The sequence below is a fragment of the Actinotalea subterranea genome, assembly GCF_008364845.1.
GTDB lineage: Bacteria > Actinomycetota > Actinomycetes > Actinomycetales > Cellulomonadaceae > Actinotalea > Actinotalea subterranea.
Genome location: NZ_VTTP01000003.1, coordinates 170,446 through 283,884 on the forward strand (window position 1 = coordinate 170,446; position 113,439 = coordinate 283,884).

Genomic DNA, 113,439 nt, shown 5'->3' on the forward strand with positions numbered 1-113,439 from the left:
CGCGTCGACAACCTCACCGAGTACGGCGAGGACGTGAACCTCGAGCGCGTCGTCATCCACCCGGCCGAGCCCCTCGTGTTCTTCAACATCCAGGGCATGCCCGACGCCACGGCGCTGCCGTGGGAGCACACGCTCGACTCGACCGGCAAGCCGTGCCCCAACCCTCGCGTCGTCGTGCCGCGCCGGCTCATCAAGGGCGTCGTCAACGAGCCCGAGGAGGTCGACGTCCGCACGTTCGGCGTGCGCATGCCCGCGTGCACGCGCACCGCGCCGAGCTACGGGATCATGGGGATGACCCACATCGTCCCGCCGTCGCTCGCGTGGCTGTGGCGCCTCATCGCCCCCCGCGGGGACAAGAACCCGTCGATCGGCGAGAGCGCGGGTGCCGCGGCCGCCATCGCGCACGGCGGCATGATCTCCGAGGGCGTCGGCTCCTACTGGCCGTTCTCGACGGGCACCAAGGTCGCGGCCGCGAACCTGCTGCTGCGTCAGCTCGTCGACGCGTCGCGCACCCGGTACGTCCTGACGCCCAACCAGCACATCGGTGCGTACCGCGTCGGGTTCGCCGCCGAGTGGCTCACGCGCGAGTACCTGGCCCGCCGCGGCGCCGGGCGCATCCGCCCCGAGCACCTCGTGGCGTCGCGCTGCGCCCTGTTCGGCTACACGCTGCGTGAGATGAAGATCGACGGCCAGCTCATCCGGCCCACGTTCCTGCGGCCCGACAAGCAGTCGCAGGTCGGCGAGGCCGCGTACGACGCCGGGGCGAAGATCCTCACCGACTTCTTCAAGAGCGAGCTCGCGCAGTACCTGACCGACGACCTCGACCCGCTGGGCCGGCAGATCATCGAGGTCTGCCTGCGCGACGGGACGATCGAGGACTACGTCGCGCTGACACCGCTCGCAAGCTGAGCACGACGACGCGGCCGCCGGGGAGGCCCCCGGCGGCCGTGACCGCCGTCAGCCCATGCGCTCGACGGGAAGGTGCTGCGCCCACCAGCGCAGCACGTGCTCGAGCCGCACGACGCGGTGGCGCGGGCGGCCGGAGCGCGTGAGCTCGTGCCCCTCGCCCGGGAAGAGCAGGAGCTCGGCCGGGACGCCGCGGCGCTTGAGCTCGACGAACCACCGCTGACCCTGCTCGACCGGGCAGCGCCAGTCGTTCTCCGAGTGGATGACGAGCGTGGGCGTGCGGACGTCACCGACGTGCGCCATGGGTGACTGCGCGGCCAGCGCCGCAGCACCCTCGGGGGTCGCCGCGTCCCCGAGGTACCCGAGGCCGAAGAACCAGCCGATGTCGCTCGACCCGACGAAGCTCACCGGGTCGAGGAACCCGCGCTCGACGATCGCCGCAGCGAACCGGTGGGTGCGCGTCGTCAGCCAGGCCGTCATGTAGCCGCCGTACGAGCCGCCCATGACGCCCACCCGGTCGGCGTCGAGGCCCAGAGCGCTGTCCGCCAGCGCGGCGTCGAGGAGCGCGAGGACGTCGTCGGCGTCGACCGTGCCGAACGCGTGGCGGATCGCCGAGCCGTGCGTCGCCCCGTAGCCCGCCGAGCCGCGCGGGTTCCCGTAGACGACGGCGTAGCCCGCCTCGACGAGGGTCTGGACCTCGTCGAACAGGGCGTGCGTGTACTGCGCGAACGGCCCGCCGTGGACCATCAGGATCGTCGGGACCGGCCCCGCGCCGGGCGCCGACGCGGGCAGCGCGACCCACCCGTGCACCGGGTAGCCGTCGGGCGCGGTCGCCGTGAGCTCGCGCGGGAGGTGGAGGCGCCCCGTCGAGCGCAACGCCGCGGACAGGTCCGTGAGGCGGCGCTCGCCCGCGGAGAGGTCGAGCGCGAGGACGTCGCCCGCCGAGTCGGGGCCCGCGACGCTCGCGACCACCACGGTCGAGCCCGGGCGGGCGTCGGCGCCGAGCACCACGAGGGGCCCGTCGACGAGGGTCCGGCCCTCGACCGTCTCCGCCGGGCCCGCAGGCCGGTGCGCGGCGGGCAGCGCGACGAGCACGACGGCGCCTCGCCGCTGATCGGCGACGAGCACCTCGTCGCCGGCGTCCACGAGGATCCCGGGCACGAGGTCGACGGTCTCCGGGTCGGTGTGGCGCACGGGCACGACGCCGGGGGCTGCGCCCGCCTCACCGGCCGCGGGCGGAGCGAGCACCGCGCCGAGGTCGAGCGAGAACAGGCCCGTCTGCGCGGCGACGAAGTCCTTGCCGCCCGGCCCCTGGTCGCTCGCGAGCAGCCACAGGGTCCGGCCGTCCGCCGAGGGGCGGACGGCGTCGACGCTGAGCCGCGACCCGGCGGCCGCGTCCGTGAGGGGCACGAGGGGCGCGCGAGGCGCAGCAGCCGGAGCGTCGACGAGCACCGCGTCCCGACGCAGGTCCTCGTCGCGGCCCGCGTGCACGGCGCTGATCGCCACGAGGCGCTCGCCGCCGGGCAACCACTCCGCGCCGCTCACGTCCTCGGCGTCGGGCGTGAGGTCCACGGCCGTCGGCAGCTCGCCGGGGGTCGGGTCCTGCGGCACGTCGAGCACGAAGACGTGCTGGGGCCGGTCGCGGAAGAAGCCCAGGTTGTCGCCGCGGTACGTGAACGTCGTGATGTGCCGGGGCGGCTCCGCGCCGGCGTCCTCGCCGGGGACGTAGCGGCCCTCCTCGGGCACGCGGGCGAGGAACGCGAGGCGCGTGCCGTCCGGCGAGAAGCGCGGCGCCGACGCCCCGAGCGGCGCGTCCGTGAGGGCGACGGGCTCCCCACCGGCGGCCTCGACGACGTGGACCTGGGGCTTGCCGCGCCGCTCGGCGCGCAGGAAGGCGATCCAGCGGCCGTCCGGGGACCACACGGGCGACGTGTCGCGGTGGCCGCGCGTGAGGCGCACGGGCGGGTGCGACCCGTCCGTCGGCATGCGCCAGAGCTGCCCGGCGTACTCGTCGGAGTCGAGGTCCGGTGCGGTCACGGCGACGACGACGGTCGTCCCGTCGGGGCTGAGGGCTGGGGTTCCGGGGGTGCGCAGGAGCGCGACGTCAGCAGGGATCACGCGACGAACCTACGCCCGCGCGGCACCCACCCGGGCACGCCACGGGCTGACCTCCGAACCGTCACCTGGGCGCAACAGCGAGGACATGTGCGGCTCGTAGCGTCGGCCCATGGACAGCGGCGTCGGACCCGTGCACGCCCCCGGGCGATGCCCGTGATCGAGCACGTCGACCCGTTCATCGGCACCGAGGTCACGGCCCTCGCCCCGCCGTCGGGCCTGGCCGCGACGTGGTGGTGGCCCAAGCCCCAGGTCGGCAACACGCACCCCGGCGCCACCTACCCGCTCGGCATGGTCTCCGCGTGCGCGTACTCGGGCGCGTACCCGACGGGCTACGGCCGGCACGACCTCTCGACCGAGGGGGTGCCCGCGCCGCTGCACACGGGGCTCGTGGCCTCCGGGTTCACGCACTTCCAGCAGTCCGGGACGGGCGCGATCCGCAAGTACTACAACTACTTCCGGGTCACACCGATGCTCCAGCCGCTCGACGCGCTCGGCGAGCTGTGGGAGATCGAGGACGAGCGCGCGGAACCCGGCTGGTACGCGGCGACCCTCGCGGGCATCCGGTGCGAGGTGACCGTCGGGCCCAAGAGCGCCGTGCACCGGTACACGTTCCCCGGGCACCGGGACGCCCGCCTCGTGATCGACGCGTCCCTGGGCGGCCTCGCGATCCCCTACGGGCGCACCGTGCCGCTGCGCGCCCACCTGCACTCGCTCGCGCCCGGCGTCGCGCAGGGCGAGATCGTCGTCGAGGGCGCGCCGCTCGCCGTCCACGTCGAGTGCGACGCCGCGTCGTGGCGGCAGATGCTCTGGTACGACCGGCGGCTCATGCCGGGTGGCACGCGCCTCGACTTCGACCACATCCGCCCCACCACGCTGCGCCCCTTCGGCCTCATGTGGGCGGGGCCGACCGAGCCCGGACAGGTCGTCGAGCTGCGGTTCGGGTTCTCGCTGCGCGGCGTCGAGCAGGCCCGCCAGAACCTCCGCGCGGACTGCGGCGAGGCGGCGTCGGGCACCTCCACGTTCGACGTGCGGAGAGCCGCGACCGCGCAGACGTGGCGCGAGCACCTCGGCAAGGTCACGGTCGACACGCCCTCGACCGACCGCCAGACCGTGTTCTCGACCGCGCTCTACCACTCGCTCGTCAAGCCGTGCCTCGCACCCGACGAGAGCCCGTTCTGGCCCGCGGGCGGCGCGTTCGCGTTCGACATCTCGACGATGTGGGACATCTACCGCACCCAGCTCCCCCTGCTGACGACGCTCCTGCCCGAGCGCGCGGTCGAGCTCGCGCAGGCACTGCTCTACATCTGCGAGGAGGAGGGCAACCTGCCCATCGGCTACCGCATGGCCCGCGGCGCCGACCAGTTCACGCGGCAGGCGAGCGCCCTCGCGCACACCTTCTTGGCGGATCTGTGCCAGCTGGGGCTCCCGGGCATGGACTGGGACTGGGCCCTGGTGCACATGCACAACGACCTGCGGCGCACGTACGGAGAGGACTTCCTCCTGCGCGGCGAGGCGCACCCCATCAGCCACACGCTCGACCTCGCGTTCGGGTACTGGTGCACGTCACGGGTCGCACAGCACCTGGGCGACCGCGCGCTCGTCGAGCAGTTCGCGCCGCTCGCCGGCCGGTGGGTCAACGCGTTCGACCCCGCGGACGGGCTCCTCAAGGACTCCACGTACTACGAGGGCGGCAAGTGGAACTACTCGTTCCGGCTGCTCCACGACATGGCGGCGCGCATCGACCTCGCGGGCGGCGACGACGCCTTCGTCGGGCTCCTCGACCGGTTCTTCGGGTTCGGGGCCGACACCGTCACGCAGCCGGGCGTGCGGCCGTCCGTCGAGGAGATGGCACGCGGGTACGCCCTGAACCGCTTCGAGGGGCTCAACAACGAGCCCGACATGGAGGCGCCCTGGGCCTACCAGTACGCGGGCAGGCCCGACCGGACCGCCGACGTCGTGCACGCCGTGCTGCACCACCAGTTCGGCACGGGACGGGGTGGGCTCCCCGGAAACGACGACTCGGGCGGCCTGTCCTCCTGGTACGTGTGGGCGTCGCTCGGCCTGTTCCCCGTGGCCGGCCAGAACCTCGTGCTGCTCAACGCGCCCGCCTGGCGCGAGTCCCGCATCGAGGTGGGTGACGCGGTGGTGACGGTCGAGACCCGCGGGTTCGTGGAGCCCGAGCCCGACGCCCCCGCGCAGCACGTGCAGGGCGTGACCCTCGACGGCGTCCCGCTCGACCGCACCTGGCTCACCGGCACCGAGCTGCACCGGGGCGCACGTCTCCTCGTCGACCTCGGCCCGACGCCGGGCGGGGGGTCCGCTCGCCGACCGCCGTCGGCCTCCACGGAAGGACCGCGATGACCGCACCGCACCGACCCCGCAACCGCCTCGTCATCATCGTGCGAGCGGACCCCGTGATCTGCGGCCACGCGGGCGAGGCAAGGCACCTCGCCGAGGCCGCCCGCGAGCGGGGATACGACGACGTGCGCATCGTCACCTGGCCCGTCGAGCGCCTGCGTGAGGCCGGGCTCCCCCTCAAGCCCCTCGACCGCGTGCTCCCCTACAGCGAGGGCATCACCGTGGAGCGGCCCGGACCCGTGGGCGACTACAAGGTGCCCGACGGCCGGTACCTCGCGGGGCTCACGGGGCGCCTCGTCGAGCTCTTCACCGACGGTGTGCCGACGCTCTGCCTGTCGCTGTACCTGAGCCCGCACGCCGTCGCCGTCGCCGACGCCGTGCGCGTCGCCGAGAGCACCGGGCTCACCGTGGACGTCACGACGGTCGCGGAGGCCGTCGGGTCCGACGTCACGAACGTGGTGCGCTCGTGCGTCGAGGAGGGGCGCTTCGGTGCCGCGGCCCACGTCCTGTCGAGCTACCTGAGCCACGACGTGTGCCTCGCCGTCTCCGCCTACACGCGCGACCTCATCATCAGCGAGGCCGAGGCGGTCGACGCCAGGCACGGCACGACCTTCGCGGCCCAGTGCCGGGCGCGGGTCGAGATCTCCTACCCGGCAGTCGACGTGTCGAGCCTCGTGGACCTCGACCCGCAGGAGACCCGGCGGGCGCTCGCGCGCCGCGGCCTCGAGCCCGACGGGTACGCGCTCTTCCTGTCCCGGCTCAGCCCTGCCAAGGGAGTCGACGACCTCATCGCCGGGTACGCGCGCAGCCGCGCGGCGGACCACGTGCGGCTCGTCGTCGCAGGCAACGGGCCCGAGGCCGGTCGGCTGCGGGCGCTCGCGGCGGCGTCCCCGCGCGCCGACCGGATCACGTTCCTCGACGACGTCGACGACGCCGAGAAGCCGCACCTCATGGCCGGCTGCGCCGCCTACGTGCTGCCGAGCAAGCCCCTCCCGGAGTTCGTCGAGACCTTCGGGATCGCCCTCGTCGAGAAGATGCTCGCGGGCGGCGGGCCCGTGATCACCACGCAGACGGGTGGCATCCGCGAAGCCGTCGGGGACTGCGCGACGTTCGTGCCCGTCGAGGACCCCGGGGCGATCGCGGCGGCGCTCGACCACCTGGTGCTGGAGCTGGCCCCGGGCGAGCGGGCGCGGCTCGAGGCGCGTGCCCGGGAGCACGCGCTCAGGTTCGACCGCGGCGTCGTCTTCGACCGCATCGAGGCGCTCGCGCGCGCGGGGAGCCGAGCGCGCCTGCGCGTCGTGCGGGGGTGAGCGGCGCAGCGCCCGACCCCGCCGCCTGACCGTGGTGACGGGCCGAGGCCGGGGCGGCGGGGTCGGGACGGAAGGGTCCGGGCTTCGTCAGTCCGCGACGTGCGCGACGACGCGCCCGGTGACCTCGTGCCGGCGCAACCGGTCGATGCCCTCGGGGATCTCCTCGAACGTGATGACCGTGGTGCTCGGCCGGACCGCACCCGACGCCAGGAGGTCGTAGCAGGCCGCGACGTCGGCCTTGGTCCCGCCGTTGCTGCCGAGCACACGCGCCTGCTTGAGGATCATGTCCATGGTGTCGAGCGTGAGCTGGAGCTTGCCCATGCCGACGAGGACGACCGTGCCGTCGCGCCGGATCGCCTTGACGGCGTTCGCCGTCGTCGTGCCGAATCCCGCGTAGTCGACCACGAGGTCGAAGTCCTGCCCGGCCCATTCGGCGGCGTCGTGCACGACACCCGTGGCACCGACCTCGTGGGCGAGCGGCCACACGGCGTCGTTGACCTCGGCGACGTGGACCTCGCAGCCCGTGACGACGGCGACGCGTGCCCCGACCTGCCCGAGGCCGCCCAGGCCGATGATGCCGACCTTGTCGCCCGCCTTCGCGCCGCCGATCGTCATGAGCGCGTGGTACGCCGTCATGCCGGCGTCCGTACCGAGGGCCGCGAGCTCGAACGACAGGCCGTCGGGCATCCGCACGAGGTCGCCCGTGCTGACCCGGTGCTGGAACGAGAAGCCGCCGTCGCGCCCGTAGCCCGGTGAGACGCCGCTGTCGCCGGTCGGGCACACGCCGACCCGGTCGCCGACAGCCCAGTCGGTCACGTCGGGGCCGACCGCGCGGATCACGCCCGCGATCTCGTGGCCCATCGTGATCGGGCGGTTCGGGATCATGCCCAGCCAGCCCTCGTCGTCGAGCACGCCGACATCCGAGTGGCACAGCCCCGCGGCCTTGACGTCGAGGACGACCTCGCCCGGTCCGGGCGTCGGCTCGGGGATCTCGTTGAGCACGAGCGGCTCGTGGGTGGTGGTGAACTGCCAGGCCTTCATGGCTGACCTCCACGGCGGCGCGGACGACGCACCGTTGATCCCGCGCGGGCCCGACGTGTCCACCGGAGCCCGTGGACCGTGCCGACGCTGGCACGTGTCCCTCCCACTGTGATCCCGGTGGCCCGGGCGCGCCAGGACGTTGGTCCTCTTCGGGCGCGCGAGGCCGACGAGGGGCGCCCGGCGCCTGCGGGCCTGCTGCGTGGCCGACGCCGTTCCCGGCGGGGAGCACCGGCGGTCGCCGTAGAGTTCCGCGCGTGAGGCAGCTGACGACCGACGTCCTCGCCGCCGCGACCCTCTTCCTCGGGTTCGTGGTGGCCGACGTCAGCGGTGTGCGCGCGCTCGGCGCCGTGGTGCTCGTGGGAGGCCTCGCCTGGTGCGTCCTGCGCGAGGTCCACAGAACCGCATGGTGGCGCCTCGTCGTCGTCGCGCTGATCGGCGTCGGGTGCTTCGTCGCGGCGCACCTGCTCGCGGACGCGCTCGGCGGGTACCCGGCCGCGGGCCTCGCAGCGGTCGCCCTCGGCCTCGGAGCGCATCTCCTCGTCGTGCGCGCGGGTGGAGCTGCCCTCTCGGGTGGGACGACGCGCGCGTCGGACCGCCCGACGACGGAACCACGGCCGCGCTGAGCAGGGTCGCGACGCCTCACCTGAGACCGGCGCCACCCGGGTGGAACCTTCCGGGACCCCGCTGCGTGTTGGGGGTGTGACTGCGACAGAGGCCGCCTCGGCGCCGACGAAGGGCGACCAGGTGAGCGAGCCTCGACCCGGGGACGACTGGCTCGTGGTCACGACGGACGCCACGTACGAGGAAGAGTTCGTGGCGTTCATCAAGGCGGCACGTGACCCGCTGTACCGGATGGCCTACCTGCTGTGCGGTGACCACCACCGGGCCGAGGACCTCACCCAGCAGACGTTCGAGCGGACATGGCGGTCCTGGCGCACCGCCCGACGCGGTGACCCGCTGGTCTGGGCACGCCGCATCCTCGCCAACCTGCGTGTCGACACGTGGCGGCGCACCCGGCGGGAGGTCCTCAGCGGGTTCGACCCGCCGGCTTCTGGCGCGACCTCGGCGGCGACCGGGGTCGTCGACGACAGGGACGCCGTCGTCCGCGCGCTGCTGCTCCTGCCCGTGAAGCAGCGTCGTGTGGTCGTCCTGCGGCACCTGCTCGAGCTCAGCGAGGCGGAGGTCGCCGCTGAGCTCGGCATCCCGGTCGGCACGGTCAAGAGCAGCGCCGCGCGGGGGCTCGCGCGTCTGCGACACACCATGGACGAGTCAGGAACGGAGCTGTCATGACGGTCTCGGACGACGAGTTCTCGGCGCGGCTGCGGTCCGCGGCGAGCCTGGACGCCCTGCACTCGGGCCTCAGTGCCGAGCGGGTGCTCGCCTCCAGCCGGCGGGCGCGGCGGCGTCGAACCGCGGGGCTCTCGGCGGTGACGGCCGTGGTGGCGCTGGCCGTCGTCGCGGTCGGGGCCGGCTGGACTGGCGTCGACGGCGGGGCGGAGCCGGTGCCGGCGGCGGCCCCGCTCCTCGGCATCCTGCCCGTCGCCGCCGTGGGCCACGGCTGCGCCGAGGTGCCGGTCCCCGGGTTGTCCGACCCGGACCAGGTGGTCCCGACCGACCGGTGGGGCTCGTTGGCACCCGTGGCCGGGATCCTTCACCTCGTCGACGACCGCACGCCGGAGTACGCCGTGGTCACCTCAGGTCCGGCCGTGTGCGACGCGGTCCCCGTCGCCGTGCTGCACGACGAGGACGGGCAGCGGGGCGTGGTCGTGTACCGCGACGTGACCGAGCCGTTCCGGGGCATCACCGACCTGGACGAGGCCACGGTGCTCGGCCACCCGGCCGACGTGCTGAGCCCGCCCGCCGGGCACCACTACGTGTCCTGGACCGACGACGACGGCGTCCGATGGTTCGCCGAGGCCGCCGGGCTGAGCGTCGAGGAGCTCGCCGAGACCTTGACCGCGTCACTCGACGACACCGGGCTGGCCACCGTGCCCGAGGGGTTCGAGTCCGTGCCGGTCCCGGAGCACGAGCCCGACGGGACCGTCTACCGGTGGGCCGTCCAGTACGAGGCGGGCGGGTACACCTACCTGGAGGTGACGAGCCCGGCGCGTGCCCCCGTGGAGGCCCGGGCGGCGTGGCCCGGGGAGCAGCAGTACACGACGGTCGGCGACGCCGCGGCCGTGTACCTGCCGGACGAGCAGGGCGGCGCCGGCATCCGCTGGAACACCGCTGAGGCCAGCTACCGGCTGGTCATCGCCGGCGCGGACCTCACCGAGCTGCGCGAGACCGCCGAGCGCCTCGAGCCCGTCACGCCGGACGACCCCCGCCTGCCGGTGCCGTAGGTCGAGAGCGCGACCTGGATCGGGCCCGCGCTGGTGTGCCGTGTCGAGGGGCGGCGCGCCGCCAGACCGAGGTCACTGTCGGCACTGACCGGACCGAAGCATCACCACGACCACCGCCGGCGTCGCCGTCGCCGTCGCGAGCCTTGCACTCGACACGCTCCCGATATATCGTGATGCTGTCGAGAAAGGACACCATCATGCGCAACCATGACCACTTCACCCAGCCGGAGCACCACGAGCGCCACTTCCGCCCCGCGTGGCCCGACGGACCGGGCGACGGGCCCGACCCCTTCGCCGGCGGACGCGGCGGGCCCGACCCGTTCTCGGGCGGACGCGGCGGACCGCACCGCGGGCACCGTGGCGGTCCGCCCATGGGAGGCCCCCGTGGCTTCCGAGGCCCGGGCGGCCACCGAGGACGGGGCCGCGCCCGCGGCGACGTCCGCTCCGCGATCCTGCTGCTCCTCGACGAGCAGCCGCGACACGGGTACGAGCTCATCCAGGAGATCGCCGAGCGCAGCTCGGGCTCGTGGACGCCCAGCCCCGGGTCGGTCTACCCGACGCTCCAGGCACTCGAGGACGAGGGACTCGTCACGATCGAGAGCATCGAGGGGCGCAAGACCGCGTCTCTCACGCCCGCGGGCAGCGCGCACGTCGAGGAGAACCGTGACCGCCTCGGGACGCCGTGGACGGTCGACGGGGAGGACCACGGGCCGGCCCTCGCGTTCCGCGAGGAGTTCCTCGCGCTGCGCGACGCCGTGCGGCAGGTCGCGCGCGTCGGGTCCCCAGCCCAGCACACCGCTGCGGCGACGGCGATCGCCGCAGCACGCAAGGAGCTCTATCGACTCCTCGCGCAGGACACCTCCGACGACATCTGACGCGCCGACGCGGGCGCCGGCCCGCGGGGGCGCGGCCTCGGGGACCGGGCCGAGGCGTGAGGAAGCCGGCCCGCGCCTGCGCCGCCTCGCGGAGCCGGCCGACGCGGGTGGAAGCCGGCCCGCGCGAGCGCCTCCTCGGGGAGCCGGCCTACGCGGGTGGAAGCTGGCCCGCGCGAGCGCCGTGTTCAGCAGTCTCCTAGACCTGCTGGGTGACGGCGTCGGCGATGGCACCGACTGCAGAGGAGTCTTGATCGACCCCGGGGTCGGTGTTCATCATCGCCACCACCACCGTGCGCCTGTCCAGGTGCACTCTGGCCACGCCTTGGAAGCCCTCGCCCCAGCCGTGGGTCTGCACGACCGTCTCCGCGCCGTGACGCAGCAGGAACGCACCGAGCGCCGCGTACCCCACCGCGCCTGGAGCAGTCCACAGAGCACGGGCACTCTGTGCGCTGAGAACGCCGTGGCTCTGGTGCCAGGAGCCGAGGAGGTCGACCAACAGCGTCGCGAGCGCCGTCGGGGTGGCCCACAGCCCGGCGGCGGCGAGCCCCGGGTACAACGGCCGCTCGTGGCGCACCACCCGCCCGTCGGCGTCGTGCCCGACAGCGGCAGCGTCCCCGACCAGGCGGTCTCTCTGGACTGCTGGCGAGCCAACCTCAGCGGTGGCCCACGCGGTCGCCTCAGGGTGCGCCAGGCCAAGCGGCTCGAGCACCAGCTCGTCCACGACAGCGCTGTAGGGGCGTCCCGTGACGGCTCGCACGACCTGCTCGAGCACGCAGAATCCGGCATCGGAGTACGCGAACGACTGCCCGGGCGAGCTCGTGGCCACCACCGGTCCGGCGTGGTGCGCGGTCTCGCCCCGCAGGAGGGCCGCGACGTCCCACACGCGCCCAGGGTCCGACGGCGCGAAGGAGTCCGGGGGGTCAACGATCCCGCCCTGGTGGGACAGCAGGTGAGCGGGCGTGACCCGTTCCCCGGGTGGACGCACCATGCTCCAGCCACTCGACCCAAGCATGTCGTCGACGTCGGCGTAGAGGTCGAGGGCCCCGTCTTGCCAGAGCCGCACCACCGTCACGGCGGCCACGAGCTTGCTCATCGAGCAGGCGTGGAGAAGCGTCTCGGGTGTGAGCGTTCTGCTGGTGCGAGCGTCCGCCACCCCGACCGCCGCGGCGTCGACCACGGCGCGACCGGGGCCGGCGACTGCCACGCTCAACCCGCTCACAGGCTGCTCACCGCGCAGGCTCTCGACCAGCGCGCGTGCAGTCGGCGCGGTACTGCCCGGAGCGGTCCTTGACATGATCGAACCGTACAGCTGCGTCCCGACAGCGGTGCAGCGCCGGGGTCTGGAGCGCATGCGCTGCCGAGGCCCTGACCAGCGTGGTCGCAGCCCCGGGCGGCCCGCATCGCCGACCGCCCTCAGGCCACCACCGGCCCCACCGCACGCCCCAGCGACCGCCGGCATCGGCGACACGCACCTTGTTCCTCAGCCTCCGAGCCAGCGGATGCGCGCGAGACGGCCCGCAGGTACGAGCCGCAGGCGCGAGCCGAGGCACGAGCCGCAGGCACGAGCCGCAGCCACGAGCCGCAGGCGCGAGCACACCCGCGAGACGGGTCTCTCCACTCGCTACCCCGTCAGGTCCAGCTCTGGCTGCGCCGCATCTCCGGGTGAGTCGGCTGCGAGCGGCGCCGCCCTCGCGAGTGCCGTGACTCCCGCGCCCGACGCCATGCCTCCTCGACCGGCGCCCGACGCGGCGCCACGTCCGCCGACGTCGCCCTCCGCGTCACGTCCACCGACGCCACGTCCCGCGCCGCGTGAACCGTCAGCGGGGGCGCCCGCGGGCGCACCGCCGTCGCCCGAGGTCGGCCCGTCATCCAGCGAAGTGCCGTCCCGTCGAAAGAAGCGCCAGGCCCGTCGCGGGTCGCTGCGGATGACGACGCCGCGGCGGTGGACGAGGTCGTGGTGGAACCAGCACAGGAGGATCCCGTTGCGGATCGAGGTGACGCCGCCCTGCAACCAGGGCACGACGTGGTGCACCTCGCCGAGCGTCGGCGGCGCACCGCACCCGGGGTAGCGGCAGGACCTGTCACGCGCGATGACCGCGCGGCGCTGCTGGCCCGAGTACGTGCGCTGCGCCCGCCCGACGTCGAGGACGTCTCCCCGCGGCCCGAACACGATGCGGGAGATCTCGCTGTCGCACGCGATCCGTGCCAGGAGCGAACCGGGCACCGGGCGCCCGTCGTCGAGCTGCGCGACGAGGCTCACGTCCGCGCTGCCGTCCGCACCCCCGTTCGCCGACCCGTCAGCCGGACCGTCCAGGTGCGTCGCCTGGAGCCGGAGCAGCGCCTCCCACGACACGTGCACGCTGATGTGCGGCCGCACCTGCTGACCGCCGCCCGCGAGGCCGCGGTCCAGCACGATGCGGGCCGCGTCCACGAGCGCAGCCGCCTGACGCTCCTCGCGGCTCCGCTGGTCGCCGACCGAGGGCACGCCTGCGACGGCGCGGAGGGCGGTCGCCAGAGCGTGGCCGTGCTCCGCTGTCAGGAACCCCTGGAAGGCGACGCCGTCGTCCTTGCGGGAGAAGGTCAGGTGCTCCTTGGCGCACGCCTGATCGTGCTCGCGCTCGGCCGCGTCGGCGTCGACCCGTGTGGCCCACCTCTGGACCTCGCGCCGGTACTCGTCCACCGGGAGCGCCTTCGCCCGCTCGACGAGGTAGGCCTCGTTGCGATCAGGCGCGCCGCTCGCGAGAGCGGCCCGACGCGCGTCGGACGTCGGCCCGAGCCTGGCAAGGACCTGGGCGTGCTCGAGCGTCACTCCGCCGACGGAGATCTCCTGGGCCGTCGCGGGCAGGTCCTCGTCGAGCGCGCGACCGAGGGTGACCTCGCGCCTGACCGCACCGTAGGAGGCGAGCTCCTGGCAGGCCATCCAGTCGGGGAACGTCCGGCTGCCACTCGTCGCCCACCGGCCGTCAGCCTCGACACGGGCGAGCACGCGGGCGGCGAAGGCCTGCAGCTTGTCGCTCGCGCGGCGCATGTCCTGGTGCAGTGCGGGGCCGTTCAACCCGTCCACGCCCTCGAGGTCGAGGGTTGTGAGCGCATCGATCTCGGCGCACACGCGGCGGACCAGGGTCGCGACCGAGGCCTCCGGAATGCCCCCTGCCGCCGGACCGGCCGGACCCGGCGAGCCGGCACCCGACACCGCGCCCGTGGGCGTAGTCAGCGTGAGCGTCGGCCCCGTCCCCGCCATCACTCACCCCCGACACTCGACTTCGAACAACTGTACGAAGCGGACGTGGGTGGACGAGAAGAGGGACCGTCCCCTGTGGACGCGATGTGGACGAGGCTGTGGATGGCGATGGTCATGCCTCGGTCCCATGCTGGAGATGCCGGCTCCGGAGGAGCCGACATGGGGCGACCCGCTCCCCTGCCGCTCCGACTGCGAGTGCTCCGTGCGCCACAGCCAGGCCCCAGCTTCCCGCACCCCCAGGCCCCGGCGCCCAGGACCCCGGCAACCCCCCGGACACCCCGCGCCCCGCCCGGCGTGACACCGGGCGGGGCGGGATGGCCACCCGGCCGTGTCCGCGGCCGAGCAGCTCCGTGACGTCCAGCCCGCACCGGAGGCGCACGCTCGGCCGTCACCGACCCGGTCGTGTCCGCGACCGGGTCATCGGGGTCAGGTCATCGCCCTCACCGCAGCGACCTGACCCGCACGTCCACGTCGGCGACCTCGCCGGCACGGACGCGTACGTGGGTCGAGGAGGTGCCTGTCGCACCCTCCTCGACGACCTGGACCCGGTACCGGCCGGGCGCGAGGTCCACGGCCCCGAACCAGCCGGACCCGTCGGTGCGCACCACGACCGGCTCCCCCGGCGTGCGGCCCACCGGGTGCAGCACGACGTCGACCTGGTCGGCGACGCCCCCGTGGCGCACGTCGACGTTCCCGGAGAGCAGGCCCGTCGTCGGCTCCGTGCGCCACGTCATCTCGGGCACGACGACGTCGTCCGCGAACACGCCTGACCGCAGCGCCTGTGTGAGCTCGGCGCGCTCGGCGTCCTTGACGTCCTGACCCGCGGGCGTGGCGGTCAGCGACGGGTTGGCGTACGAGTAGCCCATCCACCCGTCGAGCCCGAGGGCGACGACCTGCTCGGCCTGCGCGACGGAGTCCTCGACCTCGTTGAGGTACAGCGCCGGACCGCTCACCACGTGCCGGCCCGCGCGGTAGTCGACGAGGGCCTGGTTCCACTCGGCGAACATGCGCGCCTGGTCCAGGTTCCACTCGCGCTTGTAGTTCATGGCCGTGACGGTGTCGACGATCCCCTCGTCGAGCCAGCCCTTCCAGTCCTGCATCACGTTGGCGTAGGGGCGGCTCGCCTCGAAGCTGCCGTACGTCGCGGGGCCGTAGGAGTACGTGATGCCGTTGATGCTGAGCCGGTCGCTCGGGTCGACGCCGTACATCGCGACGTAGACCTTGCGCACGAGTGCCGACACCTGGTCACGCCGCCAGTCGCTGAACTGCGCGTCGTCGGGCGCCGGCACGTCGGTGCGGCCCGTCTCGGCGGCGAAGCGCGCGAGCGACGTCTCGGAGTAGCCCCAGTCGTTGACGAGCTCGCCCGTGTTGTAGTCGGGGTACCGGATGTAGTCGAGGTTCACGCCGTCGACGTCGTACGCCGCCGTGATCGAGGCGACGGCCTCGGCGACGTAGTCGACCGCGGCGGGGTGCGCGGGGTCGATGAACGCGTTCGCGCCGACGAGCTCGGTCCCGTCGACCCGCTTGTTGAGCCAGCGGTCCGCGCCCTGGGCGGACGGGCCGTGCGCGTTGAAGGCGTGCTCGGGCGACGTCGGGGGCGTCGCGGAGTTCCACAGGGTCGTGGCGTTGACCCACGCGTGGACCTCGAGGCCGGCGGCGTGGCCCTGCTCGACGATCTCCGCGAGCGGGTCGTACGGCGCGGGGGCGATCGCCGCGTCGGTGCGCGGGTAGAGGGCGTCGTTGCAGAAGCAGTCGAAGCGGCGGCCCACCTGCACCACGAGCACGTTCGCCCCGAGCGACGTGGCGTCGGCGACGAGCGTCGCGACCTGGTCCGCGTCGTAGATGCCACGGTTGAACGCGTCCACCCAGTAGCCGCGCCACTGCTCGTCGCCGGACGGCGGCGTCACCTCGGCCGCGCTCCCCACCTCGGCGTCCGGCTGTGCCGCGGCGGCCTCGTTCGCCACCTCCCCCGCCAGCGGCGGCGCCGCAACCGCCTCGCTCGCCGGGTCCGCCACCTCGGCGGCGGCGGGTGTCGCCGTCGCGAGCGCGGGTAGGAGGGCCAGGCCGGCCAGGACGGCGATCGGTCTGCGCATGTGTCTCATCGGTCGTTCCCCCAGGTTCTCGTGCCCTGTTCCGCACCGGACATCGGTGTCCGCCGCGGTCCTGCACCGGCTGGTCGCCGCAGTCGCGCGCGGTGACGTCCCGGTCGCCCTGTGCCGTTGTCCCCCGCTGCGTCCTGCCACCCCGGACCGCCTGCCCGGGCGACGAGCGCCCCCGCCTCCGCCGAGCCCCCGCCCCCGGCGCCGGGGCCGGGGCCGGGGGTGCTCTCAGCCCTTGCCGCGCGCCCCCGTCCGTCGGTCACGCAGCGCTGTCGCGGTCGCCTCGAGCGCGCGCTGGCTCGCGTCGTACGTGCGCTGCGCGACGGCGACGAAGACGCAGTCGACGACCGTCAGCTGGGCGAGGCGGGACGCCGTCGCACCGGACCTGAACGTCGTCTCGCGTGCCGCCGTGAGGAGCACGTGGTCGGCGGTGGCCGCGAGGTCGGAGCGCGGCGCGTTGGTGATCGCCACGGTCGTCGCGCCCTGGGCCCGTGCGAGCGTCAGGGCGTCGACGGTGTCGTTCGTCATGCCGGTGTGCGAGATGCCGATCGCGACGTCGCCCGGCATCAGGAGCGCGGCCGACGTCAGGGCGAGGTGCGTGTCCGTGTGCGCGAACGCGACGCGGCCGATGCGGTGGAGCTTCTGCTCGAGGTCGGCGGCGACGATCCCCGACGCGGCGACGCCGTAGATGTCGGTGCGCCGGGCCTGGACGATCGCCTCGACGACCGCCTCGAGCGAGTCGGCGGACAGCGAGCGCGCGGTGTCCTCGACGGCGCGGGCGTCGGCGAACGCGATCTTCTCGATGACCGTCCCGATCGAGTCGCCGGGCGCGATGTCACCGGTCACGGGCGTGTGCGCGGCCCCCTCGCGGCGTCCGAGCTCGGAGACGAGAGCGAGGCGGAACTCGCGGTAGCCGTCGAGCCCGAGCTCCTGGCACAGGCGCACGATCGTGCTCTGCGACGCGCCGGCTTCGGCCGCGAGCCGGGAGATGGTGAGCCCGGCGGCGTGCTCGGGGTCGGCGAGCACGAGCTCGGCGACGCGACGCATCGAGGGCCGCAGGTCGTCGAGCAGCCCGCGGAGCCGGACGGGGACCGACGCCCCGCTCATCGGGCCACCGCCACGGACGCGACGGCGGACCGCACGCCGGCGGGGTCGTCGGTCCGCGCCGGGTCGGGCGGGAACCTGCGCGCCGCGTCGGTGGCGGCCGCGGCGTCGACTCCCGCGAGCAGCGCGACGAGCGCGGTGCGCACGTGCCCGCCGGAGTCGACGAGCGCCTCCTCGCACCGCTCGGGCGTGAGGCCCGACGCCTGGACGAGCATCCGGACGGTGCGCGCGCGGAGCTTCTTGTTGGTCGCGCGGACCTCGGTCATGAGGTTCGAGTAGGTCTTGCCCATTCGCACCATGACGGCCGTCGAGAACGTGTTGAGCACGATCTTCTGGGCCGTGGCCGCCTTCATCCGGGTCGAGCCGGTCACGACCTCGGGCCCGGTGTCGAGGAGCACCGCGATGTCGACGCCGCCCGCGAGGGGTGCCGTCGGGTTCGTGGAGACGAGCGCGGTCGCCGCCCCGAGGGCCCTGGCACCCGCGAGCGCGCCGCCGACGAAGGGGGTGCGCCCGCTCGCCGTGAGGCCCACCACGAGGTCGCCCGCCGTCATGGCCTGGACCAGCGCGTGACCTGCGTCGGCGTCGTCCTCCGCGCCCTCGACCGCGCGCATCATGGCGCCCTGGCCGCCGGCGAGGTGCGCGACGAACGACTCCTCCCCCACGTCGTACGTCGGGAGCAGCTCGACCGCGTCGAGGACGCCGAGCCGCCCGGACGTGCCCGAGCCGACGTAGTGCACGCGGCCGCCACCGGCGAGGACCCGCACCGCCACGTCGACGAGCGCGGCCACCCGCTCCGCGACCGCGTCGACGGCGTCCATCACGGCGCGGTCCTCGGCGCCGATGCGGCGCACGACCGCGAGGGACCCGAGCTGGTCGATGTCCAGGGTCCGGGGGTTGCGCTCCTCGGTGGGCGAGCGCAGCCCGAGGATCTCGCGCCAGTCGTGCTCGACCTGGCTCATGACGTCTCCTGATGCGGTGTCGGTGGTGCTGTCCGTGCGGGCGGTGCTGGTGGTGCGAGGGCCACTGGTGGTGCGGGCGGCCCCGGCGCGGGTCCGGGCGTCGCCGGGTGGATCTCGAGGCGGACCACGGGCTCGGTCGCCGGTGGGCACGGCGGTGGCGCGGGCGGGTTCAGGGAGCCGAGGACGACGGCGCGGGACGCACCCGTGGCCCGACGCCGCAGGCCCGTGCTCGCCGCACCGCCCACCGAGGCATCGGCACGCGCAGGCGTCTCCTGCAGGCCCGGCGCGGTGCCGGGGAGCCCGCGAGCGCTCAGGTACCCGAGGAGCGCGAAGAGGTAGGCCTCCTTGGCGTCGGCGTCCAGCCCGAGCGCCGTGGATCCGACGACGTCGACCGACGCCGGGAGCGCCGCGCGCAGGCGTGCCATCAGCACCGGGTTGCGCAGGCCCCCGCCCGCGACGACGACGCGCTCGACGTCGTACCGGCGGATCTCCGCGGCGATCGTGCGCGCGGTCAACTCGGTGAGCGTCGCGAGCAGGTCGGGGCCCGTGGGCGCGGTCGCCGGGTCTCGGCCTGCGGCGGCGAGCCGCGCGGCCACGTAGTCGGCATGGAAGTGCTCGCGGCCCGTGCTGCGCGGCAGCGGGAGCGCGTAGAACGGGTCCTCGAGCAGGACGGCGAGCACTGCCTCGTCGACCGTGCCCTGCGCCGCGAGCGCACCGTCCTCGTCGAACCGCGCGCCCGTCAGGCGCATGACGGCGGCGTCGAGCAGGCAGCTGCCGGGCCCGGTGTCGCCCGTGACGACGCCGGCGTCCTGCCCGCCGCCGTCCGCGTCGAGGCCGACGACCGTGATGTTCGAGATGCCGCCGATGTTGAGCGCGGCCGTGGGCCTGTCGCCGAGCCACAGGTGGTCCAGCAGGCTCACGAGCGGCGCGCCCTGGCCGCCGGCGGCGACGTCCGCGCTGCGCAGGTCGGAGATCACGGGCAGGCCGGTGCGCTCGTGGATCCAGGCGGGTGCCCCGAGCTGCAGGGTCCCGCGGGCGTGACCGTCCTCGACCCAGTGGTAGAGGGTCTGGCCGTGGGAGACGACGAGGTCCGCGCCGCCCCCGAGTGCGACGCCGACCGCGGCGGCCTCACCGAACGCCTGGCCTGCGAGCGCGTCGAGCCGCGCCCACTCGCCGACACCGACCAGGGCGGGCGGCAGCGCGGCGAGGAGCCGGGACCGCAGCCGCGGGTCCCACGGGACCTCGGCGTGCGCGACGGGTGTCAGGTGGACGGTCCCGGACGCGTCGGTCAGGTCGGCGACGGCGACGTCGATCGCGTCGACGGACGTGCCCGAGGAGACGGCGACGACCCTCATCGCGCACCTCCGAGCGTCCCGGCCGAGCCGCCAGCACCCGCGCCGTCGTCGCCCGCGCCGTCGGCCCCCGCGCCGTCGCCACGCGCGTCGTCCGCACCCGGGTGGACGTCACCCGCGAGCTCGCCGCGTGCGAGGAGCGCGACGACCGCGTCGGCGTTCACGCGCCCGACGCCGTGCGCGAGCACGAGGGCGGTCGCGTCCGGCGCCGCGGCGGCGAGCCCGGCGTGCACGACCACGGCGTCGGGCCGGGCCGCGAGCACCGCGTCGAGCGCGGCACCCTCCTGGGCGTCCGCGAGCGGCTCCCGGCACAGCACGACGACGGGGCGCGCAGGGTCCCGCTCCACACCACCGTCCTGACCGCCGTCCCGAGGCCCGTCCGTACGTCCGTACCCGTGCACGACGAGCGTCCCGGGCCACCGCCGCCGCAGCGCCTCGGCGAGCGCGGGCGACGTGCGGCCCGCAGCGTGGTTCAGCCGGCGGCGCAGGTCGACGAGCACGGGTGCCGTGCTGACGCCGACCGGGCCGGTGGACGTCACGGCCCGGCCGGCGGTCTCGGAGCCGACGGCGGCGAGCGCGGCGACGGCGGCGGCCGGGTCGAGCGCGGCCGTGCGGCGACGATACGCCGCGACCCGCTCGCGCAGCGCATCGGTGCGCGCGGCGGCGTCGTGCAGACGGTCCGGCGTGAGCCTGCCGGCCTGGACGGCGTCGGTCACGGCGGCGACGGCCTGCGCGAAGAGCGCCTCGTCGTCGCGGCCCACGGTCGTGCCCAGGCACAGCAGGTCGGCGCCCGCCTCGAGCGCACGGACGCAGGCCTCGCCGAAGCCGGGGTCGCGTGCGACGGCGCCCATGTCGAGCGCGTCGGTGACGAGCGGTCCGGTGAACCCGAGGTCCCGCGCGAGCGCGGTGGCGGCGGGCTCGAGGGACGCGGGGCTCGGGCCCAGCGCGGGCACGCGCACGTGCGCCGTCATGAGGGCGTCGAGCCCGGCGGCGACCGCTGCGGCGAACGGCGGCAGGTCGCGGGCGCGCAGTGTCTCGAGGTCGGCGTCGAGCTCCGGCAGGTCGAGGTGGGAGTCGACGGTCGTCGCCCCGTGCCCGGGGAAGTGCTTGCCGCAGGCGGCCACCCCGCCGTCGTGCAGCCCCTCGACGAGCGCCGCCCCGTGCCGCGCGACGAGCGCCGGGTCGCCGCCCAGGGAGCGGACGCCGATCACGGGGTTGCGCGGCTCGGACGCTACGTCGAGCACGGGTGCCAGGTCGAGGTCGATCCCCACGGATCGCAGGAGCGCGCCGAGCGCCGCACCCGTCCGCCGGGTCAGGTCGAGGTCGTCGACGACGCCGAGGGCCGCGAGCCCGGGCAGCCCGGAGCCGGTCGCGGCCTCGAGGCGCGAGACGTCGCCGCCCTCCTCGTCGACCGCCACCACGACCTGCGGGCCGGCGTCGTGCAGCACGTCCGTCAACGTCCTGGTCGAGGCGAGGGTGGGGGTGTTGCCCGCGAACAGGACGACGCCGCCCAGGCCCTCGCGCGCGGCGTCCAGCAGCCACGCGGGCGCCTCCGGGCCGCTGAAGCCGGGGGCGAGGACGCCGAGGACGGCGCGACGCAGGTCGGTCATCCCTTGACCGCCCCGCTCGCGAGGCCGGACGTCATGCGCCGCTGGATGAGCACGAAGAACACGACGACGGGCACGGTGATGATCGACGACGCGGCCATGATCGCGCCCCAGTCGTTGGTGTTCTGGCCGAAGAACGTCCGCAGGCCCACCGAGACCGTGTACAGCTCCGAGTCCTGCATGAACGTCAGGGCGAAGATGAACTCGTTCCACGCGGTGATGAACGCGAAGATCGACGTCGCGACGAGGCCCGGGGCCACGAGCGGCAGCAGCACGGAACGGAACATGCGGCCCCAGGAGGCGCCGTCCATGTAGGCGGCCTCCTCGATCTCCTGCGGAACGGCGGCGACGAAGCCGCGCAGCGTCCAGATCGCGAAGGGCAGGGAGAACGCGAGGTAGACGATGACGAGGCCGAGCAGGCTGTTGAGCATCTGCAGGGTCCGCGCCTGCAGGAACAGCGGGATGACGAGCGCCTCGAGCGGCACCATCTGGACGATGAGGATCATCACGAGGATCGCGGTCCGGAACCGAAACCGGAACCGCGCGACGGCGACCGCGGCGAGCAGCGAGACGACCGCGCTGATCGCGACGGTCGCGGTCGCGACGACCACCGAGTTGAGGATGAACCTGCCGAAGTCGCCGTCGGTGAACACGCGGGCGAAGTTCTCACCCGTGAGCGACGTGGGGACGAGGCGCGAGCCGCGGGTCGCGGCGTCGGCGTCGAGTGCCGTCGTGAGCATCCAGTAGGCCGGGAACACCGCGAACGCGACGAGGGCGATCGAGCCGACGACCTTCGCGACGGTGCTCGCGCGGCTCTCACGCCGCCCGCCGGTCTCGTCGGACCGCAGGCCACGGCCCGCGGCGCGCCGGGCGGTGCGCGTGGCGGGCACGGCGGGGAGCGCGGCGGGGCCGGTCACAGCTCCTCCTCGGAGAACAGGGTGCGCATGTAGACGACCGTGATGAGCAGCAGGATGACGGTCAGCAGCACGGCGATCGCCGAGCCCATCCCGTACCGGCCCTGGGCGAAGGACTCGATGTAGCTCCAGACGCCCAGGTTGTAGACGTCCGGGTTGCCGCCGTTGCCGCCGGGCATCAGGTAGATCTGCGTGAAGACCTTGAAGTCCCAGATCGTCGACAGGATGGTGCAGACCGCGAACACGGGCTTGAGGATCGGCACCGTGAGCGACCGGAAGCGCCGCCACGCGGAGGCGCCGTCGATCTGCGCGGCCTCGTAGAGCTCGCGCGGGACGGTCATCAGGCCTGAGAGCACGGTCACGGCGACGAACGGGAAGCCGTGCTGGACGACGTTGAGCGTCGCGATCGCGTAGAAGGAGAAGCGCTCGGCGAACCAGTTGACCGCGCCGCGGTCGATGAGGCCGACGTCCGTGAGGACGGTCGACACGAGGCCGTTGAGCGGGTCGAACAGCCACACGTAGACGTACGTGCCGGTCACGGCCGGCACGGCCCACGCGATCATGACCGCGGTGAGGCACAGGGTGCGCCACGTGCGCGGCAGGGTGTTGAGGAACACGGCGACGGCGGTCCCGACGAGCATCGTCAGGACGACGCACACGACCGCGAAGCCCACGGTGTTGGGCAGCACGGTCTGCCACAGGAACGACGACGTGAGGATCTCGCGGTAGTTCTCGAGCCCGACGTAGTTGTCCTCCCCGCGCGCGAGCTCGCGCAGCCCGTAGTCCTGGAACGACAGCTGGACGACGCGCACCAGGGGGAAGCCGAGCAGCACGGCGAGCAGCAGCAGCCCGGGGCTCAGGAGCAGCCACGGTCGGCGGTGCTGAGCGCGCCGCCACGAGGGCGGGCGGCGGAGGGCGCCGCGACGCGCGGGCGTGGGCCCTGGCGTGGTGGGCGGCGTCGCGTGCTGCGCGACGTCTGCGGTGCTGCTGCTCATCGGTCTGCTCGGCTCACGTCTCGTCGTGGGGGTCGGGGTGCGCCCGGGCGCGGCCCGCCTGTGCGGCGGTGGCGCGCCCGGGCGCAGCGTCGCAGGTCAGCCCGCGGCCGAGGCGAACGTCTCGTCCATGCTCGCCGCGGCCGTCTCGGCGGCCTCCTGGGCGCTCGCGCTGCCGCTCAGGATGGACTGGAGCATGGTCTCGACGGTCTTGGCGCCCTGGACCTTGCCGAACGCCGGGGTCACCGGGAGCGAGCGCCCGCCCTCGAGCATCTGGGTCGCGAACGCCTGCTGCAGCGGGTCCGCCGCCTCGCTCTGCGCCTCGACGAGGCTCGCCTGGCCGGAGAAGTAGCCGGACTGCTCGGCCCACTTCTGCGCGAACTCGCCGGTCGACATCATCTGGACGAACTCCCAGGCGAGGTCCTGGTTGTCGGACTCCTCGAAGATGCCGAGGTGCGAGCCGCCGAGGAAGGAGCCGGCGACGTCGCCGTCCTTGCCGGGGAAGGGGAACGCGCCGAGCTTGGCGAACAGCTCGGGGTTGTCCTGCTCGATCTTCGCGGGCGTCCAGCTCCCCGAGACGATCATGCCGACGTCGCCCTGCTGGAAGGCCTCGAGCGCGTTGGCCTCGTTCCACGTGGTCGCGGCCGCGGTCGACGAGCCGTGCTCGAGCGCGAGGTCCGTGTAGAACTCGATGCCCTCCACGGCCTCGGGTGAGGCGATGGTCGAGGCCCACGTGTCGCCGTCCTGCTCGGCGAGCTCGCCGCCCGCGCCCCAGACCCACGGGTACAGGCCGTACTGGCTGTCGCCCGAGACCGGGAAGGGGATGACGTCGGGCTGCGACGTCTTGATCGCCTCGACCGCGGCGAGGAGGTCGTCCCACGAGGTGGGGGGCTCGGTGATGCCGGCGGCCTCGAAGATCTCCGTGTTGTAGATCATGGCGCGGACGCCCGCGTACCAGGGCATGCCGTACAGGCCGCCGTCGTAGGTCCCGGCCTCCTGGAGCCCTCCGACGAGGTCGCCGTCGAGCCCCGCCTCGGCGATGCGGTCCGTGAGGTCGACGAGGGCGCCGACCTCGGCGAACTCGGGCGTCCACGTGGTGCCGACCTCGGCGACGTCGGGCACCGTGCCGCCGGCGATCGAGGTGATGAACTTGTCGTGCGCGCTGGCCCAGGGCTGCATCTGCACGTCGAGCGTCGCGCCGGTCTTCTCCTCGAAGGCCGCGCCGACCTCGTCGAAGAACGCGTCCGAGTCGGGGTTGGTGCCTTCCATGACCCAGACGGTGAGGGTCTCGCCCGCGTAGTCGGCGCCGTCGCCGCCCGGGGTCTCCTCGTCGGTCCCGCCGCCGCCGCTGCTGCACGCGGCGAGCGTGAGCGCGAGCGCTGACACCGCCGCCACTCCTGTGATCGGTCGCTTCATGACGTCCTCCTGTTCGCGTCAGGTGCCGGTGGTGCGCTCGTGCCGGGGCCTGGTCTGATGGGGGTCCTGTGGAGCTCCGCGCCTGGAAGTTAGTTCCAGATGTGGTGTGATGGAGAGAAGTTACCACCATCGAGGGCGGAGAACGTGACGTGCGGCACATGAGTTCCGTCCCGGTCGTGGTCGGGGCCGACGCCGGCGGCACGACCACGACGGTGGCGGTCATGGGAGCCGACGCGACCGTGCTCGCCGTCACCACCGGACCGGGCGCGAACCCCCGCTCGTCGGCCGACCCCGCCGGCGCGCTCGCGACCACGGTCGGCGCCGCGCTGACCGCCGCCCGGCGCCGGCTCGACGCAGCGGCCACGCTCGACGTCGTCGCGCTCACCGCGGGCATCGCGGGCTCGGGCGCCGCCGGGCGGACCCGCGCCCTGGAGGCGCTGACCGAGGCGACGGCGCGCTGCAGCATCCCCGACGGCCGGGCGAGCCTCGTGACCGACCTCGTCGTCGCGTACGCGGCCGCCGCCCCGACACCCGACGGCGCGCTCCTCCTCGCGGGGACCGGTGCCGTGGCGGCCCGGCTGCGCGGGTTCGAGGTCGTGGCCAGGTGCGACGGCCTCGGCTGGCTCCTCGGCGACATCGGCTCCGGCGTCTGGCTCGGCCTCGCGGGTCTGCGCGCCGCCGCCACGGCCCTCGACGGCCGGGGCCCCGCCACCGCGCTGACCGACGCCGCCCTCGCCTGGGCACGCGACCAGGCAGGCACGGTCGCGCACGGGGCGGCAGGCGCCGACCCGCAGGAGCTCGTCCGGCTCGTCGACGGCCTGCCACCCGCCGGGCTCGGCGGCTTCGCGCGGGCCGTCGCCGCGGCCGCCGAGCAGGGCGACGCCATCGCGACCGGGATCGTGGACGACGCCGCCTCGGGCCTCGTCACGACGCTCGGGACCGTGAGCCCCGCGTCGTCGGGCGACGTCGTCGTGCTCGCGGGGTCCGTGCTCACCCGGCCCGGCCCGGTCCGCGCGAGCGTCGTGGCTCGCCTCGAGGCTCAGGGACGCCGTCTCCGGGACGCCGGGACCCCCGTCGCCGGGGCCGTGCGCCTCGCGGCGGAGCGCGCGGGCTGGGCCGTCGACCTCGAGGTGCTGCGAACCTCTGTCACCCCTGTCTGACATCCTGCGCACGCCCCGTCGCGACCCGCGCCGGGTCACCACGGCCCCCCGGTGCGGAATGCGTCCGGGCGGCCGCGGGTTGGCACCTGTCGGTGCGTCCGAGCGCCGTCACCGCGGCGTCCTCGCCGCACCCGGATCGAGAGGCCACGACCCTGAGCACCGCCCCGAAGCCCCGCGCCGGGCGACGCCGTCCCGCGCTGACCGGGGACGCCCGCACGACCGGCGGGGTCGGCTTCCGCTCCGAGCGCGGCCCCGTCCTCGTCGCGATCATGGTCACGACGGGGCTGGTCGCGATCGACTCGACGATCCTGGCGACCGCCGTCCCGACGATCGTCGCGGACCTCGGCGGGTTCTCGAGCTTCCCGTGGCTCTTCTCGATCTACCTCCTCACCCAGGCCGTGAGCGTCCCGATCTACTCCAAGCTCGCCGACACCGTGGGCCGCAAGCCGATCGTGCTCGTGGGCATCGGCCTCTTCCTCCTCGGGTCCGTGCTGTGCGGGCTGGCCTGGTCCATGCCCGCGCTCATCGCGTTCCGCGCGATCCAGGGCTTGGGCGCGGGCGCCGTCCAGCCGATGGCCATCACGATCGTCGGCGACATCTACACGCTCGCGGAGCGCGCAAAGGTCCAGGGCTACCTCGCGAGCGTCTGGGCCGTGTCCGCCGTCGTCGGGCCGACGCTCGGCGGCCTGTTCTCCGAGTACCTCACGTGGGGCTGGATCTTCTTCATCAACATCCCGCTGAGCATCGCCGCCGGCTGGCTCATCGTCCGCCACTTCCACGAGGTGGTGCCGAGCACGACCCACCGCATCGACTGGGCGGGCGGCGCGCTGCTCACCGTGTCGACGAGCCTCGCGATCCTCGCGCTGCTCGAGGGCGGCAACGCCTGGGCGTGGACCTCGCCGCAGAGCATCGGTGCGCTCACCACGGGCCTGCTCCTGCTCGGCGCCTTCCTCCTGGTCGAGCGACGCGCCGCCGAGCCCGTGCTGCCCCTGTGGGTCGTCTCGCGTCGGCTGCTCGGCACGACGGCGCTCATCGCGATAGGCGTCGGCGTGATCCTCATGGGCATCACCACCTACGTCCCCACGTTCCTCGAGGCGCTGCTCGGCACGTCGCCGCTCGTCTCCGGGCTCGCGCTCGCGACCCTGACGATCGGCTGGCCCATCTCGGCGTCCCAGGCCGGACGGCTCTACCTCCGGCTCGGGTTCCGCACCACCGTGCTCATCGGCGTCGCGATCGTCGTGCTCGCCACGGCCGCGCTCGCGCTCACGTCGACGACGCCGTCCGTCGTGTCCGTCGCCCTGTGCTGCTTCGCGGTCGGCCTCGGGCTCGGGCTCGTCGCCGCGCCGAGCCTCATCGCAGCGCAGGCGAGCGTCGGGTGGGGCGAGCGCGGCGTCGTCACCGGCGCCAACATGTTCGCGCGGTCCATGGGCAGCGCCGTCGGCGTCGCGGCGCTCGGCGCGCTGGTGAACGCGCGCATGCGGGGCGCGGACGCGATCGACGACCCGCAGGCGTTCGGCGGCGCGGCGACCGCGATCTTCGTGGCCGCCGCCGTCGTCGCCGTGGCGACCACGGGCGCCGCTCTCGCCATGCCGCGCACCGGCCGTCCGACGCCCCAGGCAGGCCCCGAGGTGGAGGCCTCACCGGCCTGACGCGCGGGGCCGGACCCCTCCGGTCCTCCTCCCGACGCGCCCGCCGCGTTGCTAGGCTCGGCCCGCCGCTTCGGGGCGGGTCGGGTCACCGCCTCCAGCCCGACGCGCGGAGCCGGGCCTGCCGATGCGCCCGGCCATGAGCTCAGGGGGAAGGCGTGACGGTCGAGGTCTCGTACGGCGTGATGGTCCCGGCGGTCGAGGTCCTGCGCCGCCAGTCCGAGCACTGCACGGCGATCGAGGCGTACGTGCGCCGCGAGTGCGGCATCCACGACGACACGGGCCTCCTGCTCGCCATGTTCGCGCCGCCCGCTTTCCTCGTTCTCGAGGCCGCCGCACAGGCGATCCACCTCGCGGGTCAGGTCGGCACCGTCACCGCCGACCAGCTCCAGCGGGCCGTCGAGACCTACGTCGAGACGGACGAGGCCGCGCACCGGACCATGAACGACCTCGCGCGGCGGTCCGGCCAGACGATCACCAAGTGGGAGGACCCGACGGCGGGCATCGACCCCGTCGGCCCCGCGCAGGGCGGCGCACCCAGCGGCTACGGCTCCGCAGGCCAGTGGTTCGGCGAGGACATCTCGAGCGCGGTCGACACCGTGCAGCGCTCCATCGACGAGATCACAGGCCTGCCCGACGACGTCCGCGCCTGGGGCGGATCGACCGGCGGCGTCGTGGAGAAGACGGATCCGCAGTCCTACCTGGTCACCCCGGACCTCGGCAGGAACGAGGTCCAGGAGCTGCGCTGGTCCGCGGGCGTCGTGCTGGGCGGCATCGACTGGCTCGCCGAGCAGCTGCTCGGCTTCTCCATCCTCGAGGAGGTCGTCTTCAAGCCCTTCGGCGGCGACTTCCAGGACATCAAGAAGGCCGCCGCCGGCTGGAGCAACACGTCCGCGGCGTTCACCGCGGTCTCCGAGAACTACGTCGGGCTCCTCGCGCCCACCGCCGAGGGGTGGCGCGGCGAGGCCGCCGAGGCGTTCCGTGCCGCGATCACCGCCGCGGCCGCCGCGTACGTCGGCTTCAGCCAGGCCGCGAGCTACATCGGCGGGCTCACGTCGAACATCGCGCTCGTCTCGCAGCTCGCGTGCATCGCGATCGGCAAGCTCCTGAAGTCGATCTCGCAGAAGCTCATCCGGATGGCGGCCGAGGCCGCCGTCCCGGTGGTGGGGTGGGCCGTCGCCGCGGGCGAGGCGCTGATCATGGTCCAGGACATCATCTCGAAGGTGCGCACGGCCTACACGCTCATCGAGATGATCATCACCGCGATCACGGGCTTCATCGAGGGCAAGGCCCAGCTGCTCCAGTCCGTGCACCTCATCGAGGACATCGCCGAGTACGCGTTCCGCCGGGCGACGGCGTGAGGGGGACGGCATGACGGAGGACGGCATGACGGGCGGCACCGCGGGCGGCGGCATCGGCGGAGCGGGCGGCGGCGTTGGCGGAGCGGCCGGGAGTGCGGGCAGCGCGGGCGGGGCGGGTGGCACGGCGCGCTCGGCGCGCGACGCCGGCGAGGAGGCCCTCGAGCGCATGCGTGCGCTCATCGACCGGATCGACCAGCAGGAGCGCCTGGAGGCCCGTCGGGACGAGGAGCGCATGGCCGAGCTCGCCGAGAGGGCGCGGGCCGGCGAGCTCGGCGAGGACTGGAAGCGCATCCAGGGACGCGTCGACCGGGGCGACACCACGCTCGAGGCGGTGTTCACCGGCAAGGACGACTCCCCCGAGGCCGGGTCGCTGCGCGCGACGTCGCGCGCCCGCACCGCTGATCTCGCCACGACGATCGAGGAGAGCGAGGACGACGAGCTCAACGACGCCCTCGAGGGGCTCGCCGCGGCGCGCGACCGGCTCACCGCGATGCTCGGCTCGCTCGGCGCCACCTCCCCCGACGCCGGTGGCCAGGGCTTCGGGACCGGCCCGGGTGGCGCTGATCTCGGGACCGGCCCGAGGGGCCAGGGCTTCGGGCCTGATCGGGGCGACCCCGCCCCGCCGTCGAGCACGGCGCCCTGGCGGTGAGCACCGCCCGCGTCGAGCCGTGGGGCCGGCTCATGGCCCGCCCGGCGTGCGAGCTGCGTGTCGCGTGCCCGCTCCCCGCAGCGATGGCGACGCTGACCACGGTCGGACGTGAGGCGAGGCTGCGGGTCAAGGTGAGCCCCGACGGTCGCACCGTCGAGGTCCGCGACAAGATGGCCGTCGCCCTCAACCTCCTCCAGCTCGTCACGGAGCCGACCGAGTTCTTCACGTCGTCCGTGCTCGCCGTGACGGCCGGTGAGGAGGGGCCCGCCAGCACCCTCCTGTCCTTGACCGTGCGGAAGAGGGACGCGTCGAGCCTGCGCACGGCTGCGGCGGGGATGCTCTCCCGGTACGTCCACGTGCTCGAGCACAACGGCGTCGGCGTGCAGGTCGGGCCGTGGCGGGACCTCGCCCTGGCCGGTCGCCAGGGCTGACCGCCGGCGAAGGCACGGTCACGCCCGAGCTGCCCGTCCTGGCGTGCCGGCCGGCGTCACGGCCGCGGGTACCGACACCGGGCGCGCGCCCAGGGCACGCGGGTGGTTCGTCAGGGAGGACGAAGGGCCGTGGGACGTCGGGCCCAGCGCCCCGTCCCGGTGCGGGCGGAGGATCGATGCGCATCACGCCGGCGCCGACCGTGGCGTCGGCGCTGCACCTCCTCCCACGTCGAGTGGTGAGGAGCGGGCACTCTGCGAGCCGGGGGGCAACCCAGGGTGTCGGCATGCGTCTGCGTGCTCCCGGCGTCGCCGGTCGTCTCCTCGAGGACGGCCGGCGGCGCTGTTCGGGTTCACCCCGCGCCCCCGACTGAGAGAGCCCGATCGGCACGAGCCGCCCGCCCAGACCTTGGGCGGGTGCCCGGGGTCACACCGTCGGTGAGGTGGCGACCAGGGCCGCGAGCGCCGCGGCGCTGCGGAGGGCTGCGAGGCGGCTGCCCGTCAGGAGGCAGAGGTTCTCGACGGCGTCCACCACGTCGGCCGGGACGTACGACGTCGTGCGGCTCGTCAGCGCGAGCACGTCGGTCAGGCCCCACCCGTCGCGGATGGGCACGAGGATGACGCCACGCGCGCCACGCTCCCGCAGCATGTGGGTCGGCGGGACGGCGAGGCTGAGGTCGGTGCCCCCGCTGTAGCAGGACGTCAGGTCCGAGACGAGGACACGCAGGAGCTCGACGTCGTCGGGCTCGAGGGTCGCGAGCACGTCGGCGTCGATGCCGCACGTGGATGCGACGACCGGCGCGGCGTGCGCGTCGGCGCCTGCGGCGAACGACCACACGCACCCGCTGTCGAACCCGGTGAGCTCGGAGACCGCGGCGAGCGCAGCCGCGGTGAGCTCCTCGCTCGACGTCGCCTGGGCGAGGATCGGCGCGAGACGGCTCAGGTCGTTGAGCGCCGCGCCCGTCGACCGCACGAGCTGGAGGGTCTCGAGGCGGCGTTCGAGGAGCTCGGCGCAGTGGCGCACGAGGTCGCGCTGGGCTGGCAGCAGAGGCGCGACGGCGTCGACGTTGAGCACCCCGACGACGCGGCCGGACGCGCGGAGCGGCACAGCCATCTCGCTGCACACCCCCGGGATCGCGAGGCGGTACCGCGGGTCGGCGTCCACGTCCTCGCAGACGATCTCGTTCTCCTCGACGAACGCCGCCCCGGTGATGCCCGTTCCGGGGTGCAGGCCGTCCATGACGAGCCACTGGCCGCGGCGCGACTGGCAGCGCAGCACGCCGCCGCGCTCGAGGTAGACGCTCGGCAGGAGGCCGCCCTGACGGGACAGGTACTGGCCGACGAGCTCGCACACGTCGCCTGTGGTCACGGCCTCGCTCACGGCCCGGGTGAGGCCTTCGAGGTCCTCGAGCTGCACGGTCGGCGTGATGGGCGCCAGCACCTGCTTCGCCTGGGTCGGGACCTCTGCCCAAGGCGCCTGCGGGCGCCCGAGGAGGTAGCCCTGGGCGAGGTCGACGCCCGCCGCGCGCAGCTCGCGGAGCTCCTCGGGCGTCTCGACACCCTCGGCGATGGTGAGCGCGCCGATGGCGGACGCGAAGGCCTGGAGCGCCTCCACGAGCGCCCGGCGACGCGAGTCGGAGTGGAGCCCTTGGACGAGCGAACGGTCGATCTTGATGAAGGACGGGCCGAGCTGCAGGACGTGCGCCATCGACGCGTACCCGGCGCCGACGTCGTCGACCGCGACCATCGAGCCGCTGGACCGCAGGGCCCGGAGGCTGTCCTGCAGGGGCTCGTAGTCGTCGACGGCCCGGTGCTCGGTGACCTCGAGGACGTGGCGGGGCAGGGCACGGCACAGGGCGGGGAGCCGGGGGTCGAGCGCGACGTCGGGGCTGACGTTGACGAAGAGCAGCACGCCGTCGGGCGGCGGACCCGCGGCGAGCGCCGCCTCGACGCACGCGAGCTCGACGTCGTCACGACGACCGGCACGCTCGGCGATCTCGAGCCAGACGTCCGGGGTGAGGTCCGCTGCGGCGTTCGAGCGCGCGAGCGCCTCGTACCCGACGATCGTGCCGTCGGCCACGCGCACGACCGGCTGGAACGCCGTGTGGATCCCGCCCGGGCTCAGCAGCGCGACGACGAGGCGCTCGGCGTCCGCGTCCGTCGGGACCGCGGCGAGGTCGGTGTCGGTGGTCACCCGAGGTGCATCGGTACGAATGCACCGGAACATGATCCCTGAGGGGAAAGAACTTCACCCCGGTGTCGAAGCGCTTCTCACGTCACCTCCCGGTCACGCTCCACCGTCCCGCCGCGAGGTCGATGAGGCGCGGCAGGATCACGTCGCCGCTCACCCGCAGGCCGTCGTGCAGGAACTCGTTCGTGATCCACACCTGCGCGTTGCCCAGGACGCGGGCGGTGTCGAGCGCCAGGTCGAGGTCGACGTACGGGTCGTCGTAGTACTGGACCGCGGCGACGGGGACCTCGTTGGACGCGAGACGCGCAGCGTCGTACAGGGCCGGCCACTGGGTGCGCTCGGCGAGCACGTGGGCCGCGTCCCGGAACGGTCGCAGGGCCCGGATCTGCTCGTACATCCACGGGAACACGGCCTCGCCGGTGAGGCTGAGGGGCCGGGCGTCGGTGGCGAACGCCGGGTGCCGGGAGAGCTCGGCCTGCGCGGCCCACCCGGGGGCACGTCCGCCCTGGTGGTAGACGATCTCGTGGAGTGCGGCGTAGAGCGGGTTCTCGTCGTAGCCCGTGCGGTGCGCGACCTCGGCGAGGAACGCCGGCGACGGCGTCCCGTCCGCGTCCACGTCGGCCGTGTCGAGCAGCCAGTGCAGGCCGTCGACGCCGGTGCTCATGCCGAAGGGCATGCCGAGCAGCTGGAGGCGCTCGACCGTCAGCTCGTCACCGTCCGGCAGGAGCACGCCGCCGCCGGCCAGGCGGTCGGCGATGCGACCCAGCAGCTCGACGTCCTGCGGGAAGCGGCGCGCGAAGTCCGCGTTGCGCGCCACCTGGCGGGGGAAGGTGCGGCGGTAGACCTCCTCCGCGTCCGCCTCGATGCCGATGAGCCCGCCCGTGACGTAGCACGCGCTCAGCGCCTCGGGGTGGCTCGACAGGTAGGCCAGCGTCACGAAGCCGCCGTACGACTGGCCCAGCGTCGCCCAGCGTCTCCCGCCGTAGACCGTGCGGCGCAGGTGCTCGGCATCCGCGACGATGGCGTCCGCGCGGAAGCACGCGAGGTACTCGGCCTGCTCCTCGGCGCTCCCCAGCGCGGCGATCCGGCGGCCGTCCACGCGGCCCGACCGCCCGGTGCCGCGCTGGTCGAGGAGCACCACCCGGTGCGTCGCGAGCGCGGTCGTCCACCAGCCGCCGCCGGCGGGGCGCGGGCTCAGGCCGCCCGGGCCGCCCTGGAGGAAGAGGAGCAGCGGGAGGTCCTCGCCCTCGCGCCCGGGTGCGGTGATCTCGCGTGCGAAGACCTCGATCGGGGGGAACCGGTCGGGTGCGGACCAGTCCACGGGGACGGCCAGGCGGTGCTCCCGCACGACGAGGCCGGTCAGGGGGTGCTCGACCGGCACGCCGTGCTCGCCCCGGTTGCCCCGCCCCACGTGCTGCTCGCTCACCCGTCGACCTCCTCCGCGCCCGACCACCGGGCTCGGGACGACCATGGCAGGCGGGACCGACACGGGCAAGGACGCGCCCCGACCCACAGGCCCCACGGTGCGCGCGGGTCTGCACGGTTCGCCCGGCCCCGCCCAGCCGTGTCGGACGGCGCCCCTAACCTGGGCCCATGCCCCGCCGCGCCGCACCTGCCGCACCTGCCGACCGCGGCCCCCGCCCCGCGTCGCGGGGGTGCTGAGTGGTTTCGCGCCGCCGTCGGCGCCGTACGTCCGGATCGCACGTGGCGTGGTCGGCGATCGCGCTCGGGCTGCTCGTCGCCGCATTCGTAGCCATCCCCAGCGTGACCGACGCGGCGCGCACGACGACGTACGCCGTGCCCGAGGCGGACCTCGTCGCCGCGCGCGAGGCCCTCGCGGAGCTGCCGGTCCGCGGGCGCGCGCCGAGCACCGGGTACGACCGTGACGTCTTCGGCCAGGCGTGGGCCGACGAGGACCGCAACGGGTGTGACACGCGCAACGACGTGCTCGCCCGCGACCTCACGGCCATCGAGGCCAAGCCGGGCACCAACGGCTGCGTGGTCCTGACCGGGACCCTGGCCGACCCGTACTCCGGCGCGGCGATCCCGTTCGAGCGCGGCGAGCACAGCGCCGACGTCCAGATCGACCACGTCGTCGCGCTCTCGGACGCCTGGCAGAAGGGCGCGCAGCAGTGGACGGACGCGCAACGACAGGCGTTCGCCAACGACCCGGCGAACCTCCTCGCCGTGCAGGGCGCCCTGAACCAGCAGAAGGGTGCCGGTGACGCGGCGACGTGGCTGCCGCCCAACCGCGGGTACCGCTGCGTCTACGTGATCCGGCAGGTCTCGGTGAAGGCGGACTACGGGCTGTGGGTCACGCAGGCGGAGCACGACGCGATCGAGAGGGAGCTCGGTCGGTGCGTCACGGCCGAGCCGAGCCCTCCGCCGTCCTGAGGGAGCCGTCGCGACGCCTCAGGCTCCGGGCTGGCGCGCCGAGACGCGTCGGGCGAGCTCGGTGACCTCGTGGGTGTCCATGACCACCGTCTCCTTCTCGGCGAGCTCCCACACGAGCGGGTCGTCGATGTGCCCGTCCGCGCGCTCCACGAGGAAGTCGGGCGAGCCGTGCTCAGCAGAGGTCAGCGGCGTCAGGTGCCACGTCGCGGGGTAGCCGCGCAGCGGGTGCATGCCGTGCAGCACCGCCGAGGCCCCACGCACCTGGACCCCTCGCGTCAGCATCCTGCTCATCCTGCTCACCACCACTCCTGCTCGGCGCTCCGGCCGGCCGGACGGCACCCGGTGCGCCGTCTCACCGGTACGGATCGGCTCGGGCACCCCTGCGTTGACATCCGGCGCGGGTGAAGTGGCGCCGGTCACACACCCGCCGGTGCCGGAGCTCTCCGTCCGACGCACGGACCCGGTTCGACGCCGCCGGGCGTCCACAGCCTGGGCGGGAGGTCACAGACGCATTACGACTCGTCCCCCGGATGGGTGAAATGCCCGCTCAGGGGCGTCCGACAGACCAGAATGTCCCCGGACGACGACGGGGGCCGTCGGTCCGGAGCGGCAGATCACCCGCTGGCTCAGACGCCCGTCAGCCTCCGACGAGACATTTCGAGCCTGGAGCAGAACCTCATGAGCGAGAACCCCCAGCCGCCTTCGCAGGGGAGCGTGCCGCCCCCGCCCCCGCCGGCTCCCACCGGCGCGACGCCGCCGCCGTACACGGCCGAGCCGAGCACGCCCGCCGAGAGCGCACCGGCTGAGCCGACCGCGCCGTACTCGGCAGCCCCTGCCGCGCCCTACGGCGAGCAGCCCCCCGCGCCCTACGGCGAGCAGCCGGCCGCGCCCTACGGCGAGCAGCCCGCGGCCCCTTACGGCGAGCAGCCCCCCGCGCCCGCCTACGGGCAGCCGCAGGACGCCTACGGCCAGCCCGCCCCCTACGGCCAGCCCGACGCGTACGGCCAGCAGCCCGCGTACGGGCAGCAGGCCGCCTACGGCCAGGCGCCGACCGGGTACGAGCAGCCCGCCACGGCCTACGGCCAGCAGCCCGCCACGGCGTACGCCGGCGGCTACGGGCAGCAGGGTTACGGGGGTACGCCCCCGCTCAAGACCAACGGTCTCGCGATCACCGGTCTCGTCCTCGGCATCCTCTCGATCTTCATGGGCTGGTGGCCGTTCGTCGGCCTCGCCGGCCTCGTGCTCGCCATCGCGGGTCTGATCCTCGGCATCCTCGGTATGCGCAAGACCAAGAGCGGCACGGTCGGCGGTCGCGGGCTCGCGCTCGCCGCGACCATCACGTCCGGCGTCGGCATCCTCGCGGGCATCGTCGCGATCATCACGACCATCGCCGTCGTGAACGCCGCGAACGACGCGAACGACGAGTGGCAGTCGACGATCGACGAGCTCGAGGACCTCGAGACCGACCTCACGGACGGCACGACGTTCGAGATCGACCCGCCGAGCGGCAGCTTCGCGGAGATCACGCCCGAGGAGTGGGCCGCGATGGTCCGCGACCCGAGCACCCACGAGGGCGAGCTCGTCCAGTTCTACGTCGAGGTCACCTCGGTCAACAGCTACGACGGCCCCAACGTCATGCACGGCCGGGGCGGCGCCCTGCAGCCGACCGCGCAGTACGAGCTCGAGGACGACGTGATCCTCCTCGGCCTGGAGGAGATCCTCCTCGCGGCGGCGGAGGACGACATCGTGCTCGTCGAGGCCCAGGTCGGCACCGACCAGAACCTCGACTCGCTGTACCTGAGCGGCTCCGAGCTCGTCATGACCGTCGGGTCGGTCGAGGTCGTCGGCTTCCTCGACATCAGCGGCGACGTGACGCTCGGGACCTACACGCCCGACGAGTACGGCGGCGGCACCCTCACGGCGACGATCACCAACAGCGGCGACACCACGTACAGCTACTCGGCCGAGGTCGTCGCGACCAACGCCGACGGCACGCAGCAGTACGACAACTCGCACGCGTCCGCCCAGGACCTCGCACCCGGGCAGTTCACGGAGGTCGAGGTCTACTTCTTCGAGGACCTGCCGGCCGACGCCGTGTTCAGCATCTCGGGCGTCGAGCGGTACAGCTACTGACCCCGTGACCGGCAGCCCCGCCCGCGCCCTGGGCCGGGCGGGGCTGCCGTGAGGATCGCCACGACCGCAGGCTCCCCGAGGACGGACGCATGATCACCTTCATCATCATCGGCTCCATCGGGCTCCTCCTGCTGCTCGTGGCGCTGCCGCTCGGCGACGTGTTCGACATCGGCGACGGCGCGCTGTCCGGCACGTCGCTCGGCGCGGGGGCCGTCGCCTTCGGAGCGATCGGCTCGATCGTCACCGCGAACGGGCTCCCGATCGTGTGGGCGTACGCCGCGTCGGCGGTCTTCGCGATCCTCACCGTGCTCGGCGTCCAGGTCATGGTCAACCGCCTCCGGGCGACCGAGGACGGCAGGCCCCGCACCCTCGTGGGCGTCGCCGGCACCGTGACCGCGACCATCACGCCCAGCCGCGCCGGCGAGGTCTCCCTGGACGACCCGAGCGAGCTCGAACGCAGGCTCGCGTGGGCCGACGTCGAGATCGCCGAGGGAACCCGCGTCGTCGTCGTCGAGCAGTCGGGCGGGCGCGTCAAGGTCCGCCCCGCGGCCGCTGCGCCCGACGACGCCGTCTGACCACCGCCGCACCGCACCGGTCTTCCGGAACCCTCGCGGCCGCCCGGCCCGAGCCACCTGAGAGAGGTTCTCCGTGGACGTCCCCTTGAACATCGCGTCAGACACGATCACGGTCGTGAGCGTCGTCGCCCTCGCCATCGCGGTCGCCGCCGTCGTGGCCTTCATCGCGAAGCGCATCCGACGGGTGCCGCCCAACGAGGCGCTCATCATCGTGGGGCGGGGCGCGGGCAAGGCTGCGGTGAACGAGACGGGGCAGCGCGTCGTCGTCGGCGGCCGTGTCTTCGTGTGGCCCGTGCTCCAGCAGGGCTTCCCGATCTCGCTCGAGCAGCGCCAGATCGGCATCACCGTCGAGGGCGTCGACAAGAACCGCATCAAGATCGCCATCAAGGCGTCCATCAACTTCAAGGTCCGGGGCGACGAGGAGGGCGTGCGGCGTGCCGCGCAGCGCTTCCTCTCCCAGCAGGGGACGCTGACCGAGATCATCAAGGAGTCCCTCGAGGGTTCGCTCCGGTCCATCGTCGGCGACATGACGATCGAGCAGATCATCAGCGACCGCAAGGGCCTCTCGGACCGGGTCGTCGACTCCACCAAGACCGACCTGTCCGAGCAGGGCCTCCAGGTCGACCTGCTCAACATCTCCGACATCTCGACGCCCGGGTCGGACTACCTGGGCAACCTGGGTCGAGCCGAGAACGCGCGCGCCCGCCAGGTCGCCGAGGTCTCCGAGGCCGAGGCCCAGCGTGCGTCGGAGTTCGCGGTGATCGAGGCCGCGGAGCAGATCGCCGAGCGCCAGAAGGCGCTCGACCTCAAGAAGGCCTCGATCAAGGCCGAGACGGACCGGGCCAACGCCGAGGCGGAGGCCGCCGGCCAGCTCGCCCGCGCCCAGCAGGACCAGATCGTCGCGGCCCAGCAGCGCCAGGCGCTCGCCGAGCAGGCCCGCGTGACCGAGGAGGAGCTCGACATCTCGGTCCGCAAGCCCGCCGAGGCCGAGGCGTACGCCGCCGTCCAGCGCGCGACCGCCGAGCGCGACGCCGCGAACGCCGCGACCGAGGCCGACGCGTACAAGCGCAAGACGATCGCCGAGGCCAACAAGACCGCGGCGCTCCAGGACGCCGAGGCGGCAGCCGAGACCGTCCGACGCGCGGGCGAGGCCGAGCGTGACCGTCAGGTCGCCCTGGCCGCGGGTATCCGGGCCGAGGGCGAGGCGCGCGCCGCAGCGACGGAGGCCGCGGGCCGCGCCGAGGCGGCCGCGACGGACGCGAAGGCCGAGGCCCTCAAGAAGTACGGCCAGGCCGCCATCGCGCAGGAGGTCATCTCGCGACTGCCCGAGATCGTGCGGGCCGCCGCCGAGCCGATCGGGTCGATCGGTCAGATGACCGTGATCTCGACCGACGGTGCGTCCGCGATCACCAAGAACGTGGCGTCCGTGCTCGGCGAGGGCCAGGAGGTCGTCCGCCAGCTCACGGGCCTCGACCTCGCACAGCTCATCTCCTCGGTCGCCGGCGGCAAGGCCGACGCGGCCGGCGCGACGACCGGCGCCGACGCGAGCTGACCGCCAGGCGCTTCCAGGCAGTCCCAGCACGTCCACCGAGGGCCCGTCGCGACACGCGGCGGGCCCTCGGTCCGCGTGGTCGCCGGCCGTCGGCGGCCGTGTGGGTGCCCGGCCGTAGCCTGCCTGCATGTTCCTCCTCGACGACGGCGCGATCGTGTACAGCGCGACAGACCTCGCCCTCGCCGCGTCGTGCGAGCTCGCGTTGCTCCGGACGCTCGATGCCGTCCTCGGACGCCTCCCGCGCGTCGTGGAGCCGCCGGACGCGATGCGCGAGCGGGCCGCCCGGCTCGGTGACGAGCACGAGGAGCGGGTGCTCGCCGGGTACCGGGAGCGCTTCGGCCCGTGGGACCCGACGGCGGGCACGGGTGTCGTCGAGATCGCGCGCCCCGAGGCGGGTCGCCACACCGACCGCTCGACCCTCGAGGCGAAGCACGCGGAGACCGTCGGGGCCCTGCGCACGGGTGCCGACGTGGTGTTCCAGGCCGGCTTCTTCGACGGACGCTTCGGCGGGTGGGCCGACTTCCTCGTCCGCGACCGCCCTGCGGAGCGCGCCGCGGCGGACCGCACCGGCCCGGTGTACGCGGTCCTCGACACCAAGCTCGCGCGGCACGCGAAGATCACCGCGCTGCTCCAGGTCGCGGCCTACGCGGACCAGATGCTGGCGGCCGACCTTCGGCCCGCACCCCTCGTCCACCTGGTCCTCGGCGACCGGACGACGACGGACCACCGCCTCGTCGACCTGCTGCCCGTGTACCGCGAGCGGAGAGCACGCCTCCAGCAGGTGCTGGACGCGCACCAGCGGGCGGCCGGTCCGGTCGCGTGGGGCGACCCGCGGTTCCGTGCGTGCGGGCGATGCGCGGTGTGCACGCCCGAGATCGAGCGACGCCGGGACGTGCTCCTCGTCGCAGGGATGCGGTCGACGCAGCGGGCACGGCTGCTCACCGCGGGGATCGGCACGCTCGACGAGCTCGCCGCGAGCACCGGTCCGGTCGACGGCGTCGGTGCCGCGGCCCTCGCCTCGCTGCGGGCGCAGGCGCGGCTCCAGGCCGTGCAGGACCCGCCGGCCGTGGGGCCGACGCTCGGCGCGCCCGCGGGGCCGGTCGCGGACGCGGCGGCCGATGCTCGCGGTCCCGCGGCGGACGCGTCGGCACGCGCCGGCACGGCGACCTCGGGCGGTGTCGTGTTCGAGCTCTTCGCGCCCTCGGTCGTCGCGGGCCTCCCGGAGCCCGACCCCGGCGACATCTTCTTCGACTTCGAGGGTGACCCCCTGTGGACCGAGGACGGGTCGAGCGACTGGGGGCTGGAGTACCTCTTCGGACTCGTCGAGGCACCGACGTCTCCCGGGGCCGAGCCGGTGTTCCGGGCGTTCTGGGCGCACGACCGCACGGAGGAGAAGCAGGCGCTGCGCGAGTTCCTCGCGTACCTCGGCGAGCGCAGGCGGCGCTTCCCGGGCATGCACGTCTACCACTACGCGTCGTACGAGCGGACGGCACTGCTCCGGCTCGCCGGGCGGCACGGCGTCGGGGAGGACGACGTCGACCAGCTGCTGCGCGACGGCGTCCTCGTCGACCTCTACGCGACGGTCCGGGCCAGCCTGCGCACGGGTCAGCGGTCGTACTCGATCAAGAAGCTCGAGCCCCTCTACATGGAGACCGGTCGCCAGGGCGAGGTGACGACCGCCGGCGACTCCATCGTGGAGTACGCGTCGGCGTGCCTGCTGCGCGACGCGGGCCAGGACGACGCGTGGCGCGCGCGGCTCGAGCAGATCGCGGAGTACAACGCCTACGACTGCCTCTCGACGCTCCGCCTGAGGGACTGGCTCCGGGCCCGCGCCGCGGAGATGGCACCGGAGGTGGCACCCGTCCAGGGCCCACCACGCACCCGGGGTGCCGAGCCGGCGTCGACCGACGAGCGAGCGGCGGGTCCGGATGCGCCCGAGCACGACGCCGTCGTGGAGACCCTGCTCGCGTTCGCGGACGAGGACGGGCCCGGCGCGCGGAGCCCTGACCGCCAGGCGGTCGCGATGCTCGCCGCGTCGGTCGGCTACCACTGGCGCGAGGCCAAGCCGTTCTGGTGGGGCCACTTCGACAGGCTCGTCAGCGAGCCCGCCGACTGGGCGGACCGGCGGAGCACGTTCCTCGTCGAGGAGGCGTCCGTCGTCGTGCCGTGGCACGTTCCTGCCGGCAAGCGCACCGCCCGCCGGACGCTCCGGCTCGTCGGCCGCCTCGACCCGGGCAGCGACCTCCGGGAGGGTGCCGCGGTGTGCGGCCTCTACGACGAGCCGGTCCCCGGCTGCGCCCAGACCACGCAGGACGGCCGACGAGGGTGGACGGACACGCTCACGGTCACCGCGGTCGAGGCCGACGGCGAGGGGCCCGACGCGCGGGACGTCGTGCTCGTCGAGGACTCGCTCCGTGCGCGGCACGATCCCCATGACGCGCTCCCCATGGCCCTCACACCGGGCTACCCGCCTCCCACGGACGGCCTCGCCGCCGGCATCCGCGAGCTCGCGCGCACGGTCGCCGACGGCCTCCCGCACCTGCCCGACCACCCCGCGCTCGACCTCCTGCGCCGACGTCCGCCACGCCTCCGCGGTGGCGCACCGCTCCCACCGGTGCTCGGGGAGCCCGCCGACTACGTCGCCGCCCTGACGTCCGCCGTCCGGCAGCTCGACGGCTCGTACCTGGCGGTCCAGGGCCCGCCCGGGACGGGCAAGACGTACACCGGTGCGTGGGTCGTGGCCGCGCTCGTCGCGCAGGGCTGGCGGGTCGGCGTCGTCGCACAGTCCCACAGCGTCGTCGAGAACATGCTGCGCGCCCTGGCCGCCGCGGGCGTCGACCCGGACCGGCTCGGCAAGAAGGCCGCCAACGGGACGGCCGTCGGTGACGAGCCGTGGCGCGTGCTCAAGGACGCCGGCTTCGGCGCGTTCTACCGCGACCACCGCGAGAACGGGTACGTCGTCGGGGGGACCGCATGGGACTTCACGAACCGCCAGCGGCTCCCCGACGAGCCGCTCGACCTGCTCGTCGTCGACGAGGCGGGGCAGTTCTCGCTCGCGGGGACCGTCGCCGTCGCGGGGGCCGCGCGCAACCTCCTCCTCCTCGGGGACCCGCAGCAGCTCCCGCAGGTCACCCAGGGACGGCACCCGGAGCCCGTCGACCGGTCCGTGCTCTCGTGGCTCGCGGCCGGGCACGACACGCTGCCCACCGAGCTCGGCTACTTCCTCGAGCACTCGTGGCGCATGCACCCCGCGTTGTGCGCGGTCGTCTCCCGGCTCGCGTACGAGGGACGGCTGCGCAGCGTCCCGCGCACGGCCGAGCGGTCCCTCGAGGGCGTCGTCCCGGGTGTGCACTGCATCCGCGTGCCCCACACCGGCAACGCCGTCGCATCCACGCAGGAGGCGACCGAGGTCGTCGCGCAGGTACGGCACGTGGTCGGCAAGCGGTGGCGAGACCCCGCGACGCGTACCGACCGGCCACTGCTGGCGAGCGACGTCCTCGTGGTCGCCGCCTACAACGCCCAGGTGTGGACGGTCCGACGAGCGCTCGAGGCGGCCGGGCTCGGCGGGGTGCGCGTGGGGACCGTCGACAGGTTCCAGGGCCAGGAGGCAGCTGTCGTCGTGGTCACCACCGCCGCGTCGACCGCTGACGACGTGCCCCGCGGCATGGAGTTCCTGCTCAACCGCAACCGGGTCAACGTCGCGATCTCGCGCGGGCAGTGGTGCGCGGTCGTCGTGCGCTCACCGGCACTCACCGATCACCTGCCGACACGGCCCGACCAGCTCGAGGAGCTCGGCGCGTTCATCGGTGTGTGCGCCGCGGGAGAGGACGAGCCGGGCAGGACGTCGGACAGCGGCAGGACGCCGGTCAGTGGGAGGACGCCGGTCGGCGACGTTGCGCCGTGGTCAGCGACCTAGCGCCGTGGTCGGCGACCTAGTGCCGTGGTCAGCGCCCTGAGACCTGCTGGGCGAGCCGGAAGGCCTCGTCACGCGTCATCACGGTCGTGACCTTGGTCGCCTGCATCCAGACGGCGGGGTGCGTGATCTCACCGTCGACGCGCTCGACCGTGCAGTGGTCCACGAGGTCGTCGGAGACCAGCGGGGTGATCTGCCAGGTGGCGCGGAAGCCCGAGACGGGGTCAGGTCCCTGAAGCGTGAGCGTCCAGGCCGGCGCCGTGGGAGACGTGGGACGCGGTCGCGTCAGCAGTGCCTGGGTCATCGCAAGGTCCTCGGTCGTGGTGCGTACGGGCCGGTCGGCCGCTGGGTCGTGTCTCTCATCGGCCGATCAGGTGCCGGACCTGAGGGGACCCCGGCATGTCCCGCGTCACAGGTCGTCGTCGGGCGCCTGGTGGGTGCTGAACAGGACGGAGCGCACCAGGTCCAGCACGCCCGTCTCACCGACGATCTCGGCATCGCGCTGGGCCTGCATCCACACGGCGGGGCTCCTGATGTCGCCGACGGCCCGCTCGACGAGGTACGTCGCCTCCGCGCCGTCCTCGGCGAGCGACGTGATGTGCCACGTCATCGGGATGCCGCGGTCGTCGGTCGCGTGCAGCGAGAGCGCCGTCGTCGGGGAGATCCGGGACGCCGTCGGCGGGCGGTGGTCCCTGGCGGTGACGGCCGGGTGCGTGGCGTGCGTGTGGCCGCGTGGGTGCTCGGCGCCTGCCGACCCCGGGGAAGGGATCACTGCCTGGCTCATCCTCGTCACCTCCACGGCTCCACGGTGTGCGTCGTCCTCCCCCTAGAGATCGGTCGAGGACCGCTCCCTGTGACAGGACCCGGGGCCTTTCACCCTCCACCGTCGACCCGCGCGTCCCTGTCCTGCGCCCGACACGCCGACGCACGGCCAGCTCGGAGCGGCCTGGACCTCCGTGGGCCGCCCGCCGACCGCCTCGCGAGGGACACGAATGCTCGTCCCGCACGCCGCGCTCCACGCGTTGCGGGGGACCTCGCGCGGCGGTAGGCAGAGACGTCAGGTGGTTCGAGACCGCCGGGCCCTCAGCGGCCCGCGGGAGGAGGAGCGATGGGCATCGACGATCTGGTCAACAAGGCGCGGTCGGCACTCGACGGGCGGGAGGACCAGGCGCAGGACGCGCTCGACAAGGCCGCGGACGCCCTGAAGTCGCGGACCGACACCCCCACGGACGCGACGATCGACTCCGTCGTGGACAAGGCCAAGGACTTCCTCGAGGACGAGAAGAAGCGATGACCGGGGGGCCGCCCGAGGCCGCGGACCAGCCGCCCGGGCAGGCGGCGCCGGCCTCCGGGTTCGCGGCGCCGCCGCAGGACGGCGGACCGACGCCCGACGACGGACCCGCGGCCGAGCACACGGCCCCCGACGGGGTGTCCCAGGCCACGGTCGACGCGGTCGGGAAGCTCACGGCCGCGCTCGAGCTGGTGGAGCAGGCACGCGGCATGCTCTACGGGTTCCACCGCCTCACGGGTCACGCGGACAACGACCTGCTCGAGGCCGTCGAGGCGCTCGCGACCGCAGGCCACTCCGAGCTCGCCGATCGTCTGCGGGAGGACCTCCTGGGTCGCAACGTCGTCTCGGGCCGGTGGACCTTCCAGGTCGTCGAGGACTACGACGACTCGTACTGGCAGCCGTTCCGGGACTGGGAACGGACGGTCCGGGCGGAGCTCCTCGGCGGACGCCGCCACGTGTACGAGGCACAGCTCAAGGAGGAGCGGCGCACCCACGGGCGTCCGGGCCACGAGGCGCGGCCACCGTCGGGCTCGTAGCCGCGCTCGTGCGCGGGCCCGGGCTCTCGGCCGGTCACGCCGTGGCGAACGCCGCGAGGCCCAGCTGGACCGAGCGGTCGAAGAGGAGCTCGCGTTCCTCGGCGGGCAGGGACGCCTCGCGGAACAGCAGGTCGGAGATGGTGCAGATGGCGAGCGCCTCGCCGCCCTCTGCATCGGCGGTGGCGTACAGGGCGGCCGCCTCCATCTCGACGGCGAGGGTGCCGTGCTTGACGAGCAGGTCGTTGGTCTGCGGCCGGTCCGCGTAGAAGGCGTCGGACGAGAAGACGGGGCCGACGTGCACGGTCGCGCGCGTCGCGCGGCGACGACGGCGCCCGGAGGCGTGGCTCGGGTCCTCCGCCTTCGGTGCTGCGGCACCGAGGCCGGCCGCGGCCGCCGCAGCGGCCGTGAGGGCGAAGCTGGGGGCGTGGCTGTAGTGGATGCCGGGGATCCGGCCGGCGGTCATCGCGGAGTCGGTGTGCGCGGCGCTCGCGATCACGACGTCGCCGAGCTCGAGGTGCGGGGCCATGCCGCCGGCGGTGCCGATCCGGATGATCCGCTTGACCCCGAGGAACCGGAACAGCTCGGTCGCGTAGATGGTGATTGAGGGCATGCCCATGCCTGACGCGAGCACGGAGACGGGCCGCCCACCGAACGTGCCCGTGTAGCCGAGGATCCCGCGCACCTCGGTGACGAGCTGCGCGTCCTCGAGCACCGACTCCGCGATCCGCATGGCTCGCCGTGGGTCGCCGGGCATGAGGACGTCGGGGGCGAAGTCGCCGGGCTCGGCATTGATGTGGGGCGTGGCCATGCCTGCGACCCTAACGCGGCGCCGCGTGCGGCGCGTGGTGCGGACGGGTGGCCCGCGGCGCGTTGACGGGTGGGCCGCGGCGCGTTGACGGGTGGGCCGCGTCGCGGTGACGGGTACGGCGTCGCGCGGACGGGTGGGCCCGCCCGGGGTGTTCCGCGCTCGGGACGGGGGTCGACGTCAGGGCATGGCGCCGACGACGACGTCGCTGCCGCCCGCCTCGAGCCCGAACCCGTCGGCCTCGACGGTGACGCCCGTGATGTCGACGCCGGCGGGCAGCTCGTCGAGCGGGATGGTCAGACCGGTGAGCGCCTCGGTGAGGGCGTCCGGGAGTCGCTCGGCGTCGACGGAGGCGCCGCCCAGGCTGAGCGTCTCGACGACGACGGCGATGGCCCGGCCGGCCGGCTCTGGCCGGAGGCCGACCTCGACGGGAAGGCCGAGGACCTCGGTGGTCGCGACGAGCTGGCCGCCGTCGATGCTCAGACCGACCTCGCTGCCGATCTCGCCGTCCACGACGCCCTGCACGGAGGCCAGTGACGTGAACCCCGTCAGGCGTGCGGCGTCCGCGGTGAGCGGCTGGGTCGTCGAGACGCCTTCGAGGTGCACGTCGACGTCCTCGAGCAGGAGGCCGTCGAGCGTGAGCTCGGGCGCGGTGAGCCGCACGGACGTGAGCTCGCCGGCGAGGACCTGCGTCAGGAAGGGGAAGCCGTCGACGGTGACCTCGGGTGCCTCGGCGAGGCCGGGGAGGGCACGGCCCACCTCCGTGGCGATCCTGTCCTGGGCGCCGGCGCGCGCGATCCCGTCCGCGACGACGAGGCCGCCGACGAGCACGACCGCCGTCGCGCCGGTGATGAGCAGTCCTCGTGCGCGCACCTGCCGAACCTACGCACGTCGGGCGGACGGCACCATCGGACGGAAGGCAGCGTCGGGCGGGCAACAGCGTCGGGCGGCAGCGTCGGGCAGCACTGTCGGGCAGCAGCGTCGGGGGGGCAGCGTCGGCAGGTCGGGCGCCTGAAAGGCCTGGTGGGGTGGCGTGGGCGGACCTACGCTGGGTGCATCCGACGACGAGGTCCGGCCATGGTCGCCCAGTCCGTTCTGTGGTTGATGCTCCCCGCGGTGGTCTACGGCGCGATGGCGTCGCTGCTCTTCGAGCCGGAGCCACCTCGGTGGCAGGTTCGCGCGCGCTCGCGGGTCGTCGCGGTGGGCGCAGCGGTCGGGCGTGCGGTGCACGCCCTGGGGCGTGCCGTCGCCGGGCGGGCGGGGCGTCCGCGTCGCTCGACGCCGGTGGAGAACCCGTTCGAGGCGTTGACGGTGCAGATCCGCCTCGGCCAGCTTGCCCAGGAGCTGCGTGTGCTGGATGCGGACCAGCACGTGTGGGCGAAGGGGCGTCGTGTGATGGCGACGCAGGCGGCGTACGACGACCTGCTGGCGGAGGCGTGCCGGCTCGCCGGTGTGGAGGTCCCGGCCGGCACCCGGCGTGACGGTGCGCCGCAGGCCGAGCCGGAGCGGTTCCGCGAGGAGATCGAGCTCGCGTCCCGCGGCTGGTCGTGGTGACCGCCGGGGCTGCCTCGCACGCCCCGGCCGGTGTCAGGCGCGGACGGTCAGCGTGCTGGAGCCGTCCTCGAGGCGGCGGACCTCGATCCGCTCGGCGATGGACTGCTTGAGCGCGTCGACGTGGGACACGACGCCGACGACGCGCCCGCCGTCGCGGAGCCGGCCGAGCTCGGCGAGCACGATGTCGAGGGTCTCGGTGTCGAGCGAACCGAAGCCCTCGTCGACGAAGAGGGTCCCGAGGTCGATGCCTCCGGCTTCGGCCGTCACGACGTCGGCCAGCCCGAGGGCGAGGCACAGCGACACGTAGAAGGTCTCACCGCCGGAGAGGGTGCGCGGGTCGCGGAGGGTCTCGGTGTGGTGGTCGACGACCTTCATCGCGAGGCCTGTCTTGCGGCTTCCGACGTCTTCGCGCTCGTCGCTGCGCACGAGCTCGAACCGGCCGGCGGACATCGCGGTGAGCCGCGCGTTGGCTGCGGCGACGACGTCCTCGAAGCGGCGGGTGAGCACGTACGTCGCGAGACTGAGGCGACGGGTGTTGTCGCCGCCGACGGCACCGGCGAGGTTCGCCATCCGGGTCACGGGGGCCGCGTCACGCTCGGCGCGGACGAGCTCGCTGACGGCGCGTTCGACGTCGGTGCGGGCGGTGTGCGCGGCTGCGGCGGTCTGCCGCAGGCGCGCGACCTCGCCGGCGACGCGCGCCGCCTCGTCCTCGGCTGTGGCGCAGGCGCTGGCGGCTGCGGCGACGTCGACGGTCATGCCGGCGGGGAGCCGGGCGAGCTCGGGCTCGGCGAGCCCGCCGTCGACGCGTGCGACGGCGGCTTCGTGGTCCTTGATCGCGCGCTCGACGGCGTCGAGCTCGCGATCGGGCAGGTGGGCGGCGTGGACCTCGGCGACGTCGCGGAAGCCGTGCTCACGCAGCGCGTCGGCGAGCTCCTCGGACCGTGCCGCGCTGGTGGCTCGCGCGTCCTCGAGCGTGGCCAGGGCGTCGCTCCACGCGCTCACCTGGCGGGCGCGGTCGTCGAGGGCCCGGGCACGCTCCTGGACCGTCGCGGCACCGTCGCGTGCCGCGTCGACCTCGGCCTCGTCCCGCTGCAGGCCGGCGGCGAGGTCGGCGAGCCGCGCGTCGACGGCGGCGATCTCCGCGCCGAGCGCCGCGACCTGTGCGTCGATCTGCTCGGTCGCGGCGTCGAAGGCGACGAGGGCCGCCTCGAGCTCGGCCTGGTGGACGGCCGCCTCGGTGCAGGCGGCGACCTCGGCGCGGGCGGCCTCGAGCATCGCGGTCGCGGTCGTCACGTCGGTCCCCTCGGCCGCGGCACGACGGGCCTCCATGCGCTCGCGCAGCGCACCGCGCCGGGCGGTGACGTCGGTGAGGGCGTCCTGCGCGGTGGACCGTCGCGCCTCGGCGGCCTCGACGTCCTCGACGGTCACGTCCCCGGGCACCCGGGTGGCGACGTGCGGGTGGTCGATGCCGCCGCAGACCATGCACGGCTCACCGTCGACGAGGCTCTCGGCGAGCTCGCCCGCGATGCCGCGGATGCGGGCCTGCTGGACGTTCGCCGCCTCGGCGATCGCGTGCCGGGCGTCCGTGGCCGCGCCCTGGACCTCGACGTCGACGCGCGCGAGCTCGGCGACGAGGGCGTCGACGTCCACGGCGGCCTCGAGGCGCGCGGACCCCGCGGCTGCGCGCTGCTCGGCGGCGGGGCGTCCCGCCGCGACGGACCGGGCCGCGTCGAGGTCGCCGACGAGCGTTGCGCGCTCCTCCGGCCGCCGGGTCCGCTCGGCGACGGCCCTGTCGCGTTCGGTCGTGAGCCGGGTCCGCTGCGCGCGGGCCTCCTCGAGCACGGACCGGCGGACCGTGAGCCCGCCCTCCAGCTCGACGAGCCGGTCGAGGGTCGCCCGGACGGCGGTGCACCGGTCCCGCTCGACGGCGAGGGTCTTGCGCTGCACGCCGAGCTCGGTCGACTCGTCGACGAGGTCGCGCAGGTCGGGCACCACGTCGTCCCGGAGCCGCCGCACGGTCTGCGTCGCGGCGTCGGCCACGCCCGCCGCCTGCTCCGCGCCCTGAACCCAGGGGAGCACGGTGCGCGCGCGGCGGGCCCGGTCGTGGCGCTCGACACGCCGCGCGTGCTCAGGGCCCTGCTCGTCGAGGCCGGCTCTCTCCCGCACGAGCGCTGCACGTCGCGTGAGCGCCGCGTCGAGCGCACGGGCCTCGTCGAGGGCGGCGCGCGCGGCGACGCGACGGGCCTCGACCGCCTCGGCGTCACCGCTCGCCCGCGTGACGTCCGCGGCGATGCCCGACTCGAGGCGGTCCACGAGCGCTGTGAGCGCGGCCACCGCGGCGGAGCCTTCCGCGGCGTCCCGGACCGCCTGGGCGTCCTCGTCCGCGAGCGCCGCCGCGCCGACGAAGCCGGCTGCGGACCTGCCGACCGCCTGCCGGGCTGCCTCGACCTGCCGCGTCGCCTCGGCGCGCATGCGGTCGAGGCGCACGGAGATCGCCTCGTAGACCTCGGTCCCGAAGACCTTCTGCAGGAGGCCGCGCCGGTCCTCGGGCTTGGCCCGCAGGAAGCTCGCGAACTCGCCCTGGGGGAGCACGACGGTCTGGACGAACTGGGCGCGGTCGAGCCCGACGATCCGCTGCACCTCGACGCCCACGTCGTCGAGCCGTGTCGCGAGCAGCTCGCCCTCGTCGGGGCGGTCGACGTCGGTGAGTCGCCACAGCTTGGCGCCCGGCTGCTGGGTGGTGGTGCCGGAGCCGCTCCGCTTGGGCCGCTCGAAGCGGGGTGTCCGGCGGATGCGGTAGATGCCGGAGCCGGACTCGAGGACGAGGTCGACGAACGTCTCCGTCTCGGGTGCCGCGTGCGCGGACCGGAGCCGGTCCTCGCTGGCCTCCGCGGACGCGACCTTGCCGTAGAGCGCGAACACGATCGCGTCGATGATCGTCGACTTGCCCGCGCCGGTGGGCCCCTCGAGCAGGAAGATCCCCGAGGCGCCGAGCTCGGCGAAGTCGATCGTGTGGGTCCCCGCGAACGGCCCGAGAGCCTGGAGCGTCATGGTGTGCAGGTGCATCAGGCGCTCCGCTCCGCGGCCAGGACCTGCTCGTACGCGCGGCGCAGGACCTCTACCTCGTCGGGCGTCGCCGGTCCCCCGGTGACGTGCTCGACGAACTCCGCGGCGACCTCCAGCGGGTCGTGCGCGGCCGTGATCGCCGCCACCGGCCCGACTCCCTCGCGGGCCGGCGGACGGTGCTCGACGGCGAGCACGTGCGGGAAGCGGGACCGCACGCGGGCGTAGAGCTGGTCGGGCCGGGCGGCGTCGGTGACGACGACGCGCAGCCAGCTGTCGACGTGGGGCTCCCCGGCCTCGCTCAGCAGGTCGGCGAGCGGGCCCACCACCTCCGCGAGGCGCCGCGGCACGGGTGCGGCGACGAGCTCGACCTCGCCCACGACGCCGTGCGCGCCCAGCTCGACGAGGGCCGTCGCCTTGCGGTGGTGCATCTCGGAGAACGAGTAGGTGAGGGGTGAGCCCGAGTACTGGAGCACCGGTGGGCTCGACGGCCGCGCGTCGGGCGTGCTCGACGGCGGTGCCGGGGCGACCGGGAAGGAGATGCGCTGGGCGCCGTGCAGGTGACCGAGGGCGACGTAGTCGACGCCCTCGAACGCCGTGGCCGGGACCGAGTCGACGCCGCCGACCCGGATGTCGCGCTCCGACTCGGACGCCTGCCCGCCCAGCACGAACGCGTGGGCCATGACGACGCTGCGGCCGCCCCCGCGAGAGGCCAGGTCGGCCCGGATGCGCCGCATCGCGGCCGACATGACAGCCTCGTGCGACCGTGCCAGCGGTGCACGATCCCCGCCCCCCGCACCGCCCCCACCGTCCCCGGCGCGCTCGCCCTCGCCCGCGAGCTCGTGCCGTGCGGCATCCGGGTCGAGGTACGGCAGCGCGAACACGAGCACCGGTCCGTGCTCGTCCGCGAGCTCGACCGGGCGCCCGACGTCCGCCACGCGCGCCCGCAGGTGGACGCCGTCGCGGAAGAGCGAGGCCGCGAAGCCGAGCCGGATGGCCGAGTCGTGGTTCCCGGGCGTGAGGATCACCGGGGCGCGCTCGGACAGCCGGGCGAGCGCGTCCGCCAGCAGCTGCACGGCCTCGAGCGGCGGGATGGCCCGGTCGTACACGTCCCCGGACACGACCACTGCGCCGACGTCCTCGGCGCGCGCGAGCTCGACGAGGTGGTCGAGGTAGGCCGCCTGGTGGGTCAGCAGGTCCACACCGTGCAGCGTGCGACCGAGGTGCCAGTCGCTGGTGTGGAGGATCCGCATGCCGGTGACGCTAGCCCGAGGCTCCGACACCCGGCCGCATGCGGTCAGGCGCGTCGAGCGGCCCGCGCCCCGAGCCCGTGACGCCGGCCGGCGTCACCACGGGGCCGCCACCGGTCACCCGCCGACGACGACGAGCGCACCGGCGACGGCGGCGGCGAGCAGGGTCGACACCGCGCCTAGCGCCGCGGCCCGCCCACCGGTCCGCACGAGGACCCGCAGGTCGACGCCCGTGCCCAGGCCGAACATCGCGGCCGTGAGCAGCGCCGTCGTCGTGACCTTGGCGACGTCAAGCACGGGGTCGGGCAGCCACCCCGTCGACCGCACGAGGACGGCCACGAGGAACCCGGCCACGAACAGCGGCAGCACGGGAGGGCGCGTCGGCCGCGAACGCCCCGCGGCCCCGTCGGTCGCAGCCCCGTCCCCCACAGCTCCGTCCCTCACGGCCACGTCCGCACCCGCGGAGCCCCCCGCCGCCCCCACCGCGACCACGGCCCGGCGTCGGCGCACCACACCCACCCCGGCCACGAGCGGTGCCAGCAGCACGACCCGGCCCAGCTTGGTGACCGTCGCGACCGCGAGCGCGGCCGCCGAGACCGCGCCTCCCGCGGCGACGACCTGCGCGACCTCGTGCACGCTCGCACCGATCCACAGCCCGGCCTCGTGGTCGGTGAGGCCCAGCAGGCCGGCCGCGACCGGCAGGACGACGAGCGCGAGGGTCCCGTACAGCGTCACGAGGGCGATCGCCGTCGCCGTGTCCTCCTCGCGCTCGCCCTCGGGGTCCACGACCGCCGACATCGCGGCGACGGCAGCGGCGCCGCAGATGGAGAAGCCGGTCGCGACGAGCAGCGTCATGACCGGCGGCACCCGCAGGAGGCGTCCGAGCAGCAGCGTGCCGGCGAACGTCGCGGCCACGGTCCCCACGATGACGAGCAGCCCGTGACCGCCGAGGCCGAGCACCGCCGGGACGGACAGCTGGAGCCCGAGGAGCACGACGCCGGTTCGCAGCACCTTCTTCGCCGACCACGCGACGCCGGGCTGCGCAGCCGCCGGAAGGGCCCGCAGGTTGCGCACGGCGACGCCGAGCACGATGGCCACGATGAGCGCGGAGACGGCGGGCACGGCGGCGGAGAGCGCGAGGCTCGCGGCCGCGGCAGCCGCCGTCATGAGGAGGCCGGGGAGGAGTCGGGTCAGGGCGGCGGGCACGTCCCATGATCTCAGCCCGGCCGGGACGCCTTCTCGCGGCACCGTCGCGCGGCCTGACCCGGGACCCGACGTCCCGGGCGCGTCGCACCGCGCAGGTGGCAGGATCCCGGGTGAGATCTGCGGTCAGGGGTTATCCGCGACGCCAGGGGTACCGATGTAGGAATCGCCGCGTCCTTGACCGCGCCCGCTCGCACCGTCCGTACGCACCAGACCTGGTGGCCACGCGCCACCGCCACAGGAGGACCAGATGCCGCCGACCCACGAGACCGGTCCCGGGCTCCGCCTCGTCCAGGACACCGACTCCGTGGAGTCCGACTCCTTCGCCCTGACCACGCCGTTCCACGACCTGGACGAGTACGTGGCGCTGCCGCGGATGTCCGGCCTGGTGCTGTCGCCGGACGGCTCGCGCCTCGTGACGCAGGTGTCGACGGTCAACCACGACGCGACGAAGGTGCACACGGCCCTGTGGGAGGTCTACCCGACGCGGGCGAAGCCTGCCCGCCGCCTGACGCGCAGCGCCCAGGGTGAGTCCGGTGCGGCCTTCACGCCCGACGGGGACCTGCTGTTCACGTCGTCGCGCCCCAACGCGGACGCTCCCGAGAACTCGGACAAGCCGCTCGACAAGCCGGCCCTGTGGGTCCTTCCCGCGGGTGGTGGCGAGGCACGCATCGTCGCGACGAGCCCGGGCGGGGTGCGCGACGTCCGCACGGCCCGCTCGTCTCCCGCGGTCGTGTTCGCGACCGACATGCTGCCGACGGCCGCGAGCAGCGCGGACGACGAGCGTCTGCGCGCGCTGCGCAAGGACAAGAAGGTCAGCGCGATCCTGCACGACGGGTACCCCGTGCGGCACTGGGACCACGACCTGGGCCCCGACGCCCCGCACCTGCTCGGCTGGCACTTCTCGGCGAACGACGACGTCGCGCGCGCGGTCGAGGTCGCGAGCCTGAGCATCGAGCACCTCAAGGTCACGGACCTCACGCCCCGTCCCGGCCACGCGCTGCGCGAGGCGGAGTACGACTTCAGCCCCGACGGGACGTTCGTGGTCTCGACGTGGCAGGTCTCGCAGGCGCGCGGCGACCTGCGCACGATCCTGGTGCGCATCGACCTCGACTCGGGCCGTCGCACGGTCCTCGTCGACGACGCGCAGGCGGACGTCGGCTCGCCCGTCATCTCGCCCGACGGTCGCGCGGTCGCGTTCGTCCGGGACTCGATCTCCGACCCCACGACGGCGACGCGTCGCACGCTGCACCTGCTCTCGCTCGACGCGCCCGACGAGGGCCCGCGTCAGCTCGTCGCGCACTGGGACCGCTGGACGACGTGCCACCAGTGGCTGCCTGACGGCTCGGCGCTGCTCGTCACGGCGGACCAGGACGGGCGCGCCCCGGTGTTCGCGATCGACCTCGAGGCCGACACGGTCGAGCAGCTCACGAAGGACGACTACGCGTACTCGGACCTGCAGGTCGCGCCGGACGCGAGCGTCGTCTACGCGCTGCGCGCCTCCTATCTGGCGCCCGCGCACCCGGTGCGGATCCACCTGGTCGCGGACGAGAACCGCATGCCGGGGACCGTCACGGTGCTGCGTGCGCCGGCGCCGCCGCCCACCCTGCCGGGCACGCTGACCGAGGTCCGCACGACCGTCGGCGAGGGCGACGAGGCGACCGAGGTGCGCGGCTGGCTCGCGCTGCCCGACGGCTCGGGTCCCGAGAGCCCGGCGCCGCTGCTCCTGTGGATCCACGGCGGCCCGCTCGGCTCGTGGAACAGCTGGTCGTGGCGCTGGAACCCGTGGCTGATGGTCGCCCAGGGCTACGCGGTGCTGCTCCCGGACCCGGCGCTCTCGACCGGGTACGGCCAGGACTTCGTGCAGCGCGGCTGGGGCCGTTGGGGCGCCGAGCCCTACACGGACCTCATGGCGATCACCGACGCGACGATCGCGCGCGACGACGTCGACGAGACGCGCACGGCCGCGATGGGCGGCTCGTTCGGCGGCTACATGGCCAACTGGGTCGCGGGCCAGACGGACCGCTTCTCGGCGATCGTCACGCACGCGAGCCTGTGGGCCCTGGACCAGTTCGGCCCGACGACGGACGGCGCCTACTACTGGGCCCGTGAGATGACGCGCGAGATGGCCGACGCCAACTCCCCGCACCGCAACGTGGGGAACATCCGCACCCCGATGCTCGTGGTGCACGGGGACAAGGACTACCGGGTGCCCGTCGGCGAGGGCCTGCGGCTCTGGTACGACCTGCTCTCGGCCTCGCAGCTCCCGGCCGACGAGGACGGCAGGACGCCGCACCGGTTCCTGTACTTCCCGGACGAGAACCACTGGGTGCTCACGCCCCAGCACGCCAAGGTCTGGTACCAGGTCGTGCTCGGCTTCCTGGGTGAGCACGTGCTGGCCCAGGGCCCGGCGACCCTGCCGGAGACGCTCGGCTGAGCCTGGTGTGACGCGCCGACGGCGCCGGTCCCTGCGGGGGTCGGCGCCGTCGTGCGTCCGGGGGTGTGCCCCGGCACGGCCACGATGCCGGCACGAGATGTCGAAGATGTTTGACACACCGGGCCGGTTCGCGCGACGCTAGCGATGTCAAAGATTCCAGACATCGGAGGTGCGCCGTGTCGCTCGCGCAGAGGAGCCAGTGGGTCGAGGTCGCCGCGGCAGTCCTCCTCCTGCTCGGCCTCGGGCTCTGGCTCGGCACCCAGCTCTCCCACACCGCACCCGAGGACATCCGCTTCGGCCCGGAGGTGGGCACGGTCGCTATCGCGATCAACCTGCTCTTCATCGCGATCCGCACCTGGGTGCGGCGCAGCACGTCTCCCGGCGACGACTTCGCCGACGAGCGCGACCGGGAGCTGGGTCGGCGTGCCGACGCGATCACGATGCACGTGTTCATGGGCCTCGCCGTGATCCCGCTCGTCCTGGGGCTCTCCGGCGCTGCGCCGGTGTGGTTCGTGACATCGCTCCTCGCCGCATACCTGCTGGCAGGCCTCGCGAACGCGCTGATCCGCCTCGGCCTGTACGCGCGCGGCTGACCTCATGACCCCCAAACCCACGCGGGTGACCAACCGGATCCGCGTGCTGCGCGCCGAGGCCGGCGACATGAGCCAGGCCCGCCTGGCGTCCCGGGTCGGCGTGACCCGTCAGACGATCATCGCGATCGAGCAGGGCAGGTACTCGCCGACCCTCGAGACCGCGTTCCGGATCGCCCACACCCTCGGCCGTCCGCTCGACGAGGTGTTCGCCTACACGCCAGAGGACGCGCGCCCGGCGGGCGAGACAGGGCCGACGTCGCCGGGCTGAGCCGGAGCGCCGGCGAGAACGGGAGCGCAGAACCCTCACCAAGCCATCTCGATTACCGATACGTTTGGCGACAGCAGATCGACTATCGAGATGGGGGCGCGATGAGCACCGAGCTGGACCAGATGGTCACCCGGCAGAGCATGCGATCGGCGATCACGGTCGGCGTCATGACCGTGGCCGCGTGGCTGGCCATTGTCGCCGGCGTCTTCTACGCCGCCCTCGCCGTCCAAGGACAGACCGGCGGCGACGTCCCGGTACGACTCGACGGCCTTGAAGCCGCGATCTCGAGCCATGTCGTGCCCTGCGTCGAGGGCTGGCCAGAGGACGGGAGCGCCGGATGCGCCCCGGCAGTGACGGCGGACGAGTGGCCCGGCGGCGAGCCGCTCCCCGTCGGGTACCTCGGGGGTATGAGCGCCGGCATCAACGACGTCGGGCCCCTCCCCGCGCTGCTGTCGGCCGCCCCCCAGTGGACCGCCCTGATGGCAGCCGGTGCGGTCGTCCTCGTCCTCATCCCTGTGCTGCGCAGCACGGCGGCCGGGCAGCTCTTCCGGCCCGGCAACGACCGACGCCTCGCGGCCGCAGCCGCGCTGATCGTCCTGGGGTGGGTCGCCGGAACAGCCGGGCCAGCGCTGGCGGCCCCGACCATCATCGACCTCATCGAAGCGGCACCCCGGTACACCGAGAGCGGCCCGTTCGAGCAGTTCGCCATGCCAGCAGGATGGCTCGTGTTCGACCTGCGCATCGCGTGGTGGCCCGCCCTGCCCGCACTGCTGCTCGCAGCGCTCGCCGGAGCCACCAGGGCGGGCACCCGGATCACGGCCGACACCGAGGGCTTGGTATGACCGACGACGGCGACAAGAGCCCCCACCGCGTCGTCAGCCACCTCGGGGAGCTGCTGGAGGCACGGGGCTTGACCCTCGTGCAGCTCGCCGCCCTGACCGGCGTCACGGTCGCGAACCTGTCGGTCTTGAAGAACGGCCGGGCCCGGGCGATCCGCTTCTCGACCCTCACTGCCATCTGCGACGCGCTCGACTGCCGCCCGGGCGACCTCCTCGACGTCGAGCGCGACGACTCGCGCGCCTCCGCGCCTCAGACGGCGGGGACGATCGCCAAGCCCTGGCTCAACGAGAGCCCGGTCCGGTAGTCAAGCCTCAGGCCGGGCGGCTCCGCCGGCTCACGCCTTCGCCGCTTCCTTGAGCGCCGACCCTGCGGTGATCTTGGCGCTCGTCCCCGCCGGGATGTCGAGGGCCTCGCCGGTGCGCGGGTTCCGGCCGACGCGGGCGGCCCGGTGGCTGCGCTCGACGGCGAGAAGGCCGGCGATGCGCACGGGGGTGTCGCCGCGCAGGGCCGCCTCGAGGACGTGCTGGAGGCCGGCGAGCGCGGCGTCCGCCTGGGCCTTGGTCAGGCCCGCGTGCTCGGCGATGCCTGCGACGACGTCGGAACGGTTCAGTGCCATGGGTGTCTCCTGGGGGTCGGTCGGGTGCGTGGGGTCGATGGCCGGCGGCCGGGAGCCTCAGCGGCCCTCACGTGCGGCGTCGTCGGTCAGGCCGTACCGGCGTCGGAACTTCTCGACGCGGCCGGCGGTGTCGAGCACGCGCGTGCGGCCCGTGTAGAACGGGTGGGACGCGCTCGACACGTCGACGTCGACGACGGGGTACGTGCGGCCGTCCTCCCACGCGACGGTCACGGCCGACGTCATGGTCGACCGGGTCAGGAACGCGGTGCCGGCCGACGGGTCCCGGAACACCACGGGGTGGTAGTCGGGGTGGATGCCCTTCTTCATGTGCTGCTCCTCCTACCAGCTGGACTTGGTGACGCCGGGCAGCTCGCCACGGTGGGCCATCTGCCGGAACCGGATGCGTGACAGGCCGAACGTCCGCAGGTACCCGCGCGGGCGGCCGTCGGCCACGTCGCGGTTGCGCAGACGGGTGGGGCTCGCGTCGCGCGGGAGGGCGTGCAGCGCGGCCATCGCGACGGCCCGCTCAGCGGCGCTCGCGTGCGGGTCGACCGACGCGGCCTTGAGCTCGCGGCGCCGCTCGGCGTACCGGGCGACCACCTGGGCGCGCTGCTCGTTGCGGGCGATCTTGCTCTTCTTGGCCATCAGCGCTCCTCGCGGAAGTCGACGCGGTGCCGCACGACGGGGTCGTACTTGCGCAGCACGAGCCGCTCGGGGTCGTTGCGGCGGTTCTTCCGGGTCACGTACGTGAACCCGGTGCCCGCCGTGGACCGGAGCTTGATGACCGGGCGCAGGTCCTGGCGCCGGGCCGCCATCAGACCTTCTCCCCGCGGCGCAGGATCTCGGCGACGACCACGTCGATGCCGCGCCGGTCGATGGTCCGGATACCGCGGGCGCTGACGGTGAGGCGCACGTGCCGGCCGAGGCTCGGGACCCAGTAGCGCTTGCGCTGGACGTTCGGGTCGAACCGTCGCTTGGTGCGGACGTGCGAGTGGGAGATCGCGTGGCCGAAGCCCGGCGTGGTGCCGAGGACCTGGCATCTGGCGGACATCGAGGGGCCTTCCGACGGGGGTGTGCGCGTGGTGGCACGTCGGATGAAACTAGTAATGAGAATCATTCCGGTCAAGGCGTTAGGGTGGGCGCTCCCACCCCGTGCGACCCGTGTGAAAGGACGCCCGATGGCCCACCGCCTCCCCCTGCTGCTCCTCGCGACGATCGACCCCGTGGTCCGGGACTCGATGGTCTTCGGCCTCCTCACCGACTCCCCGTCCACCGTCCTCGTGCGGCACGACATCGTCGACGACGCCGCCGGAGGCCACCTCCGCCGGGTCGTCATGGACGCGGGTGGCGTGATCGAGGACGTCGAGGTGCCCCTCGAGCACGCATGCCTGAGCTGCGCGGTCCGCGAGGACGCCCTCCCGACGCTCCGCGCACTGGCCGACGACGGCCGATGGTCCTCGCTCGCCCTCGCGCTGCCCGTCTCGGGAGAGTCCCTGCCCGTGGCGCTCGCGCTCGAGCGGGCCATGCAGCGCGGCGGGGAGCTCAGCCGGGTGCGCCTCGCATCCGTCATCGGCGCCGTCGACCTCGAGACCTTCGCCGACGACCTGCTGGGCGACGACCTGCTCGCCGAGCGCGGCCTCGCCCTGACCGCGGACGACCGCCGATCGGTCGGTGAGGCCGTCGCGGCGCAGGTCGGGCACGTCGACGTGCTCGTCACGGCGGGCGACCTCAGCGGCGTCGCGTCCGACCTCGTGGAGCACCTGCGCGCGCCCGACGGCCGTCGCGTCGACGGGCTCCACGACCTCGACCTCCGTGCACTCCTGGCCGGGACGCACCACGCCGACGCGGGCCGGCGCAGGCTCGACCCGCTGCGTGCCCGCGCCGCCACGACGCCCGGCGCGAGCGGCGTGTGGAGCCTCGAGCTCGCGTCCGACAGGCCCTTCCACCCCGAGCGGCTCGTCGAGCACGTCAGCCGGCTCGGGCTGCCCGACGTCCGCGGGCGCGGCGTGTTCTGGGTCGCGAACCGACCCGACTCGGCCTGTGCGTGGGACGGCGCCGGAGGTCAGCTCAGCATCGGGGAGCTCGAGTCCTGGGGCCGCCGTGCGCCGTTCACGAGGCTCGTCATGACCGGCGTCGGACCGCACCGCGAGGCCCTGCGCGCCGCGTTCGACGACATCCTGCTCACCGACGCCGAGGCCCGCCGCGGACTCGGCGACTGGCTCGACCGGCCCGACGTCCTCGCGCCCTGGCTCGGCGAACGCGCACCCCGGTAGGGGTCAGCGCCGCGCGGCCTCCAGCGCCGTCTCAGCCGCACCCGTCTCGTCACCGCGGGAGAAGTCGAGCGGGACGTGCTCCGACAGGCCGAGCATGTCGAACATCTCGAGCACCAGCGCAGGGGGGTCGCGCAGCACGACCGGGCGGCCGGCCTCGTCGCTGACGTTGACGAGCTGGAGGATGAACGCGAGGCCCGAGGAGTCGATGAACTCGACCTCCGACGCGTCGACGACCACCCGGTCCCCGCGCTGGATGACCGCGCTCATCACCTCGCTGGCCTGGTCGCGCAGCGTCGCGTCGACGTCACCCCACATGCGCACGAGGGACTCGTCCCCGCCGTCGGTCACGAGTGCCAGCCCTCCGCCGAGGTTGCCGGGAGTCGTGTCGGTGTCGGTCAGGTCGATCATCGGTTCCTCATCGTCTGGAGAAGACGGGCCGCGGGGCGCCCCGTCCGGACTGCTGACCGGCGGGAAGGCCGGCCGGTGCCCGCTCGGCGCGAGCTCCGGAGCGATCCGGTGCCGCCACGTCGACCAGGGCCTCCGAAGGGTAGGACGCCCCACCGACGCCGTCGGTTCCCCTCGATCCTCGCGGTCTCGGGAGGCGGTCACGGGACGGTGCGGTGAACGCTCTGGGGAAGGGTTGCGAGCGGCCGGTGAACGCGTCGGCTCAGCCCGACGTCGGCTCGGCATCCGTCACGTCCGCGACGGTCGCGCCGAGGGCGAGCACCATCTGGCTGCCGTCGAGGGTCGCGGCCACGCCGTGCGCCCCCGCGCCGATCGAGACCGCCCGGCCGGCGACGCGCGCATCGGCGACGACGGGCCAGGCACGCGTCGACCCGAACGGTGTGATCGTCCCGCGCTCGTAACCGGTGACCGCGAGCGCCGTCGCCGCGTCGGGCAAGGACATGCGTGAGACGCCGAGGAGCGCGCGCAGCTTGGGCCACGAGATCACCCGGCCGCCGGGCACGAGCACGAAGAGGAAGTCGTCCTCGGCCCGCCGCACGACGATCGTCTTGATCACCTGCTCGGGGCGGACCCGGCGGGCGGCGGCGGCCTCCTCGAGGCTCGAGACCCGGCCGTGCCGCACGAGCCGATAGCGCAGGCCCGTCGCGTCGAGGGCGGCAACCGCCCGCTGCTCACCCTCGCTCGCGCCGTCGGGCGCCGGCTGCTGCTCGCTCACGCAGCCATCCTCACACCCGCGCGGCGCGTGCAGCACGTGCGCGGCGCGCGGCGCACGTGCGCCGGGACAGGCGAGGTCGACGCACCCTGCCGTGCTCGACAGCGCGACCCGTCGATCACGGGCGAGAGCGTCGACCAGACCGGTCCGCAGGCGTCGGGCCCGCGCGACCGGACCCGACGCCTGACGCCTCAGTGCGCGTGCTTGCGGATCCGTGCCACGAGCACGGGGCACGGCGCGTGCAGCACCACGGTGTGGCTCACCGAGCCGAGCAGCGCCCGCGCGACACCCTGACGGCCCCGGCTCCCGACGACGAGCAGCCGCGCACCCGCCGCAGCCGCGAGCAGCGCCGTCGCCGGGGCGTCGTTGACGAGCTCGCGGTGGACCACGAGGTCCGGGTACATGTCCGCGAGGCCCGCGACGGACTCGCCGAGGATCACGCGCTCCGCCTCGACCATCTCCTCACCGATGCCGCTGGGGAAGTAGTCGGCGGCCATGTACATGGCCGGCTCCTGCCACGCGTGCACCACGTGGAGCTCCTGACCGGTGCGGTCCGCCTCGGCCGCGGCGAGCGCGATGGCCTCCAGGGAGTCCTGCGACCCGTCCGCGCCGACGACCACGCCACGGGCCTCGGCCTGCGGCATCATCGGGACGATCGCGACCGGGCAGTGGGCCGCGGCGGCGATCTGGTAGCTCAGCGAGCCGGAGAACACGCGCTCGGTCATCGTGAGCCGGTGCGAGCCGACGACGACCATCGACACCTCGGCCGAGCGCTCCACGAGCGCGTGGGCGGCCGTGTACCGGTCGACGCGGAGGCGCGGCTCGACGCCCGGCACCGCCTCGCGGACGCGCGCGGCCTCCTTCTCGAGGAGGGCCATGGCGCCCTGCTGGATCGCGTCGTCGTAGATGACGTCGAGCGCGATCGTGGGGAAGCCGGTGGCGTGGACCATCTCCAGCGTCCAGCCGCGCTCCTTGGCGGCGTGGGCCGCCCAGATCAAGGCATCGTCGCTCGAGGGCCTGCCCTCGACGCCGACGACGACGGTTCCGGTCATGGCCGTTCTCCTTCCCCGCGAGGACGGGTACGAAGAAGCCACCCAGCCCGGGGTGCACCCGCCTGGTTCTCGCTGTCACCTCCACCGTCCGGCGGCACACCCGCACGTTCCAGGGCCCTTGGTCCCGTCAGGCACGCGCCGCCCGTCGCGGCGCGAGCCGGCGCGGGGCGGCGCGGGGGGCGCGGACGCGCACCCGAGAATGCCGTTGACGGGCACGCTCGACGCGCGGACGGTGATCGGCGTGGAGCCCGTCATCGCGCGCCTGCACGACCACGTGAGCCGGACGGACCCGGGCGGGGTCCTCGGCGTCTGCCTGGTCGGGTCGTCGGTCGTCGGAGGCCTGCGTCCCGACAGCGACATCGACGTGCTGATCACGACCCGACGCTCCCTGGCGCAGCCCGAGCGTCAGGGTCTCCTCACCCACCTCCTCCAGACCTCGGGCGGGCAGGCGACCGTCGGGCCGACGCGGCCGCTCGAGGTGACGGTGGTGGTCCGGGACGACGTCGTCCCCTGGGCGTACCCGCCGGTCTGCGACTTCCTCTACGGCGAGTGGCTCCGCGACGAGCTCAACACCGGTGCGCTGCCCCAGCGGCACACCAGTCCGGACCTCGCCGTGCTGATCACGGGCGCCCGGCAGCACGCCACCTGCCTCTCCGGTGCGCACCCCCGGGACCTCTTGGCACCGGTTCCCACCACGGACCTGCACCGTGCCGTCCACGACAGCCTCGCGGCGCTCCTGGACGACCTCGTGGGCGACGAGCGCAACGTGCTCCTGACCCTGGCCCGGATGGTGGTGACCCTCGAGACCGACCAGATCGTCCCCAAGGATCGCGCCGCGGAGCTCGTCGAGCCGACCCTCAAGGAGCCGTACCGCTCGACCCTGTCGGTGGCGCGCCTGGCCTACACCGGCCACGTCCCGGACGACTGGACCCGTCGCCGACGAGAGGCCCGCACCACCGCCGACCACCTCGCCGATCGCATCCACGCGCACCGTCCGGCCACCTGGCGCGCCACCTAGCGCGCCCGACCGCGTCGCTACCCGGCCCGGGCCCGCGAGGTCACCCCGGCGCGGCCGTTCACACGGCCGACATCCGCGGCGCCTACCGTGTGCGCATGCCCGAGGTGAGCATCACGACGCCGCGTGGCGTGCGGCTCGCGGGGACGTTCGAGCCGCCCGCCGCGCAGCACCCGGCGACCCCGAGCGGCGCGGCGGTGCTCTTCGCGCACGGCTTCCTCGCCGAGCGGTCCTCCCGCGGCCGCGCGGACCTGCTCGCCGCCCGCTACCGCGCACACGGCTTCGCCACCCTCACGATCGACTTCTCCGGCTGCGGCGCGTCCGACGACGACGTGGTGCTCGTCGAGCACGAGGTCGAGGACCTGAGCGCGGCGAGCGAGTTCCTGGCCGACGCCGGCTACCCGCGCCAGGTGCTCCACGGGCACAGCCTCGGCGCGCTCGTCGCGCTGCGGTGCCCGTCGCCGCACGTCGAGGCCATGGTCCTCACGGGCGCGGTCGCGGGGCCCATCCACCACCCGTGGGACCACATCCTCTCCGCGCAGCAGCTCGACGAGCTCGCGCGCGACGGCCGGACGACTGTGGTCGACGACGGACCCGGCCCGCGTGAGCACAACGTGATCGCGCGGCGCACGCTCGAGGCGTTCTCCGACGTCGACCAGGCCGCGCTGCTCGGCGCCGTCGCGTGCCCCGTCCTGCTGATCCACGGGGGACGGCTGGTCGACGGCGAGGAGCACGCGCTCCTGACCCGCTCCCGCGTCGGCATGCCGCACCTGCCGCCCGGGTCGGAGCTCCAGGTGGTCCTCGGCGCCGACCACTCACTCATCGAGCACACCGATCACGTCGCCGACCGCGCGCTGGCCTGGCTCACCCAGCACCTGCCTGCCTGACCGCCCGACCGGCCGAGGATCCCCGCGCGCCCACGCGGCCCCGGGCGTGGACCCACCCACAGCCGCCCCGGGCGCGCCTACCGGCCCGGGCTCCGGGAATCAGCGCGCGAGGCGACCCCGGCGTCGAGGACAATGGTGCGTTGTGAGTGACGGGCCGCACGAGGGGCAGCCGACGCCGGCCGAGAGCCGGGGCCGGTCGGGCTCGCGCAACCGTCGCCGCGGCAAGGGCCGCCCGGCCCGCGCGCCGCAGGGATCCGACCAGGCACCCCAGGGCACCGGCCTCGCACCGCGGGGCACCGACCACGCACCGCAGGGTCCCGACCAGCCGCCGCAGCGCCTCGACCGGGCACCCGAGACGCCGGCCCGCACCACGGACGATGCGCGGCGCCCCAGGCGTCGGGACGAGCGACGCGGCGCCACGGACCAGGCCCGGCGCCGCGGAGCGACCGGCCGGGACGAGAACCACCGGGTCCGACGCGCGGACGCACGCCGCGCCGTCGTCGTGCCACCCATCACGTACCCCGAGCAGCTGCCGGTCTCCGCGCGCCGCGACGACATCGCGGCGGCGATCCGTGACCACCAGGTCGTGATCGTCGCGGGCGAGACGGGCTCGGGGAAGACGACCCAGCTCCCGAAGATCCTGCTGGACCTCGGCCGGGGGCGCGACGGGCAGATCGGCCACACGCAGCCGCGCCGGATCGCGGCACGGACCGTCGCGGAGCGCATCAGCGAGGAGATCACCGGGGCGTCGGGGGCCCTGGGCTCCATCGTCGGCTACCAGGTGCGGTTCACCGACCAGTCGTCGCAGGAGACGCTGGTCAAGGTCATGACCGACGGCATCCTGCTCGCCCAGATCCAGCGCGACCCGCAGCTCCTCGCGTACGACACGCTGATCATCGACGAGGCCCACGAGCGCTCGCTCAACATCGACTTCATCCTCGGGTACCTCACGAGGCTCCTGCCGCAGCGGCCGGACCTGAAGGTCGTCATCACGTCCGCGACCATCGACTCGGAGCGGTTCGCCCGGCACTTCGCAGGCCCGCCGACCGCTGAGGCACCCGACGGCGTCCCCGCCCCGGTCATCGAGGTCACCGGCCGCACGTACCCGGTGGAGATCCGCTACCGGCCCCTGTCCCCCGACCGCGACGACGCGGGGTCCCTCTCGGGCGCCGGGGACGACGACCTGGACGAGGACGTCGACGGCGCCGCGTCCTCCTCGCGTGCGAAGGTCGCGGGTGCGCGGGGCCGGACGACGACGTCCGCGGCCGGGCGCGGCTCGGCGGGGCGGGCGACGGCCTCGGCCACGGGCCCGTCCGGGCGCGGCGGTCCGGCAGGTAGGGGCGGACCCGCAGGCAGGGGCGGACCCGCAGGCAGAGGCGGACCGGCAAGCAGGGCCAACGCGGCCGGCACCGGCAAGGCCGCGCGTGGCGAGGACCGCGACCTCATGACGGCGATCTGCGAGGCCGTCGACGAGCTGTGCGTCGAGGGACCCGGGGACATCCTCGTGTTCCTCTCGGGCGAGCGCGAGATCCGGGACGCGGAGGACGCCCTGCGCGGGCACCTCGGCCCGCGTGTGCTCGGCCCGGCGACGCCGCGCACGCCGTCGTCGGTCGAGATCGTGCCGCTGTACTCGCGGCTGTCGTCCGCGGAGCAGCACCGCGTGTTCGAGCCCCACCAGACGCGGCGCGTGGTGCTCGCGACCAACGTCGCGGAGACGTCGCTGACCGTGCCGGGCGTGCGGTACGTCGTCGACCCGGGGACCGCGCGCATCTCGCGCTTCTCCAAGACGACCAAGGTCCAGCGGCTGCCGATCGAGCCGATCTCGCAGGCCAGCGCCAACCAGCGCTCGGGCCGGTGCGGCCGCGTCGCCGACGGCATCGCGATCCGCCTGTACTCGGAGACCGACTTCGCCGCACGGCCGGAGTTCACGGAGCCGGAGATCCTGCGGACCTCGCTCGCCTCGGTGATCCTGCAGATGATCGCCGTGGGGGTCGCCGCGTCGCCCGACGACGTCGCGCGGTTCCCGTTCGTCGAGCCGCCGGACGTGCGGGCGATCCGCGACGGCGTCCAGCTCCTCACCGAGCTCGGCGCCCTGGACACCCGCGCGGGCGAGGGCACGCGCCTGACCGACGTCGGGCGATCCCTGGCCCTGCTGCCCATGGACCCCCGTCTCGCGCGCATGATCGTCGAGGGCGGTCGGCGCGACGTCGCACGCGAGGTCATGATCATCGCGGCGGCCCTGTCGATCCAGGACCCGCGCGAGCGACCCGCGGAGCAGCGCCCGCAGGCGGACCAGGCGCACGCACGCTTCGCGGACCCGACGTCGGACTTCCTCACGTACCTGAACCTGTGGCACTACGTGCGGGATCAGCAGCGCGAGCTCTCGGGGAGCGCGTTCCGGCGCATGTGCCGGGCCGAGCACCTGAACTACCTGCGGCTGCGCGAGTGGCAGGACGTCGTGAGCCAGCTCAAGGAGATGGCGAAGCCCCTGGGCATCACCGTGCGGCCCCCGTCGGCGCGCGCCACCGTCTCGACGGGGCCCGCGACGGGGACGGTGCGCCGCTCCGCCCCGGGTGCCCGCGCGCTGACCGCCGAGGAGGCCGCCGCCGAGGCGCAGGTGCGCGAGGGCTCCGCGGACGCCGTGGACCACCGCCTGGCCTGGGACGCGGACCGCATCCACCAGTCGCTCCTGTCCGGTCTGCTCAGCCACCTCGGCATGCAGGAGGCCACGGAGGTGCGGGCGGGCGGCCCCGCGCGGCCCGCGACCACCAAGGGCGGCAGGCCTGCGCGGCCGGCGTCGCGCAACGAGTACCTCGGGGCCCGCGGCGCCCGGTTCGCGATCTTCCCGGGGTCGCCCCTGTCCAAGAAGCCGCCCGCCTGGATCATGGCGGGCGAGCTCGTCGAGACGTCGCGCCTGTGGGCCCGCGACGTCGCACGCATCACACCCGAGTGGGCCGAGGAGCTCGCACCCCACCTCGTGCGACGGACCTACTCCGAGCCCGCGTGGTCCACCAAGCAGGGTGCCGCGACCGCGTTCGAGAAGGTCCTGCTGTACGGGGTGCCGATCGTCGCGCAGCGCCGCGTCCTGTACGGGACGGTCGACGCCGAGCACGCGCGCGAGCTCTTCATCCGGCACGCGCTCGTCGACGGCGAGTGGACCACGCACCACGGGTTCTTCCACGACAACCGCCGGCTCCTGGCCGACGCCGAGGAGCTCGAGCACCGGGCCCGGCGGCGCGGCCTCGTGGTGGACGACGACGCGCTGTTCGCCTTCTACGACGAGCGCGTGCCCCCGGACGTCGTCTCCGCGCGGCACTTCGACACGTGGTGGAAGACGGCCCGCCGCGAGCAGCCGGACCTGCTGACGTTCTCCTTCGACATGCTCGTGGCCGATAACGCCGCGGTGGACGAGGCGGAGCTCCCCTCGGTGTGGCCGCAGGCCGACCTGCGGCTGCCCCTGACCTACCAGTTCGAGCCCGGTACCGAGGCCGACGGCGTGACCGTGCACATCCCGGTGTCCGTGCTGCCACGCGTGCGGCCCGAGGGCTTCGACTGGCTCGTCCCGGGCCTGCACGAGGAGCTCACGGTCGCGCTGATCCGCGCCCTGCCCAAGCCGATCCGCGTCAACCTGGTGCCGGCGCCGGACGTCGCGCGGTCGATCGTCGCGTGGATGCGCGACACGCAGCCGTCGTGGGAGGACACGGTGCGCGCCGCGGACATGGCGCCCTCGTTCACGCAGACCCTCGGCCGGGCGGTGCGTGCCCTGCGCGACGTCGAGGTGCCCGACGACGCGTGGGACGCGAGCAGGCTGCCCGCGCACCTGCGGATCCGGTTCCGTGTCGTCGAGGAGCGCGGGCGGTCGACGATCGCGCTCGACGAGGCCTCCGACCTGCTCACCCTGCAGCGTCGGCTCGCCCCGCGGTCCGAGGAGGCCGTGCGGTCGGCGGTGCGCTCGGCCGTGCGCGACGCGATGCGCGACGCGGCGCGGGAGTCCGCGGGCGCGTCCGGCACGAGCGTGGGCGCGGGCGGCGAGGCAGCGACCGCACCGGCTGCGGGCGCGGGCGCCGGCACGGCACGCGCCGGACGGGTGGCAGCCGGCACGCACCCCTCGGCCTCCGCCGGGAGCGGCGCGGCGTCAGGCGCACGGCAGTCGGCGCAGGGTGGGGCGCCTCACCCGGGCGGTGGCTCCCGCGACGCCGCCGTCCCCACCGACCTCGAGCGCACGGACCTGACGACCTGGCCGGACGGGCTCCCCGGGGGACGGCTGCCCGAGGTGCTCACGACGTCGGCCGCCGGCATGACCGTCCACGCGTACCCGTCGCTCGTGGTCCGCGACGGCGCGGCGGCGACCCGTGGCGCCCGCCCCGTCGACCTGCGTCTGCTCGCGACCGCCGCCGAGCAGGCGACGCACCACGGCCCGGCCGTCCGCGAGCTGCTGCTCACGGAGACGGGGCTCGCGACGGCACGGATCACGACGCGCTGGACGACCACGGAGTCCTTGACGCTCGCGGCGAGCCCGTACCGGTCGACGGACGCGCTGGTCGCGGACCTCGAGCGCGCGGCTCTCGACGCGATCGCGGACGAGCGCACGGGTGGGGGCGGCACGCGCTCGGTCCTGGACGCCGAGGCGTACGCCGCCCTGCGCGCCACGGTCCGGGACGCCCTGGAGGACCGCACGTACGCCGTCGCGAAGGACGTCGCCGCCGTGCTGGCGGCGGCCCGCGAGCTCGATGCGCAGGTGCGGGCGACCACGAGCCTGGCCCTGCTGTCGACCGCGGCTGATGTGCGTGACCAGGCTGCGGCCCTCGTCCACGACGGCTTCGTAGCCACGGCGGGCGCCGCCCGGATGCCGCACCTGGTCCGGTACCTGCGCGCCGCCCGGCACCGGCTGGTCAAGGCCGCCGAGGACCCCCGCCGCGACGAGGCGCTGGCCTGGCAGGTCGCCGAGGTCCAGGACGCGTACGACGACGCCGCGGCGGCAGCGCGCAGCGCATCCCCGGACGCGGCCCGCGTCGCCCGCCTCGACGAGGCCCGCTGGATGATCGAGGAGCTGAGGGTCAGCCTGTTCGCCCAGCAGATGGGCACGGCCCATCCCGTCTCGGCCAAGCGGATCCGCACAGTCCTCGCCGGTTGACCGACACGCCGCCGCATAGGCCTTAGGACGGTCTCATCGGGGCGTCAGAAGCCGTACATTATCGGCCATGACGGACAGGGACACCGAGGTCGCACATGCCCGCGCCGCCCTGAGCAGCGCGGCGCCCACGCCCCCGCGCGACATCCTCGGGGCCGTGCACACAGGCCTCCTCGCCGTCCCGGCCGAGCACGACGAGCTCAGCCACCCCGGCCCGCGGGCAGACCCGTCAACCCTGGTCGTCCGCCGGCGCTGACCCACCCCGGCCCGCTCCCCCGGACAGCCGCCGGGCCACCACCGCCCCGCTCCCCGGGCCAGCCTGCCGGGCCGCCCTGCCGGCCACCCCCTAAGCCCAGCCCGCCGGCCAGACCCTAAGCCCAGCCCGCCGGCCCACCGCCGCCGAACTCGCACTTCTGCACCGAGGTCGGCCATGCGCGAGTGCGATCTCGGTGCGGAAGTGCGCTCTCGCGGCCCGGATCAGCGCACCGGCGTGGCGCCTGGATCCGGGGGCTGCGGGGTCACCTCCGATGGCACGGTCGAGTCGACCAGGTCGCTGAGCGCGCGGACGAGGAGCGTGACGAACAGCCCGAGCCCGAGGCCGCCGAAGAGGAGCCACGACTGCTCGTCCCGGGCCGCGTCCCGGTTGACCATGAGCCACGTCGGCTGATCCGTGTACGCGAGGTTCCCGGTGCTGCCGAGCGTGCCGTTCCACTGGACGTCGTACCAGAGCGACCACCCGTCGGCAGCCGTCGCCGGGGTCGGGTAGCTCTCCGCGAGGGTCGCCCCCGGCGGTCGGTCCATCTGGATCCACACGCCCAGGTCGGTCTGGTGATCCGTGGTGGCGTCGATGGAGGTCAGGTTGAACTGCGGTGGGAAGAACGTGGCCTGCGGGGAGCTCATCGGCGCGTCGGGCGAGGCGCTCGACCACATGAGTGCCGCGTCGACGGTGCACTCCTCGACGAAGACGAGGCCGGTCTCGTTCAGGCTTCGTGAGTCCCACGCGCGTTCGTCGGAGTACCAGCCCCACATCTCGACGGCGTACTGCGCGGCGTCGGGCACGGGCGGCGCCGGGGCCTCACCCTCGCCGGGCGCAGGTGACGGCGGCGGCGCGGCCTGAGCCGTAGCACCCGCCTGCGAGGGCTCGGTGGGCGAGTCGGGCCGGTAGTTGGTGGCAGACCACCGGGCCGCGACCTGGTCGATGGCGTACGCGTGCGCAGGGCCGGGCGAGAGCGCCTCCACGTCCACCGAGGTGAGGCCGGATGCCGCACCGCACCGGACGCCCGTCTCGACACCGTCGCCGATGGCCACGACCTGCACGTTCGCGTGGGGGCGTTCCTTCTGCGCCGTCGACGCGTCGTCGGACCGGAGGTAGAAGGTGAACCGGAGGTCGCCCGAGGTGGAGACGTTGGCCCGGACCTCCACGGAGTAGTCCACCCCGCCGCCCTGCGTGGCGATGATGATCAGCGGGCGCACGCCCTGATCGGGCCACTCGCGGTCGTAGACCAAGAGCACCTGCGGGACCAGGTACGCCCCGATCCCGGCCGAGGCGGCGAGCGCCACCAGTCCCTTCGAGAGCGCAGCACGCCGTCGGTTCCACATCCGAGACCTCCGTACCCGAGACGCTCCGCACCCGAGACCTGCCAGGACGGTACCGGGCATCAGCCGCCCGTCGCCCGCCGCTCCGGACGACCCCACCCCCGCCGAGGTCGCACTCCTGCACCGAGATCGCACTCGCGCATGGGCGATCTCAGTGCAGGAGTGCGATCTCGCGGACCGGTTGCGGAGCTGAGGCGTCGCGGCGACAGCACCGGACGGTCGGCCGGTGCTGTGGACGACGGGCCCCGTGACGGTGCCCGCTGATTGACTGGCGCCCGGACGAGACGGAACCACGACCGGAGGACCCATGACCGCGCGCTGCTTCGGTGACGGCGACCCGCTCTACGAGGCGTATCACGACACCGAGTGGGGCCTGCCGGTGCGGGGGGAGACCGAGCTGCTCGAGCGGTTCTGCCTCGAGGCCTTCCAGTCGGGCCTCGCGTGGATCACGATCCTGCGCAAGCGCGAGGCGTTCCGCTCCGCGTTCGCGGGGTTCGACCCGGAGGCGGTCGCGCGGTTCGACGAGGACGACGTGGCACGGCTGATGGCCGACGCCGGGATCGTGCGCAACCGGGCGAAGATCGACGCGGCGATCGGGAACGCCCGCGCGGTCGTCGGCCTGTGGGAGGCGGACCGCACGCTCACCGAGCTCGTGTGGTCCCACGCACCGGCGCAGCGCGTACGCAGCCCCCGGGCGGTGACGTTCGCCGACGTGCCGGCGTCCACGCCCGAGGCGGTCGCCCTGGCGAAGGCGCTCAAGGCGGTGGGCTTCCGCTTCGTCGGCCCGACGACGGCCTACGCCGCCATGCAGGCGTGCGGGCTCGTCGACGACCACCTCGCGACCTGCCCCACGGTCACCGGGGAGCCGGGTGTCGGGCTCAAGCGCGGTCTGTCAGAAGCTCCCTGAGTGCCGCCATGCGCTCACGCCAGTACTCCTTGGCCGGCGCGAGCGCGTCGGCGTCGGGCAGGCCGCTCTGGGTGAGGCTCACCCGGGTGCGACCGCCGGGCAGCTCGGTGACCGTCGCGAGCACGCGGGTGCCGTCTGGCCACGTCCACCGCACGGTCTTGTGCGGCGTGGCGCCTCGGACCTCAGGCTCGACGTCGAGCCACCGGGCCCGGCGCTCCGGCTCGGCCACGCATGCGAACACCGCGTCGACCGGCACGGGGAGGGTCGCGCTCACGCCGGCCTCGAACGTGCCGTCGGGTCGCTGGCCGGGCACCCGCAGACCCCGGCTCTGCTCGTACCCGACGGTGAGGGACTGAGCCCACCACCCGTCGACGCCGTGCTCCTCGACGAGCCACGCGGCGATGCGGCGATGCCCGAGGTCGCGCACGCCCGCGGCGTCCATGGCGGCGAACCACTCCTCGCGCCCGCGGCCCGTGCGCGCGCGCAGGGCCTCCTCGCCGACGGTGTCACCGTGCCTGCGGATCGGGTCCTTGACCATGGCTCACCGTAGCCCGACGACGGCCGCCTGCCGGGCGAGCTCCTCGACGATCGGCACGTCGGCGTCGAGCCACGGCACGGACAGCCAGTCCTGCGGGGCGAGCCACCGCAGCTCGTCGTGCTCGACCAGGGGCTCGGGGACGCCGTCACTGATCGTCGCCGCCCAGAGCCGCAGGCGGTAACGCGCGGAGATCGGCCACGAACCGCCCGCGGGCGGCTCGATCTCCCGGCCCAGGACGATCCGCACACCCAGCTCCTCGCGGATCTCCCTGTGCAGCGCGTCCACGACTGTCTCGCCCGGGTCCACCTTGCCGCCCGGGAACTCCCAGCGGCCGGCCAGGTTGGTCGGCCGCCGGCGACGGGCGGCGAGGAGGCTGCTGGGGGCGTCGAGCGCGTCGACGAGCGCGGCGGCCACGACGATCACGGGGTCGGGGTGCGCCATGGCGTCAGTCTTCCAGGCCCCACGGCGGCAGCGGTCAGGTGGGCAGGTGCCAGGGCCCGTGGGCGGCCGCGCGGAGCTGCTCGGCGACCTGGTCGGCCGAGGCGTCGGAGCCGCGGCGCAGCAGGCGGGACAGGAGCCCGCCCGCCGGGGTCACGAGCACGTACACGTCCACGGTGCGGCCGGCCTTCGCCTCGGCGGTCACGAGGCGGTTGAGGCGGCACCGCTCCTCGCTGCCCGCTCGTTGGCAGTCCCGGCGCGAGATGTGGCCCAGGCCGTTGCGCGGGCCGAAGCTCCGCGCGAGGTCGCGGGACGCCCCGACGTAGCTGACGACGCCCTGCGTGACGAGCGCGAAGACGCCTGGCTCCTCCGGGAGCTCCTGCTCGGGCTCGATCCGGCCGAAGGGACCGAGGGCCCAGGCCGGGTAGCGCTGCTCGACGGCCGCCATGCCCACGAGGGGCGCGTGCACGATGACCTCGCCGTTGGCGTCCTGCTCGACGAAGAGCCGGCCGGCGTAGGTGAGGACCCTGCGGTCCAGGACGAGGTGGTCGGGGGCCCAGTGCTCGTCGGCAGCGAGGGATCCGGCGGGACGGTCCACGCCTCACCTGCCTCGGCCAGGGCCCCGTGACGGAGCGTCAGTGCTCCGAGGTTACCCGGGCCTGGTGGCCACGCTCGTCGGCGCGACCATCAGGCATCGGTCCAGGTCAGCGCAGGCCGAACTCGCGGGCGCACGCGACGGCGTCGGCCCGGGTGTTGACGCCGAGCTTGCGGTACACGCTGCGCACCTGCGACTTGACGGTGTTGCGCGTGACGAAGAGCTTGGAGGCGATCTCCTCGAGCGTGGTCGTCTCGTCGAGGTTCGACAGGATGACGCGCTCGCGACGGGTCAGCGGCTCCACCGTGTGCTGCGTGGGGACCGTGTGCTGCAGTTCCATCGTCATGATGACCTCCAGGGGGGCCGGTGCCCGGGGGGCACCGCTCGTGCGTGACACCTGGAGAGAGCGACGACTTCACCCGCGATGACGCGGTTTTCACCCGCAGTTCTCGCGGACCCGTCTTGCGGATCATGATCAACGGCGCTAGGAGGGCACGCTTGTTAGCGTTCGCGCAGGTCAGAGCACTGGCGGTCGCGTCATCCGATCGTGGTGTGGAGTCACCCGAACGGAGTAACAACTGGACCAAGTCTCAACCACTCGGAGGCCGTCGGAGAGGGTCCGTCGGCCGCCGGCGGGGTCCACTCGCCAGCCGTCCCTAGGCCGTCCCGACGTCGCCCGTAGCCCGGCCCGACGCCGTCCCGACACCGCCCCTAGGCCGGCCCGCGGCGAGCTCGGGGTCAGCTCGCTGTCAGCGCCGCGTACTCGTCCGCCGACAGCAGGGGGCCCGCGGCGACGACCTCGACGCGCAGCAGCCAGCCCCGCCCGTAGGGGTCCTGGTTGACGAGGCCCGGGTCCGCGACGGCCTCGTCGTTGGTCTCGACGACGGTGCCCGTGACCGGCGAGAAGATCTCCGAGACCGACTTGGTCGACTCGATCTCACCGCACACCGCACCTGCGGTGACCTGCGAGCCGACCTCGGGGAGCTCGAGGTACACGACGTCGCCGAGCGCGTCGGCCGCGTTGGCGGTGATGCCGATGGTCACGGGCTCACCGGACGTGACCCACTCGTGCTCGGTCGTGTACTGCAGGTCGCTCGGGACGGCGCTCACGGTCTCTCCTCGACTGGCTGGACGGCTGGCTTGGCTGACGGACTTGGCTGACGGGCTGGACGGCTGGCTTGGCTTGCTCGGGCGGATGGAGAACCCGGCCCGGACGTGCGACCGGTGGCTGGTGGGTACGTGGTGCGCGTGCGCGACGCGCTCAGGCGCTCGCCGGACGACGGTAGAACGGCAGGTCGACGACGCGCACCGGCTCGGGCCGCCCGCGCACGTCGACCGCGAGGTCCGTGCCGACGGCCGAGACCTCGGGGGTCACGTACGCCATCGCGATCGGGTGGCCGAGCGTCGGCGAGGGTGCGCCCGACGTGACCTCCCCCACCACTGTGCCGCCGGGTGTGACGACGGGGTACCCGTGCCGCGCCGCCCGGCGGGACAGGCCCTGGAGCCCGACGAGCACGCGCGCGGGCTCGGACCCGGCGCGGGCGGCGAGCGGCCCACGGCCCACGAACTCGAGCGGCGCACCGTCGGCGTCGACCTTGTCGAGCTTGACGACCCGGCCGAGGCCCGCCTCGTAGGGCGTCGTCGTGCGATCGAGCTCGTTGCCGTACAGGGGCATCCCGGCCTCGAGGCGCAGGCTGTCCCGGCACGCGAGGCCCGCGGGGACGAGGCCCGCTGTCGCGCCCGCGGCGAGGAGCACACGCCACAGCGCGGGCGCGTCGTCGGCGGTCACGTAGAGCTCGAACCCGTCCTCGCCCGTGTAGCCCGTGCGCGCGACCATGGCACGCACCGCGCCGCCGGCATCCGCACCCGACCCGACGGACGCGAAGGTGCACGCGTAGTAGCGGAGCCCGACGACGGCGGCGCGCTCGTCCGGGTCCGCGATCAGCGGCTCGAGGACGCGCACGGCGGCGGGCCCCTGGACCGCGACGAGCGCGGTCGCCTCGGACTCGTCGGTGACCTCGACGCCGGGCCCGGTGCACCGCTCGCGCAGGGCCGCGAGCACGACGTCGACGTTGGAGGCGTTCGCGACCACGAGGTACTGGTCGGCGCCGGGCCGGTAGACCACGAGGTCGTCGAGGACCCCGCCGTCGGGCGCACAGATCATCGTGTAGCGCGCGCGGCCCACCGCAAGCGCGGACAGGTTGCCCACGAGTGCGCGGTCGAGCGCCGCACCAGCGGCGGGCCCGGTGAGCCGGATCTCGCCCATGTGGGACAGGTCGAACAGGCCCGCGGCGGTGCGGACCGCGCGGTGCTCCTCGAGGTCGGACGTGTAGCGCAGGGGCATCGACCACCCGGCGAACGGGGTCATCGCGGCACCGAGCGTGAGGTGCTCGGCGTGCAGGGGGCCGCGGCGTGCGGGGTCCTGCGTCAGGTCGTCGCTCACACGTACTCCTCGATCGGCGGGCACGAGCACACCAGGTTGCGGTCACCTGCAGCCTGGTCGATGCGGCGCACCGGTGGCCAGTACTTGTCGGTACGCAGCCCCGGGACGGGGAACGCGGCGGTCTCGCGGCTGTAGGGCCGGTCCCACGCCTCGGCGACCACCGAGGCGGCCGTGTGGGGCGCTGCGCGCAGCGGGGAGTCGGCGGCGGTCCAGCGGCCGCGCTCGACGTCGGCGATCTCCTGGCGGATCGCGATCATCGCCTCGCAGAAGCGGTCGAGCTCGCCCAGGTCCTCGCTCTCGGTCGGCTCGACCATGAGGGTCCCCGCGACGGGGAACGACAGGGTGGGTGCGTGGAAGCCGTAGTCGATGAGCCGCTTGGCGACGTCCTCCGCCGTGATGCCGGTCGCCGCGGTCAGGGGCCGCAGGTCGAGGATGCACTCGTGCGCGACGTACCCGCCGGGGCCCGTGAACAGCACCGGGAAGTGCTCGCGCAGGCGTGACGCGACGTAGTTGGCGCTCAGCACCGCGACCTCGGTGGCCCGGCGCAGACCCTCGCCGCCCATGAGCGCGACGTACGCCCAGGAGATCGGCAGGATGCCGGCCGACCCCTGGGGCGCGGCCGCGACCTGGGTCGAGCCCGCCCCGGGCAGGAACGGCACGAGGTGCTCGGCGACAGCGACCGGCCCGACGCCGGGGCCGCCCCCGCCGTGCGGGATGCAGAACGTCTTGTGCAGGTTGAGGTGCGACACGTCGCCGCCGAGCTCACCGGGCTGGGCGAGGCCGACGAGCGCGTTGAGGTTCGCGCCGTCGATGTACACCTGGCCGCCGGCGCCGTGCACGAGCGCGCACACCTCGCGCACGTGTGCCTCGTAGACGCCGTGCGTCGACGGGTAGGTGATCATGATCGCGGCGACGTGGTCCGCGTGCTCCTCGAGCCGCTGGCGCAGGTCCTCGAGGTCGACCTCGCCGTCGGGCGCCGTCTTCACGACGACGACCCGCATGCCCGCGAGCACCGCGGACGCCGCGTTGGTCCCGTGCGCGGATGCCGGGATGAGGCACACGGTGCGCTGCTCGTCGCCGCGTGAGCGGTGGTAGCCGCGGATCGCGAGCAGCCCGGCGAGCTCGCCCTGCGACCCGGCGTTCGGCTGCACGCTGGCCGCCGCGTACCCGGTGATCTCGGCCAGCCAGGCCTCGAGCTCACCGATGAGCTCGGTGTACCCGGCGGCCTGGTCGGCGGGGACGAAGGGGTGCAGGTCCGCGAACCCGGGCCAGGAGATGGGCTCCATCTCGACCGCCGCGTTGAGCTTCATGGTGCACGAGCCCAGCGGGATCATCGTCCGGTCGAGCGCGAGGTCGCGGTCGGCGAGCCGGCGCAGGTAGCGCAGCATCGCCGTCTCCGAGCGGTACCGGTGGAACGTCGGGTGCTCGAGGAACGGCGTGGTCCGGGCGAGCTCCGCGGGCAGGGCGCGGCGGGCTGCGGGCTCGGTGCGTGCCGGTCCGGGCTCGGCGGCCGACGCGCTCGCGGGCGTCCCGGTGATCGCCTCGACGGCGGCCTGCACGTGCTCGGGCGTCGTGGTCTCGTCGGTCGTGGCCGAGACGTGGTCGTCGTCCACGCGGTGGAGGTTGATCCCGTGGGACCGGGCCGCGGCCAGCACCTCGTCGGCGCGGCCCGGCACGTGCGCGAGGACGGTGTCGAAGAACGCGTCGTGCACGACGTCGACGCCCCCTGCCCGCAGCCCGTCCGCGAGCGCGGCGGCGCGCGCGTGCACCTGGTCGGCGATCGCGCGGAGCCCGTCGGGCCCGTGGTAGACGGCGTACATCGAGGCGACGACGGCGAGGAGGGCCTGCGCGGTGCAGATGTTGCTCGTCGCCTTCTCGCGGCGGATGTGCTGCTCACGGGTCTGCAGCGCGAGCCGGTAGGCGGTGGCGCCGTCGGCGTCCGTCGACACCCCGACGAGGCGGCCGGGCAGCATGCGCTCGAGGCCCGAGCGGACCGCGATGAACGCGGCGTGCGGGCCCCCGTAGAACATGGGGACGCCGAACCGTTGGGCGGAGCCGACGCAGATGTCCGCGCCGTGCTCGCCCGGGGCCTCCACGAGGGTCAGCGAGAGCAGGTCGGCGGCGACGGTCACGAGGCCGCCGAGGGCGTGCGCCTCCTCGACGATCCCCCGCACGTCACGCACTACGCCCGACGCGCCCGGCCGCTGCACGACGACGCCCACGAGCTCGCGGCCGCCGAGGTCCGCGGGCAGGCCGTGCGCGAGGTCGGCGACGAGGAGCGGCAGGTCGAGCGCCTCCGCGCGGCCCGTCACCACGGCGAGGGTCTGCGGCAGGCAGTCGCTGTCGACGACGAGCACGCCGTCGGGCCGACCCTTGACGGCGCGACGCATGAGCAGCACCGCCTCCGTCACCGCCGTGGCCTCGTCGAGGAGCGACGCGCCGGCGATCGGCAGGCCCGTGAGGTCGGCGACCATGGTCTGGAAGTTGAGGAGCGCCTCGAGCCGACCCTGGCTGATCTCCGGCTGGTACGGCGTGTACGCGGTGTACCAGGCGGGGTTCTCGAGCACGTTGCGGCGGATCACCGGCGGGGTGACAGTGCCGTGGTAGCCCTGGCCGATCATCGACGTGAGCACCGTGTTGCGGCTCGCGACGTCGCGCAGCGCGGCGAGCACCTCGGCCTCGCTGCGCGCCGCCGGCAGGGCGAGGGCGCGCGACATGCGGATCGACGAGGGCACCGCGGCGTCGATCAGCGCGTCGAGGGAGTCCGCACCGACCTGCGCGAGCATGCGGTCCAGGTCCGTGGGCCGCGGCCCGACGTGGCGGTCGACGAAGCCCTCGGCGGCGGGTGTGGTGGTGTGCGCTGACGTGGTCACGGGCGGCTCCAGGGCTGTGCCCGGCGCATGCCGGACGGGGGCAGGGCCTCCCCGCTCTGTCATCCGTACGCCTGGGCGCACGACCTGAGAGTTTGGCCGGTCCGCCTGTCGGGGCGCGCCGGCTTGCACCGTCGGTGGGCCACCCGGGGGCGGCCGCTTTCCAGAGTTGCCTCACCGTGGCGGTACGGGGGCCTGAGAGATTCCCGGGGAGGGTTTGCTCCTTCGGCGCCCCGGTCCGTGAAGGCCGGGGACTCTCCCGCCACAGCTCGAGCAGCGTGTTCGGTTGTTCAGCAGGGCCAGCGTAGACCGCCGCGCCACCCGGCCCGCGCTCCCCCGCCTACGCGAGCGTCGCCTGCCAGGCGACGATCCGGTCGACGGCCTCGTCGACGACCGCGGCCGGTGACGCGAAGGACAGCCGCACCCAGTCGCGCCCGTGCACGGCGTCGAAGTCCGTCCCCGGTGTCATCGCGACATCAGCCTCGGCGAGCAGGCGCGCGCACCACGTGACCGAGTCGAGGCCCGACGCCGAGATGTCGGCGTACAGGTAGAAGGCGCCGTCGGGCGGGGCGACACCCCAGCCGAGCTCCGGCAGACGGCGCAGCAGCAGCTCACGTGACGCGGCGTACGTCGCGACGTCGGCCTCCGCGGCCGCGTACCCCTGCGGGCTCATCGCCGCCACGGCGGCGTGCTGCGCGAGGCCCGGCGGGCACAGCGCCACGTTGCCCGCGAGCGCGTCGACCGGTGCGACGAGGTCGGGTGGCAGCACGAGCCAGCCGAGCCGCCACCCGGTCATGGCCCAGTACTTCGAGAACGAGGAGACGACGACGGCGCCGCGGTCCGTCCAGCGCGCGGCGGTCGCCTGCTCCGGCGGTGCTGACGGGTGCGGCGTGCCCGGGGCTGCGGGCATCGGCGCGGCGTCGGAGGCACCCGGGCGGGCGTAGACGATGCCGTGGTAGATCTCGTCGCTGATCAGGCGCACGCCGTACTCGGTGCACCAGGCCGCGAGCGCGTCGAGCTCGTCGGGCGTGACCATGGTGCCGGTCGGGTTCGCGGGGCTCGCGAGGACCAGGCCGTCGAGGCCGCCGTCGTAGTACGCGGCCATGAGCTGGTCGACCGTCGGCTGGTAGCGCGACGCGGGGCCGCAGTCGAGCTCGACGACCTCGCAGTCGAGCGCGGCCAGGATGTTCCGGTAGGCCGGGTACCCGGGCCGGGCGATCGCGACCCGGTCCCCGGCGTCGAACGCCGCGAGGAACGCGAGCATGAACGCACCGGACGAGCCCGTGGTGACCGCGACCTGCTCGGGCGTCACGTCGACGCCGTACCAACGGTCGTAGTGCTCGGCGATCGCGGCACGCAGCGGCGGGACGCCGACAGCCTCGGTGTACCCGATGTCGCCGACGGCGAGGAGCGCCGCCGCCCGGTCACGCACGACCGACGACGCCCCCGCCAGGGGCTGGCCCGCGCACAGGTTGATGACGGGCTGGCCCGCGTCGCGTCGGGCGTTGGCCGCCGCGAGCACCTGCATCACGGCGAACGGAGGGACCTGGGCTCGGCGCGCGACCTTCATGCACCCATCCTGGTGCCGTCCACCCCTCCTGGCGCCGTCCGCGCGGCCGGTGTCTACCCGAAGTCGAGGATGTCGCTGAGCCAGGACTCCTTGCGCTTCTTGTAGGGGCGGCCGTCGCGGTACTGGTCGGGGTAGCCCTCGCGGCGCGGCTCGCGGTAGCCGTCCCGGTACTGGTCGGGGTAGCCCTCGCGGCGTGGCTCGCGGTACGGCTCGGGCGCGGGGGCCGGGCGGTAGGTCCGCGGGTCGGGTGCCGGCGGGAACGCCGCCGCGGGTGCGGGGGCGGGCGCGACGGGTGCGGGGCCGGTGGCTGCCCCGGGTCCGGGGGCCGTCGCGGCGCGGTCGAGGATCTTGTCGAGCTCCCCGCGGTCGAGCCACACCCCGCGGCACGTGGGGCAGTAGTCGATCTCGACCCCCTGCCGCTCCGACATCACGAGCTCGGCATCGTCGATCGGGCACTTCATGGGTCCTCCTCGGTCGGCGTCGTCAGGCGCGTTCACGGGGTCCAACGCCGGACCGTGGCCGATGGTGCCCGCGAGCGCTACCGACCGGGCTCGCGTGCCGCGAGGGCAGCGCGGGCGTGCTCGACGACGGCGTCGGCCGCCGCCTCGACCTCGGCGAGCGTCACCTCGAACCCCTCCTGGTCGCCGTACCAGGGGTCGTCGACGTCGAGCAGGTGCTCGGGGCCGTCGGTGGGCGCCGCGGGGTCGAAGGAGCGGTACATGCGCACACGGTCGCGGAGGCGCGGCTCGTCGTGCGCGAGCGCACGCAGCGCGCGGGCGTGGGCCGAGGTCATCGCGAGTACGAGGTCACGCGTCGCGAGGTCGACGGCCGTGACCTGGCGAGCCCGGTGCGCGGGGACCGGGTATCCGTGCGCGGCGAGCACGCGCTGGGCGCGCCGGTCGATGGGACGACCGTGCTCCTCGTCGCTGATCCCGGTGGAGTCGACGAGCACGCGGTCCCCGAGCCCAGCGCGCTCGAGGCGGTCCCGCAGCACGACCTCGGCCATGGGTGACCGGCAGATGTTGCCGGTGCACACCGTCATCACGCGGTACACGTGGGGTTCCGTCATGGTCGTCCTCCCTCACCGAGCTCGGCGGCCATGAGCACCCCGACGCCGCCCTGGAACGTGATGCCCGCGAACGTGGAGCCGCGTGCGACCTCCCGGAACCCGTGCTGGGCGTGCACGAGGATCGACGGGAGGTTGCCGGCGTTGATGACGCTGCGCAGCACGTCGGCGCGCTCCGCGGACCAGGCGACGAGGCCGCCGAGGAGGCGGTCGGCCGTCCCGCGCCGGCGGTGGGCGGGCGCGACGGTGAGCGCCTGGACGTACAGGCCGTCGGGGACGTCGAGCCCGGTGAGCGGTGCGACGCGGGCCCAGCCGACGACCTCGCCGCCGCGGTCCCCGACGAGCACCTGACCCTCGGGGGCGGCCACCCACGCGGCCAGCCGGTCGCGGAACCCGGCGGGAAGCTCGCCGCGGCTCGAGGCTACGGCGGCGACGCCCTCGACGTCGTCCGTGCGGGCGGCGCGGATCACGACGGAGGGGTCGAGCACCCCGCGGGTCGCGGGCTCGAAGTCGGCGAAGAGCGGCACGCGCGTCATCCTGCCATCGCGCGATCACGCCGAACGGCCGTCGGCTGCGGGCTGCGGGCTGCGGGCTGCGGGCTGCGGGCTGCGGGCTGCGGGCTGCGGGCATGGAACAGCCCGTGGGCTACCGGTCAGGGGGACCGGCGCGCCGTGCTGGACGATGCACGGCTCCCACGGGCTGCGGTGACTGCCTGGGTCTCGCTGCCGCACGAGCGGTAGGGGACCGGAGGCAATCCGTCCGATGCCATCGGGCGACTAGCGGGCAGTCACCTCACGCGTCCGAAGAGAAATCATCTTCTGGACCACCTCCTTTCCCGTGTGACAACGACGGTACGTCGGCCCCGCGCGTCGTGCCAAGGGTTTTCGCCGAGGTCGAACAGGGTCCATCAGGTGGGCCCGAATCGGGGCGTCGCGAGGGTGCTGCTCGACGCGCTGGGCGCGGCCATGAGCGGTCGGACGGCGACGGACCCGCGGTCGCAGCGGTCAGTCGAGGCGCGTGCCGCCCCGGCCGAGGGGTGCCACCGCACGGGCGGCCGACGACGCCCGGGCCGCGCCGATGATCAGCCAGGCCACGCCCCAGGCGGAGCCGCCGATCGCCACGACGGTGAAGGCCACGCCGTCGTGCAGGAACGGCGCCGCGAGACCCGACAGCGCCATGCCGGCCGCGCCGATGTCCGTGGGCCCGCGAGCCGCCAGGTGCCCGACGCGCCACGTCTCCGGGCTCCGCTGCACCGTCGGGGTGCGGATCCCCGCCCACGGGTTGGGCCCCATCCGGCCCGACGCCGCGCGGCGGACGACGACAGCAATCGCGATCGCCCCCAGGACCAGGCAGACGCCCGCCACGAGTGCGGCCTCCAGCGGTATCGGCTCGTCCATGACGGCCCCCTTCTCGCTCGAAGGGAGCCTAGCCACGGCGGGACGGGCCTGCCCCAGCTGGTCCGGCGCATCAGGCGACCTCGAGCGCTCAACGACACCGGGGACACCGTCGACTACTCCCCGACGACACCTAGGACCAGCTGGTCGCCCGACGCCGAGAGGTAGGCGGTGCTGTGCCACCCCTGGTACGAGAACGCCGCGTCGAGCTGCTCGCCCATCAGCAGGTCGCCGTCGGGCACGGCGGGAGCCAGTGCGTCGACAACGTCCGGTGCGTCAGTGGCGGGCGCCAGATCGAGGGTGTTCCGCAGTTCGTCCGCGGTGCCGGGCGGGAGTGTGACGACGGCGTCGATCCAGTACAGGGACGGCCCGGGGGCGTCGCTGGAACCGAGCGTGCCGCTGTACCAAGTGGCGTCCTGCACGCCTTCGAGCGTGGGGATCCGGGACGTCAGGGGGGCGAGGTCACGGCGTTCGGTGCCGTCGCCGGTCTTGGTGGCGGTCTGCGGCATGTCGGTACGAGTCCCTTCGGGGGTGCGGGGGCCGGCGTCGCACGCGGCAAGGCCGAAAGTGGTGGCGACGACGACGGCGATCGCCGCCAGGCGGCCGCGTGCGGTCCGACGATGGTTCATCCCCCCGGCTCCTCGGTGAGGACTTCGGTCGCACCCTCGGGGGAACCGACCTGCCAGGTGATGGTCCGGGTGAGCCCGCCGCTCGTCGGGAACGGCTTGGCCCAGCCGACCTCGGTGAAACGGCCGTTGGCGTCGTCGGGCGCGCCGCTCGCGATGTCGGCCTGACCACGGTTGAAGCTGTAGTGGTCCTCGGCGTGCACAGTGACGGTCATCGTCACGGTGGTGCCCTCGACGGTCATCTCGTCGTCGACGCTAACGCGCATCCGCTCGTGCATGACGGCCCCCCTTCCCGCTCGAGGGGAGACTAGCCACGGTGGGAGGCCTGGTGCGGAGGACCGCGGCCGGTCGGGTCTACCGGTCGCCCTGACTGACCTCGGGAGATCTCGCCCGCAGCTCTGCTACGGCCGATGCGCGGGCGGCTGGTCCGTTCGGACGAAGCACGCGCAGGACGAAGGCGCGGGCGCCGCCGTGATGAGCGCGATCTCAGCGATCCCGGTCGTAGGGTCAGTGGCTGGGAAAGCCGTCACTCAGGCGTTCGGTACGCCAAGCGGGGTGACCCAGGCGGCAACTACCCGCGTGGCGATGAATCAACCAGGGCGCTTTGGCCGCACGGTCACCTTCTGGGCCGACCATGTCGATGCTTGGATCTTGAACCTGGCGCCACCTTCGGCAGTGAGCTCGTCATTCGCGTGGCTATCATCAGACGGGCGCTTCCACCTACTAGGGGATTTGATGCCACTCGCATACCAACCGGCTTCTCGCCCTCCTGACAAACTCCGCCATAGCCCTGGGGGCTTCCGTGCTCATTCTTGGCGCAGGATGCGGGATTGCTTTCGAGGCGGTCACGGGGAGTCACGTGGGCGTGGCCGTCGCCCAGGCGGCCAGCAGCCTGCTTCGGGCGCCACTGCTCGGCCTGGGCTTCGTGTGGGCAGCCCGTTGGAGCGTCGCACGGCGAGATCTGTCGCGAGGACGAGGACCGTCGGCCACGTCGCAGCCAGGCACTCGCGACCTTGTCTACGCCCTGCCGCTAGCAGTCGCCGTGGCCGCCTTTGTCCTGCTCGTATAGGCGGGGTCGCCGCCTTGGTTAGACCATTCAACTCGTCCCCGGCGCGGCGAGCGGCCTGGATGACCTCGCGAGTTCAAGGTGCTGGCAGAGACGGGCGGCCAACGAACGTCGGGGGGAGCAGCGCGCCGTACGGCTCACAGCGCGATACCTCCTGCACAAAACGCACGATCGCGGGCCGCGCGAGGACGATGACGAGGGTGGCTTTGGCGGCTCATCGCACTCCAGGGCGTGTTGGGCGAGGCGTCGGCGCTCGGGTAGAGGTCGAGGGCGTGGACGCTCGTGACAGGCGCGGGCGAGCGGATGGTCTGCCCACCCGGTGGCGGAGTCGCTCGCCAGCCCGGGGGCTCCCGGCCATGAGCCCACCTGCCAGACTCGACCCCATAACCGCGGCTACCGCCTGGCAAGATCATGATCAGTAGCGGACGTTATCGAAAGAGTGAGCCCGCAACTACGGCCGACGCGGCCGCTCGCTGCCGCGAACCGCACAGGGAGCGACCCATTCGATATATCCGAGAATCCGCGTTTGCCTGGCGCCTGCTCTATCGCTTCTCGAGGCCCTTCGTCACGCGCTCCGTCGCTTCCCGAGATTCTCGTGGCCGATCACGGGAAGGAATAGCCAGGGACGTCGTCAACGATGGCTTGGGTCCGCAGGCTTCGGTGTGGGGCCGCGACTACGCCCTCGAGGTGCTGACGTACTCGGTCCCGGTGCTGTCGTTCGTCGCGTACCTGCCGGCTGCTGCAGCCGCGCTGGTGGCGCGCTCGTTCGTCGGCCCGCTCGCTGCGGGTTCTGCCCTGGCGCTGGCCGTTGCACTGATCTTCCCCGCACTTGGGCTCGTCGCACCCTTGTCACTACGTTTCGCACGCGCGCGCCGCCAGCTGCGTGCATGGCAAGCGAATGGCGAACCACCGGGAGAGTCGCCGTCGGACGACTCGCTCCCGACACGTGCTGACCTCGTCGTCGGCGTATCGATCGGAGCGGTGTTCAGTGCCGCGCTCATCGCTGGTGTGCTCCTCGACCACTGAAGGAGCACGACGACCGGTTGAGTCCAGGATCGGCTACCGCAGCCTCACAGCCGCCGCCCACCTCACCCCTTGACCGCCCCGCCGAGCCCGGCGCCGCGCAGGAAGAGGCGCTGGAACACCAGGAACACCAGCACCGGGATGATCGTGGAGATCGCGAGCGCGGCCATGAGCACACCCATGTCCGTGGATCCCTGCAGGGACGGCAGGCGCACGGACAGCGGTTGCAGGTCCGGGTTCGGCAGCACGAGCAGCGGCCACAGGAAGTCCTTCCAGGACGCGATCACGGCGAACACCGAGACGACGCCGAGGATCGGCTTGCTCATGGGCAGCACGATCGACCAGAACAGCCGGAACGGCCCGGCGCCGTCGACCCGTGCGGCCTCGAACACCTCGCGCGGGAGCGAGTCGAAGAAGCGCTGCACGAGCACCACGTTGAACGCGCTCGCACCCGCCGGGAGCCACACGGCCCAGAACGTGTTGAGCATCGACGACCCGACGGGCGGGTCCAGGATCGTCAGGTACAGCGGCACGAGGAGCACGACGGCGGGCACGAACAGCGTCGCGAGGACCGCCCATTGGAGCGCCTTCGCGTAGCGGGGGCGCAGCACGGACAGCACGTACCCGCCCGTCGCGGCGACCACTACCTGGCTCACCCACGAGCCGGCCGCGACCCACACGGTGTTGAGGAAGTAGTGGCTCACGCGCACGTCGTTCCACGCCTCGGCGAGGTTGCCCCACGCGATGCCGTTCGGGAACACCGCGAGCGGGGTGCGCAGGATGTCCTGCGTCGGCGTGACCGCGAACTTCGCGAGCAGCACGATCGGGCCGATCCCCCAGATCACGAGCAGCACGAGCATCACCAGGTGCACCGTCGACATGCCGCGCCGCACGAGCGGACGTCGCCAGTCGGCCTCGGACAGGATGCCGCGGTCGGCCTCCGCGTCCCGAGCCCGGCGACGCCGCCTCGAGCCACGGCCCGACGAGCTCCCCGGCCCTTCATGCGCGGGACGGCCCGCCAATGCACGGGACTGGACGCCCTCGCCCCGGCCCAGGTTCCCCCCGGCCGCTCCCGTGGCGGCTCCGTGGGCGGCGGCGTGGGCGGCGGCGTGCGAGCCTGCGGCGGTCGTGGTCACGAGGTGCTCCAGCGTCGGGTCAGACGGAAGTAGGCGAGCGACGCGACGGCGAGGAGCACGGCGAGCAGGAGGCTCAGCGCCGTCGCCTGGCCGTAGTCGGCACCGAGGCTCTGGCCGAACGCGTAGCGGTAGATGAGCAGCAGGATCGTCAGCGTCGCGTTCGCCGGCCCGCCGCCCGTGAAGAGGTACGGCTCGAGGAACACCTGGGCGGTCCCGATGACCTGCAGGATCAGCGTGATGAGCAGGACGCCCCGCAGGTGCGGCAGCGTCACGTGCCAGATCTTGCGCCAGATGGACGCCCCATCGACCTCGGCTGCGTCGTACAGCTCGGCAGGGACGCTCGTCAGGGCCGCGAGGTAGATGATCACGGTGCCGCCGGCCGCGGCCCACGTGGCCTCGAGGACCAGGGACGGCATGGCCCACGTCTGGTCCTGGAGCCACGGGAACGGCCCCGCGCCGAGCCACCCGAGGATCGAGTTGAACACGCCCTCGGGCCGGGGGTCGTAGAAGAACTTCCACAGCAGCACGGCGACGACGGGCGGCACGACGACGGGCAGGTACGCGAGCGCCGAGAACAGCCCCTTGAGGCGTCGCACGTCACTCATCAGCACCGCCGCGACGAGCGGCACGGGGTAGCCGAAGAGCAGCGCGAGCACCGCGAACCACGCGGTGTTGCGCAGCGCCTGCGGCAGCAGCGGGTCCGCGAACACCGCCCGGAAGTTGTCCAGGCCCACCCACGTCGTGGTGATGAGGTTCGTCTCCTGGAAGCTCATGAGCACCGCCCGGCCGATCGGCAGCCACGAGAACACGCCGAAGACGAGCAGGAGCGGGAGCGCGAAGACGAGGGCGCTCAGGCCTCCGCGCCGCACCCACGCCGCGGGGCTTCGTCGGCGCCTGACCGGGGTGGGTTCCGGGGCCGGCGCGCGGCCCCGGGTGACATCGGGGGTGGTCATGCCTCGCCTCTCAGGGGTCGAGCAGGGACGTGGGGGCCGGACGTCGGCCAGGGGGCATCCGCGGGCCCGGCGCCCGGACCGGTCGCACGCTCGTCCAGGGTGAGCGTGCGACCGACCGGGGCGCCGGACACCGCGGGGGCTGAGGTCAGCCCTCGTCGAGCAGGGCCTGGACCTGCGTGTTCGCGGTCTCGAGGAGCGCGTCGATGTCCGCGTTGTCGTCCGTGAGGACGGCCTGCACCACGGTGTCGAGCGCGCCGTACGTCTCCTGCGTGGAGCGGCTCGGCTCACCGACCACGGGCTGGTCGAACATCACGTCCGTGTACCCGACCATCTGCTCGAGCGGCACGTTGATGTAGTCGGCGACCCACTCGAGCGAGAGCTCGTACTGCTCGCGGCTGAAGATGGGCAGCACGGGCGTGCCGACGGCCTGGCCGTTGTCCGCACGGACCTCGGCGTCGGCCACGGCCTGCTCCTCGTCGAGGAGCTTGCTCAGGTAGAAGAAGTCGATCCACCGGACGGCCGCGTCCTTGACGGCGTCGTCCGCCTTGACGTTGACCGCGGCGAGGGTGCCGCCCACGAGCACGCCCGCGTCGTCGCCGTCGACCGGGATCGCGGTCAGCCCGTAGTCCGCGCTGTCGAGGCCGTTGGTCTCGATGAGCGACGTCAGGACGTCGGAGCCGGACGTGTACATCGCCGTCTGGCCGCCCGCGAAGGCCTGGTTGATGGTGCTCCAGTCGAGCGTCGTGTCCGCGAGGACCGAGTCGTCCTCCCAGCGCAGGTCGTGCAGGAACTGGAGCGCCTCGCGCGTGCCGTCGTTGTCGAGCGTCGCCGTGTACGTGCCGTCGTCGCCGGCCTCCTGGACGCGACCCCCGCGCGAGTACGTCGCGGCGGCGAGCTGCCACCCGCCCGTGTTGTTCGCGGCCATCGTCGCGAAGCCGGCCTGGCCCGTGGCGTCCTTGATCGCCTTGGCGGCGTCGCGGACCTCGTCCCAGGTGGTCGGCGGCTGGTCGGGGTCGAGGCCCGCCTGCTCGAACATCGCGCGGTTGTAGTGCAGCGCGACGCCGTAGATCGACTTCGCGGGGATCGCGTAGACCTTGCCGTCCTCGCCCTTGCCGGCGTCGAGCAGCGTCTCGTTGAAGTCGTCCGCGTACTCAAGCGCCTGGAACTGCTCGTCGACGTCCGCGAGCTGGCCGTTCTCGATGAGCGTCTTGGCGTCCGTCAGCGGGATCTCGTAGACGTCGGGCAGCGTGCCGCCCGCGAGCTGGGCCGCGAACGTGGTGGCCCGCCACTCGTACTCGACGGCCTCGATGTCGATGTCCGGGTTGAGGTCCTCGAACTGGGCCACGCGCTCGTCGAACGCGTCGAAGGCCTCCTGCTCGGACCCCGGGATGAGGCTGACGACCCTCAGCGTGGTCGTCGCCTCCGAGTCACCGGCGGGTGCGGCGTCGTCGCCGTCCGTCCCGGCGCACGCGGTCAGTGCACCCAGGGCGAGCACGCTCGTGAGCGTCATCGCCGCGCATCGTGTGGACCTCATCGTCACTCCTTCTGTGGGTCGAGCCGGTCGGCTCGTTCGTGCGTTACTCGGGTGGGGTGGGGGTGGGCCTGGAGGTGGCAGCTGGTGCGGCGGGCAGCCGGAGCCACACCGCGGTGTCGGTGGGCAGCAGCCCGTCGACGAGCTCTCCGCTGGCCACGAGCACGGCGTCGTGCGCGGGCAGCGGAACGGGCGCGGGGCTGAGGTTGACCACGCATGCGAGGCCGTCGCCGCGCATGAACGCGAGCACCCCGTCGTGCGCGTCGGCGTCGAGCCAGCGCAGGGCGCCGGTGCGCAGGTCCGGGTCGTCGCGGCGCAGCGCGAGCAGCGTGCGGTAGAGGCTGAGCATCGAGCCCGGGTCCTGCGCCTGGTGCTCGGCGGTGAGGTCTGCCCAGTCGCGCGGCTGGGGCAGCCAGGGCTCGCGCGCCGTCGGGGAGAAGCCGTAGGGCGGTGCGTCGCCGGACCAGGGCAGCGGCACGCGGCAGCCGTCCCGCCCGGGGTCCACGCCGCCGGAGCGGAAGTGCATGGGGTCCTGGAGGCGGTCGAGCGGCAGGTCCTCGACCTCCGGCAGCCCGAGCTCGTCGCCCTGGTACACGTAGAGGCAGCCGGGCAGTGCGGCCGTGAGGACCGCTGCGGCGCGGGCCCGACGTCGCCCGACGGCCAGGTCCGTCGGCGTGCCGAAGCGCTTGGCGGCGAAGTCGAAGGACGAGTCCGCGCGGCCGTAGCGCGTGACGGGCCGCGTGACGTCGTGGTTCGACAGCACCCAGGTGGCGGGTGCGTCGACGGAGCGGTGCGCCTCGAGCGTCGTCTCCACGGACTCGCGCAGCTCCTTCGCGTCCCACGGCCGGGCCATGAAGTCGAAGTTGAAGGCCGTGTGCATCTCGTCCGGGCGCAGGTACTGGGCGAACCGGGCGGCGTCCGCGAGCCACACCTCGCCGACGAGCACGCGCGGCGGGTCGTACGCGTCGGCCACGCGCCGCCAGGAGCGGTACACGTCGTGCAGCGCGTCGCGGTCCATGTGGGGGTGCTCGCCCGGGCCCGGCCGGTCCGGGACCTCCGGCAGCGCCGGGTCCTTGACGAGGAGCGCGGCCGAGTCGATGCGGATGCCCGCGACACCACGGTCGAACCAGAACCGCAGGATGTCCTCATGCTCGGCGCGCACCTCCGGGTGGTCCCAGTTGAGGTCGGGCTGCTCGGGGGTGAACAGGTGCAGGTACCACTCGCCGGGGGCGCCGTCGGGCCCGGTGGTCCGGGTCCAGGTAGGGCCGGCGAAGCTCGACTCCCAGCGCGTCGGCATCTCGTCGCCCTGCGGGCCCCTGCCCGGGTGGAACCAGAAGCGCTCGCGCTCGGGCGAGCCGGGGCCGGCCGCGAGCGCCGCCTGGAACCAGGGGTGCTGGTCGGAGACGTGGTTGGGGACCACGTCGACGATCGTGCGGATGCCGAGCGCGAGCGCGTCCTGGACGAGGCGCTCGGCCTCGGCGAGCGTCCCGAACGCGGGGTCGATCGTCCGGTAGTCGGCGACGTCGTAGCCGCCGTCCGCCATCGGAGAGCGGTACCAGGGCGTGAACCAGAGGGCGTCGACGCCCAGGTCACGCAGGTAGGGCAGGCGGGCGCGGACGCCCGCGAGGTCGCCGGTCCCGTCGCCGTCGGCGTCCGCGAAGCTGCGCACGTACACCTGGTAGATGACCGCGGTGCGCCACCACGCGTCGTCGTGCCTGCCCTGCTCTGCCACGTCGGCGTGACCTCTCGCTCCGTTGCGACGGCGGGCGATGAGGCCTGCCGGCGAGACCGGTTCCCCTCCCGTGCCGGGGCTGCCTCGCGTCGCCGACACTAAAGGAGGCGACTGGTTGCACGCAAGAACTTGACAGGACGGTTATCGAAACGTGATCAGTCTCCGTTGGTCATACGACAGGCCGCCCGGTGCGGGTGCGCAGCGGACGGCCTGTCGTGACCTCGACCACGCCCGCGGCGCCACGGGAGCGGGCGACGACGGACGCGATCGGGCGCGCATCACCCCGCGGTCGGGCCGTTCCAGTCCACGAGCTGCACGATCACCCCGTTGGGGTCGCGGACCTGGAACGCGCGCTCGCCCCACTCCTCGACGGTGAGCGGCATCGTGATGGCGACGCCCTCACGCTCGAGGCGGGCGAGCTCGCCCTCGAGGTCGTCCACGACGAACGCCAGGATGACGCCCTGCGCGCGGTCGTTGCGCTGGTCCTCCGGGAGCGTCGGCAGCCCGCGCCGGAGGAACACGACGCTCGCGCCGGCGTCGTCCCGCGCGAGCGACGCGAACCCGTCGGCGGACATCGTGACCGTGAAGCCGAAGTGGTCGACGAGGAACTGCGCCGACGCCTGCGCGTCGTCGACGTTGAGGGACACGGCGGTGGCTGAGATCTGCATGCTGCCTCCAGGGCGAGGGTCGAGCGGGAGCGGAACGAACGCCGTACATTGTACGACGTACGCTGTACAACGCCCGAGGAGCGAGAATGTTCCCGTGACCCCCGACGCGCCTTCCCGGCGCACGCCCGCCGACGCCGACGCGCCCGCCCGGACGAGCGCCGGCGACCCCGCGCGCACGCTCGCGCTCCTGTGGCGGGACCCGTCGGCACTCCCCCGGCGCGGCCCGCGGCGCGCGCTCGACGTCGACACGATCGTCGACGCCGCGATCTCCCTGGCCGACGACGAGGGCCTCGCGGGGCTGACGATGCGCGCGGTCGCACGCCGCGCGGGCGTCCCACCCATGTCCGTCTACACGTACGTGCCGGGCAAGGCGGAGCTGCTCGACCTCATGCTCGACGCCGCGTACGCACGCATGGACCGCCGCCCCACCACGGGGCTGCCGTGGCGCGAGCGCGTGCGCGCGGTGGCGGAAGAGAACATGGCGCTGTACGAGGCCCACCCGTGGGCCGCCGCCGTGTCGACCCTGCGCCCGCCGCTCGGGCCCGGCCAGATGGCGAAGTACGAGCACGAGCTCGCGGCGTTCGACGACGCGGGGCTCGACGACGTGACGGTCGACGACTGCCTGACGCACCTCCTCGTCGTCGTCCGGGCGTGCGCACGCGACTCGATCGAGGCCCACGCGACCCGCGAGCAGACCGCACAGGGCGACGAGGAGTGGTGGGCCGCCGCAGGCCCGGTCCTCGAGCGCGTCCTCGACCCTGCGGCCTACCCGCGGGCATCCCGGATCGGCTCGGCAGCCGGTGAGGCCCACGGCAGCGCGCACGAGCCGGCGCACGCCTACCGCTTCGCCCTCGACCGCGTGCTCGACGGCCTCGAGCGCCTCGTCGAAGGACGCGCGGGGACCGCCGCCGACGGGTGAGCCCGGTCAGGCGGTCGTGGCGGGCGCCGTCGAGCCGCGCACCACGAGCTCGGGCTCGAACAGGAGCTCGTCCTGCGGGGCGGCCGAGCCGGCGATCTGCCCGACGAGCAGGTCGATCGCGGCGCGACCCATCGGCTCGATGGGCTGCCGCACCGTGGTCAGGGGCGGGTCCGTGCAGTTCATGAGCGCCGAGTCGTCGTAGCCGACCACCGAGACGTCCTGCGGCACGCGCAGGCCTGCGCGCCGCACCGCCCGGATCGCGCCCAGGGCCAGGGGGTCGCTCGCGCACACGATGCCCGTGACGCCCGCACGCAGGAGCCGGGCGGCGGCGGCCTGCCCGCTCTCGAGCGAGTACGCGCTGCGCGTGACGCGGTCGTCGCCGAGCTCGATGCCCAGGCGCGCCGCCATCGCGCGCGCGGCGCCGAGCTTGCGTTCCGACGGGACGTGGTCGGCCGGGCCGAGCAGCATCCCGATCCTCGTGTGGCCGAGCGCGGTGAGGTGACCGAGCGCCTGCTCGACGGCGACCTCGTCGTCGCACGAGACGCGCGGGAACGGCAGCGACTCGATCGACGCGTTGATGAGCACGGCCGGCAGGTTGCGGCGCACGAGGCGCTCGTAGTGCGCGTGGCCGGCGTCGCGCTGCGCGTAGTTGCCGCCCGCGAAGACGATGCCCGAGACGTGCTGGCCGAGGAGCAGCTCGACGTAGTCGGCCTCGCTGATCCCGCCGGCGGTCTGCGTGCACAGCACGGGCGTGAAGCCCTGCTGCGCGAGCGCACCGCCGACGACCTCGGCGAACGCGGGAAAGATCGGGTTCGCGAGCTCGGGGAGCACGAGCCCGACCAGCCGGGCCCGCTCGCCGCGCAGCTTGGTGGGGCGCTCGTACCCGAGCACGTCGAGCGCCGTGAGGACGGCCTGACGCGTGGGCTCGGAGACGCCGGGCTTGCCGTTGAGGACGCGACTGACGGTCGCCTCGCTCACTCCGACCTTCTGGGCGACCTCGGCCAGCCTGCGCGACATGACGCAACTCTACGACAGCGACTGCAAGCGGCTTGCGCGATCGTGCGCGTCGATCACGCCGCTCGGTGCGACCGGCCCACCGGGCACATGATCGATCCAGCGGGTGAAGCCTGGCCAGGTTCGCTCACCGCGCTCCGCGTGCGGCCGATAGCGAGGACGCCACTCCCCTGCACGCGTGAGGACATCCCTGTGCCATCGAGCCCGACCACCACCCTGCCCGACGGCCCCGACGTGCGCCTCGCGCGCGACTCCGGGACGCCCGGACGGCCCACCCGCCTCGGCGGCCTCCGGGTGCGGGCACGCATCCTGGCCGGCGTCCTCGTCATGGGCGTCGTCGTCGTGGTCGTCGGCCTCGTCGGCGTCAGCCAGATGAGCACGCTCGGCAACAACGCGAACGCCCTGTACGAGGAGAACCTGATCCAGCTCAACGAGCTGGCGTCGATCCAGCGCTCGCTCGCCTCGAGCCGCGCCCGGGTGCAGGAGTACTCGATCGCCGACGACGAGCGTCGGGCCGAGATCAGCGGAGAGGTCGACGAGCTCCACGCGGCGATGAGCACGGCGATCGAGGACTACCGGCCGCGCGCCATCGACGCCGCGGCGTTCGACGGGTTCGCGGTGGCGTTCGACGAGTACCAGGCGGTCGTCCCGAAGCTCTTCGAGGTCGCCGAGACGGGCACCACGGCGGACTTCCAGGTGCTGTTCACCGACGAGATGCGCCCCGCGCTGTCGGACGCCGGTGACACGCTCGAGGCGGAGCGTGAGGCGCAGGCCGCGGGCGCCCTCGAGCGCAACGACTCCGGCGTCGCGTCGATGGCCAGCGGCCTCCGACTCATCGTCCTCGTGAGCGTCGTGGGCATCGCCCTCGCGGTGACGCTGGCCCTCGTGGCCGCACGCAGCGTGACGCGTCCGCTCGGCGCCGTGAGCCGTTCGCTCCAGGCCATGGCCGAGGGTGACCTGACGGTCGAGTCGGGCGTCTCCTCGCGCGACGAGGTCGGCACGATGGCGCAGGCCCTCACGGGTGCGCAGAGCGCGCTGCGTGACGTGATCACCCAGGCGCGCGACTCCGCACTCGCCGTGGCCGCGGCCTCCGAGGAGCTGTCGCTGACGTCCGAGCAGCTCGCCGTCGCGTCCGACGAGACGTCGGCGCAGGCCGGTGTGGTCGCTGCCGCCGCGGAGCAGGTCAGCGCCAACGTCGGCACGGTCACGGCCGGTGCGCACGAGATGGAGGCGTCGATCGCGGAGATCGCCCGCAACGCGACCAACGCGGCCCGGGTCGCGGGCAACGCCGTCGAGCTCGCGGGCTCGACCACCCACACGGTCGCGAGCCTGGGCGAGTCCAGCGCGCAGATCGGCAACGTCATCAAGGTCATCACGTCGATCGCGGAGCAGACGAACCTGCTGGCGCTCAACGCGACCATCGAGGCCGCGCGCGCCGGTGAGGCCGGCAAGGGCTTCGCGGTCGTGGCCGGTGAGGTCAAGGAACTCGCCCAGGAGACCGCGAAGGCCACGGAGGACATCGCCGAGCGGGTCGCCGCGATCCAGGCGGACGCGTCGGGCGCCGCCTCGGCCATCGCGCAGATCACCGAGGTCATCACGGAGATCAGCGACTTCCAGACGACCATCGCCTCGGCCGTCGAGGAGCAGACGGCGACGACGGAGGAGATGAGCCGCAACGTCACGCAGGCCGGGACCGGGACGGAGGAGATCGCGCGCAACGTCTCCGGCGTCGCGTCGTCGGCGGCCATCGCGGCCGAGGGCGTGGGTCAGACCCGTGCTGCCTCGACCGACCTCGCGCGGCTCGCGAACGACCTCACGTCCGCGATGAGCCGCTTCACGGTCTGAGCACCGACCCGGGGCACGCGGCCGTCATCGGTGACGCGTGCCCCGGCCCTCGGGCTGCGGCGCCGCTGCGAGCGGTGGCGCGCCGTGCTCAGCGCGGCGGGCCCGGCGGCGGTCCGTACGGGTTGTGACCCGGCGGAAGCGGCGGGTTCACGGGTGGGGCCTGCTGCGGGTAGGCCTGCGGTGGCTGGCCGTACGCCTGAGGCGCCTGGCCGTAGGCCTGCGGGTACGCGCGTGCGGCCGCCCGGCTCGACCACGTCCGGGTCAGGTGCAGGGCCAGGAAGCCGAGGCCGAACATCACGGGGCAGAGCACCAGCAGGAAGGCACCGACGCCGTACCGGTAGCCGTCGGTCGTGACGCCCTTCGTCGAGGTGAGCGCGAACGACTCGACGCCCGCGCCCGTGCAGCTGATGTAGTCCGTGCCGAGCCAGTCCACGGCGGCCACCGGGACGAACGTGCGCGGCGTGCGCTCGAGCGTCCGCAGGGTCGGCGCGACGCCGTCGGGCCGCTCGACCACGACCTGGTCGATCTCCTGCTTGCCGGTGCTGTAGACCCGGCTCCTCTTGATGCACTCGACGGTGCTCAGGTCGGCCGTCGCCGGGTAGGCGAGCACCATGAACCCGCCGGGCCGCACCGTGTTGGTCGGTACCTCCTCGCCGGGGGTGAACTCGGAGTCGACGGAGAACTCGCCCTTGTCCTGGAAGACGCCCGAGCCCGTGACCGCCATGATCCCGAAGGCGGCCACCATGAGGGACCCGCCGAACCCGACGAAGATCCACATGCCGACGACGAGGCGGAAGCGCTCCGCGAACCGGCCCATCAGCGGGCCGCGTCGGGGGCGAGGTGGGCAGTCCGTCTCATGCTGTTCCCGTCACTGGCGAGCTGGGCCTCGGATCCGGGGGCCCTGGATCGGCGAGGGCGTACGTTACCGCGAACCGGGCACGGCGGGACATGTCGGTCGCGGCCGCTGGCGGGCCTCGCTAGTGGGCGTGGCGGTGATGCAGGTCGGGCACGTGCGGGTGGTCGTGGACGACGCGCTCGTGCGCGTGCGGGTGCTGGTGGCGTCCCGTGAACCCGTCCGGGTGCTCGTGGTCGTGGTGGCCGTCGGCGTGGTCGTGCTCGTGGTCGTGCTCGACGGCGTGGTGCTCGTGCTCATGGGTGTGGTCGGAGCGGGAGACGAGCCCGACGCCGACGACGGCGACGACGAGCGCGACCACGACCATCGGGACCAGCGGCTCACCGAAGACGGTCCAGGCGACGACGGCGCCGAGGAACGGTGCGCTCGCGAAGACGACCTGGGCGCGCGCCGCGCCGAGGTCCCGCGCGCCCGCGACCCACAGGGTAATCGACGCCCCGTACCCGAGGGCCCCGACGACGAGTGCGGCACCGACCGCGGCCAGTGGCGGCGGCCCGGCCAGCGTGAGGCCGATGATCGTGTTCGCCCCACCGGCGACGACGCCCTTGGCGAGCGTGATGTGCGCGGGGGCGAGCTCGTCGAGGTCCGCGGTGACGCTGTTGTCGATCGCCCAGCACACGCACGCCGCGGCGATGAGGGCCGCCCCGATCCGCAGGTCCGTCGTCGCGCCCGGCCCGCTGATGAGCACGCTCGCCACGGCGACCAGCGCGGCGCCGACCGCGACGTGCCGGCCGATGTGCTCGCGGAAGAACACGGCCGCGATGACCACGGTGAACACGAGCTCGAGGTTGAGCAGCAGCGACGCCGTCGCGGCGGTCGCGTGCTGCAGGCCCAGCGCCAGCAGCACCGGCCCGACGGCGCCGCCCAGCACCACGGCGGTGATCAGCCGGCCTGCCCCCCGGCGCAGCGACCCACCGTCGGGGCGGCTGTGCAGGCTGCTCGGCAGCACCGCCAGGGCCGCACCGAGGTAGAGGAGCCCGGCGAGCGTGAACGCGTTGGTGTCCTGCGCGAGCTGGGCCGCGAACGGCGTCGACGCCCCGAAGAGCAGGGCGGCGAGCCCGCACCGCACGACACCCCGACGCATGGTTCAGCCCTCACTCCGGTCGGTCCGCCGCGAACGAGTGTCCGCCGGGGCCATTGTCGTCCACGCTCGGGTCGCGGCCGCCCGGGGGCCGGACCGTGGGGCATGGTCGAGTGGTGGAGTCCGGACGCGCGGTCGCGCCGGCTCCATGGCGATTGCGCGGGTCCCGGCCCAACGAGTCTGCGTTGGCCCTGTTCCGGCGCGCGGTTGTGGGTCGCTGTCGGCCTCCCGCGCCGTACGCTCTCTCGCGAACCACACCAAACCGCTGGGGCTCGCTGTGGACGTCAAGATCGACCTGGATCTCGCCGCCGGGCAGATCGAGGCTCGCGGCGCGGACTGGGAAGCTCGCGGCCTTCGGGTTGGTCCGATCACGTGGCGCGACCAGGCCCGCACGTGGCCGCACCAGGTCGTGGCTGGCCGAGCTCGGGCCGCAGAGCCGGACTCCGTTGGAGTCAAGGTGATCTGCGGCGACGAAGAGGGCGAGCTGGTCCTCTACGCCGGAGGCTGGGCAGACGTCCTGTACTGGGGCGGCCAGGGTTCGAGCGACGTCGTGGACGAGATGGTTGGCGACTACGACTCTCCTCTCACCCAGGATGGCTTCGCAGGGGTGCTGGACGACTTCGGCGCCCGCTTTCGCGGCGTCGGCAGCGCACTACCGCCGTAGGGCCGCTCCGCGGCGATCGCGGTTCCTGCCCTGCGGTGCGCCCCCTCCACCGGCCGCCACGGCGTGCGCGCGCAGATCCGGAGGCAAGTGCCCTGGGCCCTCTCACCCAGCCAGGTGAAGACGCATCCAGGCTAGGTCGCCGGATCTCCCAGGACGGCCGTCACCCGAAGCAGCTCCCGCGGCCCCCTCTCCGCGAACTTCCGGAGAGCCGCGATGCACCTCGCCCGCAACGGCTCGTCCGAGGTCGAGAGCAACGAGTCGAGGACATCAACCGCGAGGAAGTCGTCGGCCTCCGGTGACGCGCTGGAAGCGCGCTCGAGCGCCGCGCCGACAGCCTCCCGGAGCGCGAGGCGCACGCCCCGTACGACCTCTTCGTCGGCGGCGGTCCGCCCCGCCGAGCCAGCCGCCAGCTGGCTCAGCAGCTCCCAGGACTCTCCGCGGCCCGCAGGCGATGCGGTCGCGAGGCCGTGCGCGACGAGCCTGGCCACCTCTTCCGCACCAGCACGCAGCACCTGGTTGGGAAGGAACGCCGCCTCGAGGATCCACCTCGAACGCTCGGCCTCTCGCGGCGACGAAGCACTTTGCAGCTGCCGGACGAGTCTGGCGCTCGACGGACTGGCCATCAGATCCGATTCGTTCGTAGGCAGTCCGCCCGCACCCTCGAGCGCCCACCCCGGTTCCCTGTCACAAGGGTGGGGTCCATGGCTCCTCCTGGGTTTCGGACGTCAGGCACCGTCCACCACCGTGACCCCACGCGCTCGCGCACGGTCCATGAGGCGCGTGATCCGCGGAGGAGCAACGGGGTAGATCCGGACTTGATCTCCGCGAACCAACGAGAGATCGACCCCCAGGAACACTCTCCGAAGGCTCGCCACCTCGTCCCATGCGCACGCGACGACTTGGCCTCCGCGAGCCGATGCTGTCCACCTGGGTCCGAGAAGTCGGGTCATGACGAGCCGAAGCGGCTTCACAGCCGTCAGCTCGACGGACGCCTCATCGAACCGAAGACCAAGCAGCGGCCAGGTCGCCGCGACCTTGCCGGGAAACACGGCGCCGACTCGCATCGCTCGCCTCACCGCGCTCTCGGTCACGGTCCACCCCGTGGACCTCAGCTAGAAGCAGCATAGGGACGCGGGCAGCCTCGCGCGGGCTCAACTTCGACAGGGATGGGCCGGGCGATGCTCGGCCGCCATCTCGCCAACGGAAGCCACCGGCGCGGAGGAGCCCACCTATCGGGGCCGCGGAGAGCTACGAACGGCCAGCGCCGCAGCGACTGTCGCGGCAGTTGCGACCGCCGCGCCGACAACGAGAAGAACCCCAACTACAGAGTCGGCGGAGCTGATGGCCCCTGCCCCGAGCCGGGTTGCGCTGAAGCTGATGAGCAACCCGCATGCGGCGCCCAGCGCGGCCCCCAGCATGAGGGGCAGCCCCACGAGCCCGCCTCCCAGCCCTAGGAATCGCGGGAACGACCCCGCATAGATGGCGAAGATGCGATGGCGACCGCGCATGCGCACCATCTCGTTACCGAGCGATGCCACACCCATCGCAGCGGCCAAGAGGCACGCAAGAGCTCCGGCCGCCACGATCCACAACGCCTGTCGCGCTCCGACGGCCGAGCCGACGACCCACGTCTGCCCGGGCTGTTCGAGAGCGGGCACCGGGCTCACAACGGCTCTGGCCGACGACGAGACGGCCACCGGGTCGATCGGCGCGCCGTCGCCCGAGATGAGCAGTACCTGACCGGGACCAACTGGCCCGGTTCGAACCACCGTCGCGTCCGTGGGGCCCCAAAGGCGCAGCGCCGGGGGAGCGTCGCCGCCGAGGCTGCCCAGCGGGGCGCTGGCCCCCTCACCGGGCACGCACGATCCGAACAACTCTTCCTGCGTGGCGCAGGTGGCGACGATCTCAGCGGCCGCGGTGGGTGTCGGACCACCGACAAGCTGAAGCAGGTGTATGTCGGAGGGCAGCGACGACTCCAAGAGCGGCAGCCACGGCGCCTTCTCAGAGGTGTTCATGACAAAAGATCTCTCCGCATTGAGGACTTGCGCCTTCTTTGCCTGCACGAACACCTCAGCCGGGCGAGTCGCGAGAACGGTCGCGAAGGTTGCGACGAGGCCAACTATGCCCATGAACACCGTCGCGCGGACGGCTGGGCGCGACATGACTGCCATCTCCTGCCCGACTAACAGAAGTGTTGGGCGACTCGTTCGCCGACCAACTCTGATAGCGCCGCGTCCGAATGCGACAAGGATGCTCGCTGTCGCCGGCCCTAGAAACAGCATGCAACACACGGCGCCGAGGAACATGACGAGAGCCGCGAGATCGGGGTCGGTCGGGAAGAAGAGCCCGTAGAGCCAGTTCGTAGCTGTTAGGGATGCGACCAGTCCGAGCACCGGTTTCCCCGATACCGATTCTGCGTCTCTGGTTGGCCGCGGGCCACGGAACAGCGACCGTCGTGGTCGATTCGTGGCCCAGAGCACCTCCCACAGCAGCACACAAGCTAGAGTCGCCGCCGCCACAGTCGTGACAACCTGCCGAGAGTCGGTCGACGGCAGGAAGGTGTACCCGGCGAGCGGGAGCGTCCACTCGAAGCGCTGCAAGAGCCCTACGACGAGCAGTCCAGCAACACCCCCAAGGATGATCGGCTTCGCCGTTGCACGGAGAAGTGCGACACGAAGTTGAGCACGTGAAGCACCCACCGCAGTGGCGACTGCCACAGCGCGGTCCCTTCGCTCTCCCCCAAGCCGGGAAGCCACAACCATCAGTACCAGCAGCGGCGCAAGCGCGAAGACAACCGTGAGCAAGAAGGCACCAGACCTGCTCGACTGGTAGAGCGCTGACCCGATGAAGCCCTGGTCTCCGCGGCCTTTGTCGACAGGCACTCCGAACCCCGCCACGCCAGTCCAGTACGGCGGCGGATCAAGGAGGGCAGAATCGACGCCCGCATAGACAATCATCTCTCCAGGGTCCGCCAGAACGATCGGATCGATCGAGCCGACAACCTTCCCGTATCGCGCGAGATAGACGTCGGCCCCGCTGAGTTCCGCCACGGCCGGCGAGACGAACAACTCACCGGCCTCGGGCCACCGGCTGGAACCCGGCGGGGCGCTGACACTTCCCGTCGGCAAGAACCACTCGAAGGTGACCTCGTGCCCGTCGATCTGCTCACTACGCATTGTCCAATGGGCTACAAGCGGCTCGCCAGAAGGCCGTGCCACGTCAGTTTCGACCACCTCGACTGGAGCACGGGCCGCATCCCGCTCCAGCCTCGCGTCATACTCGTGATCGACTCCCGCAAGGATGTTCAGGACGAGCACGCCAATGAAGGCTGTGACACCCAGAAACCACGTCCAGAGGCGCTCGCTCTCGTCGCCCACCTTGTAGACGTTCAGCGTGGTCACCCACACACCCCGTCGCGGCATCGCAGCGAGCCGTCCTCTAGGAGTAGTTGGCGGTCGGCGCGCTCGACTGTTGTCTGGTCATGCGAGACGACAACGAGGCCGACGCCGTGTGCGTGGCATTGATCGAAGAGGATGTCGCCCACCACCTCCTTCGTCTCGCCGTCAAGGGAAGCGGTGGGTTCGTCGGCGATGACCAACGGCGGTCGGTTGATGAGGGCCCGCGCGATGCCCACACGCTGCGCCTCACCGCCCGAAAGCGTTGCGGCGGAGCTCTCGAACTCCGCCATCTCGAGCGAGTCGAGCAATGCACCCGCGCGCCTTTGCGCCTCCTGCCACGGGACGCCATTCAGCATCGCAGGAAAAGCGACATTCTCCAATGCTGTCATCGTGGGAATGAGCTCGCTGTCCTGGAATACTAGTCCGACGTTGTTCCGCCGGAAGCCTGCGAGGCCTGCCCGCCCGATACCCAGGATGTCCTGACCTAGAATGTGGACCGACCCCGTGTCTGGTCTAAGGAGCGCCGAGACGATGGCGACCAGCGTGCTCTTACCTGACCCGGAGCGGCCAGATATCGCGATCGATGCACCCTCGTCGAGACTGAATGAGACCCCCTTGAGCACCATCCTTCGCCGGTATCCGAACGTGACATCGCGTACATCAAGAAGTGGCACTCTCTCGCCTCACACGCTGCAGGAGGATGGCCGTGGCGCCTGTCCAGATCTGGACAGGCGCCACACCAGTCCCTCAGTAGGCCCAACCGGAGCAGGTCTGCGAGTCGAACGGATTACTGTTGACGACGCAGACCTTGACGCGCGCAAGCTTGCCACTGCGCTCGTCGTACGCGTAGGTCCCGTTTCCCCCGGTAGCCGAGATCGTGAGCACAGGACCGGTGACGCTGATCCTGTTGTAGCTCGCGTCAGCCCGGTGATTGTCGGCCGCCGTGTCGCCGGCATAGGCCCCTGTTCCCTTACCGTAGCTGGTGTCGTAATCGGCACCGACACCTCCGTAGATCTCAGCCCATAGAGCAGAAGCAGACAGCGGAACCGTGCTCAACATACCTGCGACGAGCAGGGCGATCAAGAGACGCGCGGGCAGCTTGCGCGTAGTTGCAGTGGTCGACATTTTGCCCTCCGGACAGCTGGTTGAGACGCGCGGCCTACCCGCGCTACTCGCAACGATGCACGGGTTCGGCAGGCATGTGGACGGGACTCGTTTTGTGTCCCACAGCGAGGGCTTCTGTAGACCGGCGTGGTTGCACCTGACCGGCAGGCTGCCCCGCATCGGAGCGATTGTGTGGCACATAAGCAGCCGAGTAGCGCGGGATGGTAATGTGCAGTGTTCGCGCTGCCGGGGAAGCATCGCATTCGTGCGCGCCCGGCCTACCGGGGGGAGAGCCGCGATGACCGAGGAACTGAGTACTTCTACTGCCGAGTCTGCGAGTGTCTCGGCCCGAGGCAGGCCAAACCTCGACAACACGGCGTTGCCCGGCTGGCACTCTCCTGTGATTCGCGTGCGAGTTCCGAACTCCCTCGCGATCGAGCTTGAGCAGGTGAGGTCTGGCACACGCGACCCCTGGGGGCCTCCAGCGACCCTGAGCGAGGTCGTTCGCCAAGCTCTCGCTGCGCACGTGCGCCAGTCGGCGCCGGTGCGGCAGAGCGGGGTGTCACCGAGGCCCGAGAGTGACCCCGGCTCTTCGGCTGAGCGTGAACCCCGAGCCTGACCCAGGCTGTAGAGGCTGCTGCGCTACGCGGCGGTGTGCAGGGCTAGTGACCGTTGGCCAGGCCCACCCGCCGACCGACCTACGCCCGCACGACGTTCTGGCAGCGCCGGAAGAGGTTCGTCGGGTCGTACTCCTCCTTGACGGCGAGCAGCCGGTCCCACGTCGCGCCCGGGTAGGCCGCGCGGACGCGGTCGGGGCCCTCGTCTCCGACGAAGTTCACGTACGCGCCGGTGTCGCCGCGCGTGATGGTGCGCAGCAGGTCCTCGGCCCACTCGATGCGGCGCGGGCGGGCGGCGGGGTCCTCGATGAACGCGGCCGTGACGGCCATGATGTTGCGGTCGCGGAAGGCGTAGGCCGTGGAGTCCGCGTCCGCGCGTCCGATGGCGCCCCCGAGCACGCGCAGCTGCACCACTCGCATCGGTGCGTCCGCGGCCTCGAGGCGGGCAACGATCTCGGCAGCGAGGTCGAGGTCCACGTGGGTCGTGTACCCGGTGCGGGAGATCGCGACCGGGTGGTAGTCCGGGTCGTGAGGAGGGAAGAGCTCGGGGTAGCGCACCGGCCGGACCATGTCCGCGAGGGGCTCCGCGAGCGCACGGAACGGCGCCAGGGCGGCGGTCGCGGCGTCGGCGGGGCCCGCGAAGCACATGAGGGCCATGACCACGAGGCGGCCGTGCGCCTCGGCGGGGATGAACGGCATGGGCGGGGCGGGCATCACGTTGACGATCGCGCTCAGCTCGTCCGGCGCCGCCTCCGCCGCGGCGAGGAACCCGGCGAGGACCTCGGCCGTCGCCGGCAGCATGAGCATGCCGCCCGTGACTTCGCCGACCGGGTGCAGCCGGTACTGGAACCGGGTGACGACGCCGAAGTTGCCGCCGCCGCCGCGGATCGCCCAGAACAGCTCCGGGTGGTGCTCCGCGTCGACACGCAGCACACGCCCGTCGGCCGTCACGACGTCCGCGGCCAGCACGCTGTCGACCGTCAGCCCGTGCTTGCGCGACAGGTACCCCAGCCCACCGCCGAGCGTGATCCCCGCGATGCCGACCGACCCCGTGTCGCCGAAGCCGACGGCGAGCCCGTGCTCGTCGGTCGCGGTCGTGAGCTCGCCCGCTGTGAGCCCGGCGCCCGCCCACACGGTGCGCGCCTCCGCGTCGATCTCGAGCGTGCGCAGGTCACGCACGTCCACGACCACGCCACCGTCGACGCTCCCGTGACCGGCGCCGCTGTGGCCTCCGCTGCGCACGGCTAGCGGCAGGCCGGCGTCCTGCGCGAACCGCACGGCCTGGACCACGTCGTCGTCGTCCACGGGTCGCACGATCACGGCCGGACGAGGGTCCGTCCCGCCGAGCTGGATGCCGCGCAGCGCGTCGTAGTCGGCATCGGTGGGTTCGACGACACGGCCGCGGACGCGTGCGCGCAGGTCGAGGACGGCGAGGCTCGGGACGGTGGGCGTGGACATGACGCGGCTCCTGGAGGACGAGGGACGGCTGCGGCCCGGTGCGTCCGAGCCTCAGGCTTACTGACGGTCGGCGGCAAGGAAATTGATCGGGGTGCGTGGACGACTGCCGGCAGGAGCGCGCGGGCAGCCGTCGGCGGGTGGGCTCCGCGTACCGCGGCTAGGGTTTCAGCGGGCCGAGGGTGACCGACCGCCCGCACCGGAGCCGACCGAAGGGCAGCATGCGACGCACGACGTCCCGGGCCGGAAGGACGGTGCTCCTCACCGTCGCGATGGGCAGCCTCGCGCTGCTCGCGTGCACCGCGGCGTCCCCCCACGGCGACCAGGCGGCGGCCCTCGCCGTCGAGCCCCAGGCGGAGGCGACCACGGCGCCCGCCACGCCACCCCCCGTGCAGCGTCCTGACGTGGTGCTGCCCGACGCCCCGGCGACCGTCCTCGCCGGCGCCGACGCATCCGCGCGCGCGGTGGAGATGAGCACGACGCTCTACGAGTCGGCACCCGTCGCCGTGCTCGCACCCGCGGACGACGCGACCGCCCAGCTGCTCGGAGCCCGCACCGCCGTCGCCCTCGGCGTGCCGCTCCTGCTCACCCCGGCACCAACCCCGGCAGCGACGCCCGCGCCGCCGGTGGATACAGCCCCCACGCCCGAGCCGGCCGAAACCGCCGCGCCCACCGAGCACGACCCCGCCGAGGTCCGTGCGTCCGCCACGGCCGCCGAGCTCGACCGTCTGGGCGCCCAGGCCGTGCTCGCCGTCGCCGGCTCCGAGGACTGGGCCACGGCATGGGCCGACGACGCCGACGACGACACCCGGGTCGTCGCACCCCTCCCCCGGAGCGAGAGCGCCGTCGAGCGGCTCATCGGGGTCCCGCTCCCCACGTCACCCGACGCCAGCGCAGGTCAGGAGGTCGCCGCGGTCGCCACCCTCGAACGGCCCGACGTGTCCGACGCGTCGGACGAGGGAGCTGCCTCCGACCCGACGCCGAGGGCCACCGACCTACCGTCCACCCGCCCGGCCGACCCGCTCGACGACGCCCTCGTCCTGACCACGGGCGACCCGCTCGACCTCGCAGCGCTCGCGACGGCCCGCGCGGCCGGCGCCGACGTCGTGACCGCCCCCGGCGGCGACCCGCGCTCCACGAGCGCGACCGTGCAGGCGTTCGCCGACGCGAAGCCGCACGCCGTGATCGGCCTCGGCAGCGCCGTCGGCTCCGCGGAGCGCCTCGCGACCCGGGCGGCGACCGCGGCCACCGGCGTCGAGCTGCCGGGCGGGGGGCAGGTGCTCTTCCCCGGGCGTCGCCTCGTCGCGCTCTACGGGACGCCGCACTTCGCGGGCCTCGGCCTCCTCGGCGAGCAGGACCTGCCAGCGACGATCGCGCGCGCGCAGGGGCAGGCGGCCGCCTACCAGCCCCTCACGAGCGACACAGTGGTCCCGACGCTCGAGCTCATCGTGACCGTCGCGTCGGCCGAGGCCGGCCCGGACGGCAACTACTCGAACGAGCTCCCGGTCGAGAGCTTCATCCCGTGGGTCGAGGCCGCCCGCGACGCCGGCCAGTACGTGGTCATCGACCTCCAGCCGGGCCGCACCGACTTCGTGACCCAGGCCAAGGCGTACGAGGCGCTGCTGCTCTACCCGAACGTCGGGCTCGCCCTCGACCCCGAGTGGCGCCTCGCACCCGACCAGGTCCACCTGCGGCAGATCGGCTCCGTGCACGCCGACGAGATCAATGCGGTCTCCGCGTACCTCGCCGAGCTCACGCGCACGCACGCGCTGCCGCAGAAGCTCCTCGTGCTTCACCAGTTCACGAACCGGATGATCACCGCACGCGAGACCGTCGACACGTCGCACGACGAGCTGCACGTGCTCATCCACGCCGACGGGCAGGGCAGCCAGGGCGCCAAGGCCGGCACGTGGGCGAGCCTCCACCAGGGTGCGCCCGCCGGGGTCGCGTGGGGGTGGAAGAACTTCGTCGACGAGGACGTGCCGATGCTGACGCCCGAGCAGACCTACCAGGTCCAGCCGCTGCCCGAGCTCGTCACGTACCAGTAGCTCCGGACGCGCCACGGGACGAACCAGAACCGTGGCACCGGCCGGGCACCCGGCGCTCCGGGCCCGCCGCGGCGGGCCCGGACGACGTCAGACCTGCGTGGACGCCTGCGTGGGGAGGATGCCGAAGCATGCGCGCTGGCTCGCGATCGCGGCCCAGCGGGCCAGGAGCTGCGGCGGGACGGGGAGGTCGACCGCTGCGCTGCTGCTGTCGTCGAGGGAGTATGCCGATCCGGCAAGGCCGAAGTCACCCATGGCGCTCTGCTTTCGTTCGGTAGCCCGGCTGACCTCGAGGGTCCCGTGGCTTTGCGTCCCTGCCTCGCGACAGGTTTGCCATTTTCGCTGACGGTTCACTGTAACCTCCGCGCAACCTCGACAGGCCCGAGAGGCCTGATGCCACCCGTTCGGAGTAGTTCTTTTCACCCGCGTGTCGGGCCGTACCCCTCATGTCCGGGGCCGCCCGGCCGATCGAGAGGACGGACACACCCGACCTGGAGGGACGCCCGCGTGGAGGCTGTCGCCAGCATCAACCAGCGGATCCTCGAGATCCGCAGCCACATCGCGACCGTGGCACCGCCCGTCGTCGTCACTTCACGTGCGGCGGCCCTCGGCACCGGTGCGACCCAGGGCGCGAGCTTCGCGTCCGCCCTCGCCGACGCCATGGGGACCACCTCGGCGTCGATGCTCGCACCGACGGAGGTCGGCTCGGGCAAGAGCCTCGTCAACGCGAAGGGCGTGCCCAACGAGCTCCTCGTGCACGGCAACGGCAAGGTCCCGGCAGACGCGCTGAGCGAGATCGGCGACACGGGTCACCGGCTGTGGACCCCCGCGGCGCGCTCGCTCGAGGCGCTGCGGGACGACGCGGCACGTGACGGCGTCACGATCGGCATCACCGACTCCTACCGCACCTACGAGTCCCAGGTGGACCTCGCCCAGCGCAAGGGCCTGTACTCGCAGGGCGGCCTGGCCGCCGCACCGGGCACGAGCATGCACGGCTGGGGCATGGCGACGGACCTGAAGCTGGATGCCACGGCGCAGGCATGGATGCGGGAGAACGCCGGCAGGTACGGGTTCGTCGAGGACACCCCGCGCGAGCCCTGGCACTGGGGCTACCACCCCACGCACTGACGGCGGCGCGGACCTCACAGGACGCCTGCCGGTGGGGCGTCGCTGCGGGCGACAGGGTCGCGCTCGACCGCGGGCGCCGACCGGCGGAGGGCCGGGTGGAGTCTCCCCGCGGACCACAGGGGGATCGCGAGCACGAGCAAGAGGCCCGCGGAGACGAGGTACACCGGGCGCACCGTGCCACCCCCGCCGAGCCACGGCACGATGAGGCCCGCATAGCCCGACGACAGCAGGCCGCCGACGTTCAAGGCCGCCGCGACCAGTCCCTGTGCGGTGCCACCCGCCTCCGGCGGCACGATGGTGCTGGTGATGACCGGGAGGCTGATGGTCGCGCCCATGAGACCGGCACCCGTGACGACGAGGCCGGCGCCGTACAGGGGCAGGCTTCCGTGTGCCGTCGGCGTCGCCGCGACGACGACCACGAGGCCCACGCCGCAGACGAGGGTCGAGCACGCCAGCACGCGGGCACCGAGCCACGAGTAGAGGCGTCCGAAGGCCGGCGCCACGACGAGACCGGTCAGGGTCAGCAGCGAGCCGACGACGCCGACCGTACCCGGGTCTCCGATGGCTGCCTGCTGGAAGACGACCGACATCAGGGTGCTCACGGGGTACACGCACATGACGATGACCACGAAGACCGCCATCGGGACATACGCGGCTCGCGGGATCTGCGCGCGCCGGCCGGAGGCGACGGCGGGCGGCGCCGCGGGCTCGCGCAGCCAGATCGCCAGGACGAGCAGGGCCGGGAGCCCGACGAGGTGGCCCCACATGGGCGCGGACCAGGAGTGGGCGGCAAGGCGTCCGCCGAGGACGAGGCTGGCGACCGCTCCCACGCTGAACACGGTGTTGGCGAGCGCGAACAGCCGGGCGCGCCGCACGGCGGTGCCTGCGGTGAGGACGACGAGGTTGTTCGCGGCGGTCAGCAGCACGCCGGTCGCCGCGCCCCACAGCACGCGGGACCCGACGAGCCACCAGAAGTCGTCGATCACGATGGGCAGCACGCCCGCGACGACGTACAGGGCGGTCGCGCTCAGCACCAGCGGCCGGTAGCGCAGCCTCCTGCCGGCGATCATCCCCGTCAGCACCGTGACGGGGATCATGGCCACGCTCGGGGCGGTGGCCACCCAGGTCGCGCTGGTCGCCGGGACGTCGAACGCGGTGGCCACGTCGGCGATGGCGGGCAGGACGAGGCCCACGGTCGGGGTGAGGAGGAACAGGGTCAGGACCGCGGCGAGGTGCCCCCGCGTCGCGACGTCTTCGTGGTCGATGGTGAGTCCGATCTCCGCGTCGTGGGCTGGTGGGCAGGCGCCGACGCCGGCGCTGAGACGCCGGGGCAGCGGCCGGCTCGCGCCGGCGCTGCCCCGGCTGAGCTCAGCGGGTGCTGCGCACCAGCGAGATGGTGATGGCCGAGAGCACGGCGATCCCGGCCGAGATGATGAACCCGGCCCGGTACCCGCCGAGGGAGATGACGGCCACCGACATCACGACGGGCCCGAGGATCTGGCCGCCGGTGTTCGCCATGTTGAGGATGCCGAGGTCCTTCGCCGCGGTCGTCGGGTCAGGCAGGACCTTGTAGTTCAGGGCCTGGTCGACGGAGTTGAAGACTCCGAAGGCGAGGCCGAGGCCGAGGACCGCGAAGACGATCATCGCCGCGCTGTCCTGCCACAGGAACGGGACCATGAGCGCGACGGCCAGCAGCAGCGCGGCGCCCACCACAGGTGCCTTGCGGCGTCCGAGACGGTCGGACAGCGGGCCTGCGGCCGTGCCTGCCACGAGCGAGCCCACGGTCTGGATGGTCGCGATGGTCGCGATCATGACCCCGGCCGCCGCCGGCGCGAGACCGAAGTGGTCGGTGAGGATGTAGAGCTGGTACCCGGTGATCGAGTACATGGCCAGGACGAACAGCAGCTTGCCGACGAGCGCGAGGTAGAAGTCGCGGGCACCCCGGCGCGGGAACGAGAAGTTCCGCAGGAGGGTCTCGCGGTCGAGCGGCGCCCTCGGCTCGTCCGCGGTGGAGCGGTCCGGAGCGATCAGCGCGACGACCGGTCCCGCGAACAGGATCGCGGTGCCGAAGACCATGAGACCCGTCGACGGGTCCGTGACGAAGCGTGAGGCCAGGATCCCCGCCGCACCCGCACCGAGCGTGCTGCCGATGCCGTAGACGGCGGAGAACGTGCCCCGCAGCTGCTCGGGTACCCGGTCGGGAATGATCGCGATCAGCGGCGCGACGATCGCGTTCAGGAAGAACTGGAAGACGCACCACACCACGACCAGACCTGTGACCGAGGTGACGACGGACAGGGCGTAGAGGGACGCCGCCGTGGCCACCGAGCCGAGGACCATCCAGGGCGTCCGCTTGCCGAACCGGGACCGCGTCCGGTCGGACAGCGCGCCGAAGACGATGTTGGCGATCAGCGCGACGACCGACCCGGCCATCGCGAGCGTGGCGATCGCCTGGACCTTCTGGTCGGGTGCGACCATCTCCAGCCGCGCGGGCAGCAGGACGGCGATCCCGGCGACGAACGGGGCGAGCCAGAGCAGGTTGCCGAGGATGATCGCCACGGCGAGCCGGATCGAGAACCTGGGTCGGCCGGGTGCTTCCTGCACGGTCGGTTCGGACCCTCTCGAGGGGGAGGGGGAGGGAGATACAGACATCATTGTCCTTTCGGGTGGGCGGGAACGGTGGGACGGGGGCGTCAGGCCAGCGCGAGGCTCGTGGTGGCCGACCTCGGGTCGCCAGCGTGGGCGGCGGCCTCGACCACGATCGCCCCGCGGGGCAGCACGAGGTCGTCCGCGTCGGCGTCCCAGGTCGCCAGCGGGCGGAGCGAGACGGGCACGCTGACCTCGGCGTGCTGCCCGGGCTCGAGGCCGATCGAGGCGAAGCCCAGCAGCACGCGGTCCCCGACCTCCGGCCGGTGCCCGTAGACCTGGACGACGTGCCTGCCACTGCGGGAGCCCGTGTTGGTCACCGTGACGGTGACCCGCGCGCCGTCGGCGCTCGTCTGCTCGGCGGCCGCGCCGGCGAGGGCGAAGGTCGTGTAGGACAGGCCGAAGCCGAAGGGGAAGGCCGCCGGGACGCCGAGGCGGTCCAGGAGCCGCTGGCCGTGCCAGCGGTCGTACGTGATGGCGGCGGCGTCCCTGTCGAAGTACGGCAGGTGCTCCTCGCTGGTGGGGATCGCGAAGGGCAGCCGGCCCGACGGCTCGGCCGCGCCGAGCAGGACGTCGGCGAGGGCGTTCCCACCCTCCATCCCTGCGTACCAGGCCATGACGACCCCGGGCACGTGCTCGCGCCAGGACTCGGTGAGCACGGCGCCCGCGGCAACGATGGTGACCACGGTGCGGGGGTTGGCGCCGGCCACCTGCCGGATGATCTCCTCGTCCACCTCACGCAACGTGAGACGTACGCGGTCGCCTCCCGCATCGATGGCCTCGCTGCCGGCCATGGACGCCCGCTGCTGCTCCTCCGCCCCCTCCGGCACCGGCGGGAACAGGGCCGTGAGCTCGTCGGTGAAGGCCGACGGGTCGGCGCGCTCGCCCTCGTCGTCGGCGGTGTAGCCCGCGACGACGATCGCGGCGTCGCACGTCGCCGCGATGCGCGCGGCCTCGGCCGCGTCGTCCTCGAGCACGGCCACCACCTCGGTGTCCGGCAGGGCGGCGCGCAGTCCGGCGAGCGCCGTCACGACGTACGGCGCGCGGACGTTCGAGGAGCCGCGGTCCCCTGTGTTCGGCACGTCCGAGAGCCGCCCGACGACGGCGAGCCGCCGCAGCGAGGCCCGGTCCAGCGGGAGGACGGGCGCCCCGTCGACCGTCTCGTTGCGGAGCAGCACCATCCCGCGGGCCGCGACCTCGCGGGCGAGCGCCCGGTGCGGTGCACTCGCGACGACGTCGGCGGGCGGCACGGGCTCGCGGTGCTCGGCGGCGAAGCGCAGCTGCGTCGCGATAATCCGCAGCCCCGCGAGCTCGACGGCCTCCCACGACACCGCGCCGGAGGCGAGGTCGGACTCGAGGCGCTCGGCCCGGATCTGCCGGAAGGGCTCCTCGACGTCGAGCCCAGCGTCCAGGCTTGCCGCCGCGTCGCGGATCCCGAAGACGAAGTCCGAGACGGTCACGCCCTCGAATCCCCAGCGGTCCCGGAGGATCTCCGTGAGCAGTGCCCGGTTCTGGCCGGCCCACTCGCCGTTGACGGCGTTGTACGCCGACATCACACCGGCCACGCCCTCGTCGACCACCCGTCGGAAGTGCGGCAGGTAGACCTCGTGCAGCGTGGCGTCGTCCGCGGTGACGTCCACCTTGAGGCGGGCGTTCTCCATCGAGTTCAGCGCGTAGTGCTTGACGCACGCCATCACGTGGTGCTGCACGCCCCGGGTCAGGGCGGCGCCCATCTCTCCGAGCAGGACGGGGTCCTCGCCGTATGTCTCCTGCGCCCGGCCCCAGGCGGGGTGTCGCAAGAGGTTGATGCACACCCCGGCGAAGAAGTTGCCACCCTGCGCGGCGACCTCCGCGCCGATGGCCTGGCCGACGCGCTCCTCCAGGTCGAGGTCCCACGAGGCGCCGCGTGCCATCGAGACGGGGAAGGCAGTCGAGCGGCCCATGACCACACCGCGGGGGCCGTCGCTGAACCGGAGGCCGGGGATGCCGAGGCGGTCGATCGCGCCGTGCACGAGCGGGCGGACGTTGTAGCCCTCGGTCATCATGACCGCCTGGCCCTCCCAGAACGGCTCGTCGCCGTCGAGCAGCCACAGCCGCTCGGTCGGGGTGAGCTCCTGGTACAGCGTGGCGGCCTCGTCCGCGGGCGGGGCGCCGTGGCGGATCGCTTCGACGGCGTCCTGGAACGGGGTGGACATCGGTGTCTCCTCGGAGTCGTTACTGCATACCTACGCGGTACGCGGTAACGATAGCGCCAGCGGACCCGATCGGGAAGGGGCCCTTGGTCCGCCCGGATGCGACCGCGGATGCCCTAGGAGAGGCCGGGGACCCCCGCCGCGATCTGCGCCCAGGCGCTCGACAGGTCGACCTGCGGGTCGCGGAGCCACTGCAGCTGCAGCCCGTCCATCAACGCCAGGAGGTGGCGCGCGAGGGCGGGGCCGTCGACCCCGGGCTGAGCCAGTCGGGCGAAGCCGTCGAGGGTGACGCGTTGCCGGGAGGTGAAGTAGTCGTGCGCGGGGTGGTCGGGGCTGAGCGACTCGGCGTCCAGGACGCTGTAGAGGCGGACGATCTCCGGCTGCGCGGCGTTGCGCTCCATGACCGCCGCACAGATCTCCGCGAGCCCGATGCCCCGCTCACTGGCGATCGACGTCAGGTCCTCCGGCGACCAGCCCGACGTCGGGTACGGCAGGCCGAGGATCTGGGCCAGCGCGCGCACGTCCTCGAGATCGCGATGGTCAAGCACCGCGACGAGCATTCCGTCCTTCGAGCCCACGTGGTGGAGCACACCGTTGACCGTCAGGCCGCAGGAGTCCGCGACGTCCTGGATCGACAGCCCCCAGAAGCCACGCTGCGCGATCACCGACGTCGCCACGTCGATGATCTGCCTGCGACGCTCGTCGGCGGGCAAGCGGGTACGACGGCGGATCGGGAAGTCTGAGGTCACCCGGCCATCATCCCGCGGACGGACCGCGGGGAACGCACCACCCGGATCGCCCACAGGGTGCTTGCAGTGCGCCTCCGGCGCCGGTCGGTCAGATGACCAGCACCGACGCGTGGCCCGAGCCGTAGCCCGAGACCGTGAGCTCCATGTCGAGGCGCGCGACGTACGCCGTCACCCACTTGTTGACGTCGGGCGGCAGCACCTCGTTGGGCGCATACGCCTCGTACAGCCGCACGTGCGGGCAGCCGTCGTGGTTGAAGAGCGACGCGGCGATGTTGAGGATCTCCCGCGCGTTGTCGTAGAGGACCGGTGTCAGCAGGCCCGCCTCGATCGCCGAGTTGGCGGTGGCGGCCGGCATGAGCGCGATCGACGCACCGAGGTACGCGGTCAGCGGCATGTCGACGACGATGAGCGAGCGCAGCTTGAGCATGTCGTCGACGTACACGCCGACGACGGCGCCCGGACGCTCGTGGGGGTTGACGATCGCGGTGCCGACGTTGCCGTCGACGTCGCGCCCCAGCAGGCCCTCGAGCAGCTCACGCACCTCGAGCGCCGCCGGCAGCGGCGTCGGGCGGGTCACCTGGCCGCTCATGCGAGGAAGGGGTCGATGGTGTCGCGGAACACCTCGGCGCTGAACGGCTTCGCGATGAGGAACAGCGCGCCCGCGGCGTCGGCCTGCTCACGCATCTCCGTCGAGCCCTCCGACGTGACGAACCCGAACGGGATGTCCATGCCCTGCGCGCGCATGGTGCGCAGCAGCTCGATCCCCGTCATCTCAGGCATGTTCCAGTCCGAGAGCACCAGGTCCGGGTCCATGTTGATGGCGAGCTCGAGCGCCGCGGCGCCGTCGGGCGCCTCGGTGATCTCCCACCAGTCGTACCCCGCCTGGCGGA

Annotated in this window: 102 protein-coding genes and 2 riboswitches (2 of these 104 cut by a window edge); of the genes, 37 read left to right on the plus strand and 65 right to left on the minus strand. The window is 73.5% G+C overall.

Features of this window, described 5'->3' with window-relative positions:
* Positions 1-909 carry the end of a DUF4914 family protein gene (locus FZ988_RS06655; RefSeq protein ID WP_149203240.1) on the plus strand. Its footprint begins 999 nt before the window's first position, so the window shows 909 of its 1,908 coding nt (coding positions 1,000-1,908); its start codon lies off the left edge, out of view; it ends in the stop codon at positions 907-909.
* Between the two features lie 48 nt (positions 910-957).
* On the opposite strand, the gene FZ988_RS06660 is transcribed toward FZ988_RS06655, so the two are convergent.
* A complete protein-coding gene (locus FZ988_RS06660) occupies positions 958-3,024 on the minus strand; it encodes a S9 family peptidase (protein WP_149203241.1) in 2,067 nt (688 codons plus the stop codon).
* A 147-nt stretch (positions 3,025-3,171) separates the two neighbouring features.
* Between FZ988_RS06660 and FZ988_RS06665 the strand changes: the two genes are divergently transcribed.
* Both FZ988_RS06665 and FZ988_RS06670 read left to right on the plus strand, forming a co-directional pair.
* Positions 3,172-5,385: a glycoside hydrolase domain-containing protein gene (locus FZ988_RS06665; protein ID WP_246169279.1), complete on the plus strand. Its 2,214-nt coding sequence runs from the start codon at positions 3,172-3,174 to the stop codon at positions 5,383-5,385.
* A complete protein-coding gene (locus FZ988_RS06670; protein ID WP_149203242.1) occupies positions 5,382-6,692 on the plus strand; it encodes a glycosyltransferase in 1,311 nt (436 codons plus the stop codon). The genes FZ988_RS06665 and FZ988_RS06670 overlap by 4 nt, the downstream gene beginning before the upstream one ends.
* Positions 6,693-6,779: 87 nt before the next feature.
* Here FZ988_RS06670 and FZ988_RS06675 read toward each other — a convergent pair whose 3' ends face one another.
* Positions 6,780-7,733, minus strand: a complete 954-nt coding sequence (locus FZ988_RS06675) for a zinc-binding dehydrogenase (RefSeq protein WP_149203243.1) — start codon at positions 7,731-7,733, stop codon at positions 6,780-6,782.
* A gap of 254 nt (positions 7,734-7,987) precedes the next feature.
* Between FZ988_RS06675 and FZ988_RS06680 the strand changes: the two genes are divergently transcribed.
* From FZ988_RS06680 to FZ988_RS06695, 4 genes are all read left to right on the plus strand, one after another.
* Positions 7,988-8,356, plus strand: a complete 369-nt coding sequence (locus tag FZ988_RS06680; RefSeq protein WP_188079007.1) for a hypothetical protein — start codon at positions 7,988-7,990, stop codon at positions 8,354-8,356.
* Between the two features lie 121 nt (positions 8,357-8,477).
* Entirely contained in the window at positions 8,478-9,023 is a 546-nt protein-coding gene (locus tag FZ988_RS06685) for a SigE family RNA polymerase sigma factor (RefSeq protein WP_246169280.1), read from the plus strand.
* On the plus strand, positions 9,020-10,075 hold the full coding sequence (locus tag FZ988_RS06690; RefSeq protein ID WP_149203244.1) for a hypothetical protein: 1,056 nt from the start codon (positions 9,020-9,022) through the stop codon (positions 10,073-10,075). Before FZ988_RS06685 ends, FZ988_RS06690 begins: the two co-directional genes overlap by 4 nt.
* A 197-nt stretch (positions 10,076-10,272) precedes the next feature.
* Entirely contained in the window at positions 10,273-10,950 is a 678-nt protein-coding gene (locus FZ988_RS06695) for a PadR family transcriptional regulator (RefSeq protein ID WP_149203245.1), read from the plus strand.
* A gap of 196 nt (positions 10,951-11,146) precedes the next feature.
* On the opposite strand, the gene FZ988_RS06700 is transcribed toward FZ988_RS06695, so the two are convergent.
* From FZ988_RS06700 to FZ988_RS06745, 10 genes are all read right to left on the minus strand, one after another.
* Entirely contained in the window at positions 11,147-12,409 is a 1,263-nt protein-coding gene (locus tag FZ988_RS06700) for a serine hydrolase (RefSeq protein ID WP_149203246.1), read from the minus strand.
* A gap of 162 nt (positions 12,410-12,571) precedes the next feature.
* On the minus strand, positions 12,572-14,059 hold the full coding sequence (locus FZ988_RS06705) for an HNH endonuclease signature motif containing protein (RefSeq protein ID WP_188079009.1): 1,488 nt from the start codon (positions 14,057-14,059) through the stop codon (positions 12,572-12,574).
* 572 nt (positions 14,060-14,631) lie between these two features.
* Complete coding sequence (locus FZ988_RS06710) at positions 14,632-16,284, minus strand: family 10 glycosylhydrolase (RefSeq protein WP_188079010.1); 1,653 nt, start codon at positions 16,282-16,284, stop codon at positions 14,632-14,634.
* Between the two features lie 234 nt (positions 16,285-16,518).
* Positions 16,519-17,397, minus strand: coding sequence for a MurR/RpiR family transcriptional regulator (locus FZ988_RS06715; RefSeq protein ID WP_149203249.1), 879 nt, complete (start codon positions 17,395-17,397; stop codon positions 16,519-16,521).
* Positions 17,394-18,353: an N-acetylmuramic acid 6-phosphate etherase gene (locus FZ988_RS06720; RefSeq protein WP_149203250.1), complete on the minus strand. Its 960-nt coding sequence runs from the start codon at positions 18,351-18,353 to the stop codon at positions 17,394-17,396. The genes FZ988_RS06715 and FZ988_RS06720 overlap by 4 nt, the downstream gene beginning before the upstream one ends.
* Positions 18,350-19,708: an anhydro-N-acetylmuramic acid kinase gene (locus FZ988_RS06725; protein ID WP_149203251.1), complete on the minus strand. Its 1,359-nt coding sequence runs from the start codon at positions 19,706-19,708 to the stop codon at positions 18,350-18,352. Before FZ988_RS06725 ends, FZ988_RS06720 begins: the two co-directional genes overlap by 4 nt.
* Entirely contained in the window at positions 19,705-21,315 is a 1,611-nt protein-coding gene (locus FZ988_RS06730; RefSeq protein ID WP_149203252.1) for a glycoside hydrolase family 3 N-terminal domain-containing protein, read from the minus strand. Before FZ988_RS06730 ends, FZ988_RS06725 begins: the two co-directional genes overlap by 4 nt.
* Complete coding sequence (locus FZ988_RS06735) at positions 21,312-22,091, minus strand: carbohydrate ABC transporter permease (protein ID WP_246169330.1); 780 nt, start codon at positions 22,089-22,091, stop codon at positions 21,312-21,314. The genes FZ988_RS06730 and FZ988_RS06735 overlap by 4 nt, the downstream gene beginning before the upstream one ends.
* 134 nt (positions 22,092-22,225) lie before the next feature.
* Positions 22,226-23,221, minus strand: coding sequence for a carbohydrate ABC transporter permease (locus FZ988_RS06740; RefSeq protein ID WP_149203253.1), 996 nt, complete (start codon positions 23,219-23,221; stop codon positions 22,226-22,228).
* A gap of 96 nt (positions 23,222-23,317) precedes the next feature.
* Positions 23,318-24,634: a sugar ABC transporter substrate-binding protein gene (locus FZ988_RS06745; RefSeq protein WP_149203254.1), complete on the minus strand. Its 1,317-nt coding sequence runs from the start codon at positions 24,632-24,634 to the stop codon at positions 23,318-23,320.
* A 158-nt stretch (positions 24,635-24,792) separates the two neighbouring features.
* Here FZ988_RS06745 and FZ988_RS06750 point away from each other — a divergent pair, with 158 nt between their 5' ends.
* The 5 genes from FZ988_RS06750 (at position 24,793) to FZ988_RS06770 (ending at position 29,881) form a co-directional block, all read left to right on the plus strand.
* On the plus strand, positions 24,793-25,794 hold the full coding sequence (locus FZ988_RS06750) for an N-acetylglucosamine kinase (protein WP_149203255.1): 1,002 nt from the start codon (positions 24,793-24,795) through the stop codon (positions 25,792-25,794).
* A gap of 269 nt (positions 25,795-26,063) precedes the next feature.
* The gene (locus FZ988_RS06755; protein WP_149203607.1) at positions 26,064-27,443 is read left to right on the plus strand and encodes an MDR family MFS transporter; all 1,380 of its coding nucleotides are present in this window, start codon (positions 26,064-26,066) and stop codon (positions 27,441-27,443) included.
* Positions 27,444-27,598: 155 nt separating this feature from the next.
* On the plus strand, positions 27,599-28,801 hold the full coding sequence (locus FZ988_RS06760) for a hypothetical protein (protein ID WP_149203256.1): 1,203 nt from the start codon (positions 27,599-27,601) through the stop codon (positions 28,799-28,801).
* Between the two features lie 10 nt (positions 28,802-28,811).
* Positions 28,812-29,450, plus strand: a complete 639-nt coding sequence (locus FZ988_RS06765; RefSeq protein ID WP_149203257.1) for a hypothetical protein — start codon at positions 28,812-28,814, stop codon at positions 29,448-29,450.
* Positions 29,447-29,881, plus strand: a complete 435-nt coding sequence (locus FZ988_RS06770) for a hypothetical protein (protein ID WP_149203258.1) — start codon at positions 29,447-29,449, stop codon at positions 29,879-29,881. The genes FZ988_RS06765 and FZ988_RS06770 overlap by 4 nt, the downstream gene beginning before the upstream one ends.
* Positions 29,882-30,305: 424 nt before the next feature.
* Here FZ988_RS06770 and FZ988_RS06775 read toward each other — a convergent pair whose 3' ends face one another.
* Together FZ988_RS06775 and FZ988_RS06780 are read right to left on the minus strand one after the other, a co-directional pair.
* Positions 30,306-32,072 carry an EAL domain-containing protein gene (locus FZ988_RS06775; RefSeq protein WP_188079011.1) on the minus strand — a complete coding sequence of 589 codons (1,767 nt, stop codon included), beginning with the start codon at positions 32,070-32,072 and terminating at the stop codon, positions 30,306-30,308.
* Positions 32,073-32,154: 82 nt separating this feature from the next.
* On the minus strand, positions 32,155-33,450 hold the full coding sequence (locus tag FZ988_RS06780) for an alpha/beta fold hydrolase (RefSeq protein ID WP_246169331.1): 1,296 nt from the start codon (positions 33,448-33,450) through the stop codon (positions 32,155-32,157).
* Between the two features lie 323 nt (positions 33,451-33,773).
* Here FZ988_RS06780 and FZ988_RS06785 point away from each other — a divergent pair, with 323 nt between their 5' ends.
* Positions 33,774-34,463, plus strand: a complete 690-nt coding sequence (locus FZ988_RS06785; protein WP_246169281.1) for an HNH endonuclease family protein — start codon at positions 33,774-33,776, stop codon at positions 34,461-34,463.
* Positions 34,464-34,481: 18 nt separating this feature from the next.
* Here FZ988_RS06785 and FZ988_RS06790 read toward each other — a convergent pair whose 3' ends face one another.
* Positions 34,482-34,754 carry a hypothetical protein gene (locus FZ988_RS06790; protein WP_149203262.1) on the minus strand — a complete coding sequence of 91 codons (273 nt, stop codon included), beginning with the start codon at positions 34,752-34,754 and terminating at the stop codon, positions 34,482-34,484.
* A gap of 387 nt (positions 34,755-35,141) precedes the next feature.
* Between FZ988_RS06790 and FZ988_RS06795 the strand changes: the two genes are divergently transcribed.
* The 4 genes from FZ988_RS06795 (at position 35,142) to FZ988_RS06810 (ending at position 42,639) form a co-directional block, all read left to right on the plus strand.
* On the plus strand, positions 35,142-36,596 hold the full coding sequence (locus FZ988_RS06795; protein ID WP_149203263.1) for a hypothetical protein: 1,455 nt from the start codon (positions 35,142-35,144) through the stop codon (positions 36,594-36,596).
* A gap of 89 nt (positions 36,597-36,685) precedes the next feature.
* A complete protein-coding gene (locus tag FZ988_RS06800; RefSeq protein WP_149203264.1) occupies positions 36,686-37,171 on the plus strand; it encodes an NfeD family protein in 486 nt (161 codons plus the stop codon).
* Between the two features lie 73 nt (positions 37,172-37,244).
* The gene (locus FZ988_RS06805) at positions 37,245-38,723 is read left to right on the plus strand and encodes an SPFH domain-containing protein (protein WP_246169283.1); all 1,479 of its coding nucleotides are present in this window, start codon (positions 37,245-37,247) and stop codon (positions 38,721-38,723) included.
* Positions 38,724-38,850: 127 nt separating this feature from the next.
* Positions 38,851-42,639, plus strand: coding sequence for a TM0106 family RecB-like putative nuclease (locus FZ988_RS06810; RefSeq protein WP_149203265.1), 3,789 nt, complete (start codon positions 38,851-38,853; stop codon positions 42,637-42,639).
* Between the two features lie 28 nt (positions 42,640-42,667).
* Here FZ988_RS06810 and FZ988_RS06815 read toward each other — a convergent pair whose 3' ends face one another.
* Positions 42,668-42,940 carry a hypothetical protein gene (locus FZ988_RS06815; protein WP_149203266.1) on the minus strand — a complete coding sequence of 91 codons (273 nt, stop codon included), beginning with the start codon at positions 42,938-42,940 and terminating at the stop codon, positions 42,668-42,670.
* A 105-nt stretch (positions 42,941-43,045) separates the two neighbouring features.
* Positions 43,046-43,420 (minus strand): hypothetical protein, encoded by a 375-nt coding sequence (locus tag FZ988_RS06820; protein WP_149203267.1) that lies wholly within the window; start codon positions 43,418-43,420, stop codon positions 43,046-43,048.
* 324 nt (positions 43,421-43,744) lie between these two features.
* Here FZ988_RS06820 and FZ988_RS06825 point away from each other — a divergent pair, with 324 nt between their 5' ends.
* Together FZ988_RS06825 and FZ988_RS06830 are read left to right on the plus strand one after the other, a co-directional pair.
* Positions 43,745-43,930 (plus strand): antitoxin, encoded by a 186-nt coding sequence (locus FZ988_RS06825; RefSeq protein WP_149203268.1) that lies wholly within the window; start codon positions 43,745-43,747, stop codon positions 43,928-43,930.
* Positions 43,927-44,463 (plus strand): hypothetical protein, encoded by a 537-nt coding sequence (locus tag FZ988_RS06830; protein ID WP_246169285.1) that lies wholly within the window; start codon positions 43,927-43,929, stop codon positions 44,461-44,463. Before FZ988_RS06825 ends, FZ988_RS06830 begins: the two co-directional genes overlap by 4 nt.
* Before the next feature lie 34 nt (positions 44,464-44,497).
* On the opposite strand, the gene FZ988_RS06835 is transcribed toward FZ988_RS06830, so the two are convergent.
* Together FZ988_RS06835 and FZ988_RS06840 are read right to left on the minus strand one after the other, a co-directional pair.
* A complete protein-coding gene (locus FZ988_RS06835; RefSeq protein ID WP_149203269.1) occupies positions 44,498-45,271 on the minus strand; it encodes a purine-nucleoside phosphorylase in 774 nt (257 codons plus the stop codon).
* A gap of 177 nt (positions 45,272-45,448) precedes the next feature.
* Entirely contained in the window at positions 45,449-46,141 is a 693-nt protein-coding gene (locus FZ988_RS06840) for an LmeA family phospholipid-binding protein (protein ID WP_149203270.1), read from the minus strand.
* Positions 46,142-46,345: 204 nt separating this feature from the next.
* Here FZ988_RS06840 and FZ988_RS06845 point away from each other — a divergent pair, with 204 nt between their 5' ends.
* On the plus strand, positions 46,346-46,822 hold the full coding sequence (locus FZ988_RS06845) for a hypothetical protein (RefSeq protein ID WP_149203271.1): 477 nt from the start codon (positions 46,346-46,348) through the stop codon (positions 46,820-46,822).
* Between the two features lie 33 nt (positions 46,823-46,855).
* On the opposite strand, the gene FZ988_RS06850 is transcribed toward FZ988_RS06845, so the two are convergent.
* The 3 genes from FZ988_RS06850 to FZ988_RS06860 all read right to left on the minus strand — a co-directional run bounded on the left by FZ988_RS06850 (position 46,856) and on the right by FZ988_RS06860 (position 52,341).
* A complete protein-coding gene (locus FZ988_RS06850) occupies positions 46,856-49,888 on the minus strand; it encodes an AAA family ATPase (RefSeq protein WP_149203272.1) in 3,033 nt (1,010 codons plus the stop codon).
* The gene (locus FZ988_RS06855; RefSeq protein WP_149203273.1) at positions 49,888-51,138 is read right to left on the minus strand and encodes an exonuclease SbcCD subunit D; all 1,251 of its coding nucleotides are present in this window, start codon (positions 51,136-51,138) and stop codon (positions 49,888-49,890) included. The genes FZ988_RS06850 and FZ988_RS06855 overlap by 1 nt, the downstream gene beginning before the upstream one ends.
* Positions 51,139-51,252: 114 nt before the next feature.
* Positions 51,253-52,341 (minus strand): YeiH family protein, encoded by a 1,089-nt coding sequence (locus FZ988_RS06860; RefSeq protein ID WP_246169286.1) that lies wholly within the window; start codon positions 52,339-52,341, stop codon positions 51,253-51,255.
* Positions 52,342-52,588: 247 nt separating this feature from the next.
* On the opposite strand from FZ988_RS06860, the gene FZ988_RS06865 reads away from it, so the two are divergent.
* The 5 genes from FZ988_RS06865 (at position 52,589) to FZ988_RS06885 (ending at position 56,780) form a co-directional block, all read left to right on the plus strand.
* Positions 52,589-54,775 carry a S9 family peptidase gene (locus tag FZ988_RS06865; protein ID WP_149203274.1) on the plus strand — a complete coding sequence of 729 codons (2,187 nt, stop codon included), beginning with the start codon at positions 52,589-52,591 and terminating at the stop codon, positions 54,773-54,775.
* A 176-nt stretch (positions 54,776-54,951) separates the two neighbouring features.
* The gene (locus tag FZ988_RS06870) at positions 54,952-55,368 is read left to right on the plus strand and encodes a hypothetical protein (RefSeq protein WP_149203275.1); all 417 of its coding nucleotides are present in this window, start codon (positions 54,952-54,954) and stop codon (positions 55,366-55,368) included.
* Between the two features lie 4 nt (positions 55,369-55,372).
* Positions 55,373-55,636, plus strand: coding sequence for a helix-turn-helix transcriptional regulator (locus tag FZ988_RS06875; protein WP_149203276.1), 264 nt, complete (start codon positions 55,373-55,375; stop codon positions 55,634-55,636).
* Between the two features lie 101 nt (positions 55,637-55,737).
* A complete protein-coding gene (locus FZ988_RS06880) occupies positions 55,738-56,478 on the plus strand; it encodes a hypothetical protein (protein ID WP_149203277.1) in 741 nt (246 codons plus the stop codon).
* Positions 56,475-56,780, plus strand: coding sequence for a helix-turn-helix domain-containing protein (locus tag FZ988_RS06885; RefSeq protein ID WP_149203278.1), 306 nt, complete (start codon positions 56,475-56,477; stop codon positions 56,778-56,780). Before FZ988_RS06880 ends, FZ988_RS06885 begins: the two co-directional genes overlap by 4 nt.
* A 30-nt stretch (positions 56,781-56,810) precedes the next feature.
* Here the strand turns inward: FZ988_RS06885 and FZ988_RS06890 are convergent, their stop codons facing one another.
* From FZ988_RS06890 to rpmB, 5 genes are read right to left on the minus strand one after another with little or no spacing between them, the layout of a single operon-like run.
* On the minus strand, positions 56,811-57,092 hold the full coding sequence (locus FZ988_RS06890; protein WP_149203279.1) for an HU family DNA-binding protein: 282 nt from the start codon (positions 57,090-57,092) through the stop codon (positions 56,811-56,813).
* A gap of 57 nt (positions 57,093-57,149) precedes the next feature.
* A complete protein-coding gene (locus FZ988_RS06895; RefSeq protein WP_149203280.1) occupies positions 57,150-57,419 on the minus strand; it encodes a type B 50S ribosomal protein L31 in 270 nt (89 codons plus the stop codon).
* Between the two features lie 12 nt (positions 57,420-57,431).
* Positions 57,432-57,737: a 30S ribosomal protein S14 gene (rpsN, locus tag FZ988_RS06900; protein ID WP_149203281.1), complete on the minus strand. Its 306-nt coding sequence runs from the start codon at positions 57,735-57,737 to the stop codon at positions 57,432-57,434.
* Complete coding sequence (rpmG, locus tag FZ988_RS06905) at positions 57,737-57,907, minus strand: 50S ribosomal protein L33 (RefSeq protein WP_149203282.1); 171 nt, start codon at positions 57,905-57,907, stop codon at positions 57,737-57,739. Before rpmG ends, rpsN begins: the two co-directional genes overlap by 1 nt.
* A complete protein-coding gene (gene rpmB / locus FZ988_RS06910) occupies positions 57,907-58,143 on the minus strand; it encodes a 50S ribosomal protein L28 (RefSeq protein ID WP_149203283.1) in 237 nt (78 codons plus the stop codon). Before rpmB ends, rpmG begins: the two co-directional genes overlap by 1 nt.
* A gap of 127 nt (positions 58,144-58,270) precedes the next feature.
* On the opposite strand from rpmB, the gene FZ988_RS06915 reads away from it, so the two are divergent.
* Positions 58,271-59,365 carry a CobW family GTP-binding protein gene (locus tag FZ988_RS06915; RefSeq protein WP_149203284.1) on the plus strand — a complete coding sequence of 365 codons (1,095 nt, stop codon included), beginning with the start codon at positions 58,271-58,273 and terminating at the stop codon, positions 59,363-59,365.
* Positions 59,366-59,368: 3 nt separating this feature from the next.
* Here FZ988_RS06915 and FZ988_RS18465 read toward each other — a convergent pair whose 3' ends face one another.
* The 3 genes from FZ988_RS18465 to FZ988_RS06930 all read right to left on the minus strand — a co-directional run bounded on the left by FZ988_RS18465 (position 59,369) and on the right by FZ988_RS06930 (position 61,594).
* Positions 59,369-59,773 carry an STAS domain-containing protein gene (locus FZ988_RS18465; protein ID WP_188079012.1) on the minus strand — a complete coding sequence of 135 codons (405 nt, stop codon included), beginning with the start codon at positions 59,771-59,773 and terminating at the stop codon, positions 59,369-59,371.
* A 259-nt stretch (positions 59,774-60,032) separates the two neighbouring features.
* Positions 60,033-60,545, minus strand: a complete 513-nt coding sequence (locus FZ988_RS06925; RefSeq protein WP_149203286.1) for an aminoacyl-tRNA deacylase — start codon at positions 60,543-60,545, stop codon at positions 60,033-60,035.
* A 188-nt stretch (positions 60,546-60,733) separates the two neighbouring features.
* The gene (locus tag FZ988_RS06930) at positions 60,734-61,594 is read right to left on the minus strand and encodes a universal stress protein (RefSeq protein ID WP_149203287.1); all 861 of its coding nucleotides are present in this window, start codon (positions 61,592-61,594) and stop codon (positions 60,734-60,736) included.
* Between the two features lie 205 nt (positions 61,595-61,799).
* Between FZ988_RS06930 and FZ988_RS06935 the strand changes: the two genes are divergently transcribed.
* The 4 genes from FZ988_RS06935 to FZ988_RS06950 all read left to right on the plus strand — a co-directional run bounded on the left by FZ988_RS06935 (position 61,800) and on the right by FZ988_RS06950 (position 68,883).
* Positions 61,800-62,612 carry an aminoglycoside adenylyltransferase family protein gene (locus FZ988_RS06935; protein ID WP_188079013.1) on the plus strand — a complete coding sequence of 271 codons (813 nt, stop codon included), beginning with the start codon at positions 61,800-61,802 and terminating at the stop codon, positions 62,610-62,612.
* Between the two features lie 95 nt (positions 62,613-62,707).
* Positions 62,708-63,496, plus strand: a complete 789-nt coding sequence (locus tag FZ988_RS06940) for an alpha/beta hydrolase (RefSeq protein ID WP_149203289.1) — start codon at positions 62,708-62,710, stop codon at positions 63,494-63,496.
* A gap of 502 nt (positions 63,497-63,998) precedes the next feature.
* The gene (locus tag FZ988_RS06945; RefSeq protein ID WP_149203611.1) at positions 63,999-68,630 is read left to right on the plus strand and encodes a DUF3418 domain-containing protein; all 4,632 of its coding nucleotides are present in this window, start codon (positions 63,999-64,001) and stop codon (positions 68,628-68,630) included.
* Between the two features lie 67 nt (positions 68,631-68,697).
* Positions 68,698-68,883, plus strand: coding sequence for a hypothetical protein (locus FZ988_RS06950; protein ID WP_149203290.1), 186 nt, complete (start codon positions 68,698-68,700; stop codon positions 68,881-68,883).
* Between the two features lie 221 nt (positions 68,884-69,104).
* Here the strand turns inward: FZ988_RS06950 and FZ988_RS06955 are convergent, their stop codons facing one another.
* Positions 69,105-70,226, minus strand: coding sequence for a hypothetical protein (locus FZ988_RS06955; protein ID WP_149203291.1), 1,122 nt, complete (start codon positions 70,224-70,226; stop codon positions 69,105-69,107).
* Between the two features lie 304 nt (positions 70,227-70,530).
* Here FZ988_RS06955 and FZ988_RS06960 point away from each other — a divergent pair, with 304 nt between their 5' ends.
* Positions 70,531-71,130, plus strand: a complete 600-nt coding sequence (locus FZ988_RS06960) for a DNA-3-methyladenine glycosylase I (RefSeq protein WP_149203292.1) — start codon at positions 70,531-70,533, stop codon at positions 71,128-71,130.
* Here FZ988_RS06960 and FZ988_RS06965 read toward each other — a convergent pair.
* The 14 genes from FZ988_RS06965 to FZ988_RS07030 form a co-directional block, all read right to left on the minus strand.
* Positions 71,102-71,668 (minus strand): DUF4287 domain-containing protein, encoded by a 567-nt coding sequence (locus tag FZ988_RS06965; RefSeq protein ID WP_149203293.1) that lies wholly within the window; start codon positions 71,666-71,668, stop codon positions 71,102-71,104. The two genes, FZ988_RS06960 and FZ988_RS06965, sit on opposite strands and share 29 nt — an antisense overlap.
* 3 nt (positions 71,669-71,671) lie before the next feature.
* The gene (locus FZ988_RS06970) at positions 71,672-72,109 is read right to left on the minus strand and encodes a (deoxy)nucleoside triphosphate pyrophosphohydrolase (protein ID WP_149203294.1); all 438 of its coding nucleotides are present in this window, start codon (positions 72,107-72,109) and stop codon (positions 71,672-71,674) included.
* Between the two features lie 34 nt (positions 72,110-72,143).
* Positions 72,144-72,704: a GIY-YIG nuclease family protein gene (locus FZ988_RS06975; protein ID WP_149203295.1), complete on the minus strand. Its 561-nt coding sequence runs from the start codon at positions 72,702-72,704 to the stop codon at positions 72,144-72,146.
* A 106-nt stretch (positions 72,705-72,810) separates the two neighbouring features.
* Positions 72,811-73,041 carry a LuxR C-terminal-related transcriptional regulator gene (locus FZ988_RS06980; protein WP_149203612.1) on the minus strand — a complete coding sequence of 77 codons (231 nt, stop codon included), beginning with the start codon at positions 73,039-73,041 and terminating at the stop codon, positions 72,811-72,813.
* A 398-nt stretch (positions 73,042-73,439) separates the two neighbouring features.
* Positions 73,440-73,811 (minus strand): glycine cleavage system protein GcvH, encoded by a 372-nt coding sequence (gcvH, locus tag FZ988_RS06985; RefSeq protein WP_149203296.1) that lies wholly within the window; start codon positions 73,809-73,811, stop codon positions 73,440-73,442.
* 151 nt (positions 73,812-73,962) lie between these two features.
* Entirely contained in the window at positions 73,963-75,144 is a 1,182-nt protein-coding gene (gene gcvT, locus FZ988_RS06990) for a glycine cleavage system aminomethyltransferase GcvT (RefSeq protein ID WP_281287162.1), read from the minus strand.
* A complete protein-coding gene (gene gcvP, locus FZ988_RS06995; RefSeq protein ID WP_149203297.1) occupies positions 75,141-78,080 on the minus strand; it encodes an aminomethyl-transferring glycine dehydrogenase in 2,940 nt (979 codons plus the stop codon). Before gcvP ends, gcvT begins: the two co-directional genes overlap by 4 nt.
* A 107-nt stretch (positions 78,081-78,187) precedes the next feature.
* A riboswitch (glycine riboswitch) is annotated at positions 78,188-78,286 on the minus strand.
* Between the two features lie 68 nt (positions 78,287-78,354).
* Positions 78,355-79,584 (minus strand): pyridoxal phosphate-dependent aminotransferase, encoded by a 1,230-nt coding sequence (locus FZ988_RS07000; RefSeq protein WP_149203298.1) that lies wholly within the window; start codon positions 79,582-79,584, stop codon positions 78,355-78,357.
* Between the two features lie 53 nt (positions 79,585-79,637).
* The gene (locus FZ988_RS07005; RefSeq protein WP_149203299.1) at positions 79,638-80,045 is read right to left on the minus strand and encodes a TFIIB-type zinc ribbon-containing protein; all 408 of its coding nucleotides are present in this window, start codon (positions 80,043-80,045) and stop codon (positions 79,638-79,640) included.
* A 77-nt stretch (positions 80,046-80,122) separates the two neighbouring features.
* A complete protein-coding gene (locus tag FZ988_RS07010) occupies positions 80,123-80,653 on the minus strand; it encodes a low molecular weight protein-tyrosine-phosphatase (RefSeq protein WP_149203300.1) in 531 nt (176 codons plus the stop codon).
* The gene (locus FZ988_RS07015; protein WP_188079014.1) at positions 80,650-81,177 is read right to left on the minus strand and encodes a GNAT family N-acetyltransferase; all 528 of its coding nucleotides are present in this window, start codon (positions 81,175-81,177) and stop codon (positions 80,650-80,652) included. The genes FZ988_RS07010 and FZ988_RS07015 overlap by 4 nt, the downstream gene beginning before the upstream one ends.
* Positions 81,178-81,654: 477 nt before the next feature.
* Positions 81,655-82,047 (minus strand): SdpI family protein, encoded by a 393-nt coding sequence (locus tag FZ988_RS07020; RefSeq protein ID WP_149203302.1) that lies wholly within the window; start codon positions 82,045-82,047, stop codon positions 81,655-81,657.
* 113 nt (positions 82,048-82,160) lie between these two features.
* The gene (locus FZ988_RS07025) at positions 82,161-82,673 is read right to left on the minus strand and encodes a hypothetical protein (protein ID WP_149203303.1); all 513 of its coding nucleotides are present in this window, start codon (positions 82,671-82,673) and stop codon (positions 82,161-82,163) included.
* Positions 82,670-82,936, minus strand: coding sequence for a hypothetical protein (locus FZ988_RS07030; RefSeq protein WP_149203304.1), 267 nt, complete (start codon positions 82,934-82,936; stop codon positions 82,670-82,672). Before FZ988_RS07030 ends, FZ988_RS07025 begins: the two co-directional genes overlap by 4 nt.
* A 1,487-nt stretch (positions 82,937-84,423) precedes the next feature.
* Between FZ988_RS07030 and FZ988_RS07035 the strand changes: the two genes are divergently transcribed.
* Positions 84,424-84,762, plus strand: a complete 339-nt coding sequence (locus FZ988_RS07035; RefSeq protein ID WP_149203305.1) for a hypothetical protein — start codon at positions 84,424-84,426, stop codon at positions 84,760-84,762.
* Positions 84,763-84,824: 62 nt separating this feature from the next.
* Here the strand turns inward: FZ988_RS07035 and FZ988_RS07040 are convergent, their stop codons facing one another.
* From FZ988_RS07040 to FZ988_RS07060, 5 genes are all read right to left on the minus strand, one after another.
* Complete coding sequence (locus tag FZ988_RS07040) at positions 84,825-85,781, minus strand: carbohydrate ABC transporter permease (protein WP_425457960.1); 957 nt, start codon at positions 85,779-85,781, stop codon at positions 84,825-84,827.
* A 110-nt stretch (positions 85,782-85,891) separates the two neighbouring features.
* Positions 85,892-86,848: a carbohydrate ABC transporter permease gene (locus tag FZ988_RS07045; RefSeq protein ID WP_149203306.1), complete on the minus strand. Its 957-nt coding sequence runs from the start codon at positions 86,846-86,848 to the stop codon at positions 85,892-85,894.
* Positions 86,849-86,993: 145 nt separating this feature from the next.
* A complete protein-coding gene (locus FZ988_RS07050; RefSeq protein WP_149203307.1) occupies positions 86,994-88,382 on the minus strand; it encodes an ABC transporter substrate-binding protein in 1,389 nt (462 codons plus the stop codon).
* Positions 88,383-88,425: 43 nt separating this feature from the next.
* Positions 88,426-90,111, minus strand: coding sequence for a glycoside hydrolase family 13 protein (locus FZ988_RS07055; protein ID WP_188079015.1), 1,686 nt, complete (start codon positions 90,109-90,111; stop codon positions 88,426-88,428).
* A gap of 278 nt (positions 90,112-90,389) precedes the next feature.
* A complete protein-coding gene (locus tag FZ988_RS07060; protein ID WP_149203309.1) occupies positions 90,390-90,779 on the minus strand; it encodes a VOC family protein in 390 nt (129 codons plus the stop codon).
* Between the two features lie 94 nt (positions 90,780-90,873).
* On the opposite strand from FZ988_RS07060, the gene FZ988_RS07065 reads away from it, so the two are divergent.
* Entirely contained in the window at positions 90,874-91,698 is an 825-nt protein-coding gene (locus FZ988_RS07065) for a TetR/AcrR family transcriptional regulator (protein ID WP_246169291.1), read from the plus strand.
* Positions 91,699-91,704: 6 nt separating this feature from the next.
* Here the strand turns inward: FZ988_RS07065 and FZ988_RS07070 are convergent, their stop codons facing one another.
* The gene (locus FZ988_RS07070; protein WP_149203310.1) at positions 91,705-92,715 is read right to left on the minus strand and encodes a LacI family DNA-binding transcriptional regulator; all 1,011 of its coding nucleotides are present in this window, start codon (positions 92,713-92,715) and stop codon (positions 91,705-91,707) included.
* Positions 92,716-92,904: 189 nt separating this feature from the next.
* On the opposite strand from FZ988_RS07070, the gene FZ988_RS07075 reads away from it, so the two are divergent.
* On the plus strand, positions 92,905-94,557 hold the full coding sequence (locus FZ988_RS07075) for a methyl-accepting chemotaxis protein (protein WP_188079016.1): 1,653 nt from the start codon (positions 92,905-92,907) through the stop codon (positions 94,555-94,557).
* Positions 94,558-94,645: 88 nt separating this feature from the next.
* Here the strand turns inward: FZ988_RS07075 and FZ988_RS07080 are convergent, their stop codons facing one another.
* Together FZ988_RS07080 and FZ988_RS07085 are read right to left on the minus strand one after the other, a co-directional pair.
* Complete coding sequence (locus tag FZ988_RS07080; RefSeq protein WP_149203312.1) at positions 94,646-95,374, minus strand: hypothetical protein; 729 nt, start codon at positions 95,372-95,374, stop codon at positions 94,646-94,648.
* 160 nt (positions 95,375-95,534) lie between these two features.
* Positions 95,535-96,554, minus strand: a complete 1,020-nt coding sequence (locus FZ988_RS07085; RefSeq protein WP_149203313.1) for a DMT family transporter — start codon at positions 96,552-96,554, stop codon at positions 95,535-95,537.
* Between the two features lie 274 nt (positions 96,555-96,828).
* Here FZ988_RS07085 and FZ988_RS07090 point away from each other — a divergent pair, with 274 nt between their 5' ends.
* Complete coding sequence (locus FZ988_RS07090; protein ID WP_149203314.1) at positions 96,829-97,215, plus strand: hypothetical protein; 387 nt, start codon at positions 96,829-96,831, stop codon at positions 97,213-97,215.
* A gap of 131 nt (positions 97,216-97,346) precedes the next feature.
* Here the strand turns inward: FZ988_RS07090 and FZ988_RS07095 are convergent, their stop codons facing one another.
* From FZ988_RS07095 to FZ988_RS07115, 5 genes are all read right to left on the minus strand, one after another.
* Positions 97,347-97,838 carry a hypothetical protein gene (locus tag FZ988_RS07095; RefSeq protein ID WP_149203315.1) on the minus strand — a complete coding sequence of 164 codons (492 nt, stop codon included), beginning with the start codon at positions 97,836-97,838 and terminating at the stop codon, positions 97,347-97,349.
* Positions 97,839-98,444: 606 nt separating this feature from the next.
* Entirely contained in the window at positions 98,445-100,616 is a 2,172-nt protein-coding gene (locus FZ988_RS07100) for a hypothetical protein (protein ID WP_149203316.1), read from the minus strand.
* Positions 100,613-101,239 carry an ABC transporter ATP-binding protein gene (locus FZ988_RS07105; RefSeq protein WP_149203317.1) on the minus strand — a complete coding sequence of 209 codons (627 nt, stop codon included), beginning with the start codon at positions 101,237-101,239 and terminating at the stop codon, positions 100,613-100,615. Before FZ988_RS07105 ends, FZ988_RS07100 begins: the two co-directional genes overlap by 4 nt.
* Positions 101,240-101,360: 121 nt before the next feature.
* Positions 101,361-101,738 carry a hypothetical protein gene (locus FZ988_RS07110; RefSeq protein WP_149203318.1) on the minus strand — a complete coding sequence of 126 codons (378 nt, stop codon included), beginning with the start codon at positions 101,736-101,738 and terminating at the stop codon, positions 101,361-101,363.
* 677 nt (positions 101,739-102,415) lie between these two features.
* The gene (locus tag FZ988_RS07115) at positions 102,416-103,792 is read right to left on the minus strand and encodes an FAD-binding oxidoreductase (protein ID WP_149203319.1); all 1,377 of its coding nucleotides are present in this window, start codon (positions 103,790-103,792) and stop codon (positions 102,416-102,418) included.
* Between the two features lie 218 nt (positions 103,793-104,010).
* Between FZ988_RS07115 and FZ988_RS07120 the strand changes: the two genes are divergently transcribed.
* Positions 104,011-105,837 carry a hypothetical protein gene (locus FZ988_RS07120; protein ID WP_149203320.1) on the plus strand — a complete coding sequence of 609 codons (1,827 nt, stop codon included), beginning with the start codon at positions 104,011-104,013 and terminating at the stop codon, positions 105,835-105,837.
* An 87-nt stretch (positions 105,838-105,924) separates the two neighbouring features.
* Here FZ988_RS07120 and FZ988_RS18470 read toward each other — a convergent pair whose 3' ends face one another.
* Complete coding sequence (locus FZ988_RS18470) at positions 105,925-106,089, minus strand: hypothetical protein (RefSeq protein WP_188079017.1); 165 nt, start codon at positions 106,087-106,089, stop codon at positions 105,925-105,927.
* A 15-nt stretch (positions 106,090-106,104) separates the two neighbouring features.
* Positions 106,105-106,179: riboswitch (cyclic di-GMP riboswitch) on the minus strand.
* Positions 106,180-106,341: 162 nt separating this feature from the next.
* Here FZ988_RS18470 and FZ988_RS07125 point away from each other — a divergent pair.
* Positions 106,342-106,962, plus strand: a complete 621-nt coding sequence (locus FZ988_RS07125; protein ID WP_223145053.1) for a M15 family metallopeptidase — start codon at positions 106,342-106,344, stop codon at positions 106,960-106,962.
* Between the two features lie 14 nt (positions 106,963-106,976).
* Here FZ988_RS07125 and FZ988_RS07130 read toward each other — a convergent pair whose 3' ends face one another.
* From FZ988_RS07130 to FZ988_RS07155, 6 genes are all read right to left on the minus strand, one after another.
* Positions 106,977-108,155 carry an MFS transporter gene (locus tag FZ988_RS07130; protein WP_188079018.1) on the minus strand — a complete coding sequence of 393 codons (1,179 nt, stop codon included), beginning with the start codon at positions 108,153-108,155 and terminating at the stop codon, positions 106,977-106,979.
* Positions 108,156-108,330: 175 nt separating this feature from the next.
* Positions 108,331-109,566, minus strand: a complete 1,236-nt coding sequence (locus FZ988_RS07135; protein ID WP_188079019.1) for an MFS transporter — start codon at positions 109,564-109,566, stop codon at positions 108,331-108,333.
* 89 nt (positions 109,567-109,655) lie between these two features.
* A complete protein-coding gene (locus FZ988_RS07140) occupies positions 109,656-111,803 on the minus strand; it encodes a beta-glucosidase family protein (protein WP_149203324.1) in 2,148 nt (715 codons plus the stop codon).
* 113 nt (positions 111,804-111,916) lie between these two features.
* The gene (locus tag FZ988_RS07145; protein ID WP_149203325.1) at positions 111,917-112,549 is read right to left on the minus strand and encodes a TetR/AcrR family transcriptional regulator; all 633 of its coding nucleotides are present in this window, start codon (positions 112,547-112,549) and stop codon (positions 111,917-111,919) included.
* 88 nt (positions 112,550-112,637) lie between these two features.
* The gene (locus FZ988_RS07150) at positions 112,638-113,138 is read right to left on the minus strand and encodes a hypothetical protein (protein WP_149203326.1); all 501 of its coding nucleotides are present in this window, start codon (positions 113,136-113,138) and stop codon (positions 112,638-112,640) included.
* Positions 113,135-113,439: the 3' portion of a response regulator gene (locus FZ988_RS07155; RefSeq protein ID WP_149203327.1), read on the minus strand. Its footprint extends 58 nt past the window's final position; only the last 305 of its 363 coding nucleotides appear in the window; its start codon lies off the right edge, out of view; the stop codon is at positions 113,135-113,137. Before FZ988_RS07155 ends, FZ988_RS07150 begins: the two co-directional genes overlap by 4 nt.

What these genes read in the sequence shown, in the direction of transcription:
- FZ988_RS06800 (WP_149203264.1), top strand. Translation starts at nt 36,686, where the DNA reads ATGATCACCTTCATCATCATCGGCTCCATCGGGCTCCTCCTGCTGCTC.
- FZ988_RS06720 (WP_149203250.1), bottom strand. Translation starts at nt 18,353, where the DNA reads ATGAGCCAGGTCGAGCACGACTGGCGCGAGATCCTCGGGCTGCGCTCG.
- FZ988_RS07010 (WP_149203300.1), bottom strand. Translation starts at nt 80,653, where the DNA reads ATGACGGAACCCCACGTGTACCGCGTGATGACGGTGTGCACCGGCAAC.
- FZ988_RS06895 (WP_149203280.1), bottom strand. Translation starts at nt 57,419, where the DNA reads ATGAAGAAGGGCATCCACCCCGACTACCACCCCGTGGTGTTCCGGGAC.
- FZ988_RS06830 (WP_246169285.1), top strand. Translation starts at nt 43,927, where the DNA reads ATGACCGGGGGGCCGCCCGAGGCCGCGGACCAGCCGCCCGGGCAGGCG.
- FZ988_RS06725 (WP_149203251.1), bottom strand. Translation starts at nt 19,708, where the DNA reads ATGAGGGTCGTCGCCGTCTCCTCGGGCACGTCCGTCGACGCGATCGAC.
- FZ988_RS07045 (WP_149203306.1), bottom strand. Translation starts at nt 86,848, where the DNA reads ATGACCACCCCCGATGTCACCCGGGGCCGCGCGCCGGCCCCGGAACCC.
- FZ988_RS06740 (WP_149203253.1), bottom strand. Translation starts at nt 23,221, where the DNA reads ATGAGCAGCAGCACCGCAGACGTCGCGCAGCACGCGACGCCGCCCACC.
- FZ988_RS06790 (WP_149203262.1), bottom strand. Translation starts at nt 34,754, where the DNA reads ATGAGCAGGATGCTGACGCGAGGGGTCCAGGTGCGTGGGGCCTCGGCG.
- FZ988_RS18465 (WP_188079012.1), bottom strand. Translation starts at nt 59,773, where the DNA reads ATGATCGACCTGACCGACACCGACACGACTCCCGGCAACCTCGGCGGA.
- FZ988_RS07025 (WP_149203303.1), bottom strand. Translation starts at nt 82,673, where the DNA reads ATGAACCATCGTCGGACCGCACGCGGCCGCCTGGCGGCGATCGCCGTC.
- FZ988_RS07110 (WP_149203318.1), bottom strand. Translation starts at nt 101,738, where the DNA reads ATGTCGACCACTGCAACTACGCGCAAGCTGCCCGCGCGTCTCTTGATC.
- FZ988_RS07020 (WP_149203302.1), bottom strand. Translation starts at nt 82,047, where the DNA reads ATGGACGAGCCGATACCGCTGGAGGCCGCACTCGTGGCGGGCGTCTGC.
- rpmB (WP_149203283.1), bottom strand. Translation starts at nt 58,143, where the DNA reads ATGTCCGCCAGATGCCAGGTCCTCGGCACCACGCCGGGCTTCGGCCAC.
- FZ988_RS07115 (WP_149203319.1), bottom strand. Translation starts at nt 103,792, where the DNA reads ATGTCCACGCCCACCGTCCCGAGCCTCGCCGTCCTCGACCTGCGCGCA.
- FZ988_RS06915 (WP_149203284.1), top strand. Translation starts at nt 58,271, where the DNA reads ATGGCCCACCGCCTCCCCCTGCTGCTCCTCGCGACGATCGACCCCGTG.
- gcvP (WP_149203297.1), bottom strand. Translation starts at nt 78,080, where the DNA reads ATGACAGAGCGGGGAGGCCCTGCCCCCGTCCGGCATGCGCCGGGCACA.
- FZ988_RS07070 (WP_149203310.1), bottom strand. Translation starts at nt 92,715, where the DNA reads ATGTCGCGCAGGCTGGCCGAGGTCGCCCAGAAGGTCGGAGTGAGCGAG.
- FZ988_RS06810 (WP_149203265.1), top strand. Translation starts at nt 38,851, where the DNA reads ATGTTCCTCCTCGACGACGGCGCGATCGTGTACAGCGCGACAGACCTC.
- FZ988_RS06955 (WP_149203291.1), bottom strand. Translation starts at nt 70,226, where the DNA reads ATGTGGAACCGACGGCGTGCTGCGCTCTCGAAGGGACTGGTGGCGCTC.
- FZ988_RS06815 (WP_149203266.1), bottom strand. Translation starts at nt 42,940, where the DNA reads ATGACCCAGGCACTGCTGACGCGACCGCGTCCCACGTCTCCCACGGCG.
- FZ988_RS07005 (WP_149203299.1), bottom strand. Translation starts at nt 80,045, where the DNA reads ATGAAGTGCCCGATCGACGATGCCGAGCTCGTGATGTCGGAGCGGCAG.
- FZ988_RS06965 (WP_149203293.1), bottom strand. Translation starts at nt 71,668, where the DNA reads ATGGTCAAGGACCCGATCCGCAGGCACGGTGACACCGTCGGCGAGGAG.
- FZ988_RS06755 (WP_149203607.1), top strand. Translation starts at nt 26,064, where the DNA reads ATGGTCACGACGGGGCTGGTCGCGATCGACTCGACGATCCTGGCGACC.
- FZ988_RS06765 (WP_149203257.1), top strand. Translation starts at nt 28,812, where the DNA reads ATGACGGAGGACGGCATGACGGGCGGCACCGCGGGCGGCGGCATCGGC.
- FZ988_RS06715 (WP_149203249.1), bottom strand. Translation starts at nt 17,397, where the DNA reads ATGAGCGGGGCGTCGGTCCCCGTCCGGCTCCGCGGGCTGCTCGACGAC.
- FZ988_RS06850 (WP_149203272.1), bottom strand. Translation starts at nt 49,888, where the DNA reads ATGCACCTGCACACCATGACGCTCCAGGCTCTCGGGCCGTTCGCGGGG.
- FZ988_RS06750 (WP_149203255.1), top strand. Translation starts at nt 24,793, where the DNA reads ATGAGTTCCGTCCCGGTCGTGGTCGGGGCCGACGCCGGCGGCACGACC.
- FZ988_RS07000 (WP_149203298.1), bottom strand. Translation starts at nt 79,584, where the DNA reads ATGAAGGTCGCGCGCCGAGCCCAGGTCCCTCCGTTCGCCGTGATGCAG.
- FZ988_RS06835 (WP_149203269.1), bottom strand. Translation starts at nt 45,271, where the DNA reads ATGGCCACGCCCCACATCAATGCCGAGCCCGGCGACTTCGCCCCCGAC.
- FZ988_RS06730 (WP_149203252.1), bottom strand. Translation starts at nt 21,315, where the DNA reads ATGACCGACCTGCGTCGCGCCGTCCTCGGCGTCCTCGCCCCCGGCTTC.
- FZ988_RS06865 (WP_149203274.1), top strand. Translation starts at nt 52,589, where the DNA reads ATGCCGCCGACCCACGAGACCGGTCCCGGGCTCCGCCTCGTCCAGGAC.
- FZ988_RS06950 (WP_149203290.1), top strand. Translation starts at nt 68,698, where the DNA reads ATGACGGACAGGGACACCGAGGTCGCACATGCCCGCGCCGCCCTGAGC.
- FZ988_RS07085 (WP_149203313.1), bottom strand. Translation starts at nt 96,554, where the DNA reads ATGCGTCGGGGTGTCGTGCGGTGCGGGCTCGCCGCCCTGCTCTTCGGG.
- FZ988_RS06875 (WP_149203276.1), top strand. Translation starts at nt 55,373, where the DNA reads ATGACCCCCAAACCCACGCGGGTGACCAACCGGATCCGCGTGCTGCGC.
- FZ988_RS06970 (WP_149203294.1), bottom strand. Translation starts at nt 72,109, where the DNA reads ATGGCGCACCCCGACCCCGTGATCGTCGTGGCCGCCGCGCTCGTCGAC.
- rpmG (WP_149203282.1), bottom strand. Translation starts at nt 57,907, where the DNA reads ATGGCGGCCCGGCGCCAGGACCTGCGCCCGGTCATCAAGCTCCGGTCC.
- FZ988_RS06855 (WP_149203273.1), bottom strand. Translation starts at nt 51,138, where the DNA reads ATGCGGATCCTCCACACCAGCGACTGGCACCTCGGTCGCACGCTGCAC.
- FZ988_RS06745 (WP_149203254.1), bottom strand. Translation starts at nt 24,634, where the DNA reads ATGAAGCGACCGATCACAGGAGTGGCGGCGGTGTCAGCGCTCGCGCTC.
- FZ988_RS07095 (WP_149203315.1), bottom strand. Translation starts at nt 97,838, where the DNA reads ATGGCCAGTCCGTCGAGCGCCAGACTCGTCCGGCAGCTGCAAAGTGCT.
- FZ988_RS06930 (WP_149203287.1), bottom strand. Translation starts at nt 61,594, where the DNA reads ATGACCGGAACCGTCGTCGTCGGCGTCGAGGGCAGGCCCTCGAGCGAC.
- FZ988_RS07105 (WP_149203317.1), bottom strand. Translation starts at nt 101,239, where the DNA reads ATGGTGCTCAAGGGGGTCTCATTCAGTCTCGACGAGGGTGCATCGATC.
- FZ988_RS07080 (WP_149203312.1), bottom strand. Translation starts at nt 95,374, where the DNA reads ATGGGCCGGTTCGCGGAGCGCTTCCGCCTCGTCGTCGGCATGTGGATC.
- rpsN (WP_149203281.1), bottom strand. Translation starts at nt 57,737, where the DNA reads ATGGCCAAGAAGAGCAAGATCGCCCGCAACGAGCAGCGCGCCCAGGTG.
- FZ988_RS07120 (WP_149203320.1), top strand. Translation starts at nt 104,011, where the DNA reads ATGCGACGCACGACGTCCCGGGCCGGAAGGACGGTGCTCCTCACCGTC.
- FZ988_RS06885 (WP_149203278.1), top strand. Translation starts at nt 56,475, where the DNA reads ATGACCGACGACGGCGACAAGAGCCCCCACCGCGTCGTCAGCCACCTC.
- FZ988_RS07050 (WP_149203307.1), bottom strand. Translation starts at nt 88,382, where the DNA reads ATGAGGTCCACACGATGCGCGGCGATGACGCTCACGAGCGTGCTCGCC.
- FZ988_RS07140 (WP_149203324.1), bottom strand. Translation starts at nt 111,803, where the DNA reads ATGTCCACCCCGTTCCAGGACGCCGTCGAAGCGATCCGCCACGGCGCC.
- FZ988_RS06940 (WP_149203289.1), top strand. Translation starts at nt 62,708, where the DNA reads ATGCCCGAGGTGAGCATCACGACGCCGCGTGGCGTGCGGCTCGCGGGG.
- FZ988_RS06890 (WP_149203279.1), bottom strand. Translation starts at nt 57,092, where the DNA reads ATGGCACTGAACCGTTCCGACGTCGTCGCAGGCATCGCCGAGCACGCG.
- FZ988_RS06695 (WP_149203245.1), top strand. Translation starts at nt 10,273, where the DNA reads ATGCGCAACCATGACCACTTCACCCAGCCGGAGCACCACGAGCGCCAC.
- FZ988_RS06825 (WP_149203268.1), top strand. Translation starts at nt 43,745, where the DNA reads ATGGGCATCGACGATCTGGTCAACAAGGCGCGGTCGGCACTCGACGGG.
- FZ988_RS18470 (WP_188079017.1), bottom strand. Translation starts at nt 106,089, where the DNA reads ATGGGTGACTTCGGCCTTGCCGGATCGGCATACTCCCTCGACGACAGC.
- FZ988_RS07150 (WP_149203326.1), bottom strand. Translation starts at nt 113,138, where the DNA reads ATGAGCGGCCAGGTGACCCGCCCGACGCCGCTGCCGGCGGCGCTCGAG.
- FZ988_RS06690 (WP_149203244.1), top strand. Translation starts at nt 9,020, where the DNA reads ATGACGGTCTCGGACGACGAGTTCTCGGCGCGGCTGCGGTCCGCGGCG.
- FZ988_RS07030 (WP_149203304.1), bottom strand. Translation starts at nt 82,936, where the DNA reads ATGCGCGTTAGCGTCGACGACGAGATGACCGTCGAGGGCACCACCGTG.
- FZ988_RS06880 (WP_149203277.1), top strand. Translation starts at nt 55,738, where the DNA reads ATGAGCACCGAGCTGGACCAGATGGTCACCCGGCAGAGCATGCGATCG.
- FZ988_RS06700 (WP_149203246.1), bottom strand. Translation starts at nt 12,409, where the DNA reads ATGCCGGCGGTCGCTGGGGCGTGCGGTGGGGCCGGTGGTGGCCTGAGG.
- FZ988_RS06820 (WP_149203267.1), bottom strand. Translation starts at nt 43,420, where the DNA reads ATGAGCCAGGCAGTGATCCCTTCCCCGGGGTCGGCAGGCGCCGAGCAC.
- FZ988_RS06795 (WP_149203263.1), top strand. Translation starts at nt 35,142, where the DNA reads ATGAGCGAGAACCCCCAGCCGCCTTCGCAGGGGAGCGTGCCGCCCCCG.
- FZ988_RS06710 (WP_188079010.1), bottom strand. Translation starts at nt 16,284, where the DNA reads ATGCGCAGACCGATCGCCGTCCTGGCCGGCCTGGCCCTCCTACCCGCG.
- FZ988_RS07060 (WP_149203309.1), bottom strand. Translation starts at nt 90,779, where the DNA reads ATGCAGATCTCAGCCACCGCCGTGTCCCTCAACGTCGACGACGCGCAG.
- FZ988_RS06670 (WP_149203242.1), top strand. Translation starts at nt 5,382, where the DNA reads ATGACCGCACCGCACCGACCCCGCAACCGCCTCGTCATCATCGTGCGA.
- FZ988_RS06845 (WP_149203271.1), top strand. Translation starts at nt 46,346, where the DNA reads ATGGTCGCCCAGTCCGTTCTGTGGTTGATGCTCCCCGCGGTGGTCTAC.
- FZ988_RS06960 (WP_149203292.1), top strand. Translation starts at nt 70,531, where the DNA reads ATGACCGCGCGCTGCTTCGGTGACGGCGACCCGCTCTACGAGGCGTAT.
- FZ988_RS06980 (WP_149203612.1), bottom strand. Translation starts at nt 73,041, where the DNA reads ATGGAACTGCAGCACACGGTCCCCACGCAGCACACGGTGGAGCCGCTG.
- FZ988_RS06665 (WP_246169279.1), top strand. Translation starts at nt 3,172, where the DNA reads ATGCCCGTGATCGAGCACGTCGACCCGTTCATCGGCACCGAGGTCACG.
- FZ988_RS06675 (WP_149203243.1), bottom strand. Translation starts at nt 7,733, where the DNA reads ATGAAGGCCTGGCAGTTCACCACCACCCACGAGCCGCTCGTGCTCAAC.